Here is a 115,343-nt window from a genome sequence, read left to right on the forward strand (position 1 = left end):
CCAAAATCAACACGTCGGCGGCATCGCGGGCGAATATTCCGTTTTCGAGTACGCCGGTGATTTTGTTGATTTCATCTTCCATCGTCAGCGGCTGATCGATATTCAAACCGTGGACATCGACAATTTGGTTACCGTAGAAAGTGGTATAGCCGATACGTAGTTCGGGCTGCCCGCCCATGGCAAGCAGGCGGCGTGACACGAGCGAACGCGCGCTTTCGACGACTTCCACAGGCAGAGGGAATTTGCCCAAACGTGAAACATATTTGCTTTCATCCGCAATGCAGACGAATTTTTCTGATGCGCTGGCGACAATTTTCTCGTTGAGGTGCGCACCGCCGCCCCCTTTAATCATTTGCAGGGCATGGTTGACTTCGTCCGCACCGTCGATATAGACCGCCAAACCGGACACTTCGTTCAAAGAAACGACAGGAATGTCGTACCGGGCAAGCAGTTCGCTGGATTTTTTGGAAGTAGATACCGCGCCTTTGATTTTTTTGCCGCTCTTACCCAAGGCTTCGATGAAGAAATTGATGGTCGAACCGGTACCGATGCCGATATATTCGTTTTCGGGTACGAATTCGACTGCCTTTTCCGCTGCAATGCGCTTGAGTTCGTCTTGTGTTGCCATATTTTTGTCCTTTGGGAAACCGTATCAACAAACAACCGGAATCTTAACATTTTTTTGCATGTTATGCCCGATTGTTATCATCGTATTCAAATATGCGCCAGCAATACCGCCGCCTGCGCCTCTATGCCTTCCATGCGCCCGAGATAACCGAGTTTTTCGTTGGTTTTCCCTTTAATGTTGACACATGAAACATCTATGCCCAAATCGGCGGCGATGTTTGCCCGCATTTGAGGGATGTGCGGCGCGAGTTTGGGTTTCTGTGCAATCACGGTCGTATCGACATTGACGACACGCCACCCCTTAACTTCAACGCTCCGATAGGCCTCGCGCAGCAGGGCGCGGCTGTCCGCATCTTTAAACTCTGAGGCGGTATCGGGGAAATGGCTGCCGATATCGCCTAAACCTGCCGCACCGAGCAGCGCGTCGGTAACGGCGTGCAACAGCGCATCGGCATCGGAATGTCCGAGCAACCCTTTCTCAAACGGAATCTTCACGCCTCCGAGTATCAAATCCCTGCCCTCTGTCAACTGATGGACATCATAACCCTGCCCGATACGGATATTCGTCATAATTTTTGTTCCTGATGATTTGATTAAATTTCAGACGGTATTGAGCAGCAGTCTGACCAGCCGCTCGTCCTGAGGCTGCGTCAGCTTTAAGTTGCATACATCGCCCTGCACCAGCAAAGGCCGGATGCCCAATTTTTCTACGGCAGATGCTTCATCGGTAACGCCATCCGAGTTTTCCGCAGTCAATGCGAGGTACAGCAGCCCGGCACGGAAAAGCTGGGGCGTTTGCGCCTGCCAAAGGCCCGTCCGCTCGACGGTTGCACTAATATTCCCACCGTCCGCACGCTTGAGCGTATCTGCAACGGGAACCGCCAAAATTCCGCCCTGTTCCACATTGCCCGCCTGCACGATCAGGCGCGTCAATGCTTCAGACGGCAGGCAGCAACGCGCGGCATCATGCACCAAAATATTGTCATCCGCCGATGCCAAGCCGGTTTCCAACAGTTTTGCCACACCGTTTCGGACGGTTTCGGCACGTGTCCGCCCTCCGATTTTCCAGACTTGCACACCGGCAAATGCCGTCTGAAAACCATCGGCAAGAACATCTTCCTGCGATACGACGACAACCGTCATATCGATGGACGGATGATTTTGAAAAATGCAAACCGTATGCTCCAGAACCGTTTTTCCACCGATTTCGACATATTGCTTAGGCTTGCCGGCACCAAAACGCAAACCGACGCCCGCAGCGGGAATCAGCGCGATATTTTTGCGCTTCATGCGTTTTCCCCGCCGTTTTCAGACGGCACGGCTTCCTTACGCCAAATACAGGATTCTCCCAAGCCGTCGAGATATTCTTCATGTGCAGCCAGTTCGGCTTCATCCGCCTTAATCACTTTCAGTTTGGCACCGAGTTTCATTTCAGCAGATGCAACAGGTTTGGCTGCCGGCCCTTCCTCCTCTGCCTCCCCCATCAAGTCGAACTGCTGGCGTGTCATGGCAAGATAGACCTCGCCCAAAAGCTCGCAGTCAATCAGTGCGCCGTGCAGGACGCGCTTGCTGCGGTCGACGGAAAAACGGTTGCACAAAGCATCCAGACTGGCCTTCTGCCCCGGAAACATCTCGCGCGCCATTGACAAAGTATCAGTAACGGTACAGCCGAGTTCCTCGACAGTCGGCAGACCCATCCGGCGAAACTCCATATTAAGGAAGCCCACGTCGAATTTCGCATTGTGGATAATCAACTCCGCACCGCGCAGGAAATCGGCAATCTGCCTGCCAACCTGGGCAAAAGGCGGTGCTTTTTTCCCTTCCAAAACCTCTATCGTCAGACCGTGCACCCTCGCCGCCTCTTCAGGCATATCGCGCTCGGGATGGACATAGAGGTGCAGGTTTTTGTCGGTCATCTGACGGTTGACCATTTCCAAACCGGCAAACTCGACCAAGCGGTCGCCGCCGTCTGCATACAGACCGGTGGTTTCGGTATCGAGGATAATCTGTCGTTTAATCATGTCTGTTTTCTTTCTTCGGTTTTACATTGGCTGACTATTTTTTAGGCAGAGCATTTTTTTGTTTTTATTTCAATGCACAAACCCACTTATTCACAGTGTGTTCACAACATTGGGCAGGCGTATTGTGTATTGCGGGGACAAACTTTTCAGACGGCATTCAAGATTTTTTCCTGATTGCCGCCACTACGCCTAAAAACTGCCTTTCACGTTTTACCAAAAATACCGACAACGGAATATTGCCCAAAGCGACAATCAGATACAACAAGGAAATGCTGTCAAACAAAAACAGCAGTACCGCACTCAAAACGGCGGCGGAAACCATAAAGATACCGTTAATGATATTGTTGGCGGCAACAGCATGGGCACGGAAAGTTTCACTGCTGGCGGTTTGCAGCCAAGTATAGAGCGGGACGGAGAAGAAGCCGCCGAAAAAGCCGATCAGCATCATCACCAGCATGACGGGGTATGCCCATCCTTGCGACAGGAACCAGAAAATGCCGTTCAGCCCTTCAAAACGATGACCGTGCGTCAGCCACACCAAAACCAGGCCGCAAACCGTCAAACCGAACGCACCAACCGTTACCCAACCCAACATCAGGCGTTCCCTGCTGAACTTGGCACACAGTACCGAACCGGCGGCAATACCGATGGAAAACAAAGCAAGCATCAGGTTAAAAACATTGTCGTTGCCGCCCAAATGGATTTGGGTAAAGGTCGGCAGTTGCGTAGTATAGACCGCACCGACAAACCAAAACCACGAAATACCGATAATAGCGGTAAAGACGGGTTTGTACCGCACCGTTTCACGAAGCAGGAATTTTGTCCCCCGGACAATATTCCACTCGATTTCCGTATCTGCTGCTTTGGCGGGTACGGACGGCATAAGCAGGCTGCTGACCGTCCCTCCGACGGCGACCAGCAAAACCAGTATCCCGACAATATAAGGCGGCGCACCTGCCACCGCAGTCCCCAGTATCTGACCGAACAGGATGGCGATAAACGTACCGGATTCAATCAGGCTGTTTCCCATAATCAGCTCTTTATCGTTGAGGTAATCCGGCAGGATGGCGTATTTCAGCGGGCCGAACAGCGTCGATTGCGCGCCCATGCAAAACAGACAGGCCAAAAGCAGCGGGGCAGACCGGATATAAAACCCGTATGCCGCCACTGCCATAATGATCATTTCCAGCACCTTAATCCAACGTGCCAAAACAGCCTTGTCGAATTTATTGCTCAACTGTCCCGACAGTGCAGAAAACAGGAAATACGGCAGGATGAACAGCAATGCACCCAAATTCAACATCTGTCCGGCGGGCAGGAAGCCGTTTTTTCCCAAACCGTAAAAGCTGATCATCACGAACAGCGCGGTTTTGAACACATTGTCGTTGAACGCGCCGAGAAACTGCGTGCCGAAAAGCGGGGCAAAACGGCGGCTGCGGAACAAAGGCTGCCCCCCTCCCTTAGCACTCATCTTTTTCCTCTTTTCTTTCAGCCAGTTTACTTGTCGAATCATCATCCATCAAAATGCGGTGCGCCGGCCCTTCCAAGTCGTCAAACTGCCCGTTCTTACCCGACCACCAAAAAAACCAGCCGATAACAAATGCCAAAATAATGCTGATAGGCACCAGTATAAACATACTTTCCATCACACCGCTCCGGTCAGGTCGGTCAGAATAAAAGTCTGCCCCGACACGTTCAAATACTCATTGCACAAAGTCCCTACGGCCGCTTCGTCAAAAAACAGCTCAATATGGTCTTTGACGACACGCCAATACTGGGGAACTTCCGTCTGACCGAAAGGCGACAGGACATGGTTGCCCGCCCCATCTTCCAATTTAACGGCAAAACGTCCGCTCTGCGGCCGTGCCTCCGACTCATCATCGGCAAGCAAGACAAAGAAGCCTATATGCTGTCCAGATTGGTCATGAATACTGAAATAATGCATAAATTCCCCACCCGCCTTTTTTCAGACGGCATCAACTAAAAACAGGGCGAATGTACCAGCTTGAACGGGAAAAACGCAAAGAATCCTCTCCGCAACCTTGAAAAATACCGACATACCGCATATTTTCCCTTCCCCGTCAAAATACCCGACTTCCGCCATTTTCACGCAAACTCCCGATTAAGCCAAGCAGCCGCAACTGTTTTTTGATAAAATAGCGCGTTTTTATTCATCAACCGTTTCAGCCGGCCCCACTACTTTCCCGTCAAGGAAAGCAAAACGGATTCGGCACGGGACTTGGTTAGTATCCGGGTCCGACTCCAATGCCGTCTGAAACTTTCCGGAGCTAGAAAATGTCCCAAAAATTAATCTTGGTTTTGAACTGCGGCAGCTCGTCCCTCAAAGGTGCAGTCTTAGATAACAATAGCGGCGAAGTCCTGCTCAGCTGCCTTGCCGAAAAACTCAACCTGCCCGACGCGTACATCACATTCAAAGTAAACGGCGAAAAACACAAAGTCGACCTGTCTGCCAAGCCCGACCACACCGGCGCAGTCGAAGCCCTGATGGAAGAACTCAAAGCCCACGGCCTCGACAGCCGCATCGGCGCCATCGGCCACCGCGTCGTCAGCGGCGGCGAGCTGTACAGCGAATCCATCCTCGTTGACGACGAAGTCATTGCCGGCATCGAAAAATGCATCCCGCTCGCTCCTCTGCACAACCCCGCCCACCTCTTGGGTCTGCGTGCCGCACAAAGCATTTTCAAAGGCCTGCCCAACGTCGTCGTTTTCGACACCGCCTTCCACCAAACCATGCCGGAACACGCCTATAAATACGCCATTCCGCAAGAATACTATGAAAAATACGGCCTGCGCCGCTACGGCGCGCACGGTACCAGCTACCGCTTCGTTGCCGACGAAACCGCACGCTTCCTCGGCAAAGACAAAAAAGACCTGCGCATGGTCATCGCCCACCTGGGTAACGGAGCATCCATTACCGCCGTCGCCAACGGCGAATCACGCGACACCAGCATGGGCCTGACACCGCTGGAAGGCCTCGTAATGGGTACGCGCAGCGGCGACATCGATCCTGCCGTATTCGGTTTCCTAGCCGATAATGCCGACATGTCCGTCAAAGAAGTAACCGAGATGCTGAACAAAAAATCCGGCCTGCTCGGTTTGTCCGGCCTGTCCAACGACTGCCGTACCATCGAAGAAGAATCCGGCAAAGGCCATCCCGGCGCGAAACTCGCCCTGGACGTCTTCATCTACCGCCTCGCCAAATACATCGGCAGCATGGCTGTGGCAGCCGGCGGTCTGGACGTACTCGTCTTCACCGGCGGTATCGGCGAAAACTCCGACATCATCCGCGAGCGCGTACTCGGCTACTTGGGCTTCCTTGGTCTGAAAGCCGAGCACGAGGCCAACCTGAAGGCACGCTTCGGTAACGCAGGCGTAATTACGACAGCCGACAGCACGGCCGTTGCCGTTGTGATTCCTACCAATGAAGAATTGATGATTGCACACGATACTGCTCGCTTGAGCGGTTTGTAAGATTCAATCCGCACGCAAACTGCCTCTGGAAACAGAGGCAGTTTTTTTCTACCCTAATACCCAAACAATACACACTTGATGGCTTCAAGGTATCGGCACTTATCGGCACCCATTCAAACCGTGCAACTGACTATTTTTTAATCAATCCGTTATTTTCTATAAAATACATATTCTTAAAATATTTATTCACAAAAGGTACACACACCGGCAAACACTTCCTGTGTTTACTTTTGACTGCTTATTTTTCCATCAATTATTTTTTCTGCTTTATTTTCAAATGACAAACCGGCTTATACACAAGATTTTCACATCTTCAGGTGGTTTCCATGTGTATAGCGGGCATTGCCCTGCCAAATAAAATGCCGTCTGAAATTTCAGACGGCATTGTAAAAATCGGATTAACGGTTCCGTTCATACCACTCGATAAACTTGTCTGCTTTGACAAACCCCAACAGCGGTTCGCTGTGGCTGCCGTCCGCGTGAACGACAAATACACCCGGCGGTCCGAACAATCCGTATTCTTTCAATAATGCCTGATGATCCGGCGTGTTGGCAGTTACATCGATTTGGAAGAATCGTCCCATATCGACTGCCTGATGAACTTCCGGCTGATTGAGCGTATATGCCGCCATTTCTTTACAGGAAATACACCAGTCCGCATAAAAATCCAAGATAACCGGTTTATCGGGATATTCTTTCAATGCATCCGCCATTGCAACTTTCAGTGCCGCAACATCGGTAAACATTTTTCCATGTTCGGCAGGGTTACCTACTCCAGACGGCGGATTGAGCGTCAGAAAATGGTGAAGTGCAGTCGTTTTCCCATTTGCACTCTGCCAGCCGAACCATGCGCCTCCTATCAACAATACGCCCCCAAATGCATACGCCGCTGCTTTCAGACGGCATTTCTGCTTGCGTCCGTTACCCAAAAGCATAAAGGCCGGAACCAACATCAAAAGGGTGTAAAGTACCACCACCAGATAATAAGGCAGATGCGGTGTGGCAAGATAAACTGCTACGGCCAAAAGGATAAAGCCGAAAGCGTATTTGATGGCATTCATCCAGTCGCCGGCTTTAGGGAGGATGTGTCCGCCGAATGTACCGATAATAATCAGCGGTACGCCGGTACCGAGTGCCAAGACATAAAGTGCCAAACCGCCGAGGACCGCATCACCCGTCTGACCGATGTAACCCAAAGCAAATGCCAGCGGTGGAGCGACACACGGGCCGACAATCAGTGCGGACAATATTCCCATTACGAAAACGGATACTATCTTGCCGCCGGAAAGCCTACTACTTTGATTCTGAAAATATGACTGTACAGCATTGGGCAGTTGGATGTTGAACAGGCCGAACATGGACAACGCCAATATGACCATTAAAGCCGATGCCGCCAAGACCACCCAGGCCTGCTGGAGCCAAACTGTCAGCAGCGCACCCGTCAGTCCGGCAATGATACCGACCAATGTGTAAGTCAGCGCCAACCCCTGAACATAAACGACGGTCAATGCCAATGCCCGTCCCTTGCTCGCCTTTTTATCCCCAACCACGATGCTAGAAACAATCGGAAGCAAAGGATACATACAGGCGGTGAAGCTCAGGCCCACACCAGCGAGAAAAAACGCCAAAAGATTGGCGTTGAGCGTATCCCAAGACAGTTTGAAACGGCTACTGTCCGGAGTATTTTTCGGACTTGTAGAACGCTCACTGCCTGAAGGTTCTTTTTGCAGGAACCGGTCTTTTGCCGATACAGGTTCATCACTCTGAGCCTGATAAACACCGTTGCCGGAAATGTCGAGTTCCGTATCTACAGGCGGATAGCATACACCTGCTTCCGCACACCCTTGATAGGTCAAGACCAATTTATACGGCTTGCCGACAGGTTTGGTGTATGGGAAGGCAACCAGAGCCTCTCGATGAAAAACCGTCTGCTTGCCGAAAAACTCATCTTCTTTTTCCTCACCCTTGCCAAACGAAGGCTGACCCAACAAACCCGCGGGATCGGTTTGCGCGATAATTTTTGCCTGATACATATAGTATCCGTCGGCAATCTTGAAGCGGACGTTTACACCATCATCCGCCACGCTGACCTGAGGCACAAATGCCTTTTCCGGCGGTAACAAATCGTTCGCGTCCAGCGCAAAAGCCTGACCACACAAAACGAAAAATAAGGTAAAAAAGTAAATCAGTTTTTTCATAACCAAGCCCGTTTCGGACAGATAAATTTCCGACATTATATAGGGTGCGGTTGACTGCTGAATTTAATTTATGTAAAACCACCATTGATCAAACCTATAAACACCCTACCTGATAATACGCCATGTATGATGTAAACACGCACGATGTCCGCCGATTTTTCGCCAAAGTATGGGAACACCGCCTCCGCCCGTTACAGCTGAGCGCATTAGAACAAAAGGCTCTTCGCATTATCGAGGCACACCCCGAATACCACCGTTACCTCGAACATATCGAAAACCATCTGGATACCTGCTGGCTACCGGAAAACGGAGAAAGCAACCCGTTTCTTCACATGTCGCTGCACCTTTCCATCCAAGAACAGGCAGGCATAGACCAACCGCACGGGATACATGCCATCCATAAAACATTGTGTGCCAAAAACGGCTGGCTCAAAGCCGAACACGACATGATGGAGGCCTTGGCAGAAACATTATGGACGGCACAGCGCTACGGAACAGGATTAGATGTCAACGCCTACATGACCAGGTTACGCAGGCTTGTCGGCTTGGGGGCTGAAGACAATGCCAGACCCAACCCTCACGAAATCTCCTAGGAATATCGAACCGGTTGCAATATGCCGTCTGAAACCGAACAGACCTTTTCAGACGGCATATCAGTTCGAATATGCCGCCTTATCGCCATACCGCACGTTTCAACATAATCAGCCAATCTTTCTTGTCCAAAAGGGGACGCTGAGCAAACACATCATATCGACACGCATCCAGTTTCTGCAAAATCATCTGCGCACCCAACACAATCATACGAAGTTCCAAACCGATTCGCCCCTTTAATTCCTTTGCCAAGGGGGAACCGGCCCTCAGCATACGGAATGCGCGTCGGCATTGGAAGGCCATCAGACGTTGAAACGCCGCATCCGCCCTGCCTGCAGCAATCTGTTCTTCAGCGACACCAAATTTCAGCAAATCGTCCTGAGGGATATAGACACGCCCTTTACGCCAATCGACAGCCACATCCTGCCAAAAATTTACAAGCTGCAAAGCCGTACAGATGCCGTCGCTTTGCGCCACGCTCACCGCATCTGTTTTTCCGTATAAAGCCAACATGATGCGTCCGACAGGATTGGCAGAACGCCGGCAATAATCGACCAGCTCGCCGAAATTTCCATACCTTGTTTTAACCACATCCTGAGAAAATGCAGAAAGCAAATCATAAAACGGCTGTAAATCCAAACCAAACGGTGCAACAGCCTCGACATCCAACCGGGCAATCAAAGGATGTGCAGTCTGTCCGCCGGATGCCAACACATCCAACTCGCGCCGCAATACGTCCAAATTTTCTAACCTCGCCTCAATCGGAAAATCCCCCTCATCCGCCATATCGTCCGCAGTCCGTGCAAACGCATATACAGCATGGACCGGCTTTCTTAACCTGCGCGGCAAAATCAATGAGCCGACAGGAAAATTCTCATAATGCCCAACCGACATAATTTAACCCCCATACGGAAAAATGCCGTCTGAAACGGAGCAAACCATTTTCAAACGGCATCCAATATCGACAAGTTGCCGGCAAATCAATGATGGTGATGACCGTGCGGGCCATGGACATGTCCGTGTGCGATTTCCTCATCAGATGCATCGCGCACACTTTCAACCGTTGCCTTAAAGCGTATCTTCATACCGGCCAAAGGATGGTTGCCGTCCACTACCGCCTTGCCGTCGGCAACATCGGTTACACGGTAGATAATAACTTCGCCGGTTTCCGGATCGTCAGCTTCAAACATCATGCCGACTTCGACCTCCACAGGGAACACGCCGACATCTTCGATACGCACCAAATCCGGCTCCTGCTCGCCGAACGCATCATCTGGAGAAAGCACCACATCTACCGTATCGCCGACATCCTTGCCGTGCAACGCCTCTTCCACCAAAGGGAAAATACCGTCATAACCGCCATGCAAATACACAATCGGTTCTTTAGTCTTATCCAGAAGCTGATTGTTGACATCATACATTTCATAATGCAGAGAAACTACGGAATTTTTCACGATAGCCATATTTATCCTTTCATGGACAGCAGATTGATTACAGGCGAATTCTAACACAACCCCCTCCCCCATCGATTACCATTAACCTATTCACAGACTATTCTCCGCCCGTTAAAATGTAAAGTTTTGTTATTTTGTTATCATGTTGTTTTTACGCAACATGGAATAAATACCGCTCTTTTCATCCACCACCCTCCCTGTCATGCCCCAATAAATCATACAACATACTGAATTATATCAATCTATACAATATTCCTGACCATCAGGCTTTCAATGAGTCAGTTGTTTTACAGGATTTATCACTCTCCCTACCTAAAAACTTTTCATTCAATCTTTACTTAGCATTTTTACGACATTGCAATCCCTTATTTCATGGTGCATAATTACGCGAAATTCAGCAATGAATTTCCAATCCAGTTTGTAGTACGGTCAATGAAGACCAATTTGTTTCAATAATTTAAATTGATTTTAAAGGTTACTAAAATGAAAAAATCCCTGTTTGCTGCTGCTTTGTTGTCTTTGGCTCTGGCTGCCTGTGGCGGAGAAAAAGCTGCTGAAACTGCTGCTTCTGCTGCTTCTGAAGCCGCTGCATCTGCTACTGAAGCTGCTGCTTCTGCTGCTGAAGCTACCGAAGCTGCTGCTACTGAAGCCGCTGCTGCTACTACTGAAGCCGCTGCTGCTGCTACTGAAGCTGCTGCTTCTGCTACTGAAGCCGCTGCTTCTGCTACTGAAGCCGCTGCTTCTGAAGCTGCTAAATAATATTCTTTTGAATATAAGAAAAGCAGGATACCATTGCGTATCCTGCTTTTTTACATTCTTCATACTCCCCTTCCCGACTTTTCCGCCTGACTGCCATGCACCTTCACGACCGTTTTGCTGAGTTTCTTTCCGCCTCTGAAATCATCGAAGCCACTCCGGCCTTGTTAAACGACCAACGCCGTCGTTTTGTTTCTTCGCCGGATATTGTTTTACAGCCGAACTCTATCGAGAGCGTTCAGAAAATCATGCGTTTCTGTTTTGAAAACCGCATCCGCGTCACCCCGCAAGGCGGCAATACCGGATTATGCGGCGCAACAGTAACTACCGAAGGCGTACTGCTCAATCTCTCCAAGTTCAACCGCATCCGCGACATCAACCTTGCCGACAACAGCATGACGGTTGAAGCCGGCGTGATTTTGCAGAATGCTCAAAAGGCGGCAGCCGAAGCCGGACGACTGTTCCCGCTCAGTCTTGCTAGCGAAGGCTCCTGTCAAATCGGGGGGAACATCGCCTGTAACGCTGGCGGATTGAACGTATTACGCTACGGCACAATGCGCGATTTGGTCATCGGACTGGAAATTGTCCTGCCAAACGGTGAACTGATTTCCCATCTTCACCCGCTACACAAAAACACCACGGGTTACGATTTACGCCATTTGTTTATCGGTAGCGAAGGTACATTGGGCATTATCACCGCAGCCACGCTCAAGCTGTTTGCTAACCCCTTAGACAAAGCAACCGCATGGGTCGGCATACCCGACATCGAATCCGCAGTCCGCCTGCTGACCGAAACCCAAGCACACTTTGCCGAACGCCTATGCAGTTTTGAGCTGATCAGCCGTTTTGCTGCCGAGTTGTCCTCCGAATTCAGCAATCTCCCCCTGCCGACACACTCAGAATGGCACATCCTGCTTGAATTGACCGATTCACTGCCAAACGACAGCCTTAACGGGCAACTTGCCGAATTCCTATATGAAAAGGGCTTTACCGACAGCGTATTGGCACAAAGCAAACAAGAACGTATCCATATGTGGGCATTGCGTGAAAACATCTCCGCCTCACAACGCAAACTGGGCACCAGCATCAAACACGATATTGCCATCCCCATCGGGTGCGTTGCTGACTTTGTCCGCCGGTGCGCCAAAGATTTGGAACAAAATTTCAAAGGCATACAAATCGTCTGCTTCGGACATTTAGGCGACGGCAGCCTGCACTACAATACTTTTCTGCCGGATATACTCAGTAACGAGGCATATCGTTACGAAGATGACATCAACGGCACGGTTTATCGCAACATACTTGCCTGCAACGGTACAGTTGCCGCAGAACACGGCATAGGTATCATCAAAAAACAATGGCTGGACAAAGTACGCACCCCTGCCGAAATCGCCCTGATGAAAAGCATCAAACAACACCTTGATCCATATAACATCATGAACCCTGGAAAACTGCTTCCATAAACGGTAGACCGACCATATCTTGTACTGACAAAAACAACCGTTATTTCTGATTTTCATACACAATAAGGAAAGGGACAGTAATAAACTGTCCCCTTCCTTACCGGCATCATTTCTATAAACAGAAACCATATCAGACGGCAGCCTTACCCATGCCGTCTGAAACACTGCTTCCACAATCAGCGCGTATGCTTAATCAACCGCTGTTTTTCACGTTTCCAGTCGGCTTCCTTCATACTTTGTCGTTTATCGTGCTGTTTCTTACCTTTTGCCAAACCGATTTCCATCTTGATTTTTCCACGTGAAAAATGCAGGTTCAGCGGCACGATAGTGTAACCGGCACGTTCGGTTTTTCCGATTAATTTGTTGATTTCCGACTGTTTCAACAAGAGCTTGCGCGGGCGTGTGGCATCAGGCTTGATGTGTGTCGAGGCTGTGGGCAACGCAGTAATGTGGCAACCGACCAAATAAAACGCGTCTTTTTTCCAATAAATATAACTCTCTTTAAGCTGTACACGTGCAGCACGGATCGCCTTGACTTCCCAACCTTCCAATACCAAACCGGCTTCAATCTGGTCTTCAATAAAAAAATCGTGAAATGCTTTTTTATTATTCGCAATAGCCATAAACACCCCTATCAATAATCAGCCGCCGCCGGGCAAAATTAGAAAACAAAAACATCATACCGTTTCTTCAACCGCCTGCACAATCCTGTCGGGATAAAGCTTGTTGAGGCAGTCTGTATGCCCCAGCGGACATTCCCGCTTAAAACACGGGGAGCATTCCAAATGGAGGCTGACGATTTTTGCCTTATCGCTCAAAGGCGGCGTGTGTGTCGGACTGGACGAACCATATACCGCCACTACCTTCCTGCCCAAAGCTGCCGCCAAATGCATCAATCCGCTGTCGTTACACACAACCGTATCTGCCAACGACAACAAGTCCATTGCCTGCGACAAATCGGTCTTACCGCATAAATTCACACACATGCCGTCTGAAAGACAGTTGATTTCATCGGCAATTTCATAATCTTTTTGCGAACCGAACAACCAAACCTGCCAGCCCGCCGCCAGATAATGTTTTCCCAACTCGGCAAAATGCTTTGCCGGCCAACGCTTTGCCGGCCCGAATTCCGCACCCGGACAAAAAGCCAAAACAGGCTTTCCAATATCCAAGCCAAAGGTTTCGACAGAAATTTTCCTCTGCCGTTCATCAATTGAAAACTTAGGAAATCCTGAACACCCGTCAAAATCTTTCTGACTCTGATGCGCAAGAGCCGTATATCTGTCCACCATCAACGGCAGACGCCCTTTATCCAGCTTCCGTATATCGTTCAGCAAAAAATAACGGCTTTCACCGACATAACCCGTCCTTTTACCGATACCTGTCGCCAGGGCGATGATTGCCGATTTCAAAGAACCGGGCAGCACGATAACCTGATCGTAGCCGCGCCGTCCCAAATCCCTACCGACCCGCCAACGGCGTTTCAACTCCAACGCACCGTGTCCGAACGGATTTTCAAGAATCTCATTCACTTCAGGCATACGCTCAAACACCGCCATCGACCACTTCGGCGCGAACACATCAATCGTGCAACCGGGGTGAAGTTCCTTCAAACGGCGGAACAAGGGCTGGGTCATCACGCAGTCGCCTATCCAACTGGGAGAAATAATCAGGATTTTTATGGACATAAAACGAAACCGAAATCAGACAGACAGAATTTTACCGCGAAACCGTTGGAAAACCTATCTCGCCGTATCCCAGACACCAAACCCGGTATCTTCACGGTTAAAGCAAAGGCACCCCTACTGAAGTTCACGATATATTGTGCACACGGCAACAACGGGGGTTTCCACTTCATACCCCATTTTTACCAAGCATACCAAGTGAAATCCAATACTTTAGGAACACTTCACAATCTGCCCCCCACATCCCCAACCTGACGAGTAAAAATTTACAAAACATCTAGGAAAACAATAAAAAAGCCTGAACAATCATGTTCAGGCTTTAGAATTTTGGCTCCCCGACCTGGGCTCGAACCAGGGACCTGCGGATTAACAGTCCGTCGCTCTACCGACTGAGCTATCGGGGAATGGGGCGTATTATAGCGTCCACAAAAAAAGTGTCAATCCTTAATCTCGGAAAAATGGGAAACAAAACTACAAGCATATGAATGAAAAAGATATTTAAACCGATGCCTTAAAAGGATTGTCGTTGTATGAGTTTCCACAGCCGTCATCACACCATATTTAAGCCCAGTGAACCGTTCTGCATTTCCCCGCTTAAAATAATGCTGTCTGAACTTCGCCCCGTTCCAAGGCAAGCAGCGATTGTTTACGGTTCAAACCGCCTGCGTAGCCGGTCAGTTTGCCGTCGCTGCCGATGACGCGGTGGCAGGGAATCAGAATGGACACTTTGTTCTGCCCGTTGGCGGCGGCAACGGCGCGGACGGCTTTGGGATTGCCCAAACGCTGCGCCTGCTCCTTGTAGCTGCGCGTTTCGCCGTAAGGAATCGCCAAGAGCGCATCCCATGCCTGCTTTTGAAACTCGGTACCAATCTGCTCCAAAGGCGTGGAAAAGATTTTCAGACGGCATTTGAAGTATAAGTCCAATTCCTGCCGCAGAAGTTGCGTTCGCTCATCTTCCCGAAACACAAACCGCCCGCGCAAAGCTTTTTGGACGGCAGTAATTTCCTGCTCCATATGTTTCTGCCCGACAAACTCCAGCAAACACAAACCCCTGCTGCCGAACACTGCCAGCATCTCGCCCAAAGGCGTGGCAATGGCGGCAGTAGTTAATTCGTTCAGGCTGTCAAGATAACGCGCTTCCAACAGACGGATGGCTCGGCGGATACGGACATATTCTTCGGGCGTGCAGCCGATACGGTCGATAAAATCCTGCTCGAACTGCTTGGCTTCGTGTTCCGTCAAACATTCATACATTAGGGTTTCGAGGTCGGTGGGAAAATCGGTTTCCAGTCGCTCGCGAATTTCATCCCATTTTGAAGAAAAGCCGTTCAAAGAAGGTAGGGTAATCATGTTTTACCTTTTATCTCACCATGTATCGAAGTCAAACCAAAATAACAGTAGCAATACATAGCAATACTGCCACTGCCCTACCGTTTTCAGACGGCCTTTTCAGCCAACAACCGCGCCAATATCCCCTCATACACCGCCGACAGCTTAGGAATATCGTCCAGCCGCACGTTTTCGTTGATTTGGTGGATGGTGGCATTGGACGGACCTAATTCGATGAGTTCTTTCGCAATGGCTTTAATGAAGCGTCCGTCCGAAGTGCCGCCGGTGGTGGACAATTCGGTCTCTACGCCGCAGGTTTCTGCGATGGCGGTGCGTGCCACGTCGGTCAGTTTGCCCGCATGGGTCAGAAAGGGCTGCCCCGAACACGACCACTGCAAATCGTATTGCACACCGTGTTTGTCCAAAATGGCGTGGACGCGTTGTTTCAGCCCTGCTTCTGTGGACTCGGTGGAGAAGCGGAAATTGAATTTGACGTTCAGCTCGCCCGGAATGACATTGGTCGCGCCTGTGCCGCCGTTGATATTGGAAATTTGAAAGCTGGTCGGCGGGAAGTATTCGTTGCCTTCGTCCCAGACTTCCTGCGTTAACTCTAACAAGGCCGGTGCAAAAGTATGCACGGGATTGATTGCCAAATGCGGATAGGCAATATGGCCTTGTTTGCCTTTTACGGTTAGGTTGCCCGACAGCGAGCCGCGCCGGCCGTTTTTAATCATATCGCCCAATTTGTCCACGGCGGTCGGTTCGCCGACGATGCAGTAGTCGATAAGCTCGTCGCGCGCTTTCAACACATCGACGACTTTGGTCGTGCCGTCCAGCGCGTCGCCCTCTTCGTCGGAAGTAATCAGGAGCGCAATGCTGCCTTGATGGTCGGGATGTTTGGCAACGAAGCGTTCGCAGGCGGTAACGAAGCAGGCGATACTGGTTTTCATGTCCGCCGCGCCGCGTCCGTATAGTCTTCCATCGCGTTCGGTCGGCTCAAACGGGGGCGAATCCCATTTTTCAACAGGGCCTGTCGGTACAACGTCGGTATGCCCGGCAAAACAGACGACGGGAGCTTTCGTGCCGCGTCGCAACCAGATGTTTTTAGTGTCGCCGAAATCGAGTTCTTCAGCCGCAAAACCGATTTTGTGCAGGCGTTCAGCAAGCAGTTTTTGGCAATCTCGGTCGTCGGGGGTAACGGATGGGCGGGAAATCAATTCTTTGGCGAGTTCTAGGGATCGGGTTTCGGTCATTTTTCGGCTTTTCTGTTTGAGATGCCGTCTGAACAGATTTTCAGACGGCATTTGATGTTGAATGGAACGGGCTAACGATAGCGAAGCGGATTCTTCAGGTCAAGCACCATGACAGGCTTCGTAAAGCGGCAGCAAATCTTCCACCGTTTCGGCTATCCATTTTGCTACATCCTGCTTGCCCAAATCATCGCGTTCAATGTGTTTGCCAATGCAGAAGAAGTCTTCGTCGTTTTGCAATTTTCGGTCGGATTCGCTTTGTTGCGCGACGGTGCGGTAGTCGTCGTATTCGCTTTCTGCGCCGTGCCACATATCGAATGCGGCGTATTTTTCGATATCAAAATTGTCTAGCCAGCGATTGTACTCGGGCAGCGCAATCGGCGACACATCGGCTTTGTAGCAGTGCCAGTCCAAGCTGACGCTCAGGCGGCGGCGGTTGAGCAGTATCGACAGGATGGCGGCGGAGTTTTTGTATTGTGCGTATTTGAAGTAGGCGAAAAAATGGGCGCGCACCTGCCAGCCGTTACACCAGCGTTCGATATGCGGCGGGGCGAAAGGTTCGCCCAAGTCTGCAGCGACCTGCTGTATCAGCTGCTGCCATATCTGCCAGTTTTCCTTGTAGTCAGCTTTGATTTGCGGAATGCTTTCGGGCTGGTATTTCTTGAGCTGGGCAAACTGGAAAAACGGGATATTGAACAAATCGCAGCTTTTCGGGGTCAGCATGATTGGCTTCCTTTTCAGACGACGTGGTTGTGTTACGGGGATACTGGGGTCGCCTGAAACTCTATTTTCAAGTTTTCAGACAACCTTTGTTTGAAGAAACGGCAATCTACAAACGACCTTATCTGCGTCGGCGCGCCGCCATGATTTCGCCGATCTCGGTCAGTTTCTCTTTGGGGATAAACGTTTTGCCCATGTCGAACAAGGGTTCTTCAATCGCCAGATGCACATCGTAACCTGCCACAAAGCGTTTGAACGCTTCCGCATCAGGGATATAGGCGTTGTCTGCTTCGAGTTTGGCAAATTCGGCAGCCACGGCATCCCAGTTGCCATGTAGGCTTACATGTTGGCGCAAAAGCTCGTCCACGCTTTCTTGGGCTTGCGGCGCGTATTGCAGCAGGAGCGGGAAGAAATTTTCTTCTTCGTCTTCATGGTGCAGCGGCGCGGCAACGTTAAAATACTGGGCAATTTGGCGGATGGTTTGCAAAACAATCTGATTGCAGCCGTTTTCGGCGATGTAGTCCGACAGCATGGCGACTTGGCCGCAGAAACGGCGCACTTTGCCGTGGCAGGCATACAGCATTTCAATCGGTTCGGCAAAGGTAACGCTTTTGGTTTCAAACGGATTCATGGTTTTTAGGTTTTATTCTTAAATTAACGTTTCCAGATTATAACAAAACAGCCTGCACAAGGCAGGCTGTCTGTTTTCAAGCTTTAGGCGGATTAGTCAACCAAAGTCACTTTACCGTTCATCAAAGCACCGTGACCTGGGAAGGTACAAGCGAATTTATATTCGCCGCCGGCCAATTTAGCAGGATCCAGAGTCAGGGAAGCTTCTTCGCCGCCGCCAATCAGTTTGGTGTAGGCAACAACGCGTGCATCATCAGGTTTAACATAGTCGGTTGTAGCTGCGCCAACACCATCTTTGAAAATACCATCCATGTCTTCGGATTTACCGATAACAAGGTTGTGACCCATGCTGGTTTTAGGTTGGGTACCGGTGTGTTTCAGGGTGATGGTAAATTCTTTACAAGCCTTGCTTACTTGGATTTCTTTAGTGTTGTACTGCATAGCGTCGTTGGCTTCAACAGTAGTTGCGCAGTTGCCGGCGGCAGGTGCGGCTGCGGCATCAGCCGGTGCAGCCTCAGAGGCTGCAGGTGCTTCAGCGGCAGGAGCCTCAGAAGCTGCAGGAGCCTCGGCAGCCGGTGCAGCAGGTTCTTGAGAGCAGGCAGCCAAACCGATAACGGCAGCAGAAATCAGAGCCAGATAAGCTTTCATAACAAATCTCCAATTGATGAAATTGTGTTAAATTTTACGAAAATTAAAATGCAACCGATATTAACAAACCTTAAAAAAGCATGGCAACGATTGCATAAACAGATGTCTCAGTACGGTATTTTGCTACAAACTTTACTTGAAATCAAAGCCTGTTTGTAAGTTTACACCAGTTTACCCAAAAACCAGGAAGACTCGCCTTAAGACTATGTATTTAGTATTAGATTAACCACCATTTTACTTTGCCAATTAACTGAAATTTACAATTTTTCGAAAGTAAATTTATGCACCGTGTTTCCTGACCAATTCCGCCAAAGCTTCTGCCAATTCAGGATGTCGCTTTTCCAGCCTAGCTGCCGCCAAATCAAAACTTTCCAATGCAGCTTTACTCAAGTGCAGATTATTCGTTTTCGGCCGGCTTTCCGGCTTCGGTACAACCTTAACCGAAACAGACCGTATTGCCTCATCCAAACCGGCCAATTGCGGCAGAACCGACGGCACAATCATCTTCAAACGCGATGCCGCCATATTGTTTGCCGCCAAAAGGATAAGCCCTCCATCTTCGATGCATGCCGTCTGAAAGTGCGGATGCAGATTAGGGGGAAGCAGTTTTTTTACCGCAGCATCCAAACGCCGCCATTTCCCCGCCTGTTTCAAAAGCCCCGAAAGCAGTGAATCCTGCCTGCCCAGATGTTCCAGATTCATAAAACGCACACCCCGAAAGATTGAAATACTGCAAACGCGCCTTTATTTCAGACGGCATTAGCACTTTACGCAACCGCTTGTGTTAAAATTACGTTTTCGCCCACTATTATATCAGGCGTAGGAATTATTCATGCTGACAAACATCGCTAAGAAAATTTTCGGCAGCCGCAACGATAGGCTGCTCAAACAATACCGCAAATCCGTTGTCAAAATCAACGCACTCGAAGAACAAATGAAAGCCTTGAGCGATGCGGATTTACAGGCCAAAACAGCCGAATTCAAACAACGCCTGGCCGACGGACAGACTCTGGACGACATCTTGGTCGAAGCCTTCGCCGTCTGCCGCGAAGCATCCCGCCGTGTGCTCGGCATGCGCCACTTCGACGTGCAACTGATCGGCGGCATGGTGCTGCACAACGGTAAAATCGCCGAAATGCGCACCGGCGAAGGTAAAACCTTGGTCGCCACCCTTGCCGTTTATCTCAACGCACTTGCCGGCAAAGGCGTACACGTCGTAACCGTCAACGACTACCTTGCCTCACGCGATGCGGGCATCATGGAGCCCCTCTATAATTTCCTCGGCCTTACCGTGGGCGTGATTATTTCAGACATGCAGCCGTTCGACCGTCAAAACGCCTATGCCGCCGATATCACCTACGGCACAAATAATGAATTCGGCTTCGACTACCTGCGCGACAATATGGTTACCGACCAATACGACAAAGTACAGCGCGAATTGAATTTCGCCGTCGTTGACGAAGTGGACTCCATCTTAATTGACGAAGCGCGTACCCCACTGATTATTTCCGGCCAGGCGGACGACAACATCCAGCTCTACCAAATCATGAATACCGTTCCGCCCCACCTCGTCCGTCAAGAGACAGAAGAAGGAGAAGGCGACTATTGGGTCGACGAAAAGGCACATCAGGTCATCCTGAGCGAAGCAGGTCACGAACACGCCGAACAAATCCTGACCCAAATGGGGCTGCTGGCAGAAAACGACTCACTGTACTCGGCGGCAAATATCTCCCTGATGCACCACCTTATGGCAGCATTACGCGCGCACTCGCTGTTCCACAAAGACCAACATTACGTTATCCAAGACGGCGAAATCGTCATCGTGGACGAATTCACCGGCCGGCTGATGTCCGGCCGCCGCTGGTCCGAAGGCCTGCATCAAGCCGTAGAAGCCAAAGAAGGCGTGGAAATCAAACGCGAAAACCAAACCCTTGCCTCCATCACCTTCCAAAACTATTTCCGCCTGTACACCAAGCTCTCCGGCATGACTGGTACAGCAGATACCGAAGCTTTCGAGTTCCAAAGCATTTATAACCTCGAAACCGTCATTATCCCGACCAACCGCCCCGTACAGCGCAAAGACTTCAACGACCAGATTTTCCGTTCTACCGAAGAAAAATTTGAAGCCGTCGTCAAAGACATCGAAGAATGCCACAAACGCGGACAACCCGTCCTCATCGGCACCACCAGCATTGAAAACTCCGAACTGGTTTCCCATCTCCTGCAAAAAGCCGGACTGCCGCATAATGTTCTGAACGCCAAAGAACACGAACGCGAAGCGCTGATTGTCGCCCAGGCAGGTAAAGTCGGCGCCATTACCGTTGCCACCAATATGGCGGGGCGCGGTACGGACATCGTATTGGGCGGCAACCTGAAGCACCAGATTGATGCCATCAGAACTGATGAAACCCTGAACGATGATGAAAAAGCCGCACAAATTTCCGCATTGGAAAACGGTTGGCAAGAAGAACACGATAAAGTAATGGAAGCAGGCGGTTTACACATCATCGGTACGGAACGCCACGAAAGCCGCCGTATCGACAACCAATTGCGCGGACGTTCCGGCCGTCAGGGTGACCCCGGCTCCAGCCGCTTCTATCTCTCCTTTGAAGACCCATTGCTGCGCCTCTTCGCGCTCGACCGTGCCGCCGCCATCCTCAACCGCCTTGCACCCGAACGCGGCGTCGCTATCGAACACAACCTACTGACGCGCCAAATCGAAGGTGCTCAACGCAAAGTTGAAGGTAGAAACTTCGATATGCGCAAACAGGTTCTGGAATACGACGACGTCGCCAACGAGCAACGTAAAGTCATTTACAGCCAACGCAACGAAATTTTAACCAGCAAAGACATCAGCGACCTGATGAAGGAAATTCGTTTTGATGTCATCAGCGGACTTGTAGACATATATATGCCGCCGGACAGCATGGAAGAACAATGGGACATTCCGACTCTGGAAAACCGTCTGGCTGCCGAATTCAGACTGCACGAAGACATTCAGTCCTGGCTGAAAGCAGACAATACAATTGACGGTCAAGACATCAAAGAACGCCTGATCGAACGCATCGAAAACGAATATGCCGCCAAAACCGAACTGGTCGGCAAACAGGCAATGGCTGATTTTGAGCGCAACGTCATGCTGCAGGTCATCGACACCCAATGGCGCGAACATCTTGCCGCCATGGACTACCTGCGACAAGGCATACATCTGCGCAGCTATGCTCAAAAAAATCCGAAGCAGGAATATAAACGTGAAGCCTTTACCATGTTCCAAGACCTGTGGAACGGCATCAAATTCCATATTGCCTCCCTGCTTACATCGGTTCAAATCGAACAAAACCCTGCTGCTGCAGTTGAAGAGCAACCCGTCGGCAACATCCAGTCTATCCATTCGGAATCTCCCGATATGGAAGAGCTTTTGGGGCAGTCGCAAACCGATTTGGTTACCGAGGCCTTTAATCCCGATGGAACGGATTTCAGCCCCGAAGCCTTAGAAGCGCGGGGGCAAATCGTCCATAGGAATGATCCCTGCCCATGCGGAAGCGGCTTGAAATATAAACAGTGCCACGGAAAACTGGATTAAGCGTCCGAGTAGGTATGCCGTCTGAACATCCGATTTCCGGTTTCAGACGGCATTTTGCCTGAATCACCGTATCCGACCGACAATCCGAAAACTCCCGATTTGATACCGTCCGAACTAAAAACAGGCATCCGCCCCTCAGAATCACCCTCAGAATCATGATTCCATCCGATTTCATTGACGAACTTCTGGCCAAAGTCGATATTGTCGATATTATCGACGAGCAGGTTCCGCTGAAAAAGGGCGGGGCGAACTATATGGCTTGTTGTCCGTTCCACAAGGAAAAGACGCCGTCGTTTTCGGTCAGTCCGACCAAGCAGTTTTACCATTGTTTCAGTTGCGGGGCGCACGGTTCGGCGATTGGTTTTGTGATGGAACATCAGGGGCTGTCGTTTCCAGAGGCAGTGCAGTTTCTTGCCGACCGTGTAGGCATGGTTGTGCCTAAAGTGCGCGGGCAGAACGATAATCCCGAAGTCCGTGCCGAACGTAAGAAGAAACAGCAGACGCTGGAGGAAACGACGGCTGCGGCAGCGGATTTTTACGCGCAACAGTTGAAATTTAATCCGACTGCAAAAGCTTATTTGGACAAGCGCGGCTTGAGTGCGGAAGTCATCGCGCATTATGGTTTGGGCTATGCGCCCGACGGCTGGCAGCCTTTGGCGCAAGTGTTCCAACCGTATCCTAATACCGCGTTAGTGGATACGGGTATGGTGATTGACAATGAAGGTCGGCATTATGACCGCTTCCGTCATCGGATTATGTTTCCTATCCGAAATCCGCGCGGGCAGGTAATCGGTTTCGGCGGCAGGGTGTTGGATGACTCCAAACCCAAATATCTAAACTCTCCCGATACACCTTTGTTTGATAAAGGGAAAAACCTTTACGGCTTGTATGAGGGGCGTGCTGCTGTAAAAGAGGCAGGACGGATTTTGGTGGTCGAAGGCTATATGGACGTGGTCGCGCTGGCGCAGTTCGGCGTAGGCTACGGTGTGGCGGCCTTGGGCACGGCAACAACAGCGGAACACGTCAAAATCCTGATGCGTCAGGCAGACAGTATTTATTTCTGTTTCGACGGCGACAGCGCTGGACGGAAAGCCGCTTGGCGCGCACTGGAAAACGCGTTGCCGCAATTGAAAGACGACAAATCGCTGCATTTTTTATTCCTGCCGGAAGAACACGACCCCGACAGTTACATCCGTGCCTATGGAAAAGCGCAATTTGAAGATGCGCTGTTGAATCAAAGCAAGCCGCTGTCGGAATATTTCTGGGAACATCTTTCAGACGGCATTAATCTCAATACGCAGGAAGGCAAGGCGGAATTGGTGAAAACCAGTTCGCCGCTTTTGGCACAGATTACCGCTCCGGCATTGGCTTATTTGTTGAAACAACGGCTTAGCGAGCTGGTCGGCATCGATCCCGACAATCTCGCCCGACTGATGGGACAGGAAGCGCCGAAGCGGCACGTCAAACAAAAAAGCTACAAACTGCCTCCGATTTCCGTCAAACAGCCCGTCATGCTGACGCTGGTACAGCGGCAAATCCGCAGCCTCTTGATAAATCCTGATTGGGCTGCATATATAGACCTGCCCGATTATTTGGTATTAGACGGCGATTTCGCCTGCCTTGCCAATCTTGCCGAATCGATTAAAAGCCATGCCGCCGTACCCGAAACCGCTCAGGTTTTAGAGTATATGCGTGGCTCGCCTTACGAAGAAACGATAAACCGAATCTTCCATTCGACGCTCCAGTCGGAAGAAATGAACAGCAGCAGCGAAGAAGATTGCGAGAATTTCCAAATCGGCATGAAAAAACTGCTCAATGAGTTAAAATACAGCCAAATCGAAGCATTGAAACAAAAAAGCCTAAAATCGGGCTTAAGTGAAAGTGAAAAAAAACTTTTGCTGTCGCTACTGACCGCAAAACAGAACTGACCGGCAAAATACGCCGTCCATAAACCATCATGCCGTCTGAAAAGTATTAGGCACAGCTGCATAACATACCGGCAGAACATCCGATTAGACAAACTTTCAGATGGCATCAGAGTACCCCACTCTGCCACGCCTTCAGGTGCGTTCAAACGCAAACCGTCGGCACCTTACCAACAGAAAGCAGACAATGTCCAGAAACCAAAATCACGAAGAATATCAAGACGACACCCGTCCGTTAAGCATTGAAGAGCAACGCGCGCGCCTGCGCCAGCTCATCATCATGGGTAAAGAACGCGGCTACATCACCTACTCCGAAATCAACGACGCCCTGCCAGACGATATGTCTGATGCCGACCAAATCGACAATATCGTCAGCATGATTTCCGGCTTGGGCATCCAAGTTACCGAACACACACCGGACGCAGAAGACATCCTTTTAAGCGACAATGCCGCCGTTACCGACGATGATGCAGTCGAAGAGGCTGAAGCCGCCCTTTCCAACGCCGATTCCGAGTTCGGCAGAACTACCGACCCCGTCCGTATGTATATGCGTGAGATGGGACAGGTCGACCTGCTGACCCGCGAAGACGAAATCATCATTGCAAAAAAAATCGAAAATGCCCTGAAAAACATGGTTCAGGCAATTTCCGCCTGCCCTGGTTCCATCGCGGAAATCCTAGGGCTAATCGAAAAAATCCGCAAAGACGAAATCCGTGTCGATGAAGTCGTCGAAGCCATTATCGACCCCAACGAAGTCCTGCTGAACGAATTGGGACTCGGACACCTAGAAAACACTGCACACGAAGAGCCAGCCAATGACGACCCGGATGCAGATGAAGATGATGAAGAATCGGAAGGCGATGCGGATGCCATCTCTGCAGCCAATCTTGCTGAACTGAAACAAAAGGTCATCGATCATTTTGCACAAATTGAAAAAGACTATAAGAAAATGATCAGCCGTTTGGAAAAACACCACAGCCGGCACAAAGACTATCTCGCCTACCGCGATGCCATCGCCAACAAACTTTTGGAAGTCCGCTTCGCCACCCGCCAAATCGAGAGCCTAAGCGGCAACCTACGCAACCGTGTCGAAAACATCCGCAAACTCGAACGCGAAATCCGCGATATCTGCCTTGACCGCGTCCATATGGAACGCGACTATTTCATCCAAAACTTCCTGCCCGAAATCACCAACCTGCAATGGGTGGAAGAAGAAGTTGCTAAAGGCAGGGTCTGGAGCAACGCTCTCGACCGCTTCCGCCACGCCATCCTCGAAAAACAAACCGAGTTGGCAAATATGGAAAGAGAAACCCGTATTTCCATCGAAGAGCTGAAAGAAATCAACAAAAATATGGTGTCGAGCGAAAAAGAAACCGCAGCCGCCAAGCAGGAAATGATTCAGGCAAACTTGCGGCTGGTGATTTCCATTGCCAAAAAATACACCAACCGAGGCTTACAGTTCCTTGATTTGATTCAAGAAGGCAATATCGGCTTGATGAAGGCGGTCGATAAATTCGAATACCGCCGCGGCTACAAATTCTCCACCTACGCGACATGGTGGATCCGTCAGGCGATTACCCGTTCGATTGCCGACCAGGCACGCACCATCCGTATCCCGGTGCATATGATTGAAACCATCAACAAGATGAACCGCATCTCCCGCCAGCACCTTCAAGAAACCGGAGAAGAACCGGATTCCGCCAAACTTGCCGAACTGATGCAGATGCCTGAAGACAAAATCCGTAAAATCATGAAAATCGCCAAAGAACCGATTTCCATGGAAACACCTATAGGCGACGACGACGATTCGCACTTGGGCGACTTTATCGAGGATTCCAACAATATTGCTCCGGCTGATGCGGCAATGTACACCAGCCTGCATGAGGTAACCAAAGAAATCCTTGAAAGCCTGACGCCTCGTGAAGCCAAAGTCTTACGTATGCGCTTCGGCATCGACATGAATACCGACCATACGCTTGAAGAAGTTGGCAAACAGTTTGACGTAACCCGCGAACGCATCCGCCAAATTGAGGCAAAAGCACTCCGCAAGTTGCGCCACCCGACTCGCAGCGACCGCTTGAGAAGCTTCTTGGACAGTGAAGACAGCAAGTTGTAAACCCGACACAAAACGCAGGTTGTAAAACCTGCGTTTTTTTATAGCGGGCATTTTATCCGCCTTAAGCCGCCTTCCAAACCCATACCTAAAACAAGAGATAAATGCCGTCTGAACCATTTTCAGACGGCATTTCCCTTATTCCATTTTTGTGTTTTATCCACGGTTGATATTCCTATCCATTATTTAACACTCCCTTACAAAGCCGTTAAAATACCGCCGTTATTACGTTGATTGTCTGATTCTGATGAACTGGCCTTATCTGATTGACGCCATACCCAAATTCGTTGACGCAGCAAAGCTGACGCTGGAATTGTCGGCTTATGGCATCGTTTTATCGTTGTTGTTCGGCTTGCCCGTTGCCGTGGTTACGGCATACCGCATCCGCCCCTTCTACGCATTGGCACGCACCTATATCGAGTTGTCGCGCAATACGCCCCTGCTGATTCAGCTGTTTTTCCTGTATTACGGCCTGCCGAAAATGGGCATCAAATGGGACGGCTTCACCTGCGGCGTGATTGCACTGGTTTTCTTGGGTGCAAGCTACATGGCGGAAGCCATCCGCGCCGGCATTCTAGCCGTCCCCAAAGGACAGATTGAAGCGGGCAAGGCAATCGGTTTAAACCGATTTCAAGTCTTCCGCTATGTCGAATTGCCTCAAGCATGGGCGGTCACCGTTCCCGCCATCGGCGCAAACGTATTGTTTCTGATGAAAGAAACATCTATCGTCAGCGCAGTCGGCATTGCGGAATTGCTGTTCGTTACCAAAGACATCATCGGCATGGACTACAAAACCAACGAGGCATTGTTCCTGCTGTTTGCCAGCTACCTGATTATCCTTCTGCCCGTTTCGCTTTTGGCGCGCTGGGCCGAAAACCGCGTACGGAGTGCAAAATATGGTGTTTGACTGGCTGTTTGAAGGACAAAACGCGGCGCGCTTGGGCGAAGGCCTGTTGCTGACGGCGCAGATTTCCCTGGCTTCCGTTGCCGCCTCCTGCGTATTGGGCACGCTGTTCGGCTTGGTTCTGCGTTCACGCAACCGGCTCATCCGCTTTGTCGGACGGTTTTATCTCGAAACCATCCGAATCGTGCCGATTTTGGTATGGCTGTTCGGCCTGTATTTCGGCCTATCCGTCTGGACAGGCATCCACATCGACGGATTTTGGGTCTGCGTCTGGGTATTTACCATGTGGGGCATCGCCGAAATGGGCGATTTGGTCCGCGGCGCATTGGAATCGATTGAAAAACACCAGGTCGAATCAGGCTTGGCACTCGGCTTGAGCCGCGGGCAGGTATTCCGTTACATCGAGCTGCCGCAAAGTATCCGCCGCGTATTACCCGGCGCCGTCAACCTGTTCACGCGCATGATCAAAACCAGCTCGCTCGCCTCCCTTATCGGCGTCATCGAAGTCGTCAAAGTCGGCCAGCAAATCATCGAAAACTCTTTGCTGACGCAGCCCAATGCTTCATTTTGGGTTTACGGCCTGATTTTTATGCTGTATTTCTTCTGTTGCTGGCCACTGTCGCTACTGGCGGCAAAACTTGAACAAAAATGGGAACACTGACATGGCTTTACTGAGCATCCGCAACCTGCACAAACAATACGGCAACGTAACCGCCATCCAATCCTTAGACTTGGACTTGGAAAAGGGCGAAGTCATCGTACTGCTGGGTCCGTCCGGCTGCGGCAAATCCACACTCCTGCGCTGCGTCAACGGTTTGGAACCGTACCAAGGCGGCAGCATCGTGATGGACGGTGTCGGCGAATTCGGCAAAGACGTTTCCTGGCAAACCGCCCGGCAAAAAGTCGGCATGGTCTTCCAAAGCTATGAACTGTTTGCCCACATGACCGTCATCGAAAACATCCTCTTAGGCCCGGTGAAAGTACAAAACCGCAACCGTGCCGAAGCAGAGGCACAAGCCGACAAACTGTTGGAACGCGTCGGACTGCTCGACCGCAAAAACGCCTATCCGCGCGAACTCTCCGGCGGCCAGAAACAGCGCATCGCCATCGTCCGCGCCCTGTGCCTGAATCCGGAAGTCATCCTTCTGGACGAAATTACCGCCGCACTCGATCCCGAAATGGTGCGCGAAGTCTTGGAAGTGGTTTTGGAACTCGCCCGCGAAGGCATGAGCATGCTCATCGTAACCCATGAAATGGGGTTTGCACGCAAAGTTGCCGACCGCATCGTCTTCATGGACAAAGGCGGCATCGTCGAATCGTCCGACCCCGGAACCTTCTTCTCCGCACCAAAAAGCGAACGCGCCCGCCAATTTCTGGCAGGCATGGACTACTGATTTACCGCAAACCGTCCGAACCCCCTTTCAGACGGCATTCCACCCCAAGCAAACATTCAAAAAGGAGATTCCCAATGAAACTGAACGCAAAATTCAAAGCGCTACTCGCTTCCGCTGCCATCGCCGTCGGTCTGACCGCCTGCGGAGGCAGCTCCGGCGATGCCCAATCTTCACAAAGCGGCGGCGCGGCAACCGTTGCCTCCATCAAAGAAAAAGGCGTCATCCGTATCGGCGTATTCGGCGACAAACCTCCGTTCGGCTATGTTGATGCCAACGGTAAAAACCAAGGTTTTGACGTTGAAATCGCCAAAGACCTGGCCAAAGACCTGCTCGGCAGCCCCGACAAAGTCGAGTTCGTCCTGACCGAGGCCGCAAACCGCGTCGAATACGTCCGTTCCGGCAAAGTCGACCTCATCCTGGCCAACTTCACCAAAACACCCGAACGCGCCGAAGCTGTCGATTTTGCCGACCCCTACATGAAAGTGGCCTTGGGCGTGGTTTCCCCCAAAGACAAACCGATTACAGACATCGCGCAACTGAAAGACCAAACCCTGCTGGTCAACAAAGGCACCACCGCCGACGCCTTCTTCACCAAAAGCCATCCTGAAGTCAAACTGCTGAAATTCGACCAAAATACCGAAACCTTCGACGCACTGAAAGACGGTCGCGGCGTAGCACTAGCCCACGACAACGCCCTGCTGTGGGCATGGGCAAAAGAAAACCCGAACTTTGAAGTCGCCATCGGCAACCTCGGCCCTGCCGAATTCATCGCACCGGCCGTTCAAAAAGGCAACACCGACCTCTTGAACTGGGTCAACGGCGAAATCGCCGCCATGAAAAAAGACGGCCGTCTGAAAGCCGCCTATGAAAAAACCCTGTTGCCCGTATATGGTGAGAAAGTCAAACCGGAAGAATTGTTGGCTGAATAATCTGACATCTTCTATACAGCGTTATTGTCTAATAAAAACCCGTCTGAAAACGAACCAATCAGCAACTCTTGATAGCCTCCCCTCCAAAAACGGAAGGGAGGCTGCTTTATACCTAATGATAAAAAACTGCACCTTAATAACTTGAGAAGATAGATAACTTCCAGGTGCAGTTTGATTTTCAGACAGTTTTTACGATTGCCGGTTGATTATTTGAACATATTTTTAATAATGCCCATCACGCTTCGGGAGATGGCGTTGGTCACTTGACGGTTGATTTGGCTGCCAATGGCATCTGCAACGTTGTAACCCAAGCCCTGTCCTGATTTTTTACGTCCGCCGCTCAAGCCGCCGAGCAGTCCGCCGAGTATGCCTGGGTCGGCATTGGCGGCTTCTTTTTCAGCGGCTTTTTGCGCTTTTTCCTGCTCTTTTGCCGCCGCTGCCGCCTCTTTCTCCGCCGCAGCCTGACTGTCGGCTTCGGCTAAGGCTTCAAAGGCGGAATAGTTGTCCACCATGTCTTTATAGGTCGGATACAAATCGTCGTTTTGGAACAGGCGGTTGCGCTCTTCGGTGGCAAGCGGGGTTAAGGAAGATTGCGGCGGCAGGACGAGCGCGCGTTCTACCGGCTCGGGCATGCCTTTTTCGTCAAGGAAGGAAACGAGTGCTTCGCCGACGCCGAGTTCCGCAATCGCTTCGGCAACTTTGATATTCGGGTTACTGCGGAAGGTTTCGGCAGCGGCCTTAACCGCTTTTTGGTCGCGCGGCGTGAAGGCGCGCAGGGCATGTTGCACGCGGTTGCCGAGCTGTCCGAGGATGGTATCGGGCAAATCGAGCGGATTTTGGGTCACGAAATACACACCCACGCCTTTGGAACGGATCAAGCGCACGACTTGCTCGACCTGTTCCACCAACGCATTGGCGGCGTTGTCGAACATCAAATGCGCTTCGTCGAAGAACATTACGAATTTCGGTTTCTCCAAATCGCCGACTTCGGGCAGGGTTTCAAACAACTCCGCCAACATCCACAGCAAAAACGCGCTGTACATACGCGGCGAGCGCATCAGTTTTTCCGAATTGAGGACGTTGATGACGCCTTTGCCGTTGTCGGTCTGCATCCAATCTTGCAGGTTAAGCGACGGCTCGCCGAAGAATTTTTCCGCACCTTCGTTCTCCAGCGTCAAAAGCTGACGCTGAATCGCGCCGATACTGGCGGCGGAGACGTTGCCGTATTGCGTGCGGTATTCCGAAGCGTGGTCGGAAACGTGTTTCAGCATACTGCGCAAGTCTTTCAAATCCAGAATGTGCCAGCCTTTATCGTCGGCGACTTTGAACACGAGGTTCAACAAGCCTTCCTGCGTATCGTTCAAATTCATCAAACGCGCCAGCAGCAGCGGCCCCATCTCCGAAACGGTTACGCGCACCGGAATGCCGGTTTCGCCGTAAACATCCCAAAAGCGCACGGGGAAACTTTGCAGCCATTGCTCGCCCAAACCAAACTCGGCAATGCGCTCGCCCACCTTGCCGCTGGCGGCACCCGCTTGCGCGATGCCCGACAAATCGCCTTTGACGTCAACCAAAAATACGGGAACGCCCTCGCTGCTGAAGGCTTCCGCCATACGGCGCAGAGTCACGGTTTTGCCCGTACCGGTCGCACCGGCGATCAAACCGTGGCGGTTCGCCATTTTGCCTTGGATTTCGAGCGTTTTCCCGTCGGCACGCGCAATTTGAAATGTAGTCATGATTATTCCTTAGAATCCGTGATACGGAACCATATATTATCTTTAAAAACAAATATCCTAATATTTGCAGCCAAAGAATTTAACCCAAACAAATTTTTAAATTTACATTTTATATTATTTGATAAAAAGTTTCCGAAAATTGAAAGCCGTTGAATGTATCATCAAAGTCAAACTTCAAAATCAAACCGCCCCTCCTTACCTGTAAAAATGCCGTCTGAAAACCTTTATTCAGATTTTCAGACGGCATTCTAATCATCACATACCGCGTTATCACCCTTTTTTATTGTTCAACGCGGCTTTGACAAACGCGGTGAACAAGGGATGCCCTTTGCGCGGATTGGAGGTGAACTCAGGATGGAACTGGCAGGCGAAGAACCAAGGGTGGTTCGGCAGCTCGATGGTTTCGACCAAGCGTTCGCGTCCGGCAGATACGCCGCCGATGACCAAGCCTGCTTTTTCTAACTGAGGAACATAGTTGTTGTTGACTTCGTAGCGGTGGCGGTGGCGCTCGCGGATGTGTTCGCTGCCGTAGATTTTGGCAGCTAGACTGCCTGCTTCCAATTCAACCTCTTGTGCGCCCAAACGCATCGTTCCGCCCAAATCGGCGGATTCGTCGCGAGTTTCGACGCTGCCGTCGGCAGTTTGCCATTCATCAATCAGGGCGACTACTGGAGCGGCGCATTTGAGGTCGAACTCAGTGGAGTTCGCACCTTTCAAACCTGCCACATCGCGGGCGTATTCGATCAGCGCAATCTGCATACCGAGGCAGATGCCCAAGTATGGCACGTTGTTTTCACGGGCATAGCGCACGGCGGCGATTTTGCCTTCCACACCACGCGAACCGAAACCGCCGGGAACAAGGATGGCATCCATATCTTTGAGCATAGAAACGTCGCCGTTGTTTTTCTCAATGCTTTCGCTGTCAACAAAGGTGATTTGTACGTCGGTTTCAGTGTGAATACCTGCGTGTTTCAAAGCTTCAATCAATGATTTGTAGGACTCGGTCAAATCGACGTATTTGCCGACCATGGCGATTTTGACGGTGTGTTTCGGGTTTTGGATGGCGTGGACGATTTTTTTCCATGCGGTCAAATCCGCCTGTTGCACGTTAAGTTGCAACTGCTCGGTAATGATGTTGTCGATGCCTTGGTCGTGCAGCATTTCGGGGCATTCGTAGATGCTGTCCACGTCGTAGCTGCCCACAATCGCGCGCTCTTCCACGTTGCAGAACAAGGCGATTTTGCGGCGTTCGTCCGCGGGCATGGTTCTGTCCATGCGGCAAATCAGGATGTCGGGCTGCAAACCGATGCTCAACATTTCTTTAACGGTGTGCTGGGTCGGCTTGGTTTTGATTTCGCCTGCGGCGGCAATGTAGGGAACGTAGCTCAAGTGGGCAAACAAGGTGTTGTTGCGTCCCAACTGGCTGCGCATTTGACGGATGGCTTCCAAAAACGGTAGCGATTCGATGTCGCCGACCGTACCGCCGATTTCGACGATAGCCACATCGTAACCCGCCGCGCCTTCATGGATGCGTCGTTTGATTTCGTCGGTAATGTGCGGAATGACTTGAACCGTACCGCCGAGATAGTCGCCGCGGCGTTCTTTAGCGATAACGTTTTCGTACACCTGCCCCGTACTGAAGCTGTTGCGGCGAGTCATGGTGGCATTGATGAAACGTTCATAGTGTCCCAAGTCGAGGTCGGTTTCCGCGCCGTCGTCGGTAACGAACACTTCGCCGTGCTGGAACGGGCTCATCGTGCCGGGGTCAACATTGATATAAGGGTCGAGCTTGAGCATGGTCACGTTCAGACCGCGCGATTCGAGGATAGTGGCAATAGAAGCGGCGGCGATACCTTTCCCGAGTGAAGATACGACGCCGCCGGTTACGAAAATAAATTTTGTCATGATGGAATACCCATGTTGGAATGTGTGATTTTAACTTGAAGCACTTGGTTCTGGCAAACAAACGAATACCGTTTCTACGGCAACCGGATATTTTCAGACGGCATATTTTCTTTCTTTCCCGACACTTTGCCGCAACTCGCGACGCAGAATCTTACCGACGTTGGATTTGGGCAGTTCCTCACGGAATTCAATGTTTTTCGGAACTTTATATGCGGTCAGCCCGGTACGGCAAAAGGCGATAAGTTCTTCTTTCGTCAAAGACGGGTCTTTTCTGACGACAAACACTTTGAGGGCTTCTCCGGTTTTTTCGTCGGGAACGCCGATACAGGCAACTTCCATGACTTTGTCGTTGTGTGCGATTACCTCTTCGATTTCGTTCGGATAAACATTAAAACCGGAAACAACAATGAGGTCTTTCTTACGGTCAACCAGCTTCAACCAGCCTTTTTCGTCCATGACGGCAATATCGCCGGTTTCCAAGAAACCGCGCGCGTCTATGGCTTTAGCGGTTTCTTCAGGACGGTTCCAATAGCCTTTCATGACTTGCGGGCCGCGCACCCAAAGTTCGCCCGGCTGTCCGACGGCAACTTCTTTGCCGTCCGTATCGCGCAGTTCGACTTCGGTAGAGGGAACGGGTAGTCCGATACCGCCGCTGTATGCTTCGATATTGAGCGGGTTGCAGCACACACCGGGGCTGGCTTCGGTCAAACCGTAGGCTTCGACAATAGGCGTACCGGTAATTTTTTTCCATTTTTCGGCAACGGCTTTTTGGGTCGCCATACCGCCGCCCAAAGTCAGCCGCAATCCTGAAAAATCTACTTCGGCAAAATCATGACGGTTAACCATCGCGTTAAACAGCGTGTTTACGCCGATAAATACATTAACCCGCTGTTTTTTCAGTTCTCCGATAAAGCCTTTCATATCGCGCGGGTTGGTAATCAGGACAATTTTTGAACCTGCATTGGCAAAAATCATCAGATTCACGGTTAAGGCAAAAATATGGTACAGCGGCAAGGCAGCGATAACGGTTTCTTTTCCCTCACGCAACTGGTTTTTAATCCATTCTTTTGCCTGAAGCATATTGGCGCAGATGTTGCCGTGACTCAGCACCGCCCCTTTGGCAACACCTGTCGTGCCGCCCGTGTATTGCAACAGCGCGGTATCTTCGCGGTTTAATGCGACAGGTTGGAAAACGTGCTTCGCCCCCTCTTTCAATGCCGTCTGAAAGGAAACGGTTTCCCGAATACGGTATTCGGGAACCATTTTCTTGATTTTTCGGATGATGAAATTGATCAGCGAACCTTTAAGCAGCCCGAACATTTCGCCGATGGAGGCGACGATGACGTGTTTGATCTGCGTGCGCGGCAGCACCAGCTCCAACGTGTTGGCGAAATTTTCCAAAACGATGATGGCGGTCGCTCCGCTGTCTTTCAACTGATGCTCCAGCTCGCGCGGGGTATAGAGCGGATTAGTGTTCACCGCCACCAAACCTGCCTGCAAAATACCGAAAAGCGCAACCGGATATTGCAGTACATTAGGCAACATTATTGCCACGCGCTCTCCTCGAGGCAATTTAAGGACGTTTTGCAGATAAGAAGCAAAATCTGTTGCCAGTTTGCCGGTTTCGGCATAAGTCAGCGTCTTGCCCATGTTTTGAAAAGCAGGTTGGCCGGCAAATTTCTTGACACTTTGGCAAAATACATCGCTGACGGAACCGTATTGCGTGATGTCGATTTCGGCATTCACGCCCTGTTCGTAACTGTCTAACCAGATTTTTTCCATAATTTTCGGTCTTCTAGAGTGAAATGAAGCAGAACTATGCCGTCTGAAAACCGTTTCAGACGGCATTACCTTTATCGCGTAATGATGACAGGCTTGTCGGTTGATTGGATGATGCCACCGCCCAAGCAGACATCACCCTCATACAGCACGGCGGATTGTCCGGGCGTTACCGCCCATTGCGGTTCGTCAAACACCAGCTCGACCGTTTCATCGTCCAGATAACGCAATTCACACGGCGCGTCCGCCATGCGGTAGCGGGTTTTGCAGGTGTAGCGCCCTTCTTTCGGGCTTTCGGGCAGGGTAAAACTCAAATCGTTCATGACGAGGCTGCGGGTATAGAGCAGCGGATGGTCATGACCTTGCACGACGATGAGTTCGTTTTTCGTCAAATCTTTAGCGGCAACAAACCACGGTTCGCCCGCGCCGCCGATGCCCAATCCTTTGCGCTGTCCGAGCGTGTAGAACATCAGCCCGACGTGTTCGCCGACGGTTTTCCCTTCGGGTGTCACCATTTTGCCGTTGTCGGTCGGCAGGTATTTCTGCAGGAACTCGCGGAACGGACGCTCGCCGATGAAACAGATGCCGGTACTGTCTTTTTTAGCGGCAGTCGGTAAATTAAATTCGGCGGCAAGGCGGCGGACTTCAGGTTTTTCCAAACCGCCCAACGGAAAAATCGCGCGCTCGAGTTGGAAAGGCTTGAGGCGGTAGAGGAAATAGCTTTGGTCTTTGTTTTGATCCAAACCTTTGAGCAGGTAATGCACGCCGTTGCGGACTTCTTTGCGCGCATAGTGTCCGGTAGCAATGGTATCCGCGCCCTGCTCTACGGCATAGTCCAAAAAGCATTTGAATTTAATTTCGGCATTGCACAACACATCCGGATTCGGCGTGCGCCCCGCACTGTATTCCTGAAGAAAATAAGCAAAGACTTTGTCTTTATATTGCGCGGCGAAATTAACGATGTCGATATCAATACCGACAATATCGGCAACGGCGATCGCATCGAACGAATCCTGTTTGATGCTGCAATATTCGTCATTATCGTCGTCCTCCCAGTTTTGCATGAATACACCGCGCACTTGATAACCCTGCTGCTTGAGCAGGACGGCGGTTACGGAAGAATCGACACCGCCGGAGAGTCCGACGATGATATTGGTGGTGTTTGCTATCGTATTCATGCGTAGAATATGGTTGGAAACGGCGGTTTTTAAAGGCATATTCTAACATACTTTGCCAACAGGTATAAAAATGCCGTCTGAAGGAAAGAGACATTCCTTCAGACGGCATTCGGATGTATCAGACAATCAGTGTTGATGCGCTTCGCCGTGGTGATGATCGTGGTCCATTGCCGGCATAGGCGCGGTTTTGATTTCCAATTGTACGGTTTGCGCCTTGGCATTTTTGAATTTCAGGGTAACGGGAATTTTCTCACCCTCTTTTAATTGTTTTTTCAAACCCATAAACATTACATGATAGCTGCCGGGCTTGAGTTCGGTAACGGACTTCGCATCCAAAGGCACGCCGCCTTTGACTTCGCGCATACGCATCACGCCGTTATCATTGATATGGGTATGCACTTCGACACGTTCGGCAACAGGGCTGCTTCCGCCGAGCAGAAAGTCTTGTTTGGCTTCGTCGTTGTGGATTTTCATGAACGCTCCGCCCATTTTCATACCTTCGACGGTGGCACGCGCCCAGCCGTCTTCAACATGAACGCCCGCCGCGGAAGCCGCTCCTGCCAAACCTGCCATCATTACGGCTGCCAATAGTTTTTTCATCTTTCTACTCCTTAAATGTCAAACGAGGATGCGCTCATCTTACAGACAAATACCGTTCGGAAATTTGATATAGATTAAGCGAATAATAAATACTACATACTAATCCTAAATGATTATAAAACCTGCTGCAAGTATTTTATCCAAAAAGGACAGGCAGCCAAACCGCCGCCAACATCAGCATGGCAACCAGTTGTGCGGCAGAACCTGCATCTTTGGCACGTTTGGCCAGTTCGTGCCTATCAGTCGACGTATGATCGACGGCGGCTTCAATGGCGGTATTGACCAATTCGACAATGACCGATACAAAAGACGCGATAACCAACGGCAGGCGGAGGGACGTTTCGGAAACCCAAAAAAATGCCGCGCACACCAGCAGCACGTTCAGCCACAAAACCTGGCGGAATGCAGCCTCATAACGGTAGGCGGCGGCGATGCCGTCTATAGAGTAGCCGAAAGCGTTGATGATGCGCCTGATGCCGCTTTTACCTTTTTTACCGGTCGCATAAGAAGACGGTTTCATAAGAATCTTTTCAAAAATGCCGTCTGAAAACAGGAAAACATTTCAGACGGCATGGTTTTTAATGTACAGACCACTCGGCGACGGCATCTGCAAACACTGCTGCCACATCGAAACCTTTTTGTTTCATGATTTCTTGGAATCCGGTCGGGCTGGTCACGTTGACTTCGGTCAAGTTGCTTCCGATAACATCCAAACCGGCAAGCAAAATGCCTCGCCGTTTAAGCTCGGGAGCCAGAGTCTCTGCAATTTCGCGGTCGCGGTCGCTCAAGTCCTGCGCCACGCCGCGCCCGCCTGCCGCCAGATTGCCGCGTGTTTCGCCGTTTTGCGGAATACGCGCCAAAGCATAGGGGACGACTTCTCCACCGATAATCAGGATGCGTTTGTCACCGTGTACGATTTCGGGAATGTAGCGTTGCGCCATGATGGTGCGGGAATCAAGCTGCATCAGGGTTTCGAGGATGCTGCCGATATTAGGGTCTTTTTCGGTCAGGCGGAAAATGCCCATGCCGCCCATGCCGTCGAGCGGTTTGATGATGATGTCGCCGTGTTCTTTCAAAAATGCGCGGACATCGGCAGAACGGGTCGTTACCAGCGTAGGCGCAGTGAACCGGCTGAAATTCAAAATCGCCAGTTTTTCATTGAAGTCACGCATCGCCTGTCCGCTGTTAAAGACCTTCGCGCCCTGCTGCTCCGCCAGCGTCAGTAATTGGGTGGAGTAGAGGTATTGCATATCGAACGGCGGATCGGTACGCATAATGACGGCATCAAATTCTTTTAATGCCGTCTGAACTTTCCCCGCGGATTTGAACCACGCATGATCATCATCGGCTTTTGCACCCAAAAATTCAAATGCCGATGCCTGTGCCGTTACCAGGCCACCGTTTACAGACAATTCCCCGCTCAATGTGTGAAACAGTTGCCAGCCGCGTTTTGCCATCTCGCGCATCATGGCGTAGGTAGTGTCTTTGTAAGTTTTGAAACTTGCCATAGGGTCGGCGATAAAGAGGACTTTCATCATGTTTCCTTTCCGGTGTGCCGAATGTGCCGCATTTCGCGGGTAAAGGAGAAATGCCGTCCGAACAATATTCAGACGGCAAGGATGAGGTTTTACTTAGGCTGCCAAGAATCTTTCAGCGTGACCGTGCGGTTAAACACCGGCGTGTCTTTGCTGTGGTCTTTGCGGTCGGTAACAAAATAACCGATACGCTCGAACTGCCAACGGCTTTCTGCCGGCAAATCTTTTGCGACAGGTTCGGCGTAAGCGGTGATTTCTTTGATGGATTCAGGATTAAGGAAATCGGTAAACGGCAGGTACTTGCCGTCTTCACCACGCACGGCATCCGGACGTTCGACGGTAAAGAGGCGGTCGTACAGGCGGACTTTGATTTCGGCGGCGTGTTCGGCGGACACCCAGTGAATCACGCCTTTGACTTTTCGGCCTTCTGGATTCTTGCCCAAGGTGTCGTGGTCGATGCTGCATTTGAGTTCGACCACATTGCCTGCCTCATCTTTGACTACTTCGTCACACTTAATCACATAGCCGTGGCGCAAACGCACTTCGCCGCCGGGAATCAGGCGTTTGAATCCTTTGGGCGGATTTTCGGCAAAGTCGTCGGCTTCGATGTAGATGGTTTGGGACACGGGGATTTCGCGCTCGCCCATTTCTTCGTGATTGGGGTGGAACGCGGCGCGGCGGCTTTGAGTTTTGCCGGCTTCAAAGTTGGTCAGGGTTACTTTGAGCGGGTTCAACACCGCCATCAGGCGCGGCGCAGAGTTTTCCAACTCTTCGCGAATCGCACCTTCCAACACGCTCATGTCAACGATGTTTTCAGATTTGGAAATACCGGCGCGTTTGGCAAACAGGCGCAGGCCTTCGGGCGTGTAGCCGCGACGGCGCATACCAGAAATGGTCGGCATACGCGGGTCGTCCCAGCCGGCAACGTGGCCGTCTGAAACCAGTTGGTTCAGCTTGCGTTTGGACGTGATGGAATACAGAAGCTCCAAACGGGAAAACTCGTATTGGCGCGGACGGGTGGCGTGCGGTGCGGGGATGTTATCCAACACCCAGTCATAAAGCGGGCGGTGGGCTTCAAACTCGAGCGTGCACAAGGAATGCGTGATGCCTTCAATGGCATCGGAAATGCAATGCGTGTAGTCGTACATCGGGTAGATGCACCATTTGTCGCCGGTGTTGTGGTGATGGGCGCGACGGATACGGTAGATGACGGGGTCGCGCATATTGATATTGCCTGAAGCCATGTCGATTTTCAGGCGCAAGGTTTTGCTGCCGTCTGGAAACTCGCCGTTTTTCATGCGTGTGAACAAGTCGAGGTTTTCTTCGATGCTGCGGTCGCGGTAAGGACTGTTTTTGCCTGCTTCGGTCAGCGTACCACGGTATTCGCGCATTTCTTCGGGCGTCAAATCATCGACATACGCTTTACCGTCTTTGATTAAACCGACGGCGTAGTCGTAAAGCTGGTCGAAATAGTTGGAAGCAAAACGCGGCTCGCCCGCCCAATGGAAACCCAACCACTCAACATCTTCTTTGATGGCGTTGACGTATTCGTCGTTTTCTTTTTCGGGGTTGGTGTCATCGAAACGAAGGTTGCACAAACCGTCGAAAATATAGGCCAAACCGAAGTTCAGGCAGATGGATTTGGCGTGTCCGATGTGCAGGTAGCCGTTGGGTTCTGGCGGGAAACGGGTTTGGATAGCATTGTGTTTGCCGCTTTTGAGGTCTTCTTCGATGAGGGTGCGGATGAAGTGGTTGTCCGCGAATTGGTCTTTATTGAGCATGGTTTTCTTCAAATGGATGGTTTCAGACGACATAAATATTATCGGGATGCCGTCTGAACGGTTTGGGAATGTGTTTATTGTACCCGACTTGCAGGCTTTGACATAGCATTCAGACGGCATCGGAAACCAAGCATTCCACACCTGCCTCTTTCAGCATCTTCTGCATGGCGGTATCGGGCAACCGGTCGGTAAATACTTTGTCAAACGCCGTAATGTCGCCAAGCCGGACCAACGCGTTGCTACGGAATTTGCTGTGGTCGACACCCAGGAAGCAGACGCGCGCGTTGGCAATCATCGCCTGCATGACGCTGACTTCCTTGTAATCGTAATCCAAAAGCGAACCGTCGCTTTCCACACCGTGTGTGCTCATCACGGCATAATCGACTTTGAACTGGTTGATGAAATCGACGGTCGCCACGCCGGTAATACCGCCGTCCAAAGGGCGGACGACTCCGGAAGTGATAATGACCGTATAATCCGTACGTGCCGAAACGATGGAAGCGACGTGGATGTTGTTGGTAATAATCCGCAGGCTGCTGCGTCGCTTCACCAGCTCCGATGCCACGGCTTCCATGGTCGTACCGATACTGACAAACAATGATGACTCGTCAGGAATATGTTCCGCAATCAGCCGGGCAATGGCATTTTTTTCATTTTGACATTGAATCTGGCGGTTTGAAGGCAGGCTGTCTGACAGGCTTCCGTTTGATGATGCGCCGCCGTGGTAACGCTTCAGCCTGCCGCTTTCGCTCAATTCCTGAATATCACGGCGTATCGTCTGCGGTGTAACTTCCAATCTGGCGGCAAGATCGTCAACCGTCATAAACTGATATTTTTGGACAAGGCTCAAAATTTGTCCGTGCCTTTGAATTTTCAGTTTCATATGTTTTTATTTCATTTCCTACGAATGTGGATTTTACCGCGTTCAGCCCAGCGTGGAAAACACCACCATCAGAAACGGGGCGGCGATATTGACCACCACGCCGAAGCTGACCGCTACCGGCACGACTTCCAAACCGCCCGCACCCTGAATCACGGGCAATGTAAAATCCATACTGGTCGCACCTCCGATTCCCACCGCCGCATCTGGAAAACGCTTCATCAGCAGCGGAATAAATGCCAGTGCAAACAGCTCTCGTGCTAAATCGTTCAGCAGCATGATGCTGCCCCATACCGCCCCGTAAGCCTCGGTCATGACCAAACCCGAGAGGGAATACCAACCGAAGCCGGAAGCCATCGCCAAACCTTTCGTCCACGACACACCGTCTGCCGATGCGGCAAACAGCAGCCCGCCTGAAAGAGATGAAAGCATAAACCAGACCGACAGCCGAATCCCCCTGCGGTTGACCAAAACCTGCCGCAACGATACGCCGCTACTTTTGAGCTGTACGCCGATGAGGAACACCAGCAGCATCAGACAATACATGCCCGCGCTTTCAGACGGCATCCAAATATCGCGCATCAATTTGCCGGACACAAAACCGAGCACCACGCATCCGAGCTGCCTCACACTGCCCGTCACACCGACTGAAACACCCTTCCCTTTCCCATTCGGCCGCCACGGAAATAACTCCCCTAAAACTGCCAAGACAATCAGGTTCGTCCCTACCGTACAAAAAAACAGCCATAAGGTCGTCAGTGCGATATCGTCCAACTGCGTACCCAAGTTTTCCACGCGGGCAAGCGATACACCGATTAGCAGAAGCACAGCATACACCAAAACTGACAACATTCTGTCCAACACGCTCAGATAAGGTTTGGGAACACGGATAAAAAATCCGGCGAACATCGGTACCAATACCGAAATCAATGTCATCAGGCTGTCCATCTCCTGTCCTCCTTTATTGCTGCATGATATGTGCGGCTTGAAAATTACCGTCTGAAAATTGTAAATACCCGCATCCATATTTCAGACGGTATCCGAACTGCCATTAAAAAACCGCCTGAACACACTCAGACGGCCAACCGTTCCAAAACTTAAACTTCCAAAGTCTTTTCCAAACGCTCCATGCATTTGCCCAAATGTTTGCGCAGAATCTTGACCACCCTGTTCCGCTTGCCCGCCAGCAGCAGGTCGAGGATTTCCCGATGTTCGGAATGCGTGTGCGTATTGATTGTGTGCTTTTCCTTCCGGTGCACGCCCGCCACGGCGACAATCAGTGAAGATCGCGCGCACAGCGTGTTCATAATATCAAACAGCACATCGTTGCCCAACAACCGGGCCAGTTCGACATGAAACGCATTGGACAGGCGGTTCCAACCCACGCGGTCACCTTTTCCGGATGCCTCCTCTTCACGCTCTATCATCGCATAAAGCGGTTTGAGTAAGGTTTCCAAATCAGGCAGCCCGGCAAGTATGTTTAAAATCATTGTCTCCATCTCAATGCGCGCATTGAATACATCACGCATCTCCTTCAGGTCGGGAACATGAACAAACGCACCCCTGTTGGGCTGTAAATCGACAATCTTATCGTGCGCCAAAAGCGACAACGCGCCCCGAACCGTATTTCGCGAACACACCATCTGACGGCAAAGCTCGGATTCGGTCAGCTTCTTACCCGGAAGCAGCACATGGTCGGTAATACCGTCCAAAATACGTGCGTAAACACGGAAAAGTTCCGAATCGTGCCGCTCTTCAAGAATCAGGGAAGAAGTTGTGGGCGCATGGATAATGCTGTCGTTTTCAAGGTTCATGATATCTCCCGTATTTTCACGCTTTCAAAAGTTTCTTAAGATATAATTAAAAATTGTTGACAATCTTAAATCAAGGCTGCACAATGTGCAGACAAAGCCAAGTGTTATAAAGGCTGGTAGAGAGAGAGAAAGAAGCAAGCAGATATATTCGGGGGTGTAGCCTGAATATATCTGCTTTTTTATGCACTTCCGACTTATCCGCCATTCCTTTTCCTTTCAGACGGCATCGGATATTTTCCTCATGATGCCGTCTGATGCTTATTTCTCCGCCTCGACAGTTTCAAAACTATGGGTAATCTTTGCCGCTTTGCCCAACATAATCGAAGCTGAACAGTATTTTTCGGCAGACATCTGAACGGCGCGCTCAATGGCCGATTCTTTCAAATCATGCCCGATTACCTTGAAATGGATGTGGATTTCGGTAAACACGCGCGGCGCATCGTCTGCCCGTTTCGCCGTTACCGTCGCCTGGCAGTCAATAACTTTCTGACGCTGTTTTTCGGCAATCATCACAACATCGATACTCGAACAACCCGCCACGCCCAACAGCAACATCTCCATCGGGCTGGGTCCCCGCTTGACCGCACCTTCTGCCGCCGCACCTTCCATAACGACACTGTGCCCGCCTTCAGTCGTACCGACAAAACACATCCCGTCTATCCATTTTGATGTAATCTGCATGATAGAGTTCCTAAAAATAACATTAAAACCGCCGTTTATATGGCATTATTGTAAACAATTTCAAGCGGTCTATACAAAAAAACCAAAAAAGGCGGCAATCTTCCTTCTAAAGCCTGCCTACTGTCTGACCGGCCGACCGTTGATTTGCGCCGACTTGAGTTTCAATGTATAGGTCTTGCCGTCGTCGGTGTACCCGATTTGTGCCGGAATATTATGCAGGGACGGCGCAAAGAAATAAGTTACCGTATCATCACCCCTTCTGACATGATATTTGACAATCTCGGTTTCCACGCCGTCTATACTGTATCTGCCTACGCCTGTTTTATTCAGGCCGCCGACGGGATAAAGTTTTTTACCGTTGGTAATTTTCAGACCGGAAGGAAGTTTCGCGTCGTTTGCTGCCAGCTGCCATGCCAATGTGAATAAATCCATAGCCTTGGGGCTTTGCTCGGTTTTACTCTCCCCGGCTTTGCCGTAAGTTACGCTACCGTCGGCGAACTTGGCTTCCGCATATAGTTTTCCGCCGCGTATATCTTTGTAGTAGGCTGGATGCAGTGTGTTGCCGCTAACTGTACCTCCTGATTCGAAACGGATATTGTACAAAGGCACTTTGATCGTCGAAACGATTTTGTAGCCGTTGCCGCTGCGCGTAAACACCATAGTGGCGGGAATGCCGTAACTGCCCGAATAATGCAGCGTGGCAGACTGGGGCAGCTCTGCCGCATACGCGTACGGTAATGCGGCAGATAAAATGACGGCTGAAAATACATTTTTAAGAGGTTTCATCATTTGCTCCCGTTCGGTTCATGCCAGCAAGAAACAAGCGGCATCCGCACTTTCCTTTTTCTTCACACGGTTGCCCTCGATGCTCAGGAGGCCGGCGGCAAAATCGGCAACGGCTTTCGGATAAAGTTTATGCTCGACAGCTAAAACCCGTGCGGCAATATCGTCTGCCGTATCACCATCAAGTATCGGCACAATCCCTTGCGATACAATCGGGCCGCAATCCAGCTCGGCCGTAACAAAATGAATAGTACAGCCGGCAACGCGGCAACCTGCCTCCAAAGCGCGTTCGTGCGTATGAAGTCCGGTAAACGAGGGAAGGATGGACGGGTGAATGTTCATCAGCCTGCCTTCGTAATGGGCGCAAAACTCGGGGGTCAGAATCCGCATAAAACCTGCCAAAACCACCAAGTCGGGTTGATATGCGTCGATTTTTTCCATCATGGCCGTATCGAAGGCAAGTCGTGATTCAAAGTTTTTATGATTCAGGCTGTCGGTCGGAATACCCTGACCGGCCGCCCATTTCAGTCCTTCCGCCGTTTCGCTGTTGCTTAACACGGCAGCGATATGGACATTTGGAACGGCAGCATTGACGATGGCCTGCATGTTGCTGCCGCGCCCTGAAATCAGAATGACGATCTTCTTCATATGGGTGTACTTTTTGGAATGTGCACCGCCTGCTTCCTACGCTTGATGCGCAACTCAGACGGCATTGACCGTAAAAATGCCCGAAAACCTGTTTCGGGCATGGATTCGGACTTAATTTACTTTTTTGATGTCGACTTGTGCCGGCTGTTGGGCAGGTGCATTTTCGGGTGCACCAACCTTAACCAGTTTCACATCAAATACCAAAGTGGAGTTCGGACCGATTTTTTCGCCCGCACCCTGTTCGCGGTAAGCAAGGTTGGACGGAATGTAGAACGTGGCTTCACCGCCTTCTTTCAGGAGTTGGACGCCTTCGGTCCAACCCGGAATCACTTGGCTTAACGGGAAGGTTGCCGGACCGCCGTTGGCTTTGCTACTGTCGAATACGGTACCGTCAATCAGGCGGCCTTCATATTCCACGGTAACGATGTCGTCTTTTGTCGGCTGTTTGCCTTCACCCTGTTTGGTGATTTTGTACTGCAGACCGGAAGCAGTGGTCTTCACGCCGTCTTTGGCGGCATTTTCCTTCAGGAAGGCTTCGCCTTTTTCTTTGTTAGCCTTCGCATCCGCCTTGTGTTTTTCTACGGCTTTAGCCTGCTGCTCCTGCAGGAATTTCATCATCACTTCCTGAGCCTGCTCTTCAGTCATTTTGATTTCTTTGCCGTCATACATTGCCTGCAGTGCTTCGGTAAAGACTTTCAAATCGATTTCCGCACCCTGCTCCTTCATCTGTTTCAGGGAGCGTCCGATATCCACACCCATAGCATAGCTTGCCTGCTGCATGGTATTACCGATTGAAGAAGTATCGCCCTGCGCGGCAGAAGCTGCGGCAGGCTCGGATGCGGATGATGCGGGTGCTGTTTCTTTTTTGCCGCAGGCAGAAAGTGCCAAAGTGGCGGCAAGGGTCAGTGCGCTGATTTTGAAAATTTTGTTCATAATAGCTCTTCGCTGTTAATAAGGTCGGAAAAACGGGATTATAGCCGAGTTTGAATCAAATAGAATCAAAGCTGTTTAAATTTTGTAAGCATAGCGGCAAGACGGCATTAACTCCTCCCGCCCATGCCGTGGTGTTCGATGTGGAAACCGCTTTTACGATAGGCGGCAAAACGCCCGCGTGCCTCGGCAAGTTCCTCAAGGCTGCTGCCGACGATTTCCAAGATACGTTCCGGCAATACGGGCGCGGCATTCCAAAAATCATCCGATAAATTAAGAACCGTCATATTTTCCGCAATTTCGGGAATCCTATCGCCGGCCGCCAACAAAACCGGCGTATCCGTCGGCATCGGATACTCTGTTGTCCAGACTTCATGAGGAACAAAACTTTCCGCTTCATATTGCCAGAGTGTTTTGTCCAATTCTTGAACCTGCCCGAACGAGTCTGACCACACCAGCACCCTACCCCCGTCTCGGATAGCGCGCGCAATCAACCGACAGGTAAAAAGGGGGATTTGGTCAACATGGATATAAAAGGTAACTTTCGGCATATTGTTTGAGCATTTGACAGGATGATGCCGTCTGAAAGGCTTCAGACGGCATCATGATACCATTAAAGATGACGCAGATAGTTCAGCAGCAAGGGAACGGGGCGGCCGGTCGCACCTTTTTCGCTGCCGGATTTCCATGCCGTACCCGCGATGTCGAGGTGTGCCCATGGATAGTCTTCGGTAAAGTAAGACAGGAATGTTGCGGCGGTAATCGTGCCTGCACCCGGCGTACCGATGTTGGGGATGTCGGCAAAGTTGGATTTGAGCTGGTCTTTGTAGGTTTCAAAGAGTGGCAATTGCCATGCTTTATCGTCCACGTTGCGGGAAGCGGCCAGCAGGCTGTCGACCAAGTCTTGATTGTTGCCCATCACGCCGCTGACGTCATGACCCAGGGCGATGATGCACGCGCCGGTCAGGGTAGCGACATCGATGACGGCTTTGGGTTTGAATTGTTCGGCGTAAGTGAGTGCGTCACATAAAATCAGACGGCCTTCGGCATCGGTGTTCAATACTTCGATGGTCAAGCCTTTCATGCTTTTTACGACATCGCCCGGTTTGTTGGCCGCGCCGGAAGGCATGTTTTCACAAGTGGCGACGACGGCAATCAGGTTGATCGGCAGTTGTAGTTTGACGGCGGCGCAGAAGGTACTGATGACGGTTGCCGCGCCGCACATGTCGAACTTCATTTCGTCCATGTTCAGACCGGGTTTGAGGGAAATGCCGCCGGTGTCGAAGGTAATGCCTTTGCCGACCAAGACGACGGGGGCGGCTTCTTTGTCGGCTGCACCGAAATAGCTCAGTTCGACCAAATATGGGTCTTCGACGCTGCCTTTGGCGACAGACCAGAACGAACCCATGTTTTCTTTGATGTAGTCTTTTTCGATGATTTTGGCGTGTGCACCGAGTTTTTCGGCTTCGGCTTTGGCTGTGCGCGCTAAAAATTCGGGCGTGCATTCGTTGGGCGCGGCGTTGCCCAAATCGCGGCAGAAGCTTTGTCCGTAAACCTGTGCTTCGGCGACGCGCAGGGCTTCTTTGACGGCGGCTTCGTGTGCGGTGTGGAACACGGCTTGTGCGAATTTGGCGGGCTTTGCTTCTTTTTTGTAGCGGTCGAAACGGTAGGCGGCGTTGCCGAACGCGATGGCAAAAGCTTCGGCAACGGCGGCGGCTTGCGCTTCATCGAAGGCATGGATGTCCGCATTGACCGTTTCCTGATTTTGCGCCCATTTGGCGGCTTCAGCAGCGGCTTTGTTCAGCGCGGCGCGGTCGGTTTTGTCGAGTCGGACGACGGCGACTGCCTGCAAACCGTTGTCCGTCGGGATTTTGGTGTCGGCAAAAGTTTGACCTTCTTCAAGCGAAGACAAAAGAGCAAGGGCGGTCGGGCGGTTTAATTGCGCCTCTTCGGTGCAGACAAATAACTGTGCGCCTGCCTGTTGAGCCTGCAAAGTTTCGGCTTTTGTGCTAAATTCCACGTTTATTCTCCTGATTGAGATGGTTTCGGGTAGTTTCAGACAACCCTTTGCATCAAGAGGCCGTCTGAAAACGGTTGGAAAGATTGTACTCCATTTTGAGAGGTCGTCTGAAACCTTGCACAGACAATCCGCCTGCGCCGAACCGCTTACCGCTCCTAGCTGCGATTCTATGATTTATCAAAGAAACTTCATCAAAGAACTCTCTTTTACCGCCGTCGGCATTTTCGTCGTCCTCTTGGCGGTGTTGGTCTCCACGCAGGCAATCAACCTGCTCGGACGTGCCGCCGACGGGCGCGTCGCCATCGATGCCGTGTTGGCATTGGTCGGCTTCTGGGTCATCGGCATGACGCCGCTTTTGCTGGTGTTGACCGCATTCATCAGTACGCTGACCGTGTTGACCCGCTACTGGCGCGACAGCGAAATGTCGGTCTGGCTCTCCTGCGGATTGGCGTTGAAACAATGGATACGCCCCGTCATGCAGTTTGCCGTGCCCTTTGCCATCCTGATTGCCGTCATGCAGCTTTGGGTCATGCCGTGGGCAGAGTTGCGCAGCCGCGAATATGCCGAAATCTTGAAGCAGAAGCAGGAGTTGTCTTTGGTGGAAGCCGGCGAGTTCAACAGCTTGGGCAAGCGCAACGGCAGGGTTTACTTCGTCGAAACCTTCGACACCGAATCCGGCATCATGAAAAACCTGTTCCTGCGCGAACAAGATAAAAACGGCAACGACAACATTATCTTCGCCAAAGAAGGTAATTTCTCGCTGAACGACAACAAACGCACGCTCGACCTGCGCAACGGCTACCGTTACAGCGGTACGCCCGGCAAAGCCGACTACAACCGCGTTTCCTTCCAAAACCTCAGCCTAATTATCAGCACCACGCCCAAACTCATCGACCCCGTTTCCCACCGCCGCACCATCCCGACATCCCAGCTCATCGGCAGCAGCAACCCGCAACATCAGGCAGAATTGATGTGGCGCATCTCGCTGACCGTCAGCGTCCTCCTGCTCTGCCTGCTTGCCGTACCGCTTTCCTATTTCAACCCGCGCAGCGGCCACACCTACAACATCCTCGTCGCTATCGGGCTTTTCCTGATTTACCAAAACGGACTGACCTTCCTGCGCAATGCCGTGGAAGACGGCAAAATCCATTTCTGGCTCGGACTGCTGCCCATGCACATCATCATGTTCGTCATTGCAATCGTACTTCTGCGCGTCCGCAGTATGCCCAGCCAACCCTTCTGGCAGGCGGTTGGCAAAAGTCTGACATTGAGAGGCGGAAAATGAACCTGATTTCACGTTACATCATCCGCCAAATGGCGGTTATGGCGGTTTACGCCCTCTTAGCCTTCCTCGCTTTGTACAGCTTTTTTGAAATCATCAACGAAGTCGGCGACTTGGGCAAAGGCAGCTATAACGGCGCAACCATGGCGCAATACGTCCTCATGCAGATGCCCGCGCGTGCCTACGAACTCATGCCCCTCGCCGTCCTCATCGGCGGACTCGTTTCCCTCAGCCAGCTTGCCGCCGGCAGCGAACTGACCGTCATCAAAGCAAGCGGCATGAGCACCAAAAAACTATTGCTGGTTCTGTCGCAATTCGGACTGATTTTCGCTACCGCCACCGCCGCGCTCGGCGAATGGATTGCCCCCGTCCTCAGCCAAAAAGCCGAAAACATCAAATCCGCCGCCATCAACGGCAAAATCAGCACCGGCAATACCGGCCTTTGGCTCAAAGAAAAAAACAGCATCATCAACGTGCGCGAAATGCTGCCCGACCATACCCTGCTGGGCATTAAAATCTGGGAGCGCAACGACAAAAACGAACTGACTCAAGCGGCAGAAGCAGAATCAGCCGTTTTAAACAACGACGGCAGCTGGCAGCTGAAAAATATCCGCAGCAGCATATTGGGCGAAAATAAAGTCGAAGTTTCCACCGCTACCGAAGAAAACTGGCCGATCGCCGTCAAGCGCAACCTGATGGACGTATTGCTCGTCAAACCCGACCAAATGTCCGTTGGCGAACTGACCACCTACATCAGCCACCTCGAAAACAACAACCAAAACACCCAAATCTACGCCATCGCTTGGTGGCGCAAATTGGTTTACCCCGTCGCCGCCTGGGTGATGGCACTCGTCGCCTTCGCCTTCACCCCGCAAACCACCCGCCACGGCAATATGGGTTTGAAGCTCTTCGGCGGCATCTGCCTCGGCTTACTGTTCCACTTCGCCGGACGGCTCTTCGGCTTTACTAGCCAACTCTACGGCGTCCCACCCTTCCTCGCCGGCGCACTACCCACCATAGCCTTCGCCCTGCTCGCCGTTTGGCTGATACGCAGGCAGGAAAAACGTTAAAAACATGCCGTTTGAACTTCTTTTCAGACGGCATTCATTTTCATTGACATGCCCATACCGACAGATAGTCAAGCTCTATTATATCGGGCAATATAACAGTTCCATTTTTGTTAAAACTGGTCTATGATAGCAATGTAAATATTGTTTACAATCTTTAACGCAAATCATTTGCAACAGACAGAAGAAAAACAGAAAAAGGAACAAAGAGATGTTAGAAGCCTATCGTAAAGTCGCCGCCGAGCGCGCCGCCCTCGGTATCCCCGCCCTTCCTCTGACTGCTCAGCAGACTGCCGATTTGGTCGAGCTGCTGAAAAACCCGCCCGCAGGCGAAGGTGAGTTCTTAGTTGAACTGCTTGCCCACCGTGTTCCGCCAGGTGTGGACGATGCCGCCAAAGTCAAAGCCTCATTCCTAGCTGCCGTTGCCGAAGGCAGCGCATCCAGCCCGTTGGTTTCCCCCGAATATGCGACCGAACTTTTAGGTACAATGCTCGGCGGTTACAACATTCACGCCTTAATCGAACTCTTGGACGACGACAAACTCGCGCCTATTGCCGCCAAAGGTTTGAAACATACGCTTCTGATGTTCGATTCTTTCCACGACGTTCAGGAAAAAGCCGAAAAAGGCAATAAATACGCGCAGGAAGTTTTGCAATCTTGGGCGGATGCCGAATGGTTTACCTCACGCGCCAAAGTTCCCGAAAAAATCACTGTTACCGTCTTCAAAGTTGACGGAGAAACCAATACAGACGACCTCTCTCCCGCGCCTGACGCGTGGAGCCGTCCCGATATTCCGCTGCACGCGCTGGCAATGTTGAAAAACCCGCGCGATGGCATCAATCCTGACAAACCGGGCGAAGTCGGTCCGATTAAATTGTTGGAAGAACTCAAAGCAAAAGGTCACCCTGTTGCCTACGTCGGTGACGTGGTCGGTACCGGTTCTTCTCGTAAATCTGCGACCAACTCCGTCATTTGGCATACCGGCGAAGACATCCCGTTCGTACCGAACAAACGCTTCGGCGGCGTGTGCTTGGGCGGCAAAATTGCACCGATTTTCTTCAATACTCAAGAAGATTCCGGTGCATTGCCGATTGAAGTCGATGTTTCCGCGCTGAAAATGGGCGATGTCGTCGACATTCTGCCTTACGAAGGCAAAATCGTGAAAAACGGCGAAACCGTTGCCGAGTTCAGCTTGAAATCACAAGTATTGTTGGACGAGGTGCAAGCCGGTGGTCGTATCAACCTGATTATCGGTCGCGGTCTGACCGCCAAAGCGCGCGACGCACTGAAACTGCCTGCTTCTACCGAATTCCGTCTGCCTCAAGCGCCTGCCGAAAGCAAAGCCGGTTTTACCTTGGCACAAAAAATGGTCGGTCGCGCCTGCGGTCTGCCAGAAGGACAAGGCGTGCGCCCGGGTACTTATTGCGAACCACGCATGACGACTGTCGGCTCGCAAGACACTACCGGCCCGATGACCCGCGACGAGTTGAAAGACTTGGCTTGTTTGGGCTTCTCCGCCAATATGGTGATGCAGTCTTTCTGTCACACCGCGGCTTATCCGAAACCTGTCGATGTCAGGACCCATAAAGAACTGCCCGCCTTTATTTCTACCCGTGGCGGCGTATCTCTGCGTCCGGGCGACGGCGTAATCCACTCATGGCTCAACCGTCTGTTGTTGCCTGATACCGTCGGCACCGGCGGCGACAGCCACACCCGTTTCCCTATCGGTATTTCCTTCCCTGCCGGTTCCGGCTTGGTTGCTTTCGCAGCAGCCACCGGCGTAATGCCGCTCGATATGCCCGAGTCTGTATTGGTACGCTTCAGCGGCAAGCTGCAACCGGGCGTAACCCTGCGCGATTTGGTGAACGCCATTCCGCTGTACGCGATTAAACAAGGTCTGCTTACTGTTGCCAAAGCCGGTAAGAAAAACATCTTCTCCGGCCGCATCCTCGAAATCGAAGGCCTGCCTGATTTGAAAGTGGAACAAGCGTTTGAATTGACTGACGCATCTGCCGAACGCTCCGCCGCCGGCTGTACCGTGAAGCTCAACAAAGAGCCAATTATCGAGTACATGAAATCCAACGTCGTATTGATGAAAAACATGATTGCCAACGGCTATCAAGATCCGCGCACTTTGGAACGCCGCATCAAAGCCATGGAAAAATGGTTGGCAAATCCGGAGCTGCTTGAAGCGGATAAAGATGCCGAATACGCCGCCGTAATTGAAATCAACATGGACGACATCAAAGAGCCGATTATCGCCTGCCCGAACGACCCTGACGACGTGTGCTTCATGTCCGAACGCTCCGGCACCAAAATCGACGAGGTATTCATCGGTTCGTGCATGACCAACATCGGCCACTTCCGTGCCGCTTCCAAACTTTTGGAAGGTAAGAGCGACATCCCCGTCCGCCTGTGGGTAGCGCCGCCGACTAAAATGGACGCGAAAGAGTTGTCCAACGAAGGCCACTACGGTGTACTCGGTCGCGCCGGCGCGCGTATGGAAATGCCGGGTTGCTCATTATGTATGGGTAACCAAGCCCAAGTACACGAAGGCGCAACCGTCATGTCCACTTCGACCCGCAACTTCCCGAACCGTTTGGGTAAAAACACCTTCGTTTACCTCGGCTCGGCTGAGTTGGCGGCAATCTGCTCCAAACTGGGCAAAATCCCAACCGTTGAAGAATACCAAGCCAACATCGGTATCATCAACGAGCAAGGCGACCAAATTTACCGTTACATGAACTTCAACGAAATCGACAGCTACAACGAAGTAGCCGAAACCGTGAATGTTTAACCGGAGCAACCCCGTGATATAAGGGGTTGGCAACCATGCCGTCTGAAAGTTTTTCAGACGGCATTATAATATTCTGCCACCCTTTTAACGGGCAGTATAATGCAATCCTCCCCATCCGCCATACAAGGCAGACGATAATATGAACCTGAAAAACCGCCATTTCCTGAAACTCTTAGACTTCACGCCGGAAGAAATCACCGCCTACCTCGACCTTGCCGCCGAATTGAAAGCTGCCAAAAAGGCAGGGTGCGAAGTGCAGCGGATGAAAGGAAAAAACATTGCCCTGATTTTTGAAAAAACCTCTACTCGGACGCGCTGCGCGTTTGAAGTTGCCGCGCGCGACCAAGGGGCGGGAGTGACTTATTTAGAGCCGTCCGCCAGCCAAATCGGGCATAAGGAAAGCATCAAAGACACCGCACGCGTGTTGGGCAGGATGTACGACGGCATCGAATATCGCGGCTTCGGGCAGGACGTGGTCGAAGAATTGGCGAAATACGCCGGCGTGCCCGTATTCAACGGTCTGACCAACGAGTTCCACCCGACCCAAATGCTCGCGGATGCTCTGACCATGCGCGAACACAGCGGCAAACCATTGAACCAAACCGCATTTGCGTACGTCGGCGATGCGCGTTACAACATGGCGAATTCGCTGCTGGTGTTGGGCGCGAAGCTCGGCATGGACGTGCGTATCGGCGCACCGAAAACCTTGTGGCCGTCTGAAAACATCGTTGCCCGCGCCTGCGCCGTTGCCGAAGAAACCGGCGGAAAGATTTTGTTGACCGAAAACACGAAAGAAGCTGTTAAGGGAGCAGATTTTATCCATACCGACGTGTGGGTCAGCATGGGCGAGCCCAAAGAAGTATGGCAGGAACGCATTGATTTATTAAAAGATTACCGCGTTACCCCCGAGCTGATGGCGGTATCTGGCAACTCGAAGGTCAAATTTATGCACTGCCTGCCCGCCTTCCACAATCGGGAAACCAAAGTCGGAGAATGGATTTATGAAACTTTCGGCTTAAACGGCGTAGAAGTAACGGAAGAAGTATTCGAAAGCCCTGCCAGCATCGTGTTCGACCAAGCGGAAAACCGGATGCATACGATTAAGGCAGTGATGGTTGCAGCTTTGGGCGACTGACACCGTTTTCCAGAATATCATCTTATCCTCCCTGCTTTGCCAAGATGATGAGAAAAAGCTAAAACCTTTAAAAGCTGCACTAAGAAAACTGCCTGTCATAAGACAGGCAGTTTGTTTGATTAGGAAAAATCAGTTTTTATCTTGGTCAACCAGTTTGTTGGCGGTAATCCAAGGCATCATCGCACGCAATTGAGCACCAACTTTCTCAACCTGATGGTCGGCATTCAAACGGCGGCGGGCAGTCATAGATGCGTAGTTTACATTACCTTCTTGGATAAACATTTTCGCATATTCGCCGGTTTGGATGCGTTTCAGGGCGTTACGCATGGCTTCTTTACTCGATGCATTTACTACTTCGGGACCGGTAACATATTCGCCGTACTCTGCATTGTTGGAAATAGAGTAGTTCATGTTGGCAATACCGCCTTCGAAGATTAAGTCGACGATTAATTTCATTTCGTGCAGACATTCGAAGTAAGCCATTTCAGGTGCATAACCTGCTTCAGTCAAAGTTTCAAAACCGGCCTTAATCAATTCGACCACACCGCCGCATAACACCGCTTGCTCACCGAACAGGTCGGTTTCGGTTTCCTCGCGGAAAGTCGTCTCAATCACGCCGCCTTTGGTACCGCCATTGGCAGCCGCATAAGACAGGGCAATATCTTTGGCTTTGCCGGAATTGTCTTGGTAAACGGCGATCAATGAAGGAACACCGCCGCCTCGTTTATATTCGCTGCGTACAGTATGACCCGGTCCTTTAGGAGCAACCATAATAACATCCAAATCAGAACGGGGAACAATTTGGTTGTAATGTACGTTAAAACCGTGCGCAAAAGCCAAGGTTGCACCCTGTTTCAAGTTGGCGGCAACTTCGGCATGATAAACGGCAGGCATGGTCTCATCAGGCAACAGCAACATAACCACATCGGCTTCTTTAGTCGCATCTGCAACGGTTTTAACAACATGACCGGCGGCTTCTGCCTTCTTCCAAGAAGAACCGTGACGCAGACCGATGACTACGTTGACACCTGAGTCTTTCAGGTTGGCTGCGTGTGCGTGGCCTTGTGAACCGTAGCCGATGATGGCAACGGTTTTGCCTTTAATCAGAGACAGGTCGGCGTCTTTATCGTAATAAACTTGCATTTGATTTCCTTTGAATAAAATGAGTTCCGGCTTTGTGTTGAGGATGCCGGACGGTTGGATTGAGGATAAAGGGTTAAACGGGGATCTCTTCCATCAAAACAATTTCGAGCGCATCGGTTTTGCCGTCGATGACTTTAACGAAACCTTGAAAATGTTCGCTGGCATTGTGCGCATCGATGGCAGCCTGAGATTTCCAGTTTTCGACGAAAACGAAACGGTTTGGCTTGCCGATTTCCTGGTGCAGGTCGTAGCTGATGTTACCTTCTTCCGCGCGGCTGGCTTTGACCAGGCTTTGGAACAAGGGTTTCAGCGTTTCCGTGTATTCGGGTTTGACGGTAACCAGTGCGACGATTTTAATGTTTGACATCAATCTCTCCTACCGCTTTGTTTTTCAGACGGCATATTGCCGTCTGAAAAACGGCAGTATTAAATTTTCAAGATACGCTCGCCACGGCCGATGCCGGCTGCGCCCGTACGTACGGTTTCCAGAATCTGGGCTCGTCCGACAGTTTCGAGGAAAGAGTCGAGTTTGTCGGTTGAGCCTGTGATTTCGATGGTGTAGCTGCGGTCGGTTACATCGATGATGCTGCCACGGTAGATTTCTGTCAGGCGTAAAAATTCGTCACGGTCTTTGCCGACGGCGCGGACTTTTACCAGCATCAATTCGCGTTCGACAAAACGGCTTTCGTTCAAATCGACCACTTTAATTACCTCAATCAATTTATTGAGTTGCTTGGTGATTTGTTCGATAACATGCTCGTCGCCATGGGTAACAATGGTCATGCGTGAAAGCGTTTTGTCCTCGGTCGGAGCTACTGCCAAGGAATCGATGTTGTAGTCTCGAGCGGAGAAAAGACCGACCACGCGGCTCATCGCGCCTGATTCGTTTTCCATCAGAACAGATAAGATATGTCGCATTGTCGTTCTCCTTACGCTTTCGGGTTTTCGCGCATATGTGGCGGCAGGACCATTTCGTCCAAACCTTTGCCGTTGCCGACCATAGGCAGCACGTTTTGTTTCTTATCGGTCAAGAAGTCGATAAATACCAGACGGTCTTTTTGTTTGACCGCTTCCAACAGCGCGCCTTCAACATCGGATTTTTTGTCCACGCGGATGCCGATGTGTCCGTATGCTTCCGCCAATTTGACGAAATCAGGCAGAGAATCGAAATAGGTTTCCGATTCGCGGTTGCCGTAGTACAGCTCCTGCCATTGGCGAACCATGCCGAGATAGCCGTTGTTGAGGGTAACAACGTTTACCGGAATGCGGTATTGGAAGCAGGTGGACAATTCTTGGATGTTCATCTGAATCGAACCTTCGCCGGTAATGCAGAACACGTCTTGATCGGGGGCGGCAAGTTTCGCGCCCATCGCATACGGCAAACCTACACCCATCGTACCCAAGCCGCCGGAGTTAAGCCATTGGCGCGGGCGTTCGAACGGGTAATATTGCGCCGCGAACATTTGGTGTTGCCCTACGTCCGAAGTAATGATGGCGGAGTTGTTGGTGATTTCGGCAAGTTTTTGCACGACGTATTGCGGTTTGATGATTTCGCTGTCGTTGTCAAACCACAGACAGTCTCGCGAACGCCATTCTTCGATGCTTTTCCACCATTTGTCTAAAGAATCGGACGCGGGAGTCGTATCTTGTTTACCCCACAAGCCGATCATTTCGGTCAACACATTTTTCACGTCGCCGACAATCGGAATATCAACTTTGACACGTTTGGCGATGCTGGACGGGTCAACATCAATATGAATGACTTTTTTGGCTTTTTCAAAGAATTTGGACGGAACGGATACGACACGGTCGTCAAAACGCGCGCCTACTGCCAACACGACATCCGCGTTTTGCATGGCGAGGTTAGCTTCGTAAGTACCGTGCATACCCAGCATACCCAAGAATTGTCGGTCACTTGAAGGATATGCGCCCAGCCCCATCAGCGTACCGGTACACGGTGCGCCCATCATGCGGACGAATTTTGTCAGCTCTTCCGAAGCATTGCCCAATACCACGCCGCCGCCGAAATAAACAACCGGACGTTTGGCAGAAGCCAACATTTGAACGGCTTTTTTAATCTGCCCGATATGACCTTGAACAACGGGTTGGTAAGAGCGGATAAAGATATCTTCCTGCGGATAGCTGAATTTCGCCATCGCCTGAGTTACATCTTTAGGAACATCAACTACAACCGGACCGGGACGGCCGCTGGCGGCAATTTGGAATGCTTTCTTGATGGTCTCGGCAAGCTCGTTGACATCGGTTACCAAGAAATTATGTTTGACGCACGGACGGGTAATGCCGACCGTATCCACCTCTTGAAACGCATCCGTACCGATAAGCGAATTGCCGACTTGTCCGCTGATAACCACCATCGGAATCGAATCGCTGTATGCAGTGGCGATGCCGGTCAGCGCATTGGTAACTCCCGGACCGGAAGTAACCAGCGCGACACCGACTTTACCGCTGACGCGCGCATACGCATCTGCCGCGTGTACCGCCGCCTGCTCGTGTCGGGTCAGAATGTGCTTGAATTTATTGAGTTGGAAAATAGCATCGTAGATTTCGATGACTGCGCCGCCCGGATAGCCAAAAACATACTCTACGCCTTCAGCTTTGAGACTTTGCACTATGATTTGTGCACCTGATAATTGCATAATGACCTCTTTTATATGGTTTCAAACCAATAGGGACGAACTGCTTTACCACAGCACCTGTAATGCAATTCCGCCAAGCAGCGATTTAGGGTACGCGCATTGAGGGAACACGGTAACAGACAGACCATCCAATCAATTGGGAAGAAACACAGAGTTTATGAAATGAAAGAGCGTCAACGATAACGCAAACTGAAGATTCAGGCAAGGAAAAATCTTTTACTTTTTAACATTAAATATCTGTAAAATTATTATATTATGATTTATATGAATTTTTATAAATCAGAGAAACAGCAAACAACTACATTGTTGACATTTCACACTCCCATACCGAATACAAAGAACGTACATTACCCCCTACTTTAACAGATTAACCATTCTTTATTTAGCAACCTTCACAGTATATTTCCGGAGGTATTTTCAGATTGCGTCTGCTAGACAGGTTGATTCAATTATACGGAAACAGATAGGATTAGATGATTATAGATACAAAACCACATGAACACCTTATCTGCTTTGACTGTGATTCACGGTACAGGATACGATAGACAAAAAAATAACCGCTCTAAAAGCGGCAGGGTCTCTCTCGAAATGAAAGCATATCATACTGATTTAAATATATTTTATTTTTAGGCAAATCAATAATACCGTAAAAAATACCGTAAATTTGTCAAAGTCAAAATTTTTTAGGGGCGGTTTGTGGCATTTCTGCCAAGCTGTGAAATATGGGCACATTGTAACATCGGCAATCATGCGCCGCCGCCCCGTATAAAAAAACAGTATATATATATAAAAATCACTTGTTACCGTTGTTACTCTTGTTACCGCTTCGCAATATTATGATTTTAATATTTCTTTTTGCGTTTTGCGGTAACAAGTCGGTAGCAACCGTAACAACTCTTTCCCCGTTTTCCGCCTGTTTTTCGGCTTTTCCTATGCCGTGATAGCCTTTTTCTTTCGTTTTCCTGCTTTCCGATAGCGTAAAAAGCCGCCTTTCGGCGGCTCTCTGTATCAATCAAGTTCCAGCGGCTCAATGATTAAATAATGGCGTATCGGCTTCTTGTTCACTTTGATTTGGTGCTGGTAGCCGTTTTTGGACGGCTTCAAGCGTCCTTTTTCCGATAGTACCTTACACACGGTATGAATCGGGAACGATTGGGCGATTTCTTCTCTAAACACCAGCGGCAGGATGTAAAACTCGTCATTGCCGCCAACCTGCACTTTAAAGCCTGCATGCCCTTTGCCTTTACCTCCTGTCATGGTGTATGGCGCGTCTCTTTCGCTCCACGACAGGAAGCGCGGGGAATCGGCATATTGTGCGATAAAGTCGTCCAACTGGCTGCATATCGCTTCTGCTTCGCGGTCTCCTGTGCCGTTCTCTTCCAGCCATTCGTGAAAGCACTGCATAACCCCCGCCCCGCCTGCCTTTAATCCTGTGATGGGCGCGGCATATTCTAAAACGGCGGCTAAAAGGGTAAAACGGCGGGCTATCCTCCGTGCCTGCCCTTCCATAGGCGGCAAGGCTTCAAGGTATCGGGCGCGTGTTGCTTCTATGGTTTCGGCGGCGGCTTCTTTGCCGTCTGAAAGGATTTGGCGGATAAGGGCGCGCCCTGCCGTGCCGTATTTCTTGGCGGCTGCCCTGTTGATATGCTCCGACAGTTTCGCGCCGTCTGTGAAGCCGTGCAGCGTGTCGTATATGCCGTGTTTGGCTTCTGCCTGTATATCGGGCAATCGGGCGCGGTTGCCTGCCTTCCATTGGGCGCGGTCTCCGATTAGGCTTTCGGGGTTGGTTTCGCCCGTTGAGAGTATCAAATTGCGCCATGTCTTTTGTTTGCGGTTGCCACCGTCTTTCGCGCCCTGTGTTTTCGATATGCCGTTAATCACGCTGTAAACCATTTGGGGGATTCTTCGCGGATCTGCGGTCTGTCCGATTTCGTCCAGTGCTAAAAAGCCGTCGTTACGCGCTAAGGCGGCATTCTGCAAACCTAATGCGGTAGTGTCCCAGTTGCTTTTTGTGGCTTCATAGCTGCCCCATACGCTTAATGCAAGGTTGGCGGCTGTGGTTTTGCCTTTGGACGAACTGCCTGCCAAGTGTACGCCGCCGCCCTCTTCGTGCAGCAGTGCCAAGAACGGCGCGGCAAGGCTCAAACCCAATGCAAGGCATAAGCGGCTGTTGCCCTCTGCGTATCGGGCGGCTTCCTGCCGCCATTCTTCAAGGCTGCCCGATTCCGTATAGCCCTCCCTTTGGCTGGTGTCTCCGTTGTATAGATGTTTGCGCCCTCTGCGTTGATGGTTTCGCCATTGGGCAGGATATAGGCGTTGCCGTGCCAGCCTGCGCGGTCGGTAATGGTGTAAATATCGCCGCCGCCCTGTGTCTGCAAATAGTCGGAAAGCCGCTCACGCTTAACCTTGCCTGATAGGATGTCTATACCGTACTGCCCCAATCTTGCCCAGCACTGCCCTGTTACGATTTCGCCTTTGGGGATGGCGGCGGTTTTGGTTCGCCGTGTGTTAGCGTCCTGCCAGCGTATCACGCGGTAATATGCGCCGTCGTTGTCCGTGCCCCTGCCTATGATGTCAATGGGGGATGACAGTTTTACCGGCGTGGCTTCCTGCATGTTGCCCTCCCTGTCGGTCTTAACGCCGATATACCACACGCCCGCGCCGTCCACGTCGTAACGCGGTTGTGCAAACGGCGCGGCAAATTCCGACATATCGCCCAACGGGGCGGTTTCTTCTGCGAAATTCGGCTTTACATCTTTACACATAGTGTTAAAATCTCCTGTATGGGTTTGGTTGCCTTTCGCGGTTTTCCGCGTTTGGTTTCCGCTTGATAAATAATCCATTGCCGCCTACAAATGCCGCCTGTTTTTCAGACGGCATTTTTTACGCCTTGCCGCTGCGTTTGCGGTCGTTCAATTCGTCCAGCGCGTCATAGCCTGCCGTGCCGCTTATCCAGTATCGGACGGCTATCCCGCCGCTTTGGGCGCGTTTTGCCAGGCTTAATGCCGCCGTTTCCCCTACGGGGCGCGGTGCGTCGTGGTCTGCGATAACGGCAAGCTCTTTAATGCCGTCTGAAAGCTCCAGCCGCTTCATGCCGTTTGCGCTTAGGGCGGCGCATAAGCCCCAATCATAGGCGTTGAACAGCTCACGCGCGGCTAAGGCGGTCTCTATGCCCTCCGATACCATCAGCCGCCCGTTTTCGGGGACGGGGAACAGATAAACCGCCCCGCCCGTCATCGCGCCCTGTTTGCGGCTTCGCATTTTCTTGGCGGGCAATGCTTCGCCCGTTTGGGGATGGGTAATGCGCGCCTTCCGCCATATCTGGGCGTGTATGCCGTCCTCTCCGTATGGTTTGGGATAGGCGGGCTCAATGTAGGTAATGTGCAAACCGCATAATCCGCCGCCGCGCGTGGAAGCTGCGATTGCCGCGTGGAAACGCCCGATGAACAGCGGTTTGCCGTCCTCCCCCTGCGTCCAGTATTCCATTGCCGCGTGATGGCGGATGTTTTCGGGAAGATATGCCGCGTTTAAGCCGCGTGATTCCCAATACTGGACAACGGGGCAATCGGGCGTTAACGGCCCTGCTTCGTCCCATAATGCGGCAAGTTTGCCGATATGGTCTTTTTCGGGGCGTGGTTGAGGCTGTGGGCGCGTTGCCGGTATCGGTAAGGGGTTTGCCCCGTACATGCCTAAAATGCCCGAAACCTGCTTTAATGCCGTCTGAAAATCGCAACCTAGAAAGTGCATAACCAAGCCGAAACCGTCGCCTGCGCCGTTCTCCCAATGGGTGCAAATGAATGTGCCTTTGCCGTCTTTGTCGTCGTATCTGAAGCGGTCTTCGCCTCCACACGCGGGGCAGGGCTGGTGTTTGTTGCGTAAAAACTTAGGGCCTATGCCGATGGCGGCGTGTATCTCCTGCCAGCGGTAACGCGCGGCGGCTTTGATGTCTTGGTAAGTCGGTTTCATTTTTCCGCCTCCTCCGATACAGGCTCTAACACAACACCAGCCATCGGGTCGGTCTCCCATATCGCGGGCGTTTGCGGCTGCGTCTCAACAGGGGGCGGAATATCCGCCGCGTGGTTTTCGGGGGCGTGGTGCGTCATGCCTGCAAAGGCAAAACCGAAAATCAGGAAAACCGCCGCTCCTGCATATGACGTTTTGCGCGGTCTGTTGTCTTGTCTCATGGCTTTTTCTCCTGTGCCAATGTTTGGAATAAGCCTAAACCCGAACCTTCAAACATATATAAATCAATGTGTTATCTAAAACATAGGTTTGAGTCTGCCCCTGCTGCCTAAAAATAGGCGGCATGGCGGTTTAGGTTTTGATGGGTTTTAAAGGGTCAGACAGCGGGGACTACTTGATAGCTTGCCCATGCTTTAAAGTCGTCGCCCGCAATGGCGGCAATAAAGGACAGACAGGCGGAAACGGCGGCGGCGCGTGTGGGGTAAATCCCCAGACGGCGGGCGGTGCATGAATATGCGTCAGCGTCGTAATGGTAGGCGGTAGGCTCGTGAACGATGGCGCAATAGCTTTGCGCTTGTGTGTAAACGGCTTGAATGTTTTGAGTTTGGTTTGATGGTGCTGCTTGAGAAAAATCGCGTTGCATTTGGAATGCTCCTAACTGTTTGAGATTTGAGAATGCCCGAAAAGGGGGCGGTGCTCTCTCCTGCAGTTAGTCAGGCGTGGGCGTTGCCGCTACCACACACCGCCATAACTTGATATGCCGTCTGAAACCTTGAACAGACTGCAAACAACATAGGGGAAATGGCGATAAAAAAATCCCGCAAGCCGTGCGGAATTTCGGCTAACTGTATTTTAGAGAGAAACCGCAATCTAGTTTCTCAATCCCGATTTGTAAATACTTTTCAGACGGCATTTTTACAAGCCGCTGATTCCATTGCCTATTAAATAGCGTTATACCGCGTTGCCGTGCCGTGCCGTGTCGGACGGTTTGGCTTTAGATTTTGTCCAGTGCCGTAACAAGCAAAACGGCAAAATAAACCTTGTCAGGGTCTTTACCCGTAACGGCGGCTAAGTCTGCAAGGGTTACCGCGTCCCATTTGCCGCCATCCGTTTTAAGGGCTAAATCTAAGATTGCTTTCTTCTCTTCTTCTGTGAGTGAATCAACAATGGATTCAATACGGCTTTTCGGCTTTTCCTGTATTTCCGCCTCTGCCTTGATTTCCGCCTTATCCACCAGCAAGCCCAGCATTTTTGCCTTGCCCATCGTTGCCGATACCGCCGCGCTGCTTTGCGGCGTGGGGGCTGCCAGTGCTGCCGCCCGTGCCTGCTCCAGTTCGTGCAATAAGTCGTCCACCGTTACCCTGTGCCGTTGCCGCGCCTCTGCCTTGAGATCGTCCACCATCGCGGAAATATCAGGGGATTGAAGCAGCTTATAAGCCTCGTTCGTTACCGTTTCGGGCTTCATGTTTTCGGCGTTGTAGGCTTGGCGGTATGCTTCGCTTGCATTGCCCGTTTCTACATACAGGCGGGCGAAATGCTCTTGTTTCGGGGTCATGCGTCATGCCTTTCCGACACCAGCGAAAACCGCCCGCGCTTCACGGTTTCGCCAAATTGGTTTTGGATTTCTTCCATTGTGGTAACGATGTTATGCCCCGCTTGGCGAAGCTCCATAATGCGCGTGTTGTAGCCAAGTATCCCCATTTGGGTAAGCTCCCATGATGTAACGCTGCCCTGCCTCAATCGGGCTAAAATGCGCTGTCTTTGATTTGGCGTTTTGGGCTTGTCGTTGGTACAATCATGCTTCATCGTTGGTTTCCCCTTTCCGCCGCCTAAATGTCCGTTTTGGCGGCTTTGTTTTGCCCGATAAATTAACCCGCCTGCTCTTCGCGTTTGGCTGCCAGTTTGCCGATATAGTCGTCAATCTCACTGGAAAGCCAGCCTACGACGTTTGCGGATACTTTGAACGGGCGCGGAAAATCGGGGCGGTGATGGCGGCTTTTAGTATTGCCCCAATTCCATACAGTAGAACGGCTCACGCCTAAACGCTCGGCTACCTGATTAACACGCAATACTGATTGATTCATGCTTTCGCTCCTATTTGGTTGTGTTGGTACGGCGTGCATTATGGAAAATCCGCCTATTGCGTGATAGTCATGAAAACGGTTTTTTTGCCTCCCTTTTTGCACAATGTGGAAAAGCCTTTTATTCCACGTTTTCGCATGATGTGAAAAATCTTTTTTTCGTTATGTTTTCGTATCATGCAAAAACGCGCCCGAAATAGGCGCGTTTCTTTGTTTACTGCTTGCTGTTTCGGCGGTATATTCCGCCGCTAAAGTTGGTTGTTCTAATTTAGTGCCGTGTGTCTCGTCCTTTCTTCGATCGGGTGATTCACGCGGTTTTGTTTTTCTGCTTGGCATTGGTTAAGCCATTTGTCTATGTTCTGCCTTGCCTCTGGTTTTAAATACTTCCTGAATGTCTGTTTATCGGGGTAATCGTCCAAGCCTGCCAGCGGTTTCAATATGTCGTATAGCCTTATCTGCCAGCTTATTTTATAGGCGGTTATGTCGATATTTAAAAAATATCGGGTAATCTGATAAATCCGCCTGATTAATGTTTGTGCTTTACCGCTTCGCCCGTGTGTGGGATAGCAGTAAAAATATTCCAGTCTGTTCTGCTCCTCCTCTATGCTCTTGTCTGCCATCTCCTGCCATCGTTGCTCATCTTCTTCACTTAAAAATCCCTGTCGTAACCTGATCCCCTGTTTCTCCGTCTGCCAGCCCTTTTTATACCGCCCGATTACCTTTTTTGCCGTTTCGCTGACTCGTGCAGTGTTTAGAGCCGCCCTAATTAGAGATAAGGCACAATCCTTTACTTTTTCATGTAGTATGCCCTCAATGTCGAAATGCGCGGTTAGCTCCATTAAATGTTTAATTAGCTGCTCAATCATATTTTGGCGCACTTCTTCAAGCCCTCCATCACGCCCCACCACCTTTAACGGCTGTTTGTATTCAAAACTTTCTTCAAAACTTCCAAAGCTACCAACCCCTTCAAAAAGGGATAACAATGAAACGTTTTTCATGCGTATGTATTTCCTAAATTACAATAGATTGAACCGCAATAATGCGGCTTAGGTATTGTATTAAAAGATTTTAGTTTTCTCTACTCTTGACAATGCCGTATTTTGTACTTTTTAAACAGCCAGCAGCTTATACGGTTTTATACACTGAGAAGCTAATTATTAATGCGGTCAATAATTTTGTATAACGCGCGTTTTTCCCTCCCTTTTATGGACTTGCAAAAACTGCCGTATGGCTTTCACGCGCGCGCGTATTGGTCCGAAAATTACCCGCCCCGCCTTTCTTTGTCGGTCATGGAAGAAATAGGGCATGATTGTGCCGTAAGCGCGTTTTAGCTGGTGTATGTGTGAAAAATCCCCGTGCCTATCGGTTATACGGGGATGTTTTCGGCGGCTTTCGTGCCTATTTGCGCCGCGCCTTTCATATTGGCGATTTCTGCGTATAACTTCGTCATTGGTTTACTCCTGTCTGTATAAATGGCATATTGAAGAAAACCTGCGAAGACGCTTAGGGCATAGGAGGACGGAATCGAAAGATTGACAGTCGCTCGTCGCAGGTTTGCTGTTTTTCTTTACACGCCCAAATAAAAACCTTAGAATCGAATTAACGGTATTTGTTGAACGCTATGAGGGACCGGACAATTTTGTCAGGGAGGCATAGCAGACAAATACCGTTTTTCATTTGCGCTCAAATCCGTGATCATAGTAGCGTCTGCTGCCGTCCTTGTTATCCATTCGTTGAGGCTGGTATTTTTAGACGGTCTCAAACGGGTTTATCAATTTCACGCCGCTATGATCAAAGTCTTTGATATTTCGCGTTGCCAAAGTTAAACCGTGCTGCTTGGCTGTTGCCGCTATCCAGGCGTCGTTTTCGGGACTTTTGTCGGGTATGTGCAAACGGGCGCATATTTCGGCGGTGGTTTCGTCTATGGGCAATATGCGGTCTTTGAATGTGGGCTTTACAACTTCTTCCAGCCAGCGGCGCAATATTCCGCCCTGCTGTCCGTCTTTGCGCTCCATACCCAAAACGCCCCGTTCAAGTTCCATCATGACAATTGCGCTGGTGTACATTTCAGCTGGGTCAATGGTGTTTAGCCATGCTCTAACGTTGCCGTCTGCCCGATTTGCCCGGCGTGTTTCACTGATAACGTTGGTATCCAACAGATACATTTTCAATCCTCCCCAAAATCAACGGGCGGTCTTTGCGCGGTGCTTCGCGGCGGTATTTCAAAATCGATGCTTTCCAGTTTGGCGGCAAGCTCGGCGTTTGCCGTCAGTGCCTCCAGTGCGCTTTGCGGCTTGCCTGTCAGTTTGCGGTATTCCGCATAACTGATTAATACATGGCTCGGCTTGCCGCGTGTGGTAATAAATACGGGGGACTTTGCGGCTTTCTTTTGGGTTTGGCTTGGGTATTGGTTAAATTCCCTGCTGCTGACAGTGTTTAACATTACGCCCTCCTTGTGTCTTGTTTGTAGTTATGTAGCCTCTTTTTACGCGGTTGTGCCTGTCGTGTCAATGTGCATTGCCCTTGTGGCTGTGTTGCCTTCTGAAACACCAGCGGTTAATCTGCCTGTTTTTTAATCAATCGCTTCCAATGGCTCAAATTTGCGTTTTTAGCGTATTTTGCCGTCTGCCTATGTCGTGATATATCCAAGCGGTTTAACTGCCATTCCTGCTCAAATTTGGCGCATTTCCGTGCGTTTTGGCTTTTTATTCCTCTACGCTCCCACTGCCAAGACAGGGAAAAAGCCGAAAATACGGGGCAGTTGTTACCACTTGTTACGATTTGCTACCGCACTTGTTACCGATTTTTTGTCTTTTTCTTATTTTATTTCATATACTTATTTATCTAACTTTTTCTCGGTAACAACGTAACAACTAAGGGTATGGTATTCCTATATAGGGATTTTCAGAAAACCAAAAAAAAACCGTCCTGCATTTTGGGCGGTCTCCCCTCATTCCCTACAGCTTGGCAGCATCTCCCGCAAGCTCTTTTTCCGCTTGGCGGTATCGCTCCCGCAAAAAATCACTATACCATTGCATAAGCTCTTTACGCTGTGGGATATATTCCGTTCTGTGGTATGCCGCCCTGACTTTGTTTTGTTCCACATGGGCAAGCTGTCGCTCTATCACATCGCTGTCAAAGCCGTTCTCATTCAAAACATCTGTAGCTAGGCTTCTAAAGCCGTGCGGTGTTGCTATGCCCTTGTAGCCCATTCTGCCCATTAAGTAAGACAGGGTGTTTTCACTCATGTGCTTGTCAGGATCTTTTACCGATGGGAATAAATAGCGGCTATGCCCTGTTATTTCCTTTAGTTCTGCCAAAAGCTCAAGCGTCCAATCAGCAAGGGGGACGATATGCGGGGCTTTCATCTTCATCTTGGCGGCAGGTATGCTCCATTCTGCCCCGTTTAAATCAAATTCCACCCATTCCGCCGCCCTAAGCTCTCCATTCCTGACAAAAGTCAGCATGATCAACTGCATGGCTATTTTTGTTTGCCGTTCGGCTTGTTCCAACATCAAACGGCGGTAAAACTCGGTCAGCTCGGATTGTGGTAATGCAGGCTGGTGTTTCTGCTTTGGTGCTTTAATTAAACCTACCAAAGGGACGGCGGGATTATTCTCTGCCCGCTCCGTCCGTATGGCATAAGTGAAAACAGCCTTGATACGCTGCAATATCCGCCCTGCCGTTTCAAGTGCTCCTCTTGCCGCTACCGCTTCAATCACTTCTTTTACTTGGCTGACTTTGATTTCACTGACAGGCAAACCGCCAAGCATGGGGAAAACGTCCTTTTCTAAACTATCCCATACACGGGCGGCATGATTGCCCGTCAATCCTGTTTCACGGTGTTTATGCCATTCGGCGGCAATGCTCCGAAATGTGTTACTGACAGCGGCTTGCCGTTCACGCTTTTCCTGCTGCTTGGCTTCGCCGGGATCTTGCCCCGCTGCAAGCAAGCGGCGGGCATTTTCAGCGGTTTGGCGGGCTTCCACCAGTGATACGGTCGGATATTTGCCGATTGAAAGCGTTTTACGTTTGCCGTTATGCGAAAAGTCAAACCGCCATAACTTCCCGCCGCTCGTATTGACATACAGATACAAACCTTTGCCATCATTCAGCTTATACGGTTTTTCGGCGGGCTTGGCGTTTTTGATTTGTCGGTCGTTCAGCTTCATTTTTACGGTATTTTTCCGAGGTATTTTTCAGATACCGTAAAAAATACCGTAAATTTTAGGTTAACTCAATTAGAACATATTAGACGGGATTAGATGATACGCAGGCACTAAACCAGCGGAAAGCCTTGTCTTTCCTGGCTTTGGTTTACGGCGTTGGACTGCAATAGACAAAAAAATAACCGCTCTAAAAGCGGTTGTGGTGCCCAGGGTCGGACTCGAACCGACACACCTTGCGGCGGGGGATTTTGAGTCCCCTGCGTCTACCAATTTCGCCACCTGGGCTAGTGAAGAAGCTGCTATTATAATGGCTTTTAAAACTCTGTAAACCCTTTTGTTGATTTTTTTTACTAATTATTATTTACTATTTGATTTTAAAGATAATTAAACCATGCTACATCTATACCGCAATCTAAGAAACCTACTGAATAAAAATTATGCCGCATTAGCTCTGATGACCACTGCCATACTGCAGTACAAAAAATACTACATTTAATCTAATAAACGCGTTAAGATTGAAACATTCAAGTTCTGCACGAATTCGGTTGTTTATATTTACTAGGAGATTGTCATGCTTTCTATACCACGTTCCTTTCTGCTGAGTATCTTCGCCCTTGCATCGCTTGCAGCCTGCAAACCTCAAGAAAACAATGCGGCACAAGCCACTGCATCTGCCGCATCTGCTGCCGAAAACTCACCGAAACCGCAAACACGCGGTACAGATATGCGCCAGGAAGATATCGGCGGCGACTTTACGCTGACCGATGGCGATGGCAAACCGTTCAGCCTGAGCGACTTAAAAGGTAAAGTGGTGATTCTGTCTTTCGGTTATACACACTGCCCGGATGTCTGCCCGACCGAGCTGCTGACATACAGCGACACGCTAAAACAACTTGGCGATCAGGCTAAAGATGTGAAAGTCGTGTTCGTCAGCATCGACCCCGAACGGGATACGCCTGAAATCATCGGCAAATACGCCAAACAATTCAATCCCGACTTTATCGGACTGACCGCGACCGGCGATCAAAGCCTGCCGGTTATCAAACAGCAATATCGCGTGGTTTCTGCCAAGGTCAATCAAAAAGACGACAGCGAAAACTATTTGGTCGACCACTCTTCCGGCGCTTATCTGATTGACAAAAACGGGGAGGTAGCGATTTTCTCTCCTTACGGAAGCGAGCCTGAAACCATTGCCGCCGACGTAAGAACACTGCTCTAAATGCAACCGTATGCCGTCTGAACCACAAACCCGTTCAAACGGCATTATCATTCCAAGATATTAAGGTATTTGCATACCATACCGGATAGTTCGCCAGCCATCGCCTTGTCGGTAAAGCAGCTTCGTAATCGGGATTCCACCCAAAAATTACGCGCAATATGCGGAATAAACGTATATCGTTTTACACAATAAGGTGTCTGCGTCAACCTTGTCAAACTTACAGCCTGATTAGGTTTGTGCCGCCCGACGGGTCAAATGGCATGGTTTTGGATTTAGTTTTCTGCGATAACACGCCGAAGGTAAAATAAGCATTGCCCGAACCTGTTACCCGTATCTTTAAAGGTTTGGACGGCACATGGTTTTCTTCAGACGGCATTTCTGTTTTTTCCCACAACTATAACGGAGGACGATATGGATACTGAGGACAAAGGTTTTTCTGAAAGCGCACAGGCCGCCTTGGGTAGCGGTACCAACCGTTTTTACGTGTACTGCCTGACCGATTTGAAAAAAGGCAAAGTACTGTATATCGGTACAGGCTGTGGCAACCGTATTTTCGAATTTGACCATTTCGACGCACCTACGGCAAAAGCCGTATCCAAATGCCGCAAGCTCGGACGCTTTATCTTGGCCCATCACCTAACCGAAAGTGAGGCACTGGTCGCTCAACAATCTCTGATTGCGTTTGCCCGCAGCGTTTGCGGTAAAAAGCTGAAGAACCTTGACGGTTCGATACAAGGCATCCGTACCGAAGATTGGGAAAACCGTTTCGGCTTCGAGCCGGCAGATGTTGGCAAACTGAATCCGGACGGTCTGATTTTGGCAGTCAAACTACCTCAAGCCGCAAACCGTAACGAATCTGCCGCAGAACGTGAAAATAGGGCACGCGGCACTTGGACGGTTGCCAAAGATTTGGTCAAAAAAGTGAAATACCTCATCGGTATTGATACGGATTCGGACAACGCGGTCGTATGTGCCTATAAGGTAGCAGGTTTCGAGACGGAAGATACCGTCAGAAACGGTAAAACCCTGACTGCCTATCGCTTTACGTTTACCCAAGAAAAGGATGTTGCCGAAACATTAGGGCTGCAGCAGAAATCCCTGCCGGGATTAAAATTTGCCAATGGCTCGGATAAAACCTATATCCGCCCCAAAAACATATGATCGTAGGTTCTGCCTTCAAAAGGAACCGGATACCGTAATCTTCCGCATTTCTACCTTGCAAAATCAGAAGCAGGCTTTTCAGACGGCATCGGAGCCTATAAGATTACAGAACACTACAAACAAAGGAGCAGATACATGCCTGTAAACGAATATACACGAATCGGCTGGATAGGTTTGGGTCAAATGGGCAACCCCATGGTAACACGGCTTTTGGACGGCAATATCGAAGTTGGCATATACAACCGCTCGCCCGGGAAAACTGATTCCCTTGCCGCCAAAGGTGCAAAGGTCTATGGCAGCACCATCGAACTTGTCCGCGACTATCCCGTTATTTTCCTAATGGTCTCCGACTATGCTGCAGTACGCGACATCCTAGCAGGAGAAATGCTCACAAAACTCCAAGGCAAAATAATCGTCAATATGAGCACCATCTCACCAACCGAAAACCTTGCCGTCAAAGAACTTGTCGAATCTGCCGGCGGACAATTTGCCGAAGCCCCGGTTTCCGGTTCGGTCGGTCCGGCTACCAATGGTACGCTGCTCATTCTGTTCGGCGGCGACGAAACTGTTTTAAACCCGTTGCAGAAAGTGTTTTCCCTTGTCGGCAAAAAAACTTTCCACTTCGGAGAGGTGGGCAAAGGTTCGGGCGCAAAACTTGTCTTGAATTCACTTTTGGGCATCTTCGGCGAAGCTTACAGCGAAGCCATGCTGATGGCTCGGCAGTTCGGCATCGATACCGACGCCATTATTGAGGCCATCGGCGGCTCGGCAATGGACTCGCCTATGTTCCAAACAAAAAAATCACTATGGGCAAACCGTGAGTTCCCCCCTGCCTTTGCACTCAAACACGCTTCCAAAGACCTTAACCTTGCTGTCAAAGAACTGGAACAGTCGTACAATACCCTGCCCGCCCTCGAAGCAACCGCTGCCAGCTACCGCAAAGCATTCGAAGCGGGTTACGGTGATCAGGACGTTTCCGGCGTTTACCTGAAATTGGCAGAACACTGACTTCCCTTTCCAAACAATATGCCGTCTGAAATATTTTCAGACGGCATTTTTATCGTCCCACGCTTAAAATTAGTCCTGATTATAACTATAACCTGCACAAATTTAGTCAATATCAAGACCAATTATGAACCAACTCGACCAACTTGGAACCCGTATCAACCTGATTTGCAATGTCTTCGACAAATGGATCGGGCAGCAGGATCTGAATTACAACCTCTTTGCCGTACTTTATACCCTGGCAACCGAAGGCAGCCGCACGCAAAAGCATATCGGCGAAGAGTGGAGTCTGCCCAAACAGACCGTTTCAGGCGTATGCAAAACCCTTGCCGGACAAGGGTTGATTGAATGGCAGGAAGGCGAACAGGACCGGCGCGAACGGTTGCTGTCGCTGACCGAAAAAGGCAAAGCCCATGCCGCACCTTTAACAGAAAACGCGCAGGAATTCAGCGACAAAGTATTTGCCACATTCGGCGACAAGCGCACAACTCGGCTGTTTGCCGATTTGGATGCACTGGTGGAAGTGATGGAAAAAACAATCTCAGAAAATAAAAAATAGGGGAAACAAATATGTGGAAAATGTTGAAACACATAGCCCAAACCCACCGCAAGCGTCTGCTCGGCACGTTTTCTCTGGTCGGACTGGAAAACCTTTTGATGCTGGTGTATCCGGTGTTTGGCGGCTGGACAATTAATGCAGTAATTGCGGGGAAGGTGTGGCAGGCGTTGCTGTACGCTTTGGTTGTGCTTTTGATGTGGCTGGTCGGTGCGGCGCGGCGGATTACTGATACGCGCACGTTTACGCGGATTTATACCGAAATCGCCGTGCCGATTGTGTTGGAACAGCGGCGGCAAGTCCCGCATTCGGCGGTAACTGCGCGGGTTGCCCTGTCGCGTGAGTTTGTCAGCTTTTTTGAAGAACACCAGCCGATTGCCGCGACATCCGTCGTATCCATATTCGGCGCGTGCATCATGCTGCTGGTGCTGGAATTTTGGGTCGGCGTGTTGGCGATGTGCATACTTACGTTATTTTTATGGCTTTTGCCACGTTTTGCCTCCATCAGCGAAAACCTGTATTTTCGCCTGAACAACAGCTTGGAGCGCGATAACTACTTTATCCGAAAAGGCGACGAGCGGCAGCTGTACCGCCATTACGGACTAGTTGCGCGCCTGCGTGTGCTGATTTCCAACCGCGAAGCCTTCGGCTATCTCTGCGTCGGCGTGGCGATGAGTATTTTATTTGGCTTTGCTTTTGTGATGATGACGCTCAAAGGCTACGGCAGTGCAGGGCATATTTATTCGGTCAGCACTTATCTGTGGATGTTTGCCATGAGTTTGGACGACGTGCCGCGATTGGTCGAACAATATTCCAATTTGAAAGACATCGGACAACGGATAGGGGGATCGGAACGGAACATCAAAGCCGGAACTTAAAAAATGCCGTCTGAACACGCTTCAGACGGCATTGTCATCCGACAATGTCAAATTACATCACATCCGCCCGCCTATTCGCAAACTTGGCAAATAGATTCTCAACAGAGGCTTCCGCCTGCAAACCAATGCGCTGAATCAGGCTTTGCTTCGCCTGATACTTCACTTCAATAATCTGCTTGTTTTCAAACGCTTTCAACAGCAAATCATCACTGGTTGAAATACTGTCGACCAGATTCAGCTCCAACGCCTGCCGACCGAACCAATGCTCACCCGTTGCCACTTTCTCAATATCCAATTGAGGGCGGTTCTCGCTGACAAACTGCTTAAACAACTGATGCGTTTCCTCCAGTTCCTGCTGGAATTTCTGCTTCCCCTTCTCCGTATTTTCACCCATAAAGGTAACCGTACGCTTAAACTCACCCGCCGTCATCACATCCACATCGATATCGTATTTTTTCAGCAGGCGGTGAATATTCGGAACCTCAGCAACCACACCCACCGAACCGATAATGGCAAAAGGAGCGGAAACAATTTTATCTGCAACACATGCCATCATATACCCTCCGCTTGCTGCCACCTTATCGACGGCGACAGTCAACGGAATATTGCGTTCCCGCAAACGCCGAAGCTGGGAGGCTGCCAAACCGTAACCATGAACCACTCCGCCGGGACTCTCCAATCTGAGCAAAACCTCATCTTCGGGCCGGATAATCGAAAGCACGGCGGTAACCTCGTTGCGTAAAGCCCCCACGGCGCGCGCATACAAATCGCCGTCAAAATCCAACACGAAAAGGCGGGGTTTTTGCGTTTCGGCAGATTTTTCAACCCCTTCTTTCAAACGCTTTTTCTGTGCCTTAACTTTTTCTTTTTCCTTTTTCTTTTCTTCTTTTTCCCAATGCTTGGCTTCTTCCTCATTCAAGAAAAAAGTTTCAAACGATTGTTGTTGTTTTTGATAATTTTCCGACAAGTCCGTCAGTACAACCGTCCCGTTTTCATGCCGTTCCTTGCTCTGTATAATAATCAGCACAACAAGTGCGATTACTCCGAAAACAGTAAGCAGTTCAAGCAGAAAAATGCCGTAATTCAATAAAATTTCTTTCCACATTAATTGTACTTCCTCTTTTTTTAAACATAGATGACCACATCACCCATACTTATCCGAGCGGTAAAAATAAGGGCGGCCCTAGACAACTAGGATAAATCCCAATTTACTAATTGTTTTAAAAATCAAACAAAAAACTTTACTTAACCGTTGTTCAAATGTTCCCTGCCAATTTAGTACTGCACCAATCAGAAAGCAACCGACCCAAAAAATCGCCCGTTCATCACCATTAACGGCTATTCCCAAGAACCGCATACGATCATTCTACCTGACCGCACGAAACAGGTGCAGCAAGTCTCTTTTGCACGGTATCATTGACTCCTGCCCCACACCCACTCGGATAACGGCATGGAGTATCTCGGCAAAGCAGAACGGATAGCCACACTTTGATGGAAATAATTTTCTGTTTAAATATTCGGAATACCGGCAAAAAAGCTGTGCCGTTTTGTGAATTTTTATGAGACAGTAAAACCGCATAAGGGCTTGAAGGAAAATATACCTTCGGAAGTTTTAAAGACTTATTTTCTCAACCTGTCGTGCGGGAAACGCAGCATTTTTATATGGGGCAGATAACACAGAGATATCCTCAAGTTTTACAGGTACTTGTCTTATTAGACATAAATCAGGCGAAAATAAAAAAGACAGCCTTATAAACAAGCTGTCAATTAGAAATTTAGAACCTAAGTTTTGCAATAAAACCAGATATCTATTGGTGCCCGGAGCCGGAATCGAACCGGCACGGGATGTTTAGTCCCGACGGATTTTAAGTCCGTTGTGTCTACCTATTTCACCACCCGGGCATTTGTGAAAGGTGGAGGCGGGGGCGCGGATTTTAACCGGCCTATATGAAGATTGCACTCCTCATAGCATAAACACTCTGCCACCCCGCCATAGTACAATAATGGAGGCGAGAGTCGGAATCGAACCGGCGTAGACGGATTTGCAATCCGCTGCATAACCACTTTGCTATCTCGCCTAAAACTGGCTTATCTAAAAACTTGGAGCGGGAAACGAGTCTCGAACTCGCGACCTCAACCTTGGCAAGGTTGCGCTCTACCAACTGAGCTATTCCCGCAAATTCAAACGTATCAATTTTTTGGAGCGGGAAACGAGTCTCGAACTCGCGACCTCAACCTTGGCAAGGTTGCGCTCTACCAACTGAGCTATTCCCGCATTGACACATTCAAAATAAAACTCTGGAGCGGGAAACGAGTCTCGAACTCGCGACCTCAACCTTGGCAAGGTTGCGCTCTACCAACTGAGCTATTCCCGCATTGATTGTAAGAGAATGATTTTTTTGGAGCGGGAAACGAGTCTCGAACTCGCGACCTCAACCTTGGCAAGGTTGCGCTCTACCAACTGAGCTATTCCCGCCCTATATCATTCTCCGACATCGAAGAAGACGCAATTATTATGGATTCCGTTTCTGCCGTCAAGCTATTTTTATTATTTTTTAGGTAATTTCTTTCCATGCCATCTTCAGATAATACAACATCGACCAAACTGTCAATAAAGATGCAATAAACATCAATACATTGCCAACAAAAACGGAATCAAATCCATATAATTTGGGAAAATTCAACAGTAACAGGAAGATTGCCAGCATTTGTGCGGCAGTTTTAAACTTGCCGATTGTGGCGACAGCAACACTATTCCTCCTACCCTTTTGCGCCATCCATTCTCGCAGTGCGGATATAGTGATTTCCCTGCCGATAATGATGATGGCAAACAAGACGTAAGTTCGGTCGAGCTTCACCAGCAACAGCAAAGATACGGCAACCATCAGTTTATCGGCAACGGGATCGAGGAAGGCGCCGAAATCCGAGGTCTGTTTCCACAACCTTGCCAAGAATCCGTCAAACCAATCGGTCAATGCGGCGATAGCAAAAATTATAGCGGCGGCAAGATTGATCGTTTCCTCTTCAAACCATGAAAAAGGCAGGTAGAACAGGGAAATCAAGACGGGAATAAGCAAGACCCTCAACCATGTGAGGAAGATGGGAATATTCCAAGGCATCGGTTTTTCTCTATGCAGACTGTAAAGTTGTGATTATAACGGTTATCCTCATAACCCAAAACGTAAAATTGCCACGCGGGCATTTTCTCCTTCCAGCCAATTTGTTTTCATATTCTTTTCAAACGCAGGAAAATGGCGGGCAATAAAAGCAAAATACCCAGTTTCAAGCTGAAAATGGCAGGTTGTGCCAACACTTCGATAAGGCGGCCTTCCGGATGTGCGAACTCCTTATTGGTATGGATACTGCCACTGTTGCGGTATTCCAACAGAACGCCGTTTAAAAAACCTTTTCCGACAGTGTCGCTTAAAACGGTTCTAGCCTGCTCCGCCCTGATGGTTCTGCCGATATTGCCTTCCGCGCACAAACCGTCGAACCCATAGCAGGAAAGCCGGTAATGTTGCCCGTCTGCATTCAGTTTGATTGCCCGTCCGCTGCGGTTGGGTGCGGTAACGGTCAATTCTGCATATTCGAATGTTTTTTCTTGTTCGTGAAATGCCGTCAGGTAAGGTGCAATAAAAACGGCGGACAACAGCAGACAGCTTATGGCAGCAAACCATACCCAGCGATAATATTTCACGCTTACCCCTTGTTTCTCAAATGCCGTCTGAAATAAGCGGCTTCATATATTGTTTACAGTATTGGGAAGCATAACAGACAAAATGCCGTCTGAAATATTTTCAGACGGCATTTCTTATCCGAAACGGATTATTTTTGCGTTTCAACCGCTTCCAATGCACGCAGGGCATAAGTGTAAGCGGCACCCGCATTCAGGGCAATGGCGGTTGCCAATGCACCTGCGATTTCGCTGTCGGTCGCACCGGCTTTGGCGGCAGCGGCTGCATGAACACTGATGCAGCTCTCACAACGTGTGGTAATGGCAACGGCGATGGCAATCAGTTCGCGCGTTTTAGCATCAAGTGCCTCTGCAGCTGCCGCTTGTTCCAATGCGCCGTAGGCCTGCAGCATTTTAGGATGCTCTTTACCCAGCTCGCCAAATGATTTTTTAACCAATGCTGTATGTTCTTTCCAATCTTTAAACATTTTCTTTTCCTTTATCTTACGTTTAACCCTGATACGCGGTTGCGCATCCGTTTTTGATGTGTGTATTATTGCAATTATTTAGTTGTATTTATCGCTTAATAATCTCATTTGATGGTTCAAAAAGATTTATGGACATTCTCGACAAACTGGTTGACCTGGCCCAACTGACGGGTAGTGTGGATGTACAGTGCCTTTTGGGCGAACAATGGTCGGTACGGCATGAAACGTTGCAACATGAAGGGCTGGTACACATTGTTACGTCGGGCAGCGGCTATCTCTGCATCGACGGTGAAACTTCCCCGCGTCCGGTCAGTACGGGGGATATTGTATTTTTCCCGCGGGGATTGGGGCATGTCTTAAGCCACAACGGACAAAACAAAGAAACCTTAACGCCGGATATACGCCAACACGGTGCATTCACGATCAAACAATGCGGCAACGGGCTGGATATGAGCCTGTTTTGCGCCCGTTTCCGCTATGATACCCATGCAGATTTGATGAACGGCCTGCCTGAAACCGTTTTTCTGAATATTACCCACCCCGGTTTGCAATATGTTGTTTCAATGCTGCAACTGGAAAGCGAAAAACCTTTGGCGGGGACAGTTTCCGTAGTCAACGCATTATCGTCCGTTTTACTGGTACTTATCCTGCGCGCCTATCTTGAACAGGAAAAAGATGTCCAACTGTCGGGCGTATTGAAAGGTTGGCAGGACAAACGTTTGGGACATTTAATCCAAAAGGTGATAGACAAACCGGAAGACGAATGGAATGTTGATAAAATGGTGGCGACCGCCAATATGTCACGCGCGCAGCTGATGCGCCGTTTCAAAAGCCAGGTCGGACTCAGCCCGCACGCCTTTGTGAACCATATCCGCCTGCAAAAAGGCGCATTGCTGCTGAAGAAAACCCCGGATTCGGTTTTGTCGGTCGCACTGTCGGTAGGCTTTCAGTCGGAAACGCACTTCGGCAAAGCATTCAAACGGCAATATCACGTTTCTCCGGGTCAATACCGGAAAGAAGGCGGGCAACAATAAAATATCTGGACCTTAAAACGCAAATGCCGTCTGAAAATACTTTCAGACGGCATTTGCGTACCGTATCATTTTAACGGCTGCATCTTCATCACTTCCAAGAGGAAGTTGGTAAATGCGGGATTGTTGGGTTTGGCATCCATATTTTTCCAACGCTGCTGCCAGCCGCGCAAGGCATTCTGGATATACAGCTTGGACTGTTCCGTATTGATTTCGCCGCGCTGGCTGTCTACCGCCGAACGCAGGTAGATTTCATACATACTGTCATCGACGGCATTGCGTCCGACCAGGCGTTTTCTGAAGTTGTTCAGATATTGCGCGGCCTGAACCTTGGTCATTTTACCGATACTCACCTGATAGCTCAGGCGAGTAGCCTCATCGCGAATTTTGGAAACATCCGTCCAATGCGAAGGCGCGAGACGGAAATCTTTTGCAGGTGCTTCCGTTTTGACGGTATTGATAGGATTCACGGGGATTTCCGTCAATGTGGGCACATAAATAGACTGGCAGCCGGAAAGGACTGCCGCAATGGAAAGAGGGATAAGGTATTTTTTCATGCCTGACATTATAATCAAGTTTGCCTTGAGAAAACAAATTGTTCGGCAAGAAAAATAAAATTTCGGCATCAGAAGCAGGCAAAAACACATTCCACAAGCCTTGCCGCAAGGTTTACAATCCGACCGTCCTTATCGCAACGACCGTTTATGGATATCGAAAAAAAAGACATTTTAGGATCGGGCTGGATGCTGGTGGCGGCAGCCTGCTTTACCATAATGAACCTGTTAATTAAAGATGCGGCGGCCCGGTTTGCCTTCAGCAGCGGCGAGCTGGTATTTTGGCGTATGCTGTTTTCCGCCGCCGCACTCGGCGGTACCGCCATATTGCGGCGCGACACCTTCCGCACGACTCATTGGAAAAACCACCTGAACCGCAGCATTATCGGATCGGGTGCGATGCTGCTGCTGTTCTACGCGGTAACGCATCTGCCTTTGGCAACCGGCGTAACCCTAAGCTACACCTCGTCGATTTTTTTGGCAGTATTCTCCTTCCTGATTCTGAAAGAGCGGATTTCCGTTTACACGCAGGCAGTGCTGTTCTTCGGCTTTACGGGTGTCATATTGCTGCTTAATCCATCGTTCCGCAGCGGTCAGGAACTGGCGGCACTCGCCGGGCTGGCGGGCGGTGCGATGTCCGGCTGGGCGTATCTAAAAGTGCGCGAATTGTCCCTGGCGGGAGAACCCGGCTGGCGCATTGTATTTTACCTTTCCGCGACAGGTGTGGCGATGTCGTCAGTTTGGGCGACGCTGACCGGCTGGCACACCCTGTCCCTCCCATCGGGGGTTTATCTGTCGGGCATCGGCCTGTCCGCACTGGTTGCCCAACTGTCGATGACGCGCGCCTATAAAGTCGGCAACAAATTCACGGTTGCCTCGCTCTCCTATATGACCGTCGTCTTTTCCGGCCTGTCTGCCGCATTTTTTCTGGGCGAAGAGCTTTTCTGGCAGGAAATACTCGGTATGTGCATCATTATCCTCAGCGGCATTTTGAGTAGCATCAGCCCCATTGCCTTCAAACAACGGCTGCAAGCCCTCTTCCTCCGAAAATAAAAAATGCCGTCCGAACATCCTTCAGACGGCATATCAGGCTTTATTTCCCTGCCTTCACATCCTGCCACTGGCGTACCATAAACTTCAACGCCGCCGGCTGGATGGGAACCATAATAAAGCTGTTTTCCAAATCCCCGTCGCTCGGGAAAATCGTGTTGTCATCCCTAAACTCCTTATCCATCAGCTCACGCGCCGGCTTGCTAGAAGGCGCATAAGTAACGAAATTGCCGTTCTTCGCCGACACTTCCGGGGCGAGGAAGTCGTTGATATATTTGTGCGCGTTGGCGACGTTTTTCGCATCTTTCGGAATCACGAAAGAATCCACCCAAATCCCTACGCCCTCTTTCGGCATCATCACACGGATTTTTTCTTTGCCGCCTGCTTCTTCGGCACGGCGTTTGGCAATATTCAAATCGCCGCCGAAGCCAATCGTTACGCAAGTATCGCCGCGCGCCAAATCATCGATAAAGCCGGACGAGGTAAAACGCTTGATGTACGGACGGTTTTTCTTAAGCAAGGCAGTTGCCGCCTTAATATCCGCCGTTTCGCTGCTGTTTGGATTTTTACCCATGTAGTTCAACACCATAGGATAAATTTCCGCCGCGCTGTCTAAATAACTGATACCGCATTGTTTGAGTTTGGACGTGTATTCGGGGTTAAACACCAAATCCCATTGATTGTCCGGCAGCTGATCCGTACCCAAAGCCTTTTTCACACGTTCGGTATTGATGGCGAAAGTGTTGGTACCCCAATAAAACGGAACGGCGTATTCATGGTTCGGGTCAACGCCCTCCATCAGCTTCATCAACTTGGGATTGAGATTTTTATAATTTGGAATCAATGCTTTGTTGATTTTCTGATAAGCACCTGCCTTAATCTGCCTGCCCACAAACGCATTGGACGGCGCGACAATGTCGTAACCGGATTTTCCGGTCAGCACCTTGCTTTCCAGCGTTTCATCGCTGTCGTACACATCATAAGTAACCTTGATGCCGTTTTTCTTTTCAAAATCGGCAACGGTTTCCGGATCGACGTATTCCGACCAGTTGTAAATTTTCAATACGTTTTGGTTTTCCGCCGGTGCCGGTTTTTCGGCAGACGGTTTGTCCGAACCGCCGCACGCTGCAAGCAGCAAAGCAGTCAGGACGGCCAGGGGCAGATGTTTGGTCATTATCATTCCTTGCATATCAGGTTGAAGAAAGCAGCCATTATAAACGCGATGGCTTCAGACGGCATTCAAAATCCCGCCACACCCTTCCGAAAACCGCCGATTCCATAGCTAGAAACAGGGATTTGCGGTAAGATACCGCCATTCGTTTTCCCTGCTTTTACCATTACAAGACATTTGAGAGATATTGAAAAAATTATGAAAACCTCCGAACTGCGCCAAAAATTCCTAAAATTTTTCGAAACCAAAGGCCACACCGTCGTCCATTCATCCTCGCTCGTGCCGCACGACGACCCGACCCTACTGTTTACCAACGCGGGCATGAACCAATTTAAAGACGTATTCTTAGGTTTCGACAAACGCCCGTACAGCCGTGCCACTACCGCGCAAAAATGCGTACGCGCAGGCGGCAAACACAACGACTTGGAAAACGTAGGCTACACCGCCCGTCACCACACCTTCTTTGAAATGATGGGAAACTTCTCCTTCGGCGACTACTTCAAACGCGACGCCATCCACTTCGCTTGGGAGTTCCTCACTTCCCCCGAATGGCTCAATATCCCCAAAGACAAACTCTTGGCGACCGTTTACGCAGAAGACGACGAAGCCTACAACATCTGGTTGAACGAAATCGGTATGCCGTCTGAACGCATCGTCCGCATCGGTGACAACAAAGGCGCGAAATACGCGTCCGACAACTTCTGGCAAATGGGCGACACCGGCCCTTGTGGCCCCTGCTCCGAAATTTTCTACGACCACGGCGAAGAAATCTGGGGCGGCATTCCCGGCAGCCCCGAAGAAGACGGCGACCGCTGGATCGAAATTTGGAACTGCGTGTTCATGCAGTTCAACCGCGACGAACAAGGCAATATGAATCCGCTGCCCAAGCCGTCCGTCGATACCGGCATGGGCTTGGAGCGCATGGCCGCCGTCATGCAGCATGTTCACAGCAACTACGAAATCGACTTGTTCCAAGACCTGCTCAAAGCCGTTGCCCGCGAAACCGGCGCACCTTTCAGCATGGGAGAACCCAGTCTGAAAGTCATCGCCGACCACATCCGCTCCTGCTCATTCCTGATTGCAGACGGCGTATTGCCTTCCAACGAAGGCCGCGGCTACGTATTGCGCCGCATTATCCGCCGCGCCGTGCGCCACGGTTACAAACTAGGTCAAAGCAAACCGTTCTTCCACAAACTCGTTGCCGATTTGGTCAAAGAGATGGGCGATGCCTACCCTGAATTGAAAGAAAAACAAGTTCAAATCGAAGAAGCGTTGAAAAACGAAGAAAGCCGTTTTGCCCAAACTTTGGAAACCGGTATGGCTTTGTTAGAAAACGCGCTGGCCAAAGGCGGCAAAACACTCGACGGCGAAATCATCTTCAAACTCTACGATACCTACGGTTTCCCATACGACTTGACTGCCGACATCTGCCGCGAACGCAATATCGAACTGGACGAAGCAGGCTTCGAGCGCGAAATGGAAGCCCAACGCGCACGCGCACGCGCCGCACAAAGCTTCAAAGCCAACGCCCAACTGCCTTATGACGGTCAAGACACCGAGTTTAAAGGTTATAGCGAACGCCAAACCGAATCCAAAGTCCTCGCCCTCTACAAAGACGGCGAGCAAGTCAACGAATTGAACGAAGGCGACGAAGGCGCCGTCGTTATCGATTTTACCCCGTTCTATGCAGAATCCGGCGGTCAAGTCGGCGACGTTGGCTATATCTTCGCAGGCGAAAACCGCTTTGAAGTACGCGATACCCAAAAAATCAAAGCGGCCGTATTCGGCCAATTCGGCGTACAAACTTCAGGCCGTCTGAAAGTCGGCGACAGCGTTACCGCCAAAGTGGATGACGAAATCCGCAATGCCAATATGCGCAACCACAGCGCGACCCACTTGATGCACAAAGCCCTGCGCGATGTATTGGGCGAGCACGTTGAACAAAAAGGCTCGTTGGTTACCGCCGAATCCACCCGTTTCGACATTTCCCATCCTCAAGCGGTAACTACCGAAGAAATCGCCGAAGTCGAACGCCGCGTCAACGAAGCCATTTTGGCCAACGTTGCCGTCAACGCAGCCATTATGAGCATGGAAGATGCCCAAAAAACCGGCGCCATGATGCTCTTCGGCGAAAAATACGGCGACGAAGTGCGCGTACTGCAAATGGGCGGTTTCTCTACCGAATTGTGCGGCGGTACACACGTTTCACGCACCGGCGACATCGGCCTCTTCAAAATCATCAGCGAAGGCGGTATTGCCGCAGGTGTGCGCCGTATCGAAGCCATCACCGGCCTGAACGCACTCAAATGGGCGCAAGAACAAGAGCGTTTGGTTAAAGACATCATCGCCGAAACCAAAGCCCAAACCGAAAAAGACGTACTGGCGAAAATCCAAGCAGGCGCAACACACGCCAAAGCATTGGAAAAAGAGTTGGCACGCGCCAAAGCAGAACTCGCTGTTCATGCGGGTGCCAAACTCTTGGACGATGCAAAAGACTTGGGTTCAGCCAAACTCGTTGCCGCACAAATTGAAGCCGATGCCGCAGCCCTACGCGAAATCGTAACCGACTTGACCGGCAAATCAGAACAAGCCATCGTATTGCTTGCCGCAGTCAACGACGGCAAAGTCTCCCTGTGCGCAGGCGTATCCAAACCGCTGACAAATAAAGTGAAAGCCGGCGACTTGGTCAAATTCGCAGCCGAACAAGTCGGCGGCAAAGGCGGCGGAAGACCGGATTTGGCACAGGCCGGCGGCAGCGATGTGGAGAAACTGCCCGCGATGATTGACAGCGTGAAAGACTGGGTCGGCGCGAAGCTGGCTTGATGTAAGAAAGGCAGCCTGAAAGTTTCAGGCTGCCTTTTGTGCAGAAAAATATAAAAATGTTGGGTCATGATCCAACCTTGCTATTAGATTTTTATAATTTTAAAAGTCAAGGAAACAAAAATGCCTTCTATAAAAGATGTATTTAAATGGGCACTACCATTAACCGAAAAAGAAAAAAAAGAAATTTGGGAAAATGCAGTATTAACAGTTGATACAAATGTTTTATTGGATTTATATCGTTACCATAAAGACACTAGAGAAAGTATTTTGAATAGTTTAAAGCTATTCAAGGGGAGGATTTGGCTCTCAGACCAAGCTGCCAATGAATTCTTTAAAAATAAGAATGAAGTAATTTACTCTGCAAAAGAACAATTTGAAGCTGCACAAACCTCTACAATCCAAAACATTAAGAATAAGATAGATAACATTGCCAGTGATATAAAGGGGAATCGAGCTATATCTAAGAAATTAATTGATGCGTTGGAGCTTGATAAATACAAAACTGATATTTTAGAGAAGCTTGATAAAGTTGAATGGGATGATGCATATATAAATAATACAGAATCAGATAATGTTCTTGAGAATATTTTAGAATTATTTGGAGATAATAATTGCTTAGGTGAGCCTTTTTCAGAATCTGATAAAAAAGAATTAATTGAACTGGCCAATAAAAGATTTGAAAATAAAATTCCTCCAGGATATGCGGATGCAGGAAAGGATGGAAAAGATAGAAAATATGGCGATTTCTTCTTATGGGAACAAATACTCAGGCATGGCAATGAAATTAAAAAACCCATTATTTTAGTTACCTCTGAACAAAAAGAAGATTGGTGGGAAAGACGTTCAGGCAAGACAATTGGTCTCCGGCTTGAGTTAAAAAAAGAAGCTCAAGATAGAGAATGTAAAATTCTTGTATTGCAAACGAAGAGTTTTCTTGCATTGGCGGAAAAATATAAAACAGATGATCAGGACATTGATAATAAAGATGCCATAGATGAGGTAAAACAATTAGATAAAGAAAAAATTAATCAAGAAACACACAAACAAAATAAATCTCTTCTACACTCAAAAATTCACACTGTAAAAGATGTACAACAAGAAATTGAATATATTGACGATAATAGTAACGTTGGATATTTGATTTGTACTATTAGCAGGCCAACTTCTCGTTTTACTGTAACAGGAAGATTTAATCCAAGATTTAAAATTGTTCCTAAAGTTTCAGTACGATTGATCGATAGTCCAAGTGGTGTATACAACGATCCACATGCCGCAACAGGTACAACCTACGATTTTAATATCCACTTACATGCAGAACGTGGCAATGCATTACCTGAAGGAGAGTATGTTTTTAAATATTTCGCATTTAATGACTCAATTAATTACTTTGATAGTTATGAAAAAATTGTAAACTGCCCTGAGTGTTTTTCTCCTTATTTAGTCGATGCCAATGTTTGCACAGAATGCGATTATCATGCCTTAAGAGAATGTCAAGCATGTGGTGCTGAAATTCTCCCGCAAGAATTAGATTGCGCCCCATTTTGTGGACATTGTGCTTACATGATAGAAAAGCTAAATGAAGAATGACACAAAGCAAGCCGTAGCCCGCACCCCTGTCAACCGCGTGCGTGGCTAGACCACACACTCTACCACTGCGGGCGACGCAAACCTTAAGATTGAGGTGTAGGGTGTGTGCGGTACGCCCGCACGCGGTTTTTGTTGTTACCAAATGATCCCAAACCATGCTGTAATTCAGTCGGCAGTAAACGCTGCTTGGGTCATGTACCAACAAAACTCAATATCAAAGGCCGTCTGAAAAATAATTTTCAGACGGCCTTTCTGTTTTCATTTAAAACTGATTAATCCTTAAATTTAATCTTTTTATTCAATCATCTAACAATCAATCTTTCTCAACCGTAAAAAACTGTTCTTCCTGTTTCAAAGCATTACCGTCTGCATCAGCAAGCCGTAGCCTGCATCCCCACTAACCGCGTGTGTGGCTACGCCACACACCCTACCACTGCGGGCGACGCAAACTTTAAGATTAAGGTGTAGGGTGTGTGCGGTACGCACGCACGCGGTTTTTGTTGCTACCGAATGATTCCAAACCATGCCGTAATCCAGTCAGCAGCAAACGTAGCTTGGGTCATAACCCAACGAAATCCTCATATCACCCGTAATCTCAAAGCTGTCTGAAAAATAATTTTCAGACGGCCTCTCTCTATCGAAAGCAGCCTGCACTTTCAAAAATTGAAGTGCAGGCTGCTTTTTGTGATGATTGGAAAAAACTCGTACTATTTTTATACTGTATATTGTTCAGGTACAAAGTAAAACGAATTACCCAAAGGAATCCTTATGTTTAAGACGCTCAAAAGCATTTGGCAGGAAATTACGCAAAAAGGCAAAATCTTCCTGTACCAAATGGCATTCACGCTGCTGATTCCTTTGCGTAACTGGGCGCTTTCGCCGCAACAAATCGCGCAACGGCTGCACTTTGTGCCGCACCCCCGAATTTGCTGCGGGGCGGGTTATTTCAGTTGCGTAGGGTGGGCTTCAGCCCACCGTTTCTTCATTTTCGGTTGTCGATTGGTGGGCTAAAGCCCGCCCTACGGTTACTGATTTGCCCCCTCATCCGAATCACGCCGCACCGCAAAAAACGCGCGCCCGATGCGGCAACCGCTTCCGACATCGGGCGCAATGAGACAAAACGGCAATATGCCGATACGGATACGTCATCCTCCGCCTGCCTGTTTTTTATATCATGCTCAATTTTATCTGTGCGTTACGGCGGCATGCCGTCTGAAGGGTGTTTATGTCTGCATCTAAGAAATTTCCGATTCCTTTGAGCTATTTCAGCATCGCGCTGGGCTTGTTTGCCTTGGGTCTGTCGTGGCGTTACGGCGCGTCTGTCGGGCTGCTGCCCGCCTTGGCCGCCGAATCGCTGCTTGCGGCGGCTTCGGTTGTCTGGCTCTTGCTGGTGGCGGCATACCTGATCAAAATATTTGCGTACCGAAACGATTTTTTGTCTGATTTTCGGGACTTGGTGCAATGCTGCTTCATCAGCGCGATTCCGATTACCGCCATGTTGGAGGGACTCGCGCTAAAGCCCTATCAGGCAGGCGCGGCGGCAATCCTGATTTATGCCGGCGTTGCCGGACAGTTGGCGTTTTCAATGTATCGGGCGGCCGGTCTGTGGCGCGGCCTGCATTCCTTGGAGGCGACAACGCCGATTATTTACCTGCCTACGGTGGCGACAAACTTTGTCAGCGCGTCATCTCTGGCGGCGTTGGGGCATCATGATTATGCGGCTTTGTTTTTCGGCGCGGGTATGTTTTCCTGGCTGAGCTTGGAAGCCTCCATCTTGGGCAGGCTGCGCACAGCTGCACCGGTCGGCACGGCGGCGCGCGGCGTGGTCGGCATCCAGCTTGCACCCGCCTTTGTCGGCTGCGGCGCGTATTTTGCCGTCGGCGGTAAAATCGACGGTTTTGCGTTGGCATTAATCGGCTACGGCTGCCTGCAGCTTTTGTTCTTGCTGCGCCTGACCCGCTGGTTTTGGGAAGGCGGTTTTACGATGAGCTTTTGGGGATTTTCATTCGGTTTCGCGGCAATGGCGGGATGCGGCCTGCATCTGGCGGCTTCCAGCGTATTGTCGGGCTTGGGGCTGACGCTTGCCGCCGCTGGATCGGCAGGCGTGGCGCTGCTGCTTGCCGGTACGCTGCACCGGATAGCGACAAGGCGTTTCTTGGTACGCGGCTGATGCGTTTGCCGCCTTGTCAAAAATGCCGTCTGAAACGCTGGGCTTCAGACGGCATTTTTTATTTCAAACCCTTACAGGTAGAATTTTTCGATGACTTTCAGGTTGTCGTCTAATTTGTACACCAGCGGCTGACCGGTCGGGATTTCCAAGCCCATGATGTCTTCGTCGGAAATGCCCTCGATGTGTTTTGCCAGCGCGCGCAGGGAGTTGCCGTGCGCCGCTACCAAGACGCGTTTGCCGCTCAAAATCGCGGGGGCGATTTGGTCTTCCCAAAACGGTAATACGCGCTCCAGCGTTACTTTCAGGTTTTCGCCGTCGGGTACGACATCGGCAGGCAGATGGGCATAGCGGCGGTCTTTGTGTGCGGAAAACTCATCGTCTTTGTCCAAAAGCGGTGGCAGGGTGTCGTAGCTGCGCCGCCAGATGCGGACTTGCTCGTCGCCGTATTTTTCGGCGGTTTGTTTTTTGTCCAAACCTTGCAGTTGGCCGTAGTGGCGTTCGTTCAGTCGCCATGTTTTGATTTGCGGTACGAACAGTTGGTCGGATTCTTCCAAAACGATGTTGCAGGTCTTAATCGCGCGGGTCAGGACGGATGTGAAGGCGATGTCGAACTCATAGCCGTTTTCTTTCAGTTTTTTACCGGCGGCGGCGGCCTCGGCAAGCCCCTGCTCGCTCAGCTTCACGTCGCGCCAGCCTGTAAACAGGTTTTTCGCGTTCCATTCGCTTTGTCCGTGGCGGATAAATACCAGTTCCATATCATCTCCAATGTGTGAAAGTGGGAAAGCCTTATTTATAACATATTTTCACATTTCCCGTATTTGATTCAGATTCAGACACGGCGCCCACTATGGTTTGCCGTTTTGATTTACAATAATGTCCTTTGCTTTACATTCCGCATACACAATGAATACGCAACCGCACGCTTCCCATACCGATTCCAATACGCTGATGCTCGGTCAATACGCCGAACGCGCCTATCTCGAATACGCCATGAGCGTGGTCAAAGGCCGCGCGCTGCCTGAAGTTTCAGACGGCCAAAAGCCTGTGCAGCGGCGTATTTTGTTTGCCATGCGCGATATGGGTTTGACGGCGGGAGCGAAGCCGGTGAAATCGGCGCGCGTGGTCGGCGAAATTTTGGGTAAATACCACCCGCACGGCGACAGTTCTGCCTATGAGGCAATGGTTCGCATGGCGCAGGATTTTACCTTGCGCTATCCCTTAATCGACGGCATCGGCAACTTCGGTTCGCGTGATGGCGACGGAGCGGCGGCGATGCGTTACACCGAAGCGCGGCTGACGCCGATTGCGGAATTGCTGTTGTCCGAAATCAATCAGGGTACGGTAGATTTTGTGCCGAACTACGACGGCGCGTTTGACGAGCCTGTACACCTGCCAGCCCGTCTGCCTATGGTGTTGCTCAACGGTGCGTCGGGCATTGCGGTGGGCATGGCGACCGAAATTCCGTCGCACAATTTGAACGAGGTCACGCAGGCGGCGATTGCGCTGTTGAAAAAGCCAACGCTGGAAACCGCCGACCTGATGCAATATATTCCCGCTCCCGATTTTGCCGGTGGTGGTCAAATCATCACGCCGGCGGACGAATTGCGCCGCATTTACGAAACCGGCAAGGGCAGCGTGCGCGTGCGTGCACGTTACGAAATCGAGAAGCTGGCGCGCGGACAATGGCGCGTGATTGTGACCGAGCTGCCGCCGAACGCCAATTCCGCCAAAATCCTTGCCGAAATCGAAGAACAGACCAACCCGAAACCGAAAGCGGGTAAAAAGCAGCTGAACCAAGACCAGCTCAATACCAAAAAGCTGATGCTGGATTTAATCGACCGCGTGCGCGACGAGTCCGACGGCGAACATCCTGTGCGCCTTGTATTTGAACCAAAATCTAGCCGCATCGATATGGATACTTTCATCAACACGCTGATGGCGCAAACTTCGCTGGAAGGCAATGTGTCCATGAACTTGGTGATGATGGGGCTGGACAATCGCCCCGCGCAGAAAAACCTGAAAACGATTTTGCAGGAATGGCTGGATTTCCGCGTCGTGACCGTCACACGTCGTCTGAAATTCCGTTTGAACCAAGTGGAAAAACGGTTGCACATTCTTGAAGGTCGTCTGAAAGTCTTTCTGCACATCGATGAAGTGATTAAAGTCATCCGCGAATCAGACGATCCTAAAACCGATTTGATGGCGGCGTTCGGGCTGACCGAAATGCAAGCCGAAGACATTTTGGAAATCCGCCTGCGCCAGTTGGCACGTTTGGAAGGGTTTAAACTCGAAAAAGAATTGAACGAGTTGCGCGAAGAACAAGGTCGTCTGAATATTCTTTTGGGCGACGAAAACGAAAAGCGCAAGCTGATTATCAAAGAGATGCAGGCGGACATGAAGCAGTTCGGCGACGCGCGCCGCACGCTGGTGGAAGAAGCCGGACGCGCCGTGTTGACGCAAACCACCGCCGACGAACCCATCACGCTGATTCTGTCGGAAAAAGGCTGGATACGCAGCCGCGCCGGACACAACCTCGATTTGAGCCAAACCGCGTTCAAAGAAGGCGACCGCCTCAAACAAACCCTCGAAGGCCGCACCGTTTTACCCGTCGTCATCCTCGATTCATTGGGCAGAACCTACACGCTTGATGCCGCCGAAATCCCCGGCGGACGTGGCGACGGCGTGCCGGTTTCATCCTTAATCGAGCTACAAAACGGAGCAAAACCCGTCGCCATGCTCACCGGACAGCCCGAACAGCACTACCTACTCTCAGGCAGCGGCGGCTACGGTTTCATCACTAAACTGGGCGATATGGTCGGACGCGTGAAAGCGGGCAAAGTGGTGATGACCGTAGACAGCGGCGAAACCGTCCTGCCGCCGATTGCGGTTTTTGCCTCTTCGCTGATCAATCCCGACTGCAAAATCATTGCCGCCACCAATCAAAACCGCGCCATCGCCTTCCCCATCGGCGAATTGAAAATCATGCCGAAAGGCAAAGGACTGCAAATCATCGGATTAAACGCCGGCGAATCGATGACGCATACCGGCGTTTCCTCCGAAACGGAAATCCTGATTGACAGCGAAGGCAAACGCGGCGCGGCACACAAAGACCGGATCCCCGTCTCCCTGCTTGAGGCAAAACGCGGCAAAAAAGGCAAACTATTACCCATATCAGGCATCCTGAAACAGCTTTCTTCCCCGAAATAAACCCGATTCCGCACATATTATGGTGATTTACAATACCCGCGAACTTGAGAAACTCAAAGACCGGATCCCCAATCTGATCAACATCGCCCGCATCGCCATCGCCTTCCCCCTGCTGATTATGCATATCTTCGGGTTGGAGGTCAGCGGACATGAAAACCTGCACACCACATGGACGACATGGGCGTTTTACTTGTGGCTCGCCATTGCCTGCTGGATGATTTTCTTTTCTATCCTCAATCCGCACTGGCAATGGCAGGCTTTGAGGATACCGAGTTTCAGCGCCGTGGCCGACATTACCTTAATCGGCATACTGACCTATCTGTTCGGCGGCATCGATTCGGGTTTCGGCATCCTGATTCTGCCCTTCGTGGTCAGCTCCTGCCTGCTCAGTTACGGGCATTATCCCCTGCTCTATGCCAGCTACGCATCCATCCTACTGATATTGAATGCCCTTGCAGACAGCAATATCAATATGTATCCGCTGATTCTGGATGCAAAAACCATCGCCCACACCTTTATCCTCGTAGCAGGCTCCTATTTCGTTGCCATGATTGCCTCGCTGTCGGTCAGATACATCGACCGTGCCGGCAAACTTGCCCATGAAAACCACGTTGCCTACCGCCGCATCAGGGGCTTGAACCAAATCGTGCTCAACCGCGTTCAGGAAGCGGTCGTCGTCATCAACGTCGAGCATCAGACCATACTGTTCAATAAAAAGGCAAAAGATCTGCTCCCCATGCTTGAAATCGGACAGCATACCTCCCTGTTCGACCCTGTCGCCGTCTTATGGGATAAAACATCCTCACGCACCTTCGAACGCCATATCGACACGCCCGAACTGACCGCCCGCGTCCGTGCCATACCGATGAACAAAGAGCAAAACAACCTGCTCGTTCTCTATATCCGCCCCCAAAACGAAATCCAGTCGGAAGCCCTGTCCGTCAAACTTGCCGCACTCGGACAACTAACCGCCAACCTCGCCCACGAAATCCGCAACCCCATGTCCGCCATCCGCCATGCGAACGACCTGTTGCGCGAAAATGCAGAGGAAGAAGAAACCGACCCGTTCAAGGTCAAACTTTGCGAAATCATCGACGGCAACGTCCGCCGTATCGACAAAATGCTCGAAGACATCTCCTCGCTCAACAAAGGCAACAAAACCGAGCGCGAAGCCATCGACCTGATGCAGTTTTGGATAGGCTTCAAGCAGGAATTCCTGCTCAACAATCCTGATGCCGTCGGCTGCATCCGCCTAGATATGCAGGGCAATCACCTGACCGCCTATTTCGATTCCGCCCACCTGAGGCAAATCATGTGGAACCTGTGCAACAACGCATGGCGGCACAGCAGCAAACGTAGCGGCTCGATTACCGTCGTTGCCCGTCCGGCACAAAAAAACACCATCAGCATCCTGTTTGCCGACGACGGCGGCGGCGTTCCGCCCGAAGTGCGGGAACACTTGTTCGAACCCTTTTACACCACGGCGAAAAACGGAACCGGACTGGGGCTGTATGTCGCCCGTGAACTGGCACATGCCAACTTCGGTGATTTGACCTACCTGCCGGAAGCCAAATGTTTCGAACTCACATTACCGGAAAAAAGCCATGACTGAACTGCAACACCCTGTCCTCGTCGTCGATGACGAAACCGATATTCTCGACCTGATGGAAATGACCCTGATGAAAATGGGGTTGCGCGTCCATACCGCATCCGGCGTTACCGAAGCCAAAAACAAGCTCGACAGCCAACGCTATTCGCTCGTCCTGACCGATATGCGTATGCCGGACGGCTCCGGGCTCGAAGTCGTCCAACACATCAACAGCTGCCTGCTCGATACGCCGGTTGCCGTCATCACCGCCTTCGGCAATGCCGATCAGGCACAGGAAGCCCTGCGTTGCGGCGCGTTCGACTACATCCAAAAGCCGATTACCCTCGCGCAGCTCCGCTCCCTCGTCAAGTCTGCCGTTTCCGTTTCCGAACACCAAAACAAAATCCCCGAACCGCCCGTTCCGTCGGAACCGCCCTCCCCATACCCCATGCCGTCTGAACTCCCCGAAACGGCACTTTCTGTTCCGACCGCACCGGCAGTACCGGCCGGCGTCCCTTATGCAGAACCCGATATGCCCCGTCTGCTCGGCAACTCTCCGCAGATGGTTGAAGTCCGCCACCTCATCCGCCGCCTGGCGCCCAGCGGCGTACCCGTCTATATTTCCGGCGAATCCGGTACAGGTAAGGAACAAGCGGCACGCACCATACACGAACTGTCCGACCGCGCGGGCAAACCCTTCGTCGCCGTCAACTGCGGTGCGATTCCCGAAAACCTCATGGAAAGCGAATTTTTCGGCTACCGCAAAGGCAGCTTTACCGGTGCCGACAAAGACCATGCCGGTTTCTTCCGCCATGCCGACGGCGGCACGCTCTTCCTCGACGAAGTGGCTGACCTGCCTCTTTCCATGCAGGTCAAACTCTTGCGCGCAATTCAAGAAAAAGCCGTGCGCCGTATCGGTGACGCGACCGAGCAGCCCGTCGATGTCCGCATCGTCTGCGCCACCCACAAAAACCTCGAAGCCCTTGTCGAAAGCGGCGCATTCCGCCAAGACCTGTATTACCGCCTCAATGTCGTCAGCCTCAATATGCCGTCCCTGCGTGAAATGCGCGAAGACTTGAAGCTGCTCATCCCCTACCTCCTGTACAAACACAGCCACAACAACCGGCCTTACACACTCTCCCCCGCCGCGCAACAGATGCTTCTGAATTACAGTTATCCGGGCAATTTCCGCGAACTCGAAAACATCCTCGAACGCGCCGTCGCCCTGTGCGTCGGACATACCGTGCAAATCGACGACCTGCAAATCCAAGATGTGCGCCACAAACCCGTCCGGACGGAAACCGCCGTCCCCGTTGCCGATATCTTGCCGTCTGAAACAGCCGCCGCACCGTCCCGCCTTCTCCCGTTCGACCCCGATACCATGCAGATACAGGACTATCTCGACAAAATCGAACGCGACATCATCGAACAAGTCCTCAAACAAACCGAAGGCAACCGCACGCAGGCCGCCAAACGCTTGGGCATCAGCTTCCGTTCCATGCGCTACCGTATGGAACGCCTCAACATCGGCTGACGGCAAAACAACAGCCCGCCAATCCGGACAAAACGCCGCATGAAGCGACATACGGCAAAGCGGGTACCGCCCCTTGCTTCCGAACAAACAAAACTGCCATGACCGACATCCTTATTGATAACACCGCCACCGAAACCGTCCGCGCCCTGATACGGGCATTCCCCCTCATGCCCGTTTCCCAACCGCCCGAACAAGGCAGTTACCTCCTTGCCGAACACGATACCGTCAGCCTCAGGCTTGTCGGGGAAAAAAGCAGCGTCATCGTCGACTTTGCCTCGGGAGCCGCACAATATCGGCGCACAAAAGGCGGAGGCGAACTCATCGCCAAAGCCGTCAACCATACCGCCAAACCCACCGTATGGGATGCAACCGCAGGATTGGGGCGCGACAGCTTCGTCCTCGCCTCGCTCGGACTGACCGTTACCGCCTTCGAGCAACATCCCGCCGTCGCCTGCCTGCTTTCAGACGGCATCCGCCGCGCCCTCCTCAATCCCGAAACGCAAGACACCGCCGCGCGCATCAACCTCCATTTCGGCAACGCCGCCGAACAAATGCCCGCACTTGTTCAAACACAAGGCAAACCCGACATCGTCTATCTCGACCCCATGTATCCCGAACGCCGCAAAAGTGCCGCCGTTAAAAAAGAAATGGCCTACTTCCACCGGCTCGTCGGCGAGGCGCAAGATGAGGCCGTCCTCCTCCATACCGCCCGACAGACTGCAAAAAAACGCGTCGTCGTCAAACGCCCCCGCCTCGGCGGATTGCTTGCTGGGCAAACCCCCGCCTACCAATACACAGGCAAAAGCACCCGCTTCGACGTTTACCTGCCCTACGAACCGGACAACGGATGACACCCCTTCAAGCCCCGATAAAAAATGCCGTCTGAAACCCTGCGTTTCAGACGGCATTTTGACAAGCGGCAAACCTATTTCGGCAATACCAAAAACTTAATCAATAACTCTTTGAACACAAAACCGAACACACCCAAGCCCAAAACCAAAAACAAAACGGCGATGCCAAATTTGCCCGCTTTAGACTCCTTGCCCAAATTCCAAACGATAAAACCTAAAAAAATAATCAAGCCGGTCAGGCAGATTTTCAACGCCCAATCGGCAAAAACCGCTTCATCCATATTTTTTCCTATTGTTGATGTGTATGCCATATGAGATAACGGTTTCAGACGGCATTTGCCGTGTTTCCCTGCCAATGCCGTCTGAAACACGCAATCAGCGTGCGAGTGCCTGTTTCAAATCATCGACGAGGTCGTCAACGTATTCCAAACCGACCGACAGGCGCACCAATCCGGGGCGGATACCGGCGGCGAGTTTTTCTTCGGGCTGCATCCTGCCGTGCGTGGTTGTCCACGGGTGGGTAATGGTCGAGCGCACGTCGCCGAGGTTGGCGGTGCGGGAAAAGAGTTCCACGCCATCCACAACTTTCCACGCCGCTTCTTGGTCGGCAACTTCAAAGCCGATGACGATGCCACCGCCGTTTTGCTGTTTGCGGATAAGCGCCGCCTGCGGATGGTCGGGCAATCCGGTGTAATACACGGCTTGAACCTGCGGCTGCGCTTGCAGCCATTGTGCGATTTTCAGGGCGTTGTCGAACTGTTTTTCCATACGCAGCGACAGGGTTTCCACGCCGCTCAACAACTGCCACGCATTAAACGGCGACATTGCCAGCCCGCAAGAGTTGCAATACATGGCAACCTGCGCCAACAACTCTTCCGAACCCGCCAACACGCCGCCCATCACGCGTCCGTGTCCGTCTATGGCTTTGGTCGCGGAGGAAACGGAAATATCCGCACCGTGTTTCAAAGGCTGCGAGCCGACGGGCGACAGCAGGCTGTTGTCTACCACCAAGAGTGCGCCGATGCCGTGCGCCAATTCCGCCAAGGCTTCCAAGTCGGCCACTTCTCCCAAGGGATTGGACGGCGTTTCCAAAAACAGCAGTTTGGTGTTGGCTTTGACGGCGGCTTTCCATTCGTTTATATCAGTCGGCGACACGTGGCTCACTTCGATACCGAATTTGGTAACGATGTTATTGATAAAGCCGACGGTCGTGCCGAACAGGCTGCGGCTGGAAATCACATGGTCGCCCGCCTGCAGGAAGGTGAAAAACGCCGCTTGAATCGCGGACATACCGGTCGAAGTGGCGACCGCGCGTTCTGCACCTTCCAAAGCGGCGATGCGTTTTTCAAAGGCCGCGATGGTCGGATTGGCAGTACGGGTATAAGTGAACCCTTTGATTTTTTTTGAAAACAAATCGGCAGCGTGTTGGGCGTTGTCCCACATGAAGCTGCTGGTCAGAAACAAGGCCTGATTGTGTTCGCGGTATTCGGTTTGTTCTTTGCCGCCGCGTATGGCGAGCGTCTGCGGGTGGAGTTTTTTGCTCATCGGTAATTCCTCGGTTTTGTCCGTTCGTCAACGGGGCGTGCGCCCGTTGTTTAATTTATTAATATTTTGCGCCTGTTCCATGAGGCTTTCAAGTCGGATGAGAATGCAAATGCCGTCTGAACACGGCTTTCAGACGGCATGACGGTCAGCGTTTGTATTTTAATTCGTACTTGATGTCGTTGAGGATTTTGCGGATATCGTGTTCCAACACGTCTTCAACTACCGCACCCGCCTGCTCGTGCAGCATTTGCTGGAGCTGATAAGTAAAGAGCGCCATCTGCTTCTGCACCGCCGTACGGATAATGCCGTTGACGGTATCAGTCAGATGTGGGCGCAGGCGTTTAATCAGCCGTTCGGTCAGCTCCTGTTCGGACAGGCAGAACACTTCGCGCCGGTTGACGGCTTTCGGATTCAGAATATTGAGACAGACGGGCATCAACGTTTCTTCCTCATCGTTTTCCCCGTTTTCCGAAACCGCCTGCTCATTCATGCCGGACTCTGCCTCGTCGGCGTTTTCCCCGCCCTCAATCTGTGGGGTTTCAAATTCGACACTGTCTTTTTTTGCATTGAACCAGATTTTCCGCTGCGATTCGATGTGTTTTTCCGAAACCGACATTTGCAGGGAAGCCTGTGCATTGAGCCAGTTTTCCTGAAGAATGACCATCGGGTCGGTTTCGACTTCTTCTCCGCAATCGGCAACGGCGCTGTTGTGTTCTTCCTGCCATTTCTTCAGATACGCCTTTAACACACGGTCTCGGTTTGCATCGTCCAATTTCGGTATGGGCTCTTCCTTTCCGACTTCAGAAGGTTTGGTCAACGGCGCATAGGCAGGCGCGGTATTCATACGGCGCGTCTGACGCAGGTTTTCCAGGCGTTTTTCCCAATTCGGCTCTTTATCCTGATTGTTTGTATCCATTTTTTCGGCTTCCGGTTCTTAATCTTTGCAGGCGGACAAACCCGCGCCCAAAGCGCAGTTTGATATAATGGCGCATTTTAACAGATTCATAAGGATCCATCATGAGCAGTATCGAACAGCGTTTGGAATATCTGGAAGAGGCAAACGATGTGCTGCGTATGCAGAACCACGTCCTGTCCACCGCCTTCAAAGCCCTGATCCGCGCCCTTCCCGCAGACACTGCCGAAGTCGCGGTCGAGTCGATTCAGCTTGCTTTTGAGGACACCTTGGCAGAATTGAGCTATGAGGACAGCCCGCATACGGATTTGTTCCACGACGTTACTTATGCGTTTTTCCGTGAAAAGGAACGTTAATTTTATGTTAAACTGACCTTTTAGGCTTTTTTATTACTGAAAGGAATATTAATGAATATGAAAAAATGGATTGCCGCCGCCATTGCCTGTTCCGCGCTCACGCTGTCTGCCTGCGGCGGTCAAAGCAAAGATGCCGCCTCACCTGCCGCAAACACCGGCAAAGTTTACCGCGTGGCTTCCAACGCCGAGTTTGCCCCTTTTGAATCTTTAGACTCGAAAGGCGATGTCGAAGGTTTCGATGTGGATTTGATGAATGCGATGGCCAAAGAAGGCAATTTTAAAATCGAATTCAAACACCAGCCTTGGGACAGCCTCTTTCCCGCTTTGAACAACGGTGATGCGGACGTCGTCATGTCGGGTGTTACCATTACAGACGACCGCAAACAGTCTATGGACTTCAGTGATCCGTATTTTGAAATCACCCAAGTCGTCCTGGTTCCGAAAGGTAAAAAAATATCTTCTTCCGACGATTTGAAAAACATGAACAAAGTCGGCGTGGTTACCGGCTACACGGGCGATTTCTCCGTATCCAAACTCTTGGGTAGTGACAATCCGAAAATCGCGCGCTTTGAAAACGTTCCCCTGATTATCAAAGAACTGGAAAACGGCGGCTTGGATTCCGTAGTCAGCGACAGCGCGGTCATTGCCAATTATGTGAAAAACAATCCGACCAAAGGAATGGACTTCGTCACCCTGCCCGACTTCACTACCGAACACTACGGTATCGCAGTACGCAAAGGCGACGGGGAAACCTTAAAAGTAATGAACGATGCGTTGAAAAAAGTACGTGAAAGCGGCGAATACGATAAAATCTACGCCAAATATTTTGCAAAAGAAGGCGAACAGGCCGCAAAATAACCCCCGCTAAACAAAATGCCGTCTGAAACGGTTTCAGACGGCATTTCTCATAAGAAACAGAGATTGCACCCATTTCAAATAAAACCGCATATACCATCCTCTGAATAAGGTTCATTCATATCTTTCCCAACCATGCCGTCTGAAAACACGAAATAAGATATACGGGCAACTTTGCTCATCCGCCAAACTATTGTAGACTACGCCCAATAGCTTGGAAGTTCCCGTAAAATAACGCCGCCGGTACTGAAAATCAAATTTAGGGCAAGCCCGTAATAAAACCTGCCTTCTGCTGTTTCGCCATGCCGGCAAAGTTTAAGCCGTGAATTACAGGCTCGAAACCGGCATCGCGGCAGGTCATTAAAATCAGAATATTATCATTTTTACATTGCCTTACCATATAACTACCGGCATGATTACATTTCAAATGAACAATCCACGCCATACGTTTTAAAACAACAGCCAAACCACCTGCTACTATAACCTTGAAAAGGAACACAATCATGACCGTCATCAAGCAAGAAGACTTTATCCAAAGTATCTGCGATGCCTTCCAATTCATCAGCTATTACCATCCGAAAGACTATATCGACGCGCTTTATAAGGCGTGGCAGAAGGAAGAAAATCCTGCCGCCAAAGACGCGATGACGCAGATTTTGGTCAACAGCCGCATGTGTGCGGAAAACAACCGCCCCATTTGCCAAGATACCGGTATCGCAACCGTTTTCCTCAAAGTCGGCATGAACGTCCAATGGGATGCGGACATGAGCGTGGAAGAGATGGTTAACGAAGGCGTGCGCCGCGCCTACACTTGGGAAGGTAATACGCTGCGTGCGTCCGTTCTCGCCGACCCCGCCGGCAAACGTCAAAACACCAAAGACAACACACCCGCCGTCATCCACATGAGCATCGTGCCGGGCGATAAAGTCGAAGTAACCTGCGCGGCAAAAGGCGGCGGCTCTGAAAACAAATCCAAACTCGCCATGCTCAATCCTTCCGACAACATCGTCGATTGGGTGCTGAAAACTATCCCGACCATGGGCGCGGGCTGGTGTCCTCCCGGCATCTTGGGCATCGGCATCGGCGGTACGCCCGAAAAAGCCGTACTGATGGCGAAAGAATCTCTGATGAGCCACATCGACATTCAAGAGTTGCAGGAAAAAGCCGCGTCCGGCGCAGAATTGTCCACCACCGAAGCCCTGCGCCTCGAACTCTTTGAAAAAGTCAACGCGCTGGGCATCGGTGCACAAGGTTTGGGCGGACTGACCACCGTGTTGGACGTCAAAATCCTCGATTACCCGACCCATGCCGCTTCTAAGCCGATCGCCATGATTCCGAACTGCGCCGCCACCCGCCACGTCGAGTTTGAATTGGACGGCTCAGGTCCGGTCGAACTGACCCCGCCGCGCGTTGAAGACTGGCCCGATTTGACTTACAGCCCCGACAACGGCAAACGCATCGATGTCGACAAGCTGACCAAAGAAGAAGTCTCCAACTGGAAAACCGGCGACGTATTGCTGTTGAACGGTAAAATCCTTACCGGCCGCGATGCCGCACACAAACGCCTCGTCGATATGCTCGACAAAGGCGAAGAATTGCCCGTCGATTTCACCAACCGCCTGATTTACTACGTCGGCCCCGTCGATCCGGTCGGCGATGAAGTCGTCGGCCCCGCAGGTCCGACCACAGCCACCCGCATGGACAAATTCACCCGCCAAATGCTCGAACAAACCGGCCTCTTGGGCATGATCGGCAAATCCGAGCGCGGCGCGGCCACCTGCGAAGCCATCGCCGACAACAAAGCCGTGTACCTTATGGCAGTCGGCGGCGCGGCGTATCTCGTGGCAAAAGCCATCAAATCTTCCAAAGTATTGGCGTTCCCCGAATTGGGCATGGAAGCAGTTTACGAGTTTGAAGTCAAAGACATGCCCGTAACCGTCGCTGTGGACAGCAAAGGCGAATCCATCCACGCCACCGCACCGCGCAAATGGCAGGCAAAAATCGGCATCATCCCCGTCGAGTCCTGATTGAAACAACCATAATCCATGCCGTCTGAACACAAACCCGTGTTCAGACGGCATTTCTAGCATTATTTGGTATACAATCACATTCCCACATTCCCAACACCATATCACCGTGAAAATCCTTATCCTAGGCAGCGGTCAGGTTGGTTCGACCATTGCACAAAACCTTGCCGCCACTCCCAGCAACGACGTTACCGTCATCGATATTGATGAAAAAGCCCTGCAGAAAATCAACGGCCGGCTTGATGTCCAAACCGTCGTCGGCAACGGAGCATCCCCCCTTACCCTCGAACGTGCCGGAGCGGCGGATGCCGACCTGCTGCTTGCACTGACACGGAATGACGAGACTAATATCGTTGCCTGCAAAGTTGCCGCCGACCTGTTCAATATCCCAGGTCGTATTGCCCGTGTCCGCTCCAGCGAATATATTGAATACAGCAATCCGAAAATCGAAGAAAACGAAAACGGCAGCCTCTCCATATTCGGCATTACGGAAACCATCAGCCCTGAACAACTCGTTACCGAACAGCTCGCCGGCCTTTTAAATTACACCAGCGCATTACAGGTTCTCAATTTTGCCGACGACAAAGTCCGCATGGTCATCGTGCAGGCACGTCAGGGCGGGCTGCTCGTCAACCGCGAAATTGCCGACATCACACAACACCTGCCCGAAAACGCCGACTGTCAAATCTGCGCCATCTACCGCAACAACCGACTTATCGTCCCCATGCCGCAAACCGTCATTATCGAAGGAGACGAAATCCTGTTTGCCGCAGCAACCGACAGCGTCAACACCATCATGCGCGAACTTCGCCCCAAAGAAGCCCGTACCCGCCGCATTATGATTGCCGGCGGCGGCAATATCGGTTACCGCCTAGCCAAACAGCTTGAATCCAAGTACGACATCAAGATTATCGAATATAACCCCCGGCGCGCCGAATGGATAGCCGAAAACCTCGACAACACATTAGTCCTGCAAGGATCAGCAACCGATGAAACCCTGCTTGACGACGAATATATCGACGAAATAGACGTCTTCTGCGCCCTCACCAACGATGATGAAAACAACATCATGTCCAGCCTCTTGGCAAAAAACCTCGGTGCAAAACGCGTCGTTACCATCGTCAACCGCTCAAGCTATGTCAACCTGCTTGAGGGCAATAAAATCGATATCGTCGTCTCACCCCACCTCATCACCATCGGTTCGATACTCGCCCATATACGCCGGGGCGACATTGTTGCCGTCCACCCCCTGAGACGCGGTACGGCTGAAGCAATCGAAGCCGTCGTTCACGGCGATACTTCCACCTCTGCCATTGTCGGCAGAAGGATTACCGATATCAAATGGCCGAGCGGCTGCCATATCGCCGCCATCGTCCGCGCCGAAACCGGCGAAGTCGTTATGGGGCATCACACCGAGACCTGCATTCAAGACGGAGACCACATCATCTTCTTTGTTTCTCGCCGGCGCGTATTGAAGGAACTTGAAAAGCTCATCCAGGTCAAAATGGGTTTTTTTGGCTAATCCCGCAATCAAAATAAATGATTTGGAATATCATAAAGTTATTAAAATTCATATTGCTTCCGACGCATTTCCGCGCGGAAGCGATTGACAACGCTGCCATACTTGAATAGAATGCGCAGCTTCTTAGGCGCCCATCGTCTAGAGGCCTAGGACACTGCCCTTTCACGGCGGCAACCGGGGTTCGAATCCCCGTGGGCGTGCCAATTTAAAAACCTGCTTGTTTCAAGCAGGTTTTTTCATATCTTACCGCCATTCTTTTTCAAACCGTCATATTGCCTGAGAAGTATTTTCCGACCGTCCGGATTTTGATTAACAAACAGTTAGCCGGCATTTCCCGATACCTTAAGGGCTGTGATAAGATAAGCATTATCAAACACGGTCGGGGTGTCTATTTAAAGACTGAGAATATACCCGTCGAACCTGATTGGCAGGAAACCGGTGTTGCAGCGTCAGGCACCGTCCATCAGATGGTGCTTTATTTATTTTCAAGCGGCATTGCCCTTTTCCTCCAAACTGTTTCAATACTTTAATGGCACAGGAGAATAAGAATGGAAGAAACTTTTGTCCAAACCCTGACAATTGCCGGTTCGGACTCGGGCGGCGGCGCAGGGATACAGGCAGACCTGAAAACTTTTCAGATGCGCGGCGTATTCGGCACCAGCGTAATAACCGCCGTTACCGCGCAAAATACCTTGGGTGTATCGGCGGTTCATCTCGTCCCGACCGAAACCATCACTGCACAAATCCAAGCAATCAGGGAAGACTTCGACATCCGCGCCTACAAAATAGGAATGCTCGGCACAGCGGAAATCATCGAATGCGTTGCCGACAACCTGAAACACTGCAGCTTCGGCAGGCGCGTGCTTGATCCTGTAATGATTGCCAAAGGCGGAGCACCGCTGTTGCAGGATTCCGCCGTTGCGGCACTGACGCTGCTGCTGCTTCCCGGTACGGATGTATTGACCCCCAACCTGCCCGAAGCGGAAGCCCTGACCGGCGTGCATATCGAAAGCCGTAAAGATGCGGAACGTGCGGCAAAAATCCTGCTTGATTACGGTGTCAAAAACGTCGTTATCAAAGGCGGACATTTGAACGGCAGCAACAGCGGACACTGCACTGACTGGCTGTTTACACAAAATGAAACGCTGGAATTCGACAGCCTCCGCTTTCCGACCGCCCACACGCACGGCACAGGCTGCACGTTTTCCGCCTGCATTACCGCCGAATTGGCAAAAGGCTTAGACGTTTGCAAAGCCGTACAGACTGCCAAGGCCTACATCACGGCGGCAATCTCAAACCCTTTGGAAATCGGCGCAGGACACGGCCCGGTCAATCATTGGGCCTATCGGGACTAACCGTAAAAATGCCGTCTGAAACAAAATGTTCAGACGGCATTTTTGAGGATTATTCAGGCTTTTTCGCCAGCATGGTTACAAATTTAAACCGTATCGGATTGCCGTTTTCATCTTTGGCATGCATAGAACCCAATTCTTCTTTATATTCGACCAGCTCCCAATCCCGATAATAATCCTTCAGCTCGCCCTCTTTAAATTTAAAAGGGAACGGCATCGGACAGGGGAAATCCGCCGTATCCATTGCCGATACGATCAAATTGTATCCTCCCGCCGCCGTATGCGCCTGCATATCGGCAATCACGTCAGGCACGCGCTGCGGCATCAGGAACATCAGCACCACTGTTGCCACAATATAATCAAATTCGCCCTGTAAAGCAGCGGCATTCAAATCATATTCCAGCGTGCGGACGTTCAAACCCTCCGCCTCTGCCAGCTCCGCCACGTTTGCCAACGCGGCTGGATTGTGATCGACTGCAGTAACTTCAAATCCCTTCAAACCGAGAAACAGTGCATTGCGTCCCTGTCCGCAGCCCATATCGAGCGCCCTGCCCGCAGGTACGGTATCCTGAGCCGCCGCCACTGCAGAATGCGTGGCACTCATGCCGTATTTTTTGTGGAAATAATCTTCGGCCGCACAATACATCGACAAACGGATTTCAGCATCATCCGTTTTCGGTTTGACAGAAAACACCTGCTGCGGCGCAAACACACAATCGCCGCCGTCTGCCGACCAAACCTCTGCCGACCCGTCCGGTGCACGGACTTCGACATCGCCCTGCAACACATTCAGGCAGACCCACTCCCCTTCCTCAGACGAATAGCCCGACAACAAAACTTCCGGCAGGTTTTCCACTTTCCATACAGGCATCTGTCCGAAACAAAACAACTCGCCACTTTGACCCACTATCCACTCCTTCATATTCAAAAATAAAGTTGCACATTATATGCCTATTTTAATCCGCCGCAATCTTTCAGACGGTACGGTACACAAACCGCTTATAATCACGTCCGATACCACACAAAGGCACAATAATGGACAAAACCGTTTACCTTTACACCGACGGCTCATGCAAAGGCAATCCCGGCCCGGGCGGCTGGGGCGTATTAATGCGCTACGGCAGCCACGAAAAAGAACTTTTCGGCGGCGAAGCGCAAACCACCAATAACCGCATGGAGCTGACCGCCGTCATCGAAGGACTGAAGTCCCTCAAACGCCGCTGCACCGTCATCATCTGCACCGACTCGCAATACGTCAAAAACGGCATGGAAAACTGGATACACGGTTGGAAGCGCAACGGCTGGAAAACCGCCGCCAAACAGCCCGTCAAAAACGATGATTTGTGGAAAGAACTTGACACACTCGTCGGTCAGCATCAAGTCAGCTGGACTTGGGTTAAAGGACACGTCGGACATGCCGAAAACGAACGCGCCGACGATTTGGCAAACCGTGGCGCGGCGCAGTTTTCCTGAGTGCCGCACCGACAAGAAAATGCCGTCTGAAACCGCCAACGGGATTCAGACGGCATTTTTGCCATACACTCCTTATTCCGCAATTACCGGTGCATCCACCTGCTTGGGTGCAACCGTAAAATAATGCTGTTTGCAAGAATTCAACCACGATAAACATACATTAATTTGTAAAAACCAATCGGATATGAAATGGTACAATTGACGGCAATACGCATAGACAAGTTAAAACAACAGGACACCCTTTGCCGCCTTTTTGGATACTTTAAGGAATAAAGAAACATGAACACCAAGCCTTGTCCCATCTGCACGGCACAAGATGAAGATATTTTGCTGCAAACCGCCAACCTTCGCGTCATTGCCGTCCATAACGACAACGGTTCGCCGGCATTCTGCCGCGTCATTTGGCGTAAGCATATTGCCGAAATGACCGACCTTTCGGCAGCCGAACGTCATGAAATCATGGAAATGGTGTACAACGTCGAGGCCGCCATGCGCCAAGTGTTTCAACCGACCAAGATTAACCTCGCCAGCTTGGGCAATGTCGTTCCACACCTGCACTGGCATATTATCGCCCGATTTGAAAACGATGCGACTTTCCCTGCGCCGATTTGGGCAAACCCCGTCCGCGAGCATGCCATGCTTCTGCCTCAGGATTGGACGGAGCAGATTAAAAAGCTACTCTACCCCGTTTCAGACGGCATTCTCAAAGGATAAATGCCGTCTGAACCCCGACAATCATAAACAGGGCTGATACGCACAACTCTAACTTACAAAAACAACCGGAATCAGGGAGCAGCCAAACCACAAACAGCACCGCAGTTACGGCAAAGACAAAGAATCCTTGCAGCGGTTTGGAAATACCTTCCCAAACTATCAATGGGTATGGCGCTATCCGATACTTTAAGCCGGTACGATGGTTATCGTTTACAGCCGTTTGCCGACATTAAATATTCCCATACGAATGCCGCTCATCCTGTTTTCCGTTGCTTGGCTTCCGACATTTTATTTTTCTATAATATTCTTCTATTTTGAGCATCAGGAAAACGAGAACGCCGGCAACACTCCCTCACACAGCCGTCATACTGAAAAGACGGTATCCTATAAAAAGGCATACAGGCTGATGAGGTTGCTGTTCCGCTATTACTTTTTCTTTTTATCCTTTTAACCGATACTTGCATCATGATTAAACCTATTTCACGCCGCCGTTTTCTAAAAACCTGCACCACAGCTGCCGGAATGGGATTGCTCCAGGCTTGCAGCACTCCGACCAATTCACTTGCCCCAAACCCCGTATCTCTTCCTGTTGAGAAAGCACAAACCGTGTACCCCAAACCACCACGCCATTCTAATTCTGCCGACAATCTTCTGCGTATTGTCGCCTCCTCAGGCTTTGCCGAAGACATCAACCGTGTCAATACTGCATTGACCCGCCTTTACAATGCCGGTTTTACCGTAACCAACCAACAGGCGGGCAGCCGCCGCTTCCAACGGTTTGCCGGTACGGATGCACAACGTGCCGCCGATTTCCAAGATGTCGCTTCCGGTCGCGTTGCCATGCCGAAAGTTCTGATGGGTTTGCGCGGCGGTTATGGTGCGGCACGCATTCTGCCGCATATCGATTTTGCCTCACTCGGCGCAAGAATGCGCGAACGCGGTACGCTGTTTTTCGGCTTTAGTGATGTTTGCGCCGTCCAGCTGGCACTCTTGGCAAAAGGCAATATGATGAGTTTTGCCGGTCCGATGGCATACAGTGAATTCGGCAAACCCTCCCCCAGCGTGTTTACAATGGATGCCTTTATCAAGGGGGCAACACAATGCAGCCTGACTGTTGATATTCCTAATATCCAACGCTCCGATATCGAAACCGAAGGCATATTGTGGGGAGGCAACCTCAGCGTCCTTGCTTCACTTGCCGGTACCCCCTATATGCCCGATATTCAAGGCGGCATTTTATTCATCGAAGATGTCGGCGAACAACCATACCGCATCGAACGTATGCTCAATACCCTATATCTTTCAGGTATTTTAGGCAAACAACGCGCCATTATTTTCGGCGATTTCCGTATGGGCAATATCCGCGATGTATACGATTCGTCTTATGATTTTTCTACCGTGGTCAACCATATTTCGCGTACGGCAAAAATTCCTGTGCTGACAGGTTTCCCGTTCGGACATATTGCCGACAAAATTACTTTCCCGCTGGGTGCGCACGCCAAAGTCCGCAGCAGAAGCGATGGCGGTTATTCGGTTGAATTTGACAATTATCCTACTCTCGATACATCTGTCCTGACCTTAGACACCCTGCTTCCCCCACCTGATCTCTCGGTATTTACAGAAAACAGCCTTACTGATATTTCAGAATAGCAGTATTAGAAAGACAAAAAAATGCCGTCTGAAGCCTTCAGACGGTATTCTTAACAAATAAGTGTTAAAAAATACAATGCACGGATATACACCCGTCCCAACCGGTTACAGATTGAACAAAACTCCACCCATATCCACTTTTCGCATATATTTCAATTTCTTTCCCCGTCAATCCAGATTTCAACAAGAAATTTTTAACTGGATAATTTCCTTATATATATAACTCCTTCAAAATGACAATTTACATTAATTAAAACACTATATCTTACAATCCTTCCAAACACGGCCAATCATACCAATACGGTATTTCTACATCGACTTACGCTTTATTAAGAATCTTATCCATAAAAAAACTGCACCTGATAACAGGTGCAGTTTCCAATATTCAAACTAAAACTTATTTGTCTCGGCTGAATACAATTTTAGTAGCTTGAATAGCAACGCATACTGCACCGCCAATGAAGATCAAGTCAGCTGCCGTACGTACCCAACGCAAGGTATCGAGGATTTCCATTTGCAGGAATTCTTCACTACGTGCATACCACAAACCGTGAGTAATAGAGGCATATGCTTGAATAGCACCGACAGGCAGCAGGCTGATAACAATCATGCCGACCAAACCGCCATTGAGCAACCAGAAGCCCCAAGTCATCAACTTGTCGTCAAACTGCACGTTCGGTTTCAAATAACGAGCAACCAGCAATACGAAGCCCAGAGCCAAGAAACCGTACACACCGAACAAGGCAGCGTGCGCATGAACAGCAGAAGTATTCAAACCTTGGATATAGAACAGGGAAATCGGCGGGTTAATCAGGAAACCGAATACACCGGCACCAATCATGTTCCAGAAGGCGACTGCAACGAAGCACATCAGCGGCCAACGCAAACGTTTCGCCCAATCGGACAAGTGTTGGTAAGACCAGTGTTCGTATGCTTCACGGCCCAGCAATACCAGCGGTACTACCTCCAAAGCGGAGAAGCAGGCACCGATTGCCATAGAAGCAGAAGTAGAGCCGGAGAAATACAAGTGGTGCAACGTACCCGGGATACCGCCCAGCATGAAGATAGCACCTGCAGCTAGGGTAGAAGCAGTAGCGGTACTACGGCGGACAAAGCCCATGTTGTAGAAGATAAATGCGAAGGCAGCGGTAGCGAACACTTCGAAGAAACCTTCCACCCACAGGTGAACCACCCACCAGCGCCAGTATTCCATTACGGCAATCGGAGATTTTTCACCATAGAACAGGCCCGGTGCGTAGAACACACCAACACCAACCATGGAGGCAACAAAGATTGCCAGCAGGTTTTTATCCACGCCTTTTTCTTTAAAGGCAGAGATAGTGCAACGCAACATCAGGAACAGCCACAACAACAGACCGACCATCAACAGGAGTTGCCAGAAGCGGCCCAAATCAAGGTATTCGTAACCTTGGTGGCCGAACCAGAAGTTTAGCTCAGGTGGAATGATGTGAGTCAAAGCAAAGAAGTTACCCGCGTAAGAACCGCCGACTACGATGAACAGGGCGATGTACAGGAAGTTTACACCGGCACGTTGGAACTTGGGATCTTTACCGCCGTTCACAATCGGAGCCAAGAACAGACCTGCTGTCAGGAAACCGGTTGCAATCCAGAAGATGGCGGATTGAAGGTGCCAAGTACGGGTCAAGGCATAAGGGAACCAATCGGACATTTCGAAGCCCAGTGCTTCGTCAATACCATAGAAACCTTGACCTTCGACGGTATAGTGCGCAGTCAGACCACCCAACAATACTTGTACCACAAACAGGGCAACTGTCAGGAATACATATTTGCCCAATGCTTTTTGCGAAGGAGTCAACTGAACCTTAGAAATAGGATCTTCAGCCGGAACTTCCACTTCTTCGTGTTTGGTCAGGAAAGAATAACCCCACATCAACAAACCGATGCCCATCAACAGAAGAACAACGCTGGTGAATGACCACATATAGTTTTCAGTGGTCGGCACATTGTTGATCAAAGGCTCGTGCGGCCAGTTGTTAGTATAGGTAAAGGTTTCGTTAGGACGGTTGGTCGAAGCAGACCATGAAGTCCAGAAGAAGAAGTTGAACAGTTTTTCACGTGCCTCTTGACTTGGCAATGTATTATTTTTCATTGCAAAGTGTTCACGAGTGGTTTGCAGCTTAGGATCGTCGCTATAAACACCGTGGTAGTAAGGCAGGATGCTTTCGATAGCTTTTACACGCGTATCGCTGATGACAACGGAACCATCTTCTTTCACACGGCTTTGATTACGGTATTCGTCAGCCAAGCGTGTTTTCAAGACAGCTTGTTCCTCAGGGGAAACCTCATCGAATTTTTTGCCGTAAGTCTGTTGCGCAGTCAAATCCAACCATGCAACCAACTCACGATGCAGCCAGTCCGCAGTCCAGTCCGGAGCCTGATATGCACCATGACCCAGAATCGAACCGACCTCCATACCGCCGGTACTTTGCCATGCAGACTGACCTGCCAAAATATCGTCTTTCGTCATCAGAACCTTGCCTGATGCAGAAACGACCTGTTCAGGGTAAGGCGGGGCTTTTTTGTAAACCTCGCTGCCCATATAGCCAAGAATGGTAAAGCATACCGCCAGAACGGCAAACAGCAAGTACCATAGCTTCTTGTACTGTCCCATTTTGAGAGCTCCTTTTGGTAAAAAGTGGTTGTTTAAAATTCACAGAATATGAATGTTAAAGATTGTAGCACGGTTTACCGCACAAATAAACATTTGTTCAAACAAACCCGTATATAAACAAATATATAGATGATAATCTATATCATTATCGTAATTTAGGAGCTACCTATCTTTACCTGCACCCATCAATTTACTTAATTTGAATTATTTTGCACATTTTTAGTAGTTATAAAGTATTAGAAGTGTCATTTTAAGTTCGTATTTATAGAATTATTTGATTTATGTCAAAATATATAGGGATGAGCCACCGCATAATCACGCCCAGTTCTTAACCAATCCTTTCAGGACAATTTAATTTTTCTTACAAAAAGGAAAACATCATGAAACGTCAAGCCTTAGCTGCAATTATCGCTTCCATGTTTGCTTTAGCCGCCTGTGGTGGCGAACAAGCTGCACAGGCCCCTGCCGAAGCGCCTGCCGCTTCCGCTGAAGCTGCAAGCTCCGCTACACAAGCTGCCGCCGAAACTCCGGCAGGCGAACTGCCCGTTATCGATGCAGTTACCACACACGCTCCAGAAGTACCTCCTGCAATCGACCGCGACTACCCTGCCAAAGTCCGCGTGAAAATGGAAACCATCGAAAAAACCATGAAAATGGATGATGGCGTCGAGTACCACTACTGGACATTTAACGGCGATGTTCCGGGCCGCATGATTCGCGTACGCGAAGGTGATACAGTAGAAGTAGAATTCTCTAACAATCCTTCTTCTACCGTTCCTCATAACGTTGACTTCCACGCAGCTACCGGTCCTGGCGGCGGCGCGGCAGCTTCCTTCACTGCCCCGGGTCGTACCTCTACATTCAGCTTCAAAGCCCTGCAACCCGGTCTGTATATCTACCACTGCGCCGTTGCGCCCGTCGGTATGCACATCGCCAACGGTATGTACGGTCTGATTTTGGTTGAACCTAAAGAAGGTCTGCCGAAAGTGGATAAAGAGTTCTACATCGTCCAAGGCGACTTCTACACCAAAGGTAAAAAAGGTGCACAAGGCCTGCAACCGTTCGATATGGATAAAGCCGTCGCCGAACAACCTGAATACGTAGTATTTAACGGTCACGTAGGCGCTATCGCCGGCGACAACGCCCTGAAAGCCAAAGCAGGCGAAACTGTACGTATGTACGTTGGTAACGGTGGTCCTAACTTGGTATCTTCCTTCCACGTAATCGGCGAAATCTTCGACAAAGTTTATGTTGAAGGCGGTAAACTGATTAACGAAAACGTACAAAGCACCATCATTCCTGCAGGTGGTTCTGCTATGGTTGAATTCAAAGTAGACGTACCGGGCAGCTACACCTTGGTTGACCACTCTATCTTCCGCGCATTCAACAAAGGCGCACTGGGTCAATTGAAAGTAGAAGGTGCAGAAAACCCTGAAATCATGACTCAAAAATTGAGTGATACTGCTTATGCCGGTAACGGTGCAGCTCCTGCTGCTTCTGCTCCCGCAGCTTCTGCTCCTGCAGCCTCTGCTCCTGCAAAAAGCGATTACTAAATTGAACGCCCATTTTTAGGCAAACGAACCACTGCCGCCGTACTTAATTACGCACGGCAGTGGTTTTTTAATAATCAATTTTTTCACTTCGAAAGATTGATTCTTCAGACGGCATTCAAAGCTTTCGTTTAAAATACTGCCTGAAAAATCAATTTTAACCGTCTGTCAGGAGGCTTGATATGAAGTACATCCGGTTATTTTTTCTCTGTACGGCACTCATCAGTACCAATGCGGCAGCTACCGAAATGGTCAAAATAGAAGGTGGGAGCTACCGCCCCCTCTATCTGAAAAAAGATACAACCTTAATTAAAGTTAAACCTTTCCAACTTGATAAATATCCTGTTACCAATGCTGAATTTGCAGAATTTGTCAAAAATCATCCCCAATGGCAAAAAGGCAAGGTCAGTTCCAAACAGGCGGAGCCTTCTTATCTGAAACACTGGATTAAAAACGGCAGCCACAGCTATGCACCAAAAGCAAGCGAGCTGAAACAGCCCGTTACCAATGTTTCTTGGTTTGCCGCCAACGCATACTGTGTTGCACAAGGCAAACGCCTACCGACTATTAACGAATGGGAATTTGCCGGACTCGCCTCTGCCACTCAAAAAAACGGCTCCAACGAGCCCGGTTATAACCGCACTATTCTTGATTGGTACGCAGATGGCGGACGAAAAGGCTTGCATGACGTCGGCAAGGGCCGTCCCAACTACTGGGGTGTTTATGATATGCACGGACTTATTTGGGAATGGACGGAAGATTTCAACAGTAGCCTGCTTTCTTCCGGAAATGCCAATGCGCAAATGTTCTGCAGCGGTGCTTCTGTCGGATCGAGCGACTCATCCAACTATGCCGCCTTCCTCCGGTACGGTATCCGTACCAGTTTGCAATCCAAATATGTACTGCACAACTTAGGCTTCCGTTGTGCCGGTCAATAACTTTTTTAATTACCAAAGCAGCTTTGGCGGTACTGAAAAGTACCGCCGTTTTTTTATCTGTAAAATTACGGCCTGATTTGCAAAATATTCCAGACCTTATTTGCACCAAAACAATTCAATAAAAATTTCAGGCTTTGAGGAAAGCTTGCCTAATGCTTTTCAGAACAGATGAATTTTAGGAAATACGCCATTAAACATACTGAGCATGTTGTAATTATCCGGCATGGCTGACTTACCTGATCAGAAGGTCAAAGTTTCACCAAGTACCCAAAGAATCATATCTTAGGATGTCGTTTGCACCAGTCCGACAAACACAGCACATATTCTGCGCAAAAACATAAAATCTTTCGATATTACGAATTTTTCATGCCCCGGTTTAAGGCAACTGTTGCCTTAGTAGTTTAATTTATCAACAGTCTGACCGGAGAATCACGATATATCCTTATCTTCCCTTGCCTACCCGGTATCACTAATGGCATTCAAACATGGAAAGACACCGTAAATTTTACCCGCTATATCAAGCGCCTTATAGATCCAACTTGAGGATTTCAAATAAAATACCGTCTGAAAACCTTCAGACGGCATTTTATTTGAAATCCTGTTTACCAATAGCTGACAAACTGTTCCAAATCCGTATTTTTGGGCTTATGTATTTCTTCTGTCGGCGATCCCACCATCATCAATCCGATAATTTTATCCTTATCCGCACACCCGAAAGCCTGACGCAACAAAGGACTGTTGATCCACATTCCTGTAATCCACACATTGTCGAAACCTTGGGCAGTTGCCGCCAGCTGTAAAGCATACGCCGCACAACCTGCTGTCAGCATCTGTTCCCACTCCGGTTTCGGCTTCGCCACTTCTCGGTTCGGAGCAAACGTTACCCCTATTACCATTGGCGCCATATTACCCACTTTTTCAGCCTTTTTCATCGCATCATCGCCGAAATTCAATTCGGTAACCGTTTGCTTCAACACATCGCGAAAACGTTGCAATCCTACCTCGCCTTGGATGACGGTAAAATGAAAAGGACGCATATTTCCATGATCCGGAACCTGCGTTGCCGCCTGCAATATTTGTTCCAACTGTCCGGCATTAGGAGCGGGAGCCGCCAATTTTTTTGAAGACCGCCGTGTAATCAAAAGCTGCAAAGCATCCATATAATCGTTTCTCAAATCATTTCGGAAAGTGTTTTATAACACAAAGCATCCGGCAATGCCATTACACCGCCTAACCGGGAAAAATAATGCCGTCTGAAAACACATTCAGACGGCATCTCAAAATCAGCCGTAACGACGTTGGAAATCACTCATAAAATCCGCCAACGCCCTCACACCTTCCAGCGGCATTGCGTTATAAATACTGGCCCGCATCCCGCCGACAGATTTATAACCCTTCAACAGACACAAACCTTGCAATTCAGCCTCGAATACAAAACGGCGGTCAAGTTCCTCATTGCCCGTCTGAAACACAACATTCATTTTAGAACGCGCGTTCGGACGGATACGGTTGATATAAAAACCATCGCTGCCATCTATTGCACCATACAAAATTTGCGCCTTCAGATGATTGATTTTTTCAATTTTTCCCACTCCGCCCTGCGCCAACAACCAGCGGAACACCAGCCCCGACATATAAATCGAATAAGTTGAAGGCGTATTGTACATACCGTTGCGTTCGATATGGGAACGATAGTTGAACACATCAGGAATATTATCGGGACAGCGGTCCAACAGGTCTTCTCGAACAATGACCACAGTAACACCTGCCGGCCCGATATTTTTCTGAGCACCCGCATAAATCAGCCCGTAATCGGCAACCTCAAACTCACGCGACAAAATCTCACTGGACATATCGCATACCAACGGCGGCATGCCGTCTGAAAGGCGCGGCACTTTGCCGTATTGCAATCCATTGACGGTTTCATTGACGGCAAAATGAACAAAGGCGGAATTCCTGTCCACGTCCCACGTTTCCGGTTCGGGCAAATCCAAATAATCGAACTGCTCTCCACCGTGTGCCGCCAAGCGGATTTCCGTATCCGTCAACCGTTCCATCTGCTCATAGGCAATCCGGCTCCAGTTACCCGTTACCACGGCATCCGCAGTACGGAAACCATGTGCCAAATTCATGGCCACCATATTAAATTGAGTTGTCGCTCCTCCCTGTAAAAACAATATCTTATAATTTGAGGGAATCTTCAGAAGCCGCCGCAGATCCTCTTCCGCATGATGCAGGATACTCAAAAACATCTCCGAGCGGTGGCTCATCGCCATGACTGGAAAACCGGTTCCATTGTAGTCCAACATTTCCTGCTGTGCCGTCTGCAAAACCGCTTCAGGCAACGCCGCAGGACCGGCAGAGAAATTGTAAATCGGATAAAGAGACATAATACGGCCCCGAACTGTCAGAAATAAACCGCCCCGATTTTAGGCTCGGGATAATCTTTATGCAAGGCAAGAAAACACCTCCCCCATCGGCAACAAAATCAAAAAATGAAATCAATATATTGATTTTTAATGATTTAAATATCTAGACATAAAATTCTGACACAATTTTGTCAACAATATCAACCTCAACCCTCAAGCCGGCATTACCAAAATCATTTGTTTGAAATTGGAAAACACAAAATAAATCAACACTTTCATTTTTTCATAAAACAGGTTATAATCGTGCCAATTTTTCAATCCTAACGAAAAATGGCCTCTCGGCCATTTTTTTATTATGTACCTAGGGAGCAGCATGGATATTCAGACCATCCTCGAAAAAACCCTGCCCGGCTTGGGCTATGAACTGGTCGATTTCGAACTGACCGCTCAAGGAACGTTGCGCGTATTCATCGATAAAGAAGGTGGTATTACCGTCGAAGACTGCGCAACCGTCAGCAACCATTTGAGCCGTTTGTTTATGGTGGAAGACATCGATTATAAAAATCTGGAAATTTCCAGTCCCGGACTCGACCGTCCTCTGAAA

General features: G+C 50.3%; 108 protein-coding genes, 9 tRNA genes and 1 pseudogene (2 of these 118 cut by a window edge). 42 read left to right on the plus strand and 76 right to left on the minus strand.

What is annotated here, in order from left to right:
- The 7 genes from rpiA to DQM57_RS05200 form a co-directional block, all read right to left on the minus strand.
- Positions 1-628, minus strand: the 5' portion of a protein-coding gene (gene rpiA / locus DQM57_RS05170; RefSeq protein ID WP_107960810.1) for a ribose-5-phosphate isomerase RpiA. Its footprint begins 44 nt before the window's first position; the window shows 628 of its 672 coding nt (coding positions 1-628); it begins with the start codon at positions 626-628; the stop codon falls past the left edge of the window.
- 86 nt (positions 629-714) lie between these two features.
- Complete coding sequence (gene ispF / locus DQM57_RS05175; protein WP_108043830.1) at positions 715-1,197, minus strand: 2-C-methyl-D-erythritol 2,4-cyclodiphosphate synthase; 483 nt, start codon at positions 1,195-1,197, stop codon at positions 715-717.
- A gap of 30 nt (positions 1,198-1,227) precedes the next feature.
- Positions 1,228-1,917 (minus strand): 2-C-methyl-D-erythritol 4-phosphate cytidylyltransferase, encoded by a 690-nt coding sequence (gene ispD, locus DQM57_RS05180; protein ID WP_111727187.1) that lies wholly within the window; start codon positions 1,915-1,917, stop codon positions 1,228-1,230.
- On the minus strand, positions 1,914-2,648 hold the full coding sequence (gene dnaQ / locus DQM57_RS05185) for a DNA polymerase III subunit epsilon (RefSeq protein WP_111727188.1): 735 nt from the start codon (positions 2,646-2,648) through the stop codon (positions 1,914-1,916). Before dnaQ ends, ispD begins: the two co-directional genes overlap by 4 nt.
- A gap of 157 nt (positions 2,649-2,805) precedes the next feature.
- Entirely contained in the window at positions 2,806-4,119 is a 1,314-nt protein-coding gene (locus tag DQM57_RS05190) for an MFS transporter (protein WP_111727189.1), read from the minus strand.
- The gene (gene ccoS, locus DQM57_RS05195; RefSeq protein ID WP_003674787.1) at positions 4,109-4,294 is read right to left on the minus strand and encodes a cbb3-type cytochrome oxidase assembly protein CcoS; all 186 of its coding nucleotides are present in this window, start codon (positions 4,292-4,294) and stop codon (positions 4,109-4,111) included. The genes DQM57_RS05190 and ccoS overlap by 11 nt, the downstream gene beginning before the upstream one ends.
- The gene (locus DQM57_RS05200; RefSeq protein ID WP_111727190.1) at positions 4,294-4,593 is read right to left on the minus strand and encodes an HLGFF motif protein; all 300 of its coding nucleotides are present in this window, start codon (positions 4,591-4,593) and stop codon (positions 4,294-4,296) included. Before DQM57_RS05200 ends, ccoS begins: the two co-directional genes overlap by 1 nt.
- A 350-nt stretch (positions 4,594-4,943) precedes the next feature.
- Here DQM57_RS05200 and DQM57_RS05205 point away from each other — a divergent pair, with 350 nt between their 5' ends.
- Positions 4,944-6,140 (plus strand): acetate kinase, encoded by a 1,197-nt coding sequence (locus tag DQM57_RS05205; RefSeq protein ID WP_111727191.1) that lies wholly within the window; start codon positions 4,944-4,946, stop codon positions 6,138-6,140.
- 398 nt (positions 6,141-6,538) lie between these two features.
- On the opposite strand, the gene dsbD is transcribed toward DQM57_RS05205, so the two are convergent.
- Complete coding sequence (gene dsbD, locus DQM57_RS05215) at positions 6,539-8,374, minus strand: protein-disulfide reductase DsbD (protein WP_197711712.1); 1,836 nt, start codon at positions 8,372-8,374, stop codon at positions 6,539-6,541.
- 86 nt (positions 8,375-8,460) lie between these two features.
- Between dsbD and DQM57_RS05220 the strand changes: the two genes are divergently transcribed.
- Positions 8,461-8,931: a DUF1841 family protein gene (locus DQM57_RS05220; protein ID WP_107960802.1), complete on the plus strand. Its 471-nt coding sequence runs from the start codon at positions 8,461-8,463 to the stop codon at positions 8,929-8,931.
- A gap of 79 nt (positions 8,932-9,010) precedes the next feature.
- Here DQM57_RS05220 and hpnC read toward each other — a convergent pair whose 3' ends face one another.
- Positions 9,011-9,823: a squalene synthase HpnC gene (gene hpnC / locus DQM57_RS05225; RefSeq protein WP_108043826.1), complete on the minus strand. Its 813-nt coding sequence runs from the start codon at positions 9,821-9,823 to the stop codon at positions 9,011-9,013.
- An 86-nt stretch (positions 9,824-9,909) separates the two neighbouring features.
- Positions 9,910-10,392, minus strand: coding sequence for an FKBP-type peptidyl-prolyl cis-trans isomerase (locus DQM57_RS05230; protein ID WP_111727192.1), 483 nt, complete (start codon positions 10,390-10,392; stop codon positions 9,910-9,912).
- A 474-nt stretch (positions 10,393-10,866) separates the two neighbouring features.
- On the opposite strand from DQM57_RS05230, the gene DQM57_RS05240 reads away from it, so the two are divergent.
- Positions 10,867-11,142: a hypothetical protein gene (locus DQM57_RS05240; RefSeq protein WP_107859752.1), complete on the plus strand. Its 276-nt coding sequence runs from the start codon at positions 10,867-10,869 to the stop codon at positions 11,140-11,142.
- Positions 11,143-11,237: 95 nt separating this feature from the next.
- On the plus strand, positions 11,238-12,602 hold the full coding sequence (locus DQM57_RS05245; RefSeq protein WP_107859751.1) for an FAD-binding oxidoreductase: 1,365 nt from the start codon (positions 11,238-11,240) through the stop codon (positions 12,600-12,602).
- Between the two features lie 176 nt (positions 12,603-12,778).
- Here DQM57_RS05245 and smpB read toward each other — a convergent pair whose 3' ends face one another.
- From smpB to DQM57_RS05295, 9 genes are all read right to left on the minus strand, one after another.
- Complete coding sequence (smpB, locus tag DQM57_RS05250; RefSeq protein WP_003674814.1) at positions 12,779-13,225, minus strand: SsrA-binding protein SmpB; 447 nt, start codon at positions 13,223-13,225, stop codon at positions 12,779-12,781.
- A gap of 54 nt (positions 13,226-13,279) precedes the next feature.
- Complete coding sequence (gene waaF / locus DQM57_RS05255) at positions 13,280-14,290, minus strand: lipopolysaccharide heptosyltransferase II (RefSeq protein WP_107859750.1); 1,011 nt, start codon at positions 14,288-14,290, stop codon at positions 13,280-13,282.
- A 325-nt stretch (positions 14,291-14,615) separates the two neighbouring features.
- Positions 14,616-14,691, minus strand: a tRNA-Asn gene (locus DQM57_RS05265).
- 190 nt (positions 14,692-14,881) lie between these two features.
- Positions 14,882-15,637, minus strand: coding sequence for a methylated-DNA--[protein]-cysteine S-methyltransferase (locus tag DQM57_RS05270; protein ID WP_111727193.1), 756 nt, complete (start codon positions 15,635-15,637; stop codon positions 14,882-14,884).
- Between the two features lie 86 nt (positions 15,638-15,723).
- Positions 15,724-16,869, minus strand: coding sequence for a succinyl-diaminopimelate desuccinylase (dapE, locus tag DQM57_RS05275; RefSeq protein WP_167395541.1), 1,146 nt, complete (start codon positions 16,867-16,869; stop codon positions 15,724-15,726).
- A 99-nt stretch (positions 16,870-16,968) separates the two neighbouring features.
- Positions 16,969-17,589: an HI_0552 family protein gene (locus DQM57_RS05280; RefSeq protein WP_003674827.1), complete on the minus strand. Its 621-nt coding sequence runs from the start codon at positions 17,587-17,589 to the stop codon at positions 16,969-16,971.
- Positions 17,590-17,707: 118 nt separating this feature from the next.
- Complete coding sequence (locus DQM57_RS05285) at positions 17,708-18,217, minus strand: hemerythrin domain-containing protein (RefSeq protein ID WP_003741856.1); 510 nt, start codon at positions 18,215-18,217, stop codon at positions 17,708-17,710.
- 92 nt (positions 18,218-18,309) lie between these two features.
- Complete coding sequence (gene azu, locus DQM57_RS05290; protein ID WP_003674831.1) at positions 18,310-18,864, minus strand: azurin; 555 nt, start codon at positions 18,862-18,864, stop codon at positions 18,310-18,312.
- A gap of 279 nt (positions 18,865-19,143) precedes the next feature.
- Positions 19,144-19,566: a DciA family protein gene (locus DQM57_RS05295; protein WP_111727666.1), complete on the minus strand. Its 423-nt coding sequence runs from the start codon at positions 19,564-19,566 to the stop codon at positions 19,144-19,146.
- A gap of 130 nt (positions 19,567-19,696) precedes the next feature.
- On the opposite strand from DQM57_RS05295, the gene secA reads away from it, so the two are divergent.
- The 7 genes from secA to DQM57_RS05330 all read left to right on the plus strand — a co-directional run bounded on the left by secA (position 19,697) and on the right by DQM57_RS05330 (position 29,712).
- Positions 19,697-22,447, plus strand: coding sequence for a preprotein translocase subunit SecA (secA, locus tag DQM57_RS05300; protein WP_111727194.1), 2,751 nt, complete (start codon positions 19,697-19,699; stop codon positions 22,445-22,447).
- A 155-nt stretch (positions 22,448-22,602) separates the two neighbouring features.
- Positions 22,603-24,375, plus strand: a complete 1,773-nt coding sequence (gene dnaG, locus DQM57_RS05305; protein ID WP_111727195.1) for a DNA primase — start codon at positions 22,603-22,605, stop codon at positions 24,373-24,375.
- A 184-nt stretch (positions 24,376-24,559) separates the two neighbouring features.
- On the plus strand, positions 24,560-26,488 hold the full coding sequence (gene rpoD / locus DQM57_RS05310) for an RNA polymerase sigma factor RpoD (RefSeq protein WP_111727196.1): 1,929 nt from the start codon (positions 24,560-24,562) through the stop codon (positions 26,486-26,488).
- Positions 26,489-26,732: 244 nt separating this feature from the next.
- Positions 26,733-27,392 carry an amino acid ABC transporter permease gene (locus DQM57_RS05315; protein ID WP_111727197.1) on the plus strand — a complete coding sequence of 220 codons (660 nt, stop codon included), beginning with the start codon at positions 26,733-26,735 and terminating at the stop codon, positions 27,390-27,392.
- Positions 27,382-28,050 carry an amino acid ABC transporter permease gene (locus tag DQM57_RS05320; protein ID WP_107996583.1) on the plus strand — a complete coding sequence of 223 codons (669 nt, stop codon included), beginning with the start codon at positions 27,382-27,384 and terminating at the stop codon, positions 28,048-28,050. The genes DQM57_RS05315 and DQM57_RS05320 overlap by 11 nt, the downstream gene beginning before the upstream one ends.
- A 1-nt stretch (position 28,051) precedes the next feature.
- Positions 28,052-28,783: an amino acid ABC transporter ATP-binding protein gene (locus DQM57_RS05325; RefSeq protein ID WP_111727198.1), complete on the plus strand. Its 732-nt coding sequence runs from the start codon at positions 28,052-28,054 to the stop codon at positions 28,781-28,783.
- Between the two features lie 74 nt (positions 28,784-28,857).
- Positions 28,858-29,712, plus strand: coding sequence for an amino acid ABC transporter substrate-binding protein (locus DQM57_RS05330; protein ID WP_111727199.1), 855 nt, complete (start codon positions 28,858-28,860; stop codon positions 29,710-29,712).
- A 206-nt stretch (positions 29,713-29,918) separates the two neighbouring features.
- Here DQM57_RS05330 and DQM57_RS05335 read toward each other — a convergent pair whose 3' ends face one another.
- The 17 genes from DQM57_RS05335 to DQM57_RS05415 all read right to left on the minus strand — a co-directional run bounded on the left by DQM57_RS05335 (position 29,919) and on the right by DQM57_RS05415 (position 47,982).
- Entirely contained in the window at positions 29,919-31,448 is a 1,530-nt protein-coding gene (locus DQM57_RS05335) for a helicase HerA-like domain-containing protein (protein ID WP_111727200.1), read from the minus strand.
- Between the two features lie 270 nt (positions 31,449-31,718).
- The gene (gene pyrG, locus DQM57_RS05340) at positions 31,719-33,353 is read right to left on the minus strand and encodes a CTP synthase (protein ID WP_111727201.1); all 1,635 of its coding nucleotides are present in this window, start codon (positions 33,351-33,353) and stop codon (positions 31,719-31,721) included.
- Between the two features lie 93 nt (positions 33,354-33,446).
- Complete coding sequence (locus DQM57_RS05345) at positions 33,447-35,135, minus strand: AMP-binding protein (RefSeq protein ID WP_111727202.1); 1,689 nt, start codon at positions 35,133-35,135, stop codon at positions 33,447-33,449.
- A 71-nt stretch (positions 35,136-35,206) separates the two neighbouring features.
- Complete coding sequence (mnmA, locus tag DQM57_RS05350) at positions 35,207-36,310, minus strand: tRNA 2-thiouridine(34) synthase MnmA (protein WP_108043873.1); 1,104 nt, start codon at positions 36,308-36,310, stop codon at positions 35,207-35,209.
- Between the two features lie 126 nt (positions 36,311-36,436).
- Entirely contained in the window at positions 36,437-36,910 is a 474-nt protein-coding gene (locus DQM57_RS05355; protein ID WP_003674857.1) for a copper chaperone PCu(A)C, read from the minus strand.
- A 136-nt stretch (positions 36,911-37,046) separates the two neighbouring features.
- Positions 37,047-37,430 carry a diacylglycerol kinase gene (locus DQM57_RS05360; protein WP_107996577.1) on the minus strand — a complete coding sequence of 128 codons (384 nt, stop codon included), beginning with the start codon at positions 37,428-37,430 and terminating at the stop codon, positions 37,047-37,049.
- A gap of 58 nt (positions 37,431-37,488) precedes the next feature.
- Complete coding sequence (gshB, locus tag DQM57_RS05365; protein ID WP_167395591.1) at positions 37,489-38,445, minus strand: glutathione synthase; 957 nt, start codon at positions 38,443-38,445, stop codon at positions 37,489-37,491.
- 92 nt (positions 38,446-38,537) lie between these two features.
- The gene (locus DQM57_RS05370; protein WP_167395592.1) at positions 38,538-40,226 is read right to left on the minus strand and encodes a glutamine--tRNA ligase/YqeY domain fusion protein; all 1,689 of its coding nucleotides are present in this window, start codon (positions 40,224-40,226) and stop codon (positions 38,538-38,540) included.
- A gap of 109 nt (positions 40,227-40,335) precedes the next feature.
- A complete protein-coding gene (locus DQM57_RS05375; protein WP_107996574.1) occupies positions 40,336-41,109 on the minus strand; it encodes a DeoR/GlpR family DNA-binding transcription regulator in 774 nt (257 codons plus the stop codon).
- 42 nt (positions 41,110-41,151) lie between these two features.
- Positions 41,152-42,054 carry a LysO family transporter gene (locus DQM57_RS05380; RefSeq protein ID WP_108043806.1) on the minus strand — a complete coding sequence of 301 codons (903 nt, stop codon included), beginning with the start codon at positions 42,052-42,054 and terminating at the stop codon, positions 41,152-41,154.
- 149 nt (positions 42,055-42,203) lie between these two features.
- Positions 42,204-42,920 carry a GntR family transcriptional regulator gene (locus DQM57_RS05385; RefSeq protein WP_108043805.1) on the minus strand — a complete coding sequence of 239 codons (717 nt, stop codon included), beginning with the start codon at positions 42,918-42,920 and terminating at the stop codon, positions 42,204-42,206.
- Between the two features lie 258 nt (positions 42,921-43,178).
- Complete coding sequence (locus tag DQM57_RS05390; RefSeq protein ID WP_107996571.1) at positions 43,179-43,601, minus strand: OsmC family protein; 423 nt, start codon at positions 43,599-43,601, stop codon at positions 43,179-43,181.
- A gap of 117 nt (positions 43,602-43,718) precedes the next feature.
- Positions 43,719-44,390 (minus strand): DUF3108 domain-containing protein, encoded by a 672-nt coding sequence (locus DQM57_RS05395; protein ID WP_107960773.1) that lies wholly within the window; start codon positions 44,388-44,390, stop codon positions 43,719-43,721.
- A gap of 15 nt (positions 44,391-44,405) precedes the next feature.
- The gene (gene purN / locus DQM57_RS05400) at positions 44,406-45,032 is read right to left on the minus strand and encodes a phosphoribosylglycinamide formyltransferase (protein ID WP_003674877.1); all 627 of its coding nucleotides are present in this window, start codon (positions 45,030-45,032) and stop codon (positions 44,406-44,408) included.
- A 111-nt stretch (positions 45,033-45,143) separates the two neighbouring features.
- The gene (locus tag DQM57_RS05405; RefSeq protein WP_107960771.1) at positions 45,144-45,965 is read right to left on the minus strand and encodes an FKBP-type peptidyl-prolyl cis-trans isomerase; all 822 of its coding nucleotides are present in this window, start codon (positions 45,963-45,965) and stop codon (positions 45,144-45,146) included.
- 107 nt (positions 45,966-46,072) lie between these two features.
- Positions 46,073-46,513 (minus strand): DNA polymerase III subunit chi, encoded by a 441-nt coding sequence (locus DQM57_RS05410; protein ID WP_108043804.1) that lies wholly within the window; start codon positions 46,511-46,513, stop codon positions 46,073-46,075.
- A 62-nt stretch (positions 46,514-46,575) separates the two neighbouring features.
- The gene (locus DQM57_RS05415) at positions 46,576-47,982 is read right to left on the minus strand and encodes a leucyl aminopeptidase (RefSeq protein WP_111727205.1); all 1,407 of its coding nucleotides are present in this window, start codon (positions 47,980-47,982) and stop codon (positions 46,576-46,578) included.
- Between the two features lie 169 nt (positions 47,983-48,151).
- On the opposite strand from DQM57_RS05415, the gene lptF reads away from it, so the two are divergent.
- The 4 genes from lptF (at position 48,152) to argF (ending at position 54,263) form a co-directional block, all read left to right on the plus strand.
- Positions 48,152-49,267 (plus strand): LPS export ABC transporter permease LptF, encoded by a 1,116-nt coding sequence (lptF, locus tag DQM57_RS05420; RefSeq protein WP_111727206.1) that lies wholly within the window; start codon positions 48,152-48,154, stop codon positions 49,265-49,267.
- Positions 49,264-50,334, plus strand: a complete 1,071-nt coding sequence (gene lptG, locus DQM57_RS05425; protein ID WP_111727207.1) for an LPS export ABC transporter permease LptG — start codon at positions 49,264-49,266, stop codon at positions 50,332-50,334. Before lptF ends, lptG begins: the two co-directional genes overlap by 4 nt.
- A gap of 208 nt (positions 50,335-50,542) precedes the next feature.
- The gene (gene acnB, locus DQM57_RS05430; RefSeq protein ID WP_111727208.1) at positions 50,543-53,128 is read left to right on the plus strand and encodes a bifunctional aconitate hydratase 2/2-methylisocitrate dehydratase; all 2,586 of its coding nucleotides are present in this window, start codon (positions 50,543-50,545) and stop codon (positions 53,126-53,128) included.
- Between the two features lie 139 nt (positions 53,129-53,267).
- Complete coding sequence (argF, locus tag DQM57_RS05435) at positions 53,268-54,263, plus strand: ornithine carbamoyltransferase (RefSeq protein ID WP_111727209.1); 996 nt, start codon at positions 53,268-53,270, stop codon at positions 54,261-54,263.
- A 129-nt stretch (positions 54,264-54,392) separates the two neighbouring features.
- On the opposite strand, the gene ilvC is transcribed toward argF, so the two are convergent.
- The 17 genes and pseudogenes from ilvC to DQM57_RS05525 all read right to left on the minus strand — a co-directional run bounded on the left by ilvC (position 54,393) and on the right by DQM57_RS05525 (position 68,561).
- Positions 54,393-55,406: a ketol-acid reductoisomerase gene (gene ilvC, locus DQM57_RS05440; protein ID WP_003674891.1), complete on the minus strand. Its 1,014-nt coding sequence runs from the start codon at positions 55,404-55,406 to the stop codon at positions 54,393-54,395.
- Positions 55,407-55,479: 73 nt separating this feature from the next.
- Complete coding sequence (locus DQM57_RS05445) at positions 55,480-55,773, minus strand: putative quinol monooxygenase (RefSeq protein ID WP_111727210.1); 294 nt, start codon at positions 55,771-55,773, stop codon at positions 55,480-55,482.
- A gap of 59 nt (positions 55,774-55,832) precedes the next feature.
- Entirely contained in the window at positions 55,833-56,324 is a 492-nt protein-coding gene (gene ilvN / locus DQM57_RS05450) for an acetolactate synthase small subunit (RefSeq protein ID WP_107859720.1), read from the minus strand.
- 11 nt (positions 56,325-56,335) lie between these two features.
- Entirely contained in the window at positions 56,336-58,063 is a 1,728-nt protein-coding gene (ilvB, locus tag DQM57_RS05455) for a biosynthetic-type acetolactate synthase large subunit (protein WP_111727211.1), read from the minus strand.
- 1,008 nt (positions 58,064-59,071) lie between these two features.
- Positions 59,072-60,391 carry a DUF927 domain-containing protein gene (locus DQM57_RS05465; RefSeq protein WP_231992148.1) on the minus strand — a complete coding sequence of 440 codons (1,320 nt, stop codon included), beginning with the start codon at positions 60,389-60,391 and terminating at the stop codon, positions 59,072-59,074.
- Positions 60,373-60,828: pseudogene (locus DQM57_RS09885) on the minus strand (DUF927 domain-containing protein); the annotation flags it as partial. The pseudogene DQM57_RS09885 and the gene DQM57_RS05465, both read right to left, overlap by 19 nt.
- Positions 60,829-60,946: 118 nt before the next feature.
- Positions 60,947-62,029, minus strand: coding sequence for a primase-helicase zinc-binding domain-containing protein (locus tag DQM57_RS05470; RefSeq protein ID WP_111727213.1), 1,083 nt, complete (start codon positions 62,027-62,029; stop codon positions 60,947-60,949).
- Positions 62,026-62,247: a hypothetical protein gene (locus DQM57_RS05475; RefSeq protein WP_111727214.1), complete on the minus strand. Its 222-nt coding sequence runs from the start codon at positions 62,245-62,247 to the stop codon at positions 62,026-62,028. Before DQM57_RS05475 ends, DQM57_RS05470 begins: the two co-directional genes overlap by 4 nt.
- 155 nt (positions 62,248-62,402) lie before the next feature.
- A complete protein-coding gene (locus tag DQM57_RS05480; RefSeq protein ID WP_111727215.1) occupies positions 62,403-62,669 on the minus strand; it encodes a hypothetical protein in 267 nt (88 codons plus the stop codon).
- A 351-nt stretch (positions 62,670-63,020) separates the two neighbouring features.
- Complete coding sequence (locus DQM57_RS05485; RefSeq protein WP_111727216.1) at positions 63,021-63,581, minus strand: terminase small subunit; 561 nt, start codon at positions 63,579-63,581, stop codon at positions 63,021-63,023.
- Entirely contained in the window at positions 63,578-63,832 is a 255-nt protein-coding gene (locus DQM57_RS05490) for a helix-turn-helix domain-containing protein (RefSeq protein ID WP_111727217.1), read from the minus strand. Before DQM57_RS05490 ends, DQM57_RS05485 begins: the two co-directional genes overlap by 4 nt.
- A 62-nt stretch (positions 63,833-63,894) precedes the next feature.
- Entirely contained in the window at positions 63,895-64,110 is a 216-nt protein-coding gene (locus DQM57_RS05495) for a helix-turn-helix transcriptional regulator (protein ID WP_107863736.1), read from the minus strand.
- Positions 64,111-64,370: 260 nt separating this feature from the next.
- The gene (locus tag DQM57_RS05500; RefSeq protein ID WP_108043788.1) at positions 64,371-65,105 is read right to left on the minus strand and encodes a hypothetical protein; all 735 of its coding nucleotides are present in this window, start codon (positions 65,103-65,105) and stop codon (positions 64,371-64,373) included.
- 750 nt (positions 65,106-65,855) lie between these two features.
- Positions 65,856-66,272 carry a type II toxin-antitoxin system VapC family toxin gene (locus DQM57_RS05505; protein ID WP_002234120.1) on the minus strand — a complete coding sequence of 139 codons (417 nt, stop codon included), beginning with the start codon at positions 66,270-66,272 and terminating at the stop codon, positions 65,856-65,858.
- A gap of 2 nt (positions 66,273-66,274) precedes the next feature.
- Entirely contained in the window at positions 66,275-66,550 is a 276-nt protein-coding gene (locus DQM57_RS05510) for a type II toxin-antitoxin system prevent-host-death family antitoxin (RefSeq protein ID WP_002234121.1), read from the minus strand.
- A gap of 514 nt (positions 66,551-67,064) precedes the next feature.
- Positions 67,065-68,279: a tyrosine-type recombinase/integrase gene (locus tag DQM57_RS05520; protein WP_111727219.1), complete on the minus strand. Its 1,215-nt coding sequence runs from the start codon at positions 68,277-68,279 to the stop codon at positions 67,065-67,067.
- 197 nt (positions 68,280-68,476) lie between these two features.
- A tRNA-Leu gene (locus tag DQM57_RS05525) sits at positions 68,477-68,561 on the minus strand.
- A 286-nt stretch (positions 68,562-68,847) separates the two neighbouring features.
- On the opposite strand from DQM57_RS05525, the gene DQM57_RS05530 reads away from it, so the two are divergent.
- Positions 68,848-69,495 (plus strand): SCO family protein, encoded by a 648-nt coding sequence (locus DQM57_RS05530; protein ID WP_107859718.1) that lies wholly within the window; start codon positions 68,848-68,850, stop codon positions 69,493-69,495.
- Positions 69,496-69,712: 217 nt separating this feature from the next.
- On the opposite strand, the gene DQM57_RS09650 is transcribed toward DQM57_RS05530, so the two are convergent.
- Positions 69,713-69,871, minus strand: a complete 159-nt coding sequence (locus tag DQM57_RS09650) for a hypothetical protein (protein ID WP_167395542.1) — start codon at positions 69,869-69,871, stop codon at positions 69,713-69,715.
- A 35-nt stretch (positions 69,872-69,906) separates the two neighbouring features.
- Between DQM57_RS09650 and DQM57_RS05535 the strand changes: the two genes are divergently transcribed.
- From DQM57_RS05535 to DQM57_RS05550, 4 genes are all read left to right on the plus strand, one after another.
- Complete coding sequence (locus DQM57_RS05535) at positions 69,907-70,656, plus strand: endonuclease (RefSeq protein ID WP_111727220.1); 750 nt, start codon at positions 69,907-69,909, stop codon at positions 70,654-70,656.
- Positions 70,657-70,791: 135 nt separating this feature from the next.
- Positions 70,792-71,664 (plus strand): NAD(P)-dependent oxidoreductase, encoded by an 873-nt coding sequence (locus tag DQM57_RS05540; RefSeq protein ID WP_111727221.1) that lies wholly within the window; start codon positions 70,792-70,794, stop codon positions 71,662-71,664.
- A gap of 124 nt (positions 71,665-71,788) precedes the next feature.
- Positions 71,789-72,220, plus strand: coding sequence for a MarR family winged helix-turn-helix transcriptional regulator (locus DQM57_RS05545; RefSeq protein ID WP_108043782.1), 432 nt, complete (start codon positions 71,789-71,791; stop codon positions 72,218-72,220).
- A gap of 11 nt (positions 72,221-72,231) precedes the next feature.
- A complete protein-coding gene (locus tag DQM57_RS05550) occupies positions 72,232-73,095 on the plus strand; it encodes an ABC transporter six-transmembrane domain-containing protein (protein WP_111727222.1) in 864 nt (287 codons plus the stop codon).
- Positions 73,096-73,147: 52 nt separating this feature from the next.
- Here DQM57_RS05550 and sohB read toward each other — a convergent pair whose 3' ends face one another.
- From sohB to DQM57_RS05600, 10 genes are all read right to left on the minus strand, one after another.
- Entirely contained in the window at positions 73,148-74,200 is a 1,053-nt protein-coding gene (sohB, locus tag DQM57_RS05555) for a protease SohB (protein ID WP_108043780.1), read from the minus strand.
- Between the two features lie 707 nt (positions 74,201-74,907).
- A tRNA-Leu gene (locus DQM57_RS05560) sits at positions 74,908-74,997 on the minus strand.
- Positions 74,998-75,099: 102 nt separating this feature from the next.
- A tRNA-Cys gene (locus tag DQM57_RS05565) sits at positions 75,100-75,173 on the minus strand.
- Between the two features lie 23 nt (positions 75,174-75,196).
- Positions 75,197-75,272: transfer RNA gene (locus tag DQM57_RS05570), tRNA-Gly, on the minus strand.
- 22 nt (positions 75,273-75,294) lie between these two features.
- Positions 75,295-75,370: transfer RNA gene (locus DQM57_RS05575), tRNA-Gly, on the minus strand.
- Positions 75,371-75,394: 24 nt separating this feature from the next.
- A tRNA-Gly gene (locus DQM57_RS05580) sits at positions 75,395-75,470 on the minus strand.
- A gap of 25 nt (positions 75,471-75,495) precedes the next feature.
- Positions 75,496-75,571: transfer RNA gene (locus tag DQM57_RS05585), tRNA-Gly, on the minus strand.
- 79 nt (positions 75,572-75,650) lie between these two features.
- Positions 75,651-76,214 carry a CDP-diacylglycerol--glycerol-3-phosphate 3-phosphatidyltransferase gene (gene pgsA, locus DQM57_RS05590; RefSeq protein ID WP_107859713.1) on the minus strand — a complete coding sequence of 188 codons (564 nt, stop codon included), beginning with the start codon at positions 76,212-76,214 and terminating at the stop codon, positions 75,651-75,653.
- A gap of 107 nt (positions 76,215-76,321) precedes the next feature.
- Positions 76,322-76,744, minus strand: a complete 423-nt coding sequence (locus DQM57_RS05595; protein ID WP_108043870.1) for a hypothetical protein — start codon at positions 76,742-76,744, stop codon at positions 76,322-76,324.
- A 176-nt stretch (positions 76,745-76,920) separates the two neighbouring features.
- Complete coding sequence (locus tag DQM57_RS05600; protein WP_003678017.1) at positions 76,921-77,256, minus strand: carboxymuconolactone decarboxylase family protein; 336 nt, start codon at positions 77,254-77,256, stop codon at positions 76,921-76,923.
- Between the two features lie 128 nt (positions 77,257-77,384).
- Here DQM57_RS05600 and DQM57_RS05605 point away from each other — a divergent pair, with 128 nt between their 5' ends.
- Positions 77,385-78,290 (plus strand): AraC family transcriptional regulator, encoded by a 906-nt coding sequence (locus DQM57_RS05605; RefSeq protein WP_111727223.1) that lies wholly within the window; start codon positions 77,385-77,387, stop codon positions 78,288-78,290.
- Positions 78,291-78,355: 65 nt separating this feature from the next.
- Here the strand turns inward: DQM57_RS05605 and DQM57_RS05610 are convergent, their stop codons facing one another.
- Positions 78,356-78,844: a membrane lipoprotein lipid attachment site-containing protein gene (locus DQM57_RS05610; protein WP_107860088.1), complete on the minus strand. Its 489-nt coding sequence runs from the start codon at positions 78,842-78,844 to the stop codon at positions 78,356-78,358.
- A gap of 147 nt (positions 78,845-78,991) precedes the next feature.
- On the opposite strand from DQM57_RS05610, the gene DQM57_RS05615 reads away from it, so the two are divergent.
- Positions 78,992-79,894 (plus strand): DMT family transporter, encoded by a 903-nt coding sequence (locus DQM57_RS05615; protein WP_111727224.1) that lies wholly within the window; start codon positions 78,992-78,994, stop codon positions 79,892-79,894.
- A 40-nt stretch (positions 79,895-79,934) separates the two neighbouring features.
- On the opposite strand, the gene DQM57_RS05620 is transcribed toward DQM57_RS05615, so the two are convergent.
- Positions 79,935-81,065, minus strand: a complete 1,131-nt coding sequence (locus DQM57_RS05620; protein WP_108043777.1) for a polyamine ABC transporter substrate-binding protein — start codon at positions 81,063-81,065, stop codon at positions 79,935-79,937.
- A 195-nt stretch (positions 81,066-81,260) separates the two neighbouring features.
- Between DQM57_RS05620 and alaS the strand changes: the two genes are divergently transcribed.
- Positions 81,261-83,885, plus strand: coding sequence for an alanine--tRNA ligase (gene alaS / locus DQM57_RS05625; protein WP_111727225.1), 2,625 nt, complete (start codon positions 81,261-81,263; stop codon positions 83,883-83,885).
- Between the two features lie 120 nt (positions 83,886-84,005).
- Positions 84,006-85,472 (plus strand): PIN-like domain-containing protein, encoded by a 1,467-nt coding sequence (locus tag DQM57_RS05630; RefSeq protein WP_111727226.1) that lies wholly within the window; start codon positions 84,006-84,008, stop codon positions 85,470-85,472.
- A 351-nt stretch (positions 85,473-85,823) separates the two neighbouring features.
- Here DQM57_RS05630 and DQM57_RS09655 read toward each other — a convergent pair whose 3' ends face one another.
- Positions 85,824-85,997, minus strand: coding sequence for a hypothetical protein (locus tag DQM57_RS09655; RefSeq protein ID WP_167395545.1), 174 nt, complete (start codon positions 85,995-85,997; stop codon positions 85,824-85,826).
- 243 nt (positions 85,998-86,240) lie between these two features.
- Between DQM57_RS09655 and DQM57_RS05640 the strand changes: the two genes are divergently transcribed.
- Both DQM57_RS05640 and tehA read left to right on the plus strand, forming a co-directional pair.
- On the plus strand, positions 86,241-86,483 hold the full coding sequence (locus DQM57_RS05640) for a hypothetical protein (RefSeq protein ID WP_111727228.1): 243 nt from the start codon (positions 86,241-86,243) through the stop codon (positions 86,481-86,483).
- Between the two features lie 214 nt (positions 86,484-86,697).
- A complete protein-coding gene (gene tehA, locus DQM57_RS05645; RefSeq protein WP_111727229.1) occupies positions 86,698-87,642 on the plus strand; it encodes a dicarboxylate transporter/tellurite-resistance protein TehA in 945 nt (314 codons plus the stop codon).
- A gap of 71 nt (positions 87,643-87,713) precedes the next feature.
- Here the strand turns inward: tehA and DQM57_RS05650 are convergent, their stop codons facing one another.
- Complete coding sequence (locus DQM57_RS05650; RefSeq protein ID WP_002235076.1) at positions 87,714-88,397, minus strand: 2,3-diphosphoglycerate-dependent phosphoglycerate mutase; 684 nt, start codon at positions 88,395-88,397, stop codon at positions 87,714-87,716.
- 148 nt (positions 88,398-88,545) lie between these two features.
- Between DQM57_RS05650 and parC the strand changes: the two genes are divergently transcribed.
- The 4 genes from parC to DQM57_RS05670 all read left to right on the plus strand — a co-directional run bounded on the left by parC (position 88,546) and on the right by DQM57_RS05670 (position 94,822).
- Positions 88,546-90,849 (plus strand): DNA topoisomerase IV subunit A, encoded by a 2,304-nt coding sequence (gene parC / locus DQM57_RS05655; protein WP_111727230.1) that lies wholly within the window; start codon positions 88,546-88,548, stop codon positions 90,847-90,849.
- A 19-nt stretch (positions 90,850-90,868) separates the two neighbouring features.
- Complete coding sequence (locus tag DQM57_RS05660) at positions 90,869-92,461, plus strand: sensor histidine kinase (protein WP_111727231.1); 1,593 nt, start codon at positions 90,869-90,871, stop codon at positions 92,459-92,461.
- Positions 92,454-93,971 carry a sigma-54-dependent transcriptional regulator gene (locus tag DQM57_RS05665; protein ID WP_111727232.1) on the plus strand — a complete coding sequence of 506 codons (1,518 nt, stop codon included), beginning with the start codon at positions 92,454-92,456 and terminating at the stop codon, positions 93,969-93,971. Before DQM57_RS05660 ends, DQM57_RS05665 begins: the two co-directional genes overlap by 8 nt.
- A 98-nt stretch (positions 93,972-94,069) precedes the next feature.
- Positions 94,070-94,822 carry a class I SAM-dependent methyltransferase gene (locus DQM57_RS05670; RefSeq protein ID WP_111727233.1) on the plus strand — a complete coding sequence of 251 codons (753 nt, stop codon included), beginning with the start codon at positions 94,070-94,072 and terminating at the stop codon, positions 94,820-94,822.
- Between the two features lie 74 nt (positions 94,823-94,896).
- Here the strand turns inward: DQM57_RS05670 and DQM57_RS05675 are convergent, their stop codons facing one another.
- The 3 genes from DQM57_RS05675 to DQM57_RS09660 all read right to left on the minus strand — a co-directional run bounded on the left by DQM57_RS05675 (position 94,897) and on the right by DQM57_RS09660 (position 97,283).
- Positions 94,897-95,103: a DUF2788 domain-containing protein gene (locus tag DQM57_RS05675; RefSeq protein WP_003689742.1), complete on the minus strand. Its 207-nt coding sequence runs from the start codon at positions 95,101-95,103 to the stop codon at positions 94,897-94,899.
- Positions 95,104-95,197: 94 nt separating this feature from the next.
- Complete coding sequence (metZ, locus tag DQM57_RS05680) at positions 95,198-96,367, minus strand: O-succinylhomoserine sulfhydrylase (protein ID WP_111727234.1); 1,170 nt, start codon at positions 96,365-96,367, stop codon at positions 95,198-95,200.
- Between the two features lie 145 nt (positions 96,368-96,512).
- Positions 96,513-97,283 (minus strand): hypothetical protein, encoded by a 771-nt coding sequence (locus DQM57_RS09660; protein ID WP_167395546.1) that lies wholly within the window; start codon positions 97,281-97,283, stop codon positions 96,513-96,515.
- Between the two features lie 101 nt (positions 97,284-97,384).
- Between DQM57_RS09660 and DQM57_RS05690 the strand changes: the two genes are divergently transcribed.
- Together DQM57_RS05690 and DQM57_RS05695 are read left to right on the plus strand one after the other, a co-directional pair.
- The gene (locus tag DQM57_RS05690; protein ID WP_111727236.1) at positions 97,385-97,636 is read left to right on the plus strand and encodes an NGO1151 family protein; all 252 of its coding nucleotides are present in this window, start codon (positions 97,385-97,387) and stop codon (positions 97,634-97,636) included.
- A gap of 51 nt (positions 97,637-97,687) precedes the next feature.
- On the plus strand, positions 97,688-98,494 hold the full coding sequence (locus tag DQM57_RS05695; RefSeq protein WP_003678051.1) for a basic amino acid ABC transporter substrate-binding protein: 807 nt from the start codon (positions 97,688-97,690) through the stop codon (positions 98,492-98,494).
- A 256-nt stretch (positions 98,495-98,750) separates the two neighbouring features.
- On the opposite strand, the gene DQM57_RS05700 is transcribed toward DQM57_RS05695, so the two are convergent.
- The gene (locus DQM57_RS05700; RefSeq protein ID WP_111727237.1) at positions 98,751-99,005 is read right to left on the minus strand and encodes a glutathione peroxidase; all 255 of its coding nucleotides are present in this window, start codon (positions 99,003-99,005) and stop codon (positions 98,751-98,753) included.
- Between DQM57_RS05700 and DQM57_RS05705 the strand changes: the two genes are divergently transcribed.
- The 4 genes from DQM57_RS05705 to thiD all read left to right on the plus strand — a co-directional run bounded on the left by DQM57_RS05705 (position 98,995) and on the right by thiD (position 103,395).
- Complete coding sequence (locus DQM57_RS05705) at positions 98,995-100,518, plus strand: fumarate hydratase (RefSeq protein ID WP_111727238.1); 1,524 nt, start codon at positions 98,995-98,997, stop codon at positions 100,516-100,518. The genes DQM57_RS05700 and DQM57_RS05705 overlap by 11 nt on opposite strands.
- A 109-nt stretch (positions 100,519-100,627) precedes the next feature.
- Positions 100,628-102,040 carry a Trk system potassium transporter TrkA gene (gene trkA / locus DQM57_RS05710; RefSeq protein ID WP_003678057.1) on the plus strand — a complete coding sequence of 471 codons (1,413 nt, stop codon included), beginning with the start codon at positions 100,628-100,630 and terminating at the stop codon, positions 102,038-102,040.
- Positions 102,041-102,167: 127 nt separating this feature from the next.
- Positions 102,168-102,243 (plus strand) — tRNA-Glu (locus DQM57_RS05715).
- Between the two features lie 345 nt (positions 102,244-102,588).
- On the plus strand, positions 102,589-103,395 hold the full coding sequence (gene thiD, locus DQM57_RS05720; protein ID WP_111727239.1) for a bifunctional hydroxymethylpyrimidine kinase/phosphomethylpyrimidine kinase: 807 nt from the start codon (positions 102,589-102,591) through the stop codon (positions 103,393-103,395).
- Between the two features lie 49 nt (positions 103,396-103,444).
- Here thiD and tehB read toward each other — a convergent pair whose 3' ends face one another.
- A complete protein-coding gene (gene tehB / locus DQM57_RS05725) occupies positions 103,445-104,314 on the minus strand; it encodes an SAM-dependent methyltransferase TehB (RefSeq protein WP_111727240.1) in 870 nt (289 codons plus the stop codon).
- Positions 104,315-104,427: 113 nt separating this feature from the next.
- Here tehB and rnhA point away from each other — a divergent pair, with 113 nt between their 5' ends.
- The 3 genes from rnhA (at position 104,428) to DQM57_RS05745 (ending at position 107,229) form a co-directional block, all read left to right on the plus strand.
- Positions 104,428-104,865, plus strand: a complete 438-nt coding sequence (gene rnhA / locus DQM57_RS05730; protein WP_003678219.1) for a ribonuclease HI — start codon at positions 104,428-104,430, stop codon at positions 104,863-104,865.
- Positions 104,866-105,144: 279 nt separating this feature from the next.
- Positions 105,145-105,579 (plus strand): HIT family protein, encoded by a 435-nt coding sequence (locus DQM57_RS05735; protein WP_111727241.1) that lies wholly within the window; start codon positions 105,145-105,147, stop codon positions 105,577-105,579.
- A gap of 465 nt (positions 105,580-106,044) precedes the next feature.
- On the plus strand, positions 106,045-107,229 hold the full coding sequence (locus DQM57_RS05745; RefSeq protein ID WP_111727243.1) for an LD-carboxypeptidase: 1,185 nt from the start codon (positions 106,045-106,047) through the stop codon (positions 107,227-107,229).
- A gap of 397 nt (positions 107,230-107,626) precedes the next feature.
- Here the strand turns inward: DQM57_RS05745 and DQM57_RS05750 are convergent, their stop codons facing one another.
- Complete coding sequence (locus tag DQM57_RS05750) at positions 107,627-109,882, minus strand: nitric-oxide reductase large subunit (RefSeq protein WP_003678229.1); 2,256 nt, start codon at positions 109,880-109,882, stop codon at positions 107,627-107,629.
- 380 nt (positions 109,883-110,262) lie between these two features.
- On the opposite strand from DQM57_RS05750, the gene nirK reads away from it, so the two are divergent.
- Both nirK and DQM57_RS05760 read left to right on the plus strand, forming a co-directional pair.
- On the plus strand, positions 110,263-111,435 hold the full coding sequence (gene nirK / locus DQM57_RS05755; protein ID WP_107859689.1) for a copper-containing nitrite reductase: 1,173 nt from the start codon (positions 110,263-110,265) through the stop codon (positions 111,433-111,435).
- A 179-nt stretch (positions 111,436-111,614) separates the two neighbouring features.
- Complete coding sequence (locus tag DQM57_RS05760; protein ID WP_003678232.1) at positions 111,615-112,370, plus strand: formylglycine-generating enzyme family protein; 756 nt, start codon at positions 111,615-111,617, stop codon at positions 112,368-112,370.
- A gap of 602 nt (positions 112,371-112,972) precedes the next feature.
- Here DQM57_RS05760 and DQM57_RS05765 read toward each other — a convergent pair.
- Positions 112,973-113,530 (minus strand): nitroreductase family protein, encoded by a 558-nt coding sequence (locus tag DQM57_RS05765; protein ID WP_111727244.1) that lies wholly within the window; start codon positions 113,528-113,530, stop codon positions 112,973-112,975.
- Positions 113,531-113,653: 123 nt separating this feature from the next.
- A complete protein-coding gene (gene serC / locus DQM57_RS05770; protein WP_111727245.1) occupies positions 113,654-114,760 on the minus strand; it encodes a phosphoserine transaminase in 1,107 nt (368 codons plus the stop codon).
- A 352-nt stretch (positions 114,761-115,112) separates the two neighbouring features.
- Between serC and rimP the strand changes: the two genes are divergently transcribed.
- Positions 115,113-115,343, plus strand: the 5' portion of a protein-coding gene (rimP, locus tag DQM57_RS05775) for a ribosome maturation factor RimP (RefSeq protein WP_167395547.1). The gene runs 201 nt beyond the window's last position; only the first 231 of its 432 coding nucleotides appear in the window; the start codon lies at positions 115,113-115,115; its stop codon lies off the right edge, out of view.

The sequence above is a fragment of the Neisseria cinerea genome (assembly GCF_900475315.1).
Taxonomy (GTDB): domain Bacteria; phylum Pseudomonadota; class Gammaproteobacteria; order Burkholderiales; family Neisseriaceae; genus Neisseria; species Neisseria cinerea.

What these genes read in the sequence shown, in the direction of transcription:
- DQM57_RS05550 (WP_111727222.1), top strand. Translation starts at nt 72,232, where the DNA reads ATGTGGAAAATGTTGAAACACATAGCCCAAACCCACCGCAAGCGTCTG.
- pgsA (WP_107859713.1), bottom strand. Translation starts at nt 76,214, where the DNA reads ATGCCTTGGAATATTCCCATCTTCCTCACATGGTTGAGGGTCTTGCTT.
- DQM57_RS09655 (WP_167395545.1), bottom strand. Translation starts at nt 85,997, where the DNA reads ATGGTTTGGAATCATTCGGTAGCAACAAAAACCGCGTGCGTGCGTACC.
- DQM57_RS05650 (WP_002235076.1), bottom strand. Translation starts at nt 88,397, where the DNA reads ATGGAACTGGTATTTATCCGCCACGGACAAAGCGAATGGAACGCGAAA.
- DQM57_RS05505 (WP_002234120.1), bottom strand. Translation starts at nt 66,272, where the DNA reads ATGTATCTGTTGGATACCAACGTTATCAGTGAAACACGCCGGGCAAAT.
- DQM57_RS05325 (WP_111727198.1), top strand. Translation starts at nt 28,052, where the DNA reads ATGGCTTTACTGAGCATCCGCAACCTGCACAAACAATACGGCAACGTA.
- DQM57_RS05240 (WP_107859752.1), top strand. Translation starts at nt 10,867, where the DNA reads ATGAAAAAATCCCTGTTTGCTGCTGCTTTGTTGTCTTTGGCTCTGGCT.
- DQM57_RS05600 (WP_003678017.1), bottom strand. Translation starts at nt 77,256, where the DNA reads ATGTTTAAAGATTGGAAAGAACATACAGCATTGGTTAAAAAATCATTT.
- DQM57_RS05220 (WP_107960802.1), top strand. Translation starts at nt 8,461, where the DNA reads ATGTATGATGTAAACACGCACGATGTCCGCCGATTTTTCGCCAAAGTA.
- azu (WP_003674831.1), bottom strand. Translation starts at nt 18,864, where the DNA reads ATGAAAGCTTATCTGGCTCTGATTTCTGCTGCCGTTATCGGTTTGGCT.
- DQM57_RS05315 (WP_111727197.1), top strand. Translation starts at nt 26,733, where the DNA reads ATGAACTGGCCTTATCTGATTGACGCCATACCCAAATTCGTTGACGCA.
- dapE (WP_167395541.1), bottom strand. Translation starts at nt 16,869, where the DNA reads ATGACCGAAACCCGATCCCTAGAACTCGCCAAAGAATTGATTTCCCGC.
- DQM57_RS05665 (WP_111727232.1), top strand. Translation starts at nt 92,454, where the DNA reads ATGACTGAACTGCAACACCCTGTCCTCGTCGTCGATGACGAAACCGAT.
- purN (WP_003674877.1), bottom strand. Translation starts at nt 45,032, where the DNA reads ATGAAGAAGATCGTCATTCTGATTTCAGGGCGCGGCAGCAACATGCAG.
- tehB (WP_111727240.1), bottom strand. Translation starts at nt 104,314, where the DNA reads ATGAAGGAGTGGATAGTGGGTCAAAGTGGCGAGTTGTTTTGTTTCGGA.
- dnaQ (WP_111727188.1), bottom strand. Translation starts at nt 2,648, where the DNA reads ATGATTAAACGACAGATTATCCTCGATACCGAAACCACCGGTCTGTAT.
- DQM57_RS05765 (WP_111727244.1), bottom strand. Translation starts at nt 113,530, where the DNA reads ATGGATGCTTTGCAGCTTTTGATTACACGGCGGTCTTCAAAAAAATTG.
- pyrG (WP_111727201.1), bottom strand. Translation starts at nt 33,353, where the DNA reads ATGACAAAATTTATTTTCGTAACCGGCGGCGTCGTATCTTCACTCGGG.
- DQM57_RS05735 (WP_111727241.1), top strand. Translation starts at nt 105,145, where the DNA reads ATGAACACCAAGCCTTGTCCCATCTGCACGGCACAAGATGAAGATATT.
- smpB (WP_003674814.1), bottom strand. Translation starts at nt 13,225, where the DNA reads ATGGCTATTGCGAATAATAAAAAAGCATTTCACGATTTTTTTATTGAA.
- DQM57_RS05670 (WP_111727233.1), top strand. Translation starts at nt 94,070, where the DNA reads ATGACCGACATCCTTATTGATAACACCGCCACCGAAACCGTCCGCGCC.
- DQM57_RS05285 (WP_003741856.1), bottom strand. Translation starts at nt 18,217, where the DNA reads ATGAATCCGTTTGAAACCAAAAGCGTTACCTTTGCCGAACCGATTGAA.
- gshB (WP_167395591.1), bottom strand. Translation starts at nt 38,445, where the DNA reads ATGAAAGTCCTCTTTATCGCCGACCCTATGGCAAGTTTCAAAACTTAC.
- DQM57_RS05520 (WP_111727219.1), bottom strand. Translation starts at nt 68,279, where the DNA reads ATGAAGCTGAACGACCGACAAATCAAAAACGCCAAGCCCGCCGAAAAA.
- DQM57_RS05495 (WP_107863736.1), bottom strand. Translation starts at nt 64,110, where the DNA reads ATGAATCAATCAGTATTGCGTGTTAATCAGGTAGCCGAGCGTTTAGGC.
- DQM57_RS05510 (WP_002234121.1), bottom strand. Translation starts at nt 66,550, where the DNA reads ATGTTAAACACTGTCAGCAGCAGGGAATTTAACCAATACCCAAGCCAA.
- DQM57_RS05485 (WP_111727216.1), bottom strand. Translation starts at nt 63,581, where the DNA reads ATGACCCCGAAACAAGAGCATTTCGCCCGCCTGTATGTAGAAACGGGC.
- DQM57_RS05445 (WP_111727210.1), bottom strand. Translation starts at nt 55,773, where the DNA reads ATGTCAAACATTAAAATCGTCGCACTGGTTACCGTCAAACCCGAATAC.
- DQM57_RS05360 (WP_107996577.1), bottom strand. Translation starts at nt 37,430, where the DNA reads ATGAAACCGTCTTCTTATGCGACCGGTAAAAAAGGTAAAAGCGGCATC.
- DQM57_RS05640 (WP_111727228.1), top strand. Translation starts at nt 86,241, where the DNA reads ATGTTTAAGACGCTCAAAAGCATTTGGCAGGAAATTACGCAAAAAGGC.
- hpnC (WP_108043826.1), bottom strand. Translation starts at nt 9,823, where the DNA reads ATGTCGGTTGGGCATTATGAGAATTTTCCTGTCGGCTCATTGATTTTG.
- DQM57_RS05475 (WP_111727214.1), bottom strand. Translation starts at nt 62,247, where the DNA reads ATGAGACAAGACAACAGACCGCGCAAAACGTCATATGCAGGAGCGGCG.
- DQM57_RS09650 (WP_167395542.1), bottom strand. Translation starts at nt 69,871, where the DNA reads ATGCCGTCTGAAGAAAACCATGTGCCGTCCAAACCTTTAAAGATACGG.
- DQM57_RS05320 (WP_107996583.1), top strand. Translation starts at nt 27,382, where the DNA reads ATGGTGTTTGACTGGCTGTTTGAAGGACAAAACGCGGCGCGCTTGGGC.
- DQM57_RS05390 (WP_107996571.1), bottom strand. Translation starts at nt 43,601, where the DNA reads ATGCAGATTACATCAAAATGGATAGACGGGATGTGTTTTGTCGGTACG.
- acnB (WP_111727208.1), top strand. Translation starts at nt 50,543, where the DNA reads ATGTTAGAAGCCTATCGTAAAGTCGCCGCCGAGCGCGCCGCCCTCGGT.
- DQM57_RS05270 (WP_111727193.1), bottom strand. Translation starts at nt 15,637, where the DNA reads ATGATTACCCTACCTTCTTTGAACGGCTTTTCTTCAAAATGGGATGAA.
- DQM57_RS05380 (WP_108043806.1), bottom strand. Translation starts at nt 42,054, where the DNA reads ATGGACAGCCTGATGACATTGATTTCGGTATTGGTACCGATGTTCGCC.
- ilvN (WP_107859720.1), bottom strand. Translation starts at nt 56,324, where the DNA reads ATGCGACATATCTTATCTGTTCTGATGGAAAACGAATCAGGCGCGATG.
- DQM57_RS05500 (WP_108043788.1), bottom strand. Translation starts at nt 65,105, where the DNA reads ATGAAAAACGTTTCATTGTTATCCCTTTTTGAAGGGGTTGGTAGCTTT.
- DQM57_RS05700 (WP_111727237.1), bottom strand. Translation starts at nt 99,005, where the DNA reads ATGACGGTCATGATTGTGTTCCTTTTCAAGGTTATAGTAGCAGGTGGT.
- secA (WP_111727194.1), top strand. Translation starts at nt 19,697, where the DNA reads ATGCTGACAAACATCGCTAAGAAAATTTTCGGCAGCCGCAACGATAGG.
- alaS (WP_111727225.1), top strand. Translation starts at nt 81,261, where the DNA reads ATGAAAACCTCCGAACTGCGCCAAAAATTCCTAAAATTTTTCGAAACC.
- DQM57_RS05370 (WP_167395592.1), bottom strand. Translation starts at nt 40,226, where the DNA reads ATGCTCAATAAAGACCAATTCGCGGACAACCACTTCATCCGCACCCTC.
- lptF (WP_111727206.1), top strand. Translation starts at nt 48,152, where the DNA reads ATGATTTATCAAAGAAACTTCATCAAAGAACTCTCTTTTACCGCCGTC.
- DQM57_RS05385 (WP_108043805.1), bottom strand. Translation starts at nt 42,920, where the DNA reads ATGAACCTTGAAAACGACAGCATTATCCATGCGCCCACAACTTCTTCC.
- DQM57_RS05490 (WP_111727217.1), bottom strand. Translation starts at nt 63,832, where the DNA reads ATGAAGCATGATTGTACCAACGACAAGCCCAAAACGCCAAATCAAAGA.
- DQM57_RS05690 (WP_111727236.1), top strand. Translation starts at nt 97,385, where the DNA reads ATGAGCAGTATCGAACAGCGTTTGGAATATCTGGAAGAGGCAAACGAT.
- DQM57_RS05630 (WP_111727226.1), top strand. Translation starts at nt 84,006, where the DNA reads ATGCCTTCTATAAAAGATGTATTTAAATGGGCACTACCATTAACCGAA.
- dnaG (WP_111727195.1), top strand. Translation starts at nt 22,603, where the DNA reads ATGATTCCATCCGATTTCATTGACGAACTTCTGGCCAAAGTCGATATT.
- DQM57_RS05760 (WP_003678232.1), top strand. Translation starts at nt 111,615, where the DNA reads ATGAAGTACATCCGGTTATTTTTTCTCTGTACGGCACTCATCAGTACC.
- DQM57_RS05620 (WP_108043777.1), bottom strand. Translation starts at nt 81,065, where the DNA reads ATGACCAAACATCTGCCCCTGGCCGTCCTGACTGCTTTGCTGCTTGCA.
- mnmA (WP_108043873.1), bottom strand. Translation starts at nt 36,310, where the DNA reads ATGAATACGATAGCAAACACCACCAATATCATCGTCGGACTCTCCGGC.
- ispF (WP_108043830.1), bottom strand. Translation starts at nt 1,197, where the DNA reads ATGACGAATATCCGTATCGGGCAGGGTTATGATGTCCATCAGTTGACA.
- DQM57_RS05280 (WP_003674827.1), bottom strand. Translation starts at nt 17,589, where the DNA reads ATGCTGACCCCGAAAAGCTGCGATTTGTTCAATATCCCGTTTTTCCAG.
- DQM57_RS05190 (WP_111727189.1), bottom strand. Translation starts at nt 4,119, where the DNA reads ATGAGTGCTAAGGGAGGGGGGCAGCCTTTGTTCCGCAGCCGCCGTTTT.
- DQM57_RS09660 (WP_167395546.1), bottom strand. Translation starts at nt 97,283, where the DNA reads ATGGATACAAACAATCAGGATAAAGAGCCGAATTGGGAAAAACGCCTG.
- DQM57_RS05205 (WP_111727191.1), top strand. Translation starts at nt 4,944, where the DNA reads ATGTCCCAAAAATTAATCTTGGTTTTGAACTGCGGCAGCTCGTCCCTC.
- dsbD (WP_197711712.1), bottom strand. Translation starts at nt 8,374, where the DNA reads ATGTCGGAAATTTATCTGTCCGAAACGGGCTTGGTTATGAAAAAACTG.
- DQM57_RS05245 (WP_107859751.1), top strand. Translation starts at nt 11,238, where the DNA reads ATGCACCTTCACGACCGTTTTGCTGAGTTTCTTTCCGCCTCTGAAATC.
- waaF (WP_107859750.1), bottom strand. Translation starts at nt 14,290, where the DNA reads ATGTCCATAAAAATCCTGATTATTTCTCCCAGTTGGATAGGCGACTGC.
- DQM57_RS05530 (WP_107859718.1), top strand. Translation starts at nt 68,848, where the DNA reads ATGCTTTCTATACCACGTTCCTTTCTGCTGAGTATCTTCGCCCTTGCA.
- DQM57_RS05750 (WP_003678229.1), bottom strand. Translation starts at nt 109,882, where the DNA reads ATGGGACAGTACAAGAAGCTATGGTACTTGCTGTTTGCCGTTCTGGCG.
- DQM57_RS05295 (WP_111727666.1), bottom strand. Translation starts at nt 19,566, where the DNA reads ATGAATCTGGAACATCTGGGCAGGCAGGATTCACTGCTTTCGGGGCTT.
- DQM57_RS05405 (WP_107960771.1), bottom strand. Translation starts at nt 45,965, where the DNA reads ATGAACAAAATTTTCAAAATCAGCGCACTGACCCTTGCCGCCACTTTG.
- DQM57_RS05705 (WP_111727238.1), top strand. Translation starts at nt 98,995, where the DNA reads ATGACCGTCATCAAGCAAGAAGACTTTATCCAAAGTATCTGCGATGCC.
- DQM57_RS05335 (WP_111727200.1), bottom strand. Translation starts at nt 31,448, where the DNA reads ATGACTACATTTCAAATTGCGCGTGCCGACGGGAAAACGCTCGAAATC.
- DQM57_RS05675 (WP_003689742.1), bottom strand. Translation starts at nt 95,103, where the DNA reads ATGGATGAAGCGGTTTTTGCCGATTGGGCGTTGAAAATCTGCCTGACC.
- lptG (WP_111727207.1), top strand. Translation starts at nt 49,264, where the DNA reads ATGAACCTGATTTCACGTTACATCATCCGCCAAATGGCGGTTATGGCG.
- DQM57_RS05330 (WP_111727199.1), top strand. Translation starts at nt 28,858, where the DNA reads ATGAAACTGAACGCAAAATTCAAAGCGCTACTCGCTTCCGCTGCCATC.
- serC (WP_111727245.1), bottom strand. Translation starts at nt 114,760, where the DNA reads ATGTCTCTTTATCCGATTTACAATTTCTCTGCCGGTCCTGCGGCGTTG.
- ccoS (WP_003674787.1), bottom strand. Translation starts at nt 4,294, where the DNA reads ATGGAAAGTATGTTTATACTGGTGCCTATCAGCATTATTTTGGCATTT.
- rnhA (WP_003678219.1), top strand. Translation starts at nt 104,428, where the DNA reads ATGGACAAAACCGTTTACCTTTACACCGACGGCTCATGCAAAGGCAAT.
- ilvC (WP_003674891.1), bottom strand. Translation starts at nt 55,406, where the DNA reads ATGCAAGTTTATTACGATAAAGACGCCGACCTGTCTCTGATTAAAGGC.
- DQM57_RS05535 (WP_111727220.1), top strand. Translation starts at nt 69,907, where the DNA reads ATGGATACTGAGGACAAAGGTTTTTCTGAAAGCGCACAGGCCGCCTTG.
- rpoD (WP_111727196.1), top strand. Translation starts at nt 24,560, where the DNA reads ATGTCCAGAAACCAAAATCACGAAGAATATCAAGACGACACCCGTCCG.
- DQM57_RS05230 (WP_111727192.1), bottom strand. Translation starts at nt 10,392, where the DNA reads ATGGCTATCGTGAAAAATTCCGTAGTTTCTCTGCATTATGAAATGTAT.
- DQM57_RS05545 (WP_108043782.1), top strand. Translation starts at nt 71,789, where the DNA reads ATGAACCAACTCGACCAACTTGGAACCCGTATCAACCTGATTTGCAAT.
- DQM57_RS05605 (WP_111727223.1), top strand. Translation starts at nt 77,385, where the DNA reads ATGGACATTCTCGACAAACTGGTTGACCTGGCCCAACTGACGGGTAGT.
- nirK (WP_107859689.1), top strand. Translation starts at nt 110,263, where the DNA reads ATGAAACGTCAAGCCTTAGCTGCAATTATCGCTTCCATGTTTGCTTTA.
- parC (WP_111727230.1), top strand. Translation starts at nt 88,546, where the DNA reads ATGAATACGCAACCGCACGCTTCCCATACCGATTCCAATACGCTGATG.
- ispD (WP_111727187.1), bottom strand. Translation starts at nt 1,917, where the DNA reads ATGAAGCGCAAAAATATCGCGCTGATTCCCGCTGCGGGCGTCGGTTTG.
- ilvB (WP_111727211.1), bottom strand. Translation starts at nt 58,063, where the DNA reads ATGCAATTATCAGGTGCACAAATCATAGTGCAAAGTCTCAAAGCTGAA.
- DQM57_RS05470 (WP_111727213.1), bottom strand. Translation starts at nt 62,029, where the DNA reads ATGAAACCGACTTACCAAGACATCAAAGCCGCCGCGCGTTACCGCTGG.
- DQM57_RS05395 (WP_107960773.1), bottom strand. Translation starts at nt 44,390, where the DNA reads ATGATGAAACCTCTTAAAAATGTATTTTCAGCCGTCATTTTATCTGCC.
- sohB (WP_108043780.1), bottom strand. Translation starts at nt 74,200, where the DNA reads ATGTGGAAAGAAATTTTATTGAATTACGGCATTTTTCTGCTTGAACTG.
- tehA (WP_111727229.1), top strand. Translation starts at nt 86,698, where the DNA reads ATGTCTGCATCTAAGAAATTTCCGATTCCTTTGAGCTATTTCAGCATC.
- DQM57_RS05540 (WP_111727221.1), top strand. Translation starts at nt 70,792, where the DNA reads ATGCCTGTAAACGAATATACACGAATCGGCTGGATAGGTTTGGGTCAA.
- thiD (WP_111727239.1), top strand. Translation starts at nt 102,589, where the DNA reads ATGGAAGAAACTTTTGTCCAAACCCTGACAATTGCCGGTTCGGACTCG.
- DQM57_RS05375 (WP_107996574.1), bottom strand. Translation starts at nt 41,109, where the DNA reads ATGAAACTGAAAATTCAAAGGCACGGACAAATTTTGAGCCTTGTCCAA.
- DQM57_RS05745 (WP_111727243.1), top strand. Translation starts at nt 106,045, where the DNA reads ATGATTAAACCTATTTCACGCCGCCGTTTTCTAAAAACCTGCACCACA.
- DQM57_RS05480 (WP_111727215.1), bottom strand. Translation starts at nt 62,669, where the DNA reads ATGCAACGCGATTTTTCTCAAGCAGCACCATCAAACCAAACTCAAAAC.
- metZ (WP_111727234.1), bottom strand. Translation starts at nt 96,367, where the DNA reads ATGAGCAAAAAACTCCACCCGCAGACGCTCGCCATACGCGGCGGCAAA.
- DQM57_RS05610 (WP_107860088.1), bottom strand. Translation starts at nt 78,844, where the DNA reads ATGAAAAAATACCTTATCCCTCTTTCCATTGCGGCAGTCCTTTCCGGC.
- DQM57_RS05355 (WP_003674857.1), bottom strand. Translation starts at nt 36,910, where the DNA reads ATGAAAAAACTATTGGCAGCCGTAATGATGGCAGGTTTGGCAGGAGCG.
- DQM57_RS05615 (WP_111727224.1), top strand. Translation starts at nt 78,992, where the DNA reads ATGGATATCGAAAAAAAAGACATTTTAGGATCGGGCTGGATGCTGGTG.
- DQM57_RS05200 (WP_111727190.1), bottom strand. Translation starts at nt 4,593, where the DNA reads ATGCATTATTTCAGTATTCATGACCAATCTGGACAGCATATAGGCTTC.
- DQM57_RS05660 (WP_111727231.1), top strand. Translation starts at nt 90,869, where the DNA reads ATGGTGATTTACAATACCCGCGAACTTGAGAAACTCAAAGACCGGATC.
- DQM57_RS05695 (WP_003678051.1), top strand. Translation starts at nt 97,688, where the DNA reads ATGAATATGAAAAAATGGATTGCCGCCGCCATTGCCTGTTCCGCGCTC.
- argF (WP_111727209.1), top strand. Translation starts at nt 53,268, where the DNA reads ATGAACCTGAAAAACCGCCATTTCCTGAAACTCTTAGACTTCACGCCG.
- DQM57_RS05410 (WP_108043804.1), bottom strand. Translation starts at nt 46,513, where the DNA reads ATGCCGAAAGTTACCTTTTATATCCATGTTGACCAAATCCCCCTTTTT.
- DQM57_RS05345 (WP_111727202.1), bottom strand. Translation starts at nt 35,135, where the DNA reads ATGGAAAAAATCTGGTTAGACAGTTACGAACAGGGCGTGAATGCCGAA.